At 24.9% G+C, this 115,343-nt stretch carries 102 protein-coding genes (2 of these 102 cut by a window edge); 55 read left to right on the top strand and 47 right to left on the bottom strand.

The genetic code is table 4. The features are described 5' to 3' along the window. Window positions 1–620 carry the beginning of a ligand-binding sensor domain-containing protein gene (locus LT335_RS03825; RefSeq protein ID WP_249728776.1) on the bottom strand. It extends 928 nt beyond the left edge of the window, so 620 of the gene's 1,548 nt are visible here — the first part of the coding sequence; it begins with the start codon at window positions 618–620; its stop codon lies off the left edge, out of view. Window positions 621–915: 295 nt separating this feature from the next. On the opposite strand from LT335_RS03825, the gene leuS reads away from it, so the two are divergent. Both leuS and LT335_RS03815 read left to right on the top strand, forming a co-directional pair. Beyond that, the gene (gene leuS / locus LT335_RS03820) at window positions 916–3,354 is read left to right on the top strand and encodes a leucine--tRNA ligase (protein WP_249728775.1); all 2,439 of its coding nucleotides are present in this window, start codon (window positions 916–918) and stop codon (window positions 3,352–3,354) included. Window positions 3,355–3,378: 24 nt separating this feature from the next. Beyond that, window positions 3,379–4,086 (top strand): sugar phosphate nucleotidyltransferase, encoded by a 708-nt coding sequence (locus LT335_RS03815; protein ID WP_249728774.1) that lies wholly within the window; start codon window positions 3,379–3,381, stop codon window positions 4,084–4,086. Window positions 4,087–4,134: 48 nt separating this feature from the next. Here the strand turns inward: LT335_RS03815 and LT335_RS04660 are convergent, their stop codons facing one another. The 9 genes from LT335_RS04660 to tsaB form a co-directional block, all read right to left on the bottom strand. After that, a complete protein-coding gene (locus tag LT335_RS04660; protein WP_249728773.1) occupies window positions 4,135–6,606 on the bottom strand; it encodes an extracellular solute-binding protein in 2,472 nt (823 codons plus the stop codon). 19 nt (window positions 6,607–6,625) lie between these two features. Continuing rightward, entirely contained in the window at window positions 6,626–7,606 is a 981-nt protein-coding gene (potB, locus tag LT335_RS03805) for a spermidine/putrescine ABC transporter permease (protein ID WP_249728772.1), read from the bottom strand. Then, the gene (gene potA, locus LT335_RS03800; RefSeq protein ID WP_249728771.1) at window positions 7,606–8,658 is read right to left on the bottom strand and encodes a spermidine/putrescine ABC transporter ATP-binding protein; all 1,053 of its coding nucleotides are present in this window, start codon (window positions 8,656–8,658) and stop codon (window positions 7,606–7,608) included. Before potA ends, potB begins: the two co-directional genes overlap by 1 nt. A gap of 20 nt (window positions 8,659–8,678) precedes the next feature. Next, the gene (locus LT335_RS04655; RefSeq protein WP_249728770.1) at window positions 8,679–9,215 is read right to left on the bottom strand and encodes a helix-turn-helix domain-containing protein; all 537 of its coding nucleotides are present in this window, start codon (window positions 9,213–9,215) and stop codon (window positions 8,679–8,681) included. A gap of 156 nt (window positions 9,216–9,371) precedes the next feature. Next, the gene (locus LT335_RS03790) at window positions 9,372–10,187 is read right to left on the bottom strand and encodes a Cof-type HAD-IIB family hydrolase (protein ID WP_249728769.1); all 816 of its coding nucleotides are present in this window, start codon (window positions 10,185–10,187) and stop codon (window positions 9,372–9,374) included. Between the two features lie 103 nt (window positions 10,188–10,290). Continuing rightward, window positions 10,291–10,941, bottom strand: coding sequence for a nitroreductase family protein (locus LT335_RS03785; RefSeq protein ID WP_249728768.1), 651 nt, complete (start codon window positions 10,939–10,941; stop codon window positions 10,291–10,293). A 170-nt stretch (window positions 10,942–11,111) separates the two neighbouring features. Further along, the gene (locus tag LT335_RS03780) at window positions 11,112–11,561 is read right to left on the bottom strand and encodes a PTS sugar transporter subunit IIA (RefSeq protein WP_249728767.1); all 450 of its coding nucleotides are present in this window, start codon (window positions 11,559–11,561) and stop codon (window positions 11,112–11,114) included. A gap of 64 nt (window positions 11,562–11,625) precedes the next feature. Further along, window positions 11,626–12,456, bottom strand: coding sequence for a MurR/RpiR family transcriptional regulator (locus LT335_RS03775; RefSeq protein ID WP_249728766.1), 831 nt, complete (start codon window positions 12,454–12,456; stop codon window positions 11,626–11,628). Window positions 12,457–12,513: 57 nt separating this feature from the next. After that, window positions 12,514–13,086, bottom strand: coding sequence for a tRNA (adenosine(37)-N6)-threonylcarbamoyltransferase complex dimerization subunit type 1 TsaB (tsaB, locus tag LT335_RS03770; RefSeq protein ID WP_249728765.1), 573 nt, complete (start codon window positions 13,084–13,086; stop codon window positions 12,514–12,516). 172 nt (window positions 13,087–13,258) lie between these two features. Between tsaB and LT335_RS03765 the strand changes: the two genes are divergently transcribed. The 5 genes from LT335_RS03765 to LT335_RS03745 are packed head-to-tail and all read left to right on the top strand — an operon-like array spanning window position 13,259 to window position 17,903. Then, a complete protein-coding gene (locus LT335_RS03765; RefSeq protein WP_249728764.1) occupies window positions 13,259–14,071 on the top strand; it encodes a hypothetical protein in 813 nt (270 codons plus the stop codon). Window positions 14,072–14,128: 57 nt separating this feature from the next. Next, the gene (locus tag LT335_RS03760; protein WP_249728763.1) at window positions 14,129–14,833 is read left to right on the top strand and encodes an RDD family protein; all 705 of its coding nucleotides are present in this window, start codon (window positions 14,129–14,131) and stop codon (window positions 14,831–14,833) included. Window positions 14,834–14,864: 31 nt separating this feature from the next. Continuing rightward, on the top strand, window positions 14,865–17,090 hold the full coding sequence (locus LT335_RS03755; RefSeq protein ID WP_249728762.1) for an ATP-dependent helicase: 2,226 nt from the start codon (window positions 14,865–14,867) through the stop codon (window positions 17,088–17,090). 53 nt (window positions 17,091–17,143) lie between these two features. After that, the gene (locus LT335_RS03750) at window positions 17,144–17,428 is read left to right on the top strand and encodes a zinc ribbon domain-containing protein (RefSeq protein ID WP_249728761.1); all 285 of its coding nucleotides are present in this window, start codon (window positions 17,144–17,146) and stop codon (window positions 17,426–17,428) included. 1 nt (window position 17,429) lies between these two features. Beyond that, window positions 17,430–17,903: a hypothetical protein gene (locus tag LT335_RS03745; RefSeq protein WP_249728760.1), complete on the top strand. Its 474-nt coding sequence runs from the start codon at window positions 17,430–17,432 to the stop codon at window positions 17,901–17,903. 104 nt (window positions 17,904–18,007) lie between these two features. On the opposite strand, the gene LT335_RS03740 is transcribed toward LT335_RS03745, so the two are convergent. Continuing rightward, window positions 18,008–19,312, bottom strand: coding sequence for a hypothetical protein (locus tag LT335_RS03740; RefSeq protein WP_249728759.1), 1,305 nt, complete (start codon window positions 19,310–19,312; stop codon window positions 18,008–18,010). 223 nt (window positions 19,313–19,535) lie between these two features. Between LT335_RS03740 and LT335_RS03735 the strand changes: the two genes are divergently transcribed. The 5 genes from LT335_RS03735 to LT335_RS03715 all read left to right on the top strand — a co-directional run bounded on the left by LT335_RS03735 (window position 19,536) and on the right by LT335_RS03715 (window position 27,429). After that, window positions 19,536–20,807: a hypothetical protein gene (locus tag LT335_RS03735; protein ID WP_249728758.1), complete on the top strand. Its 1,272-nt coding sequence runs from the start codon at window positions 19,536–19,538 to the stop codon at window positions 20,805–20,807. Window positions 20,808–21,132: 325 nt separating this feature from the next. After that, the gene (locus LT335_RS03730; protein ID WP_249728757.1) at window positions 21,133–21,795 is read left to right on the top strand and encodes a diadenylate cyclase; all 663 of its coding nucleotides are present in this window, start codon (window positions 21,133–21,135) and stop codon (window positions 21,793–21,795) included. A 25-nt stretch (window positions 21,796–21,820) separates the two neighbouring features. Further along, window positions 21,821–22,591: a type III pantothenate kinase gene (locus tag LT335_RS03725; protein ID WP_249728756.1), complete on the top strand. Its 771-nt coding sequence runs from the start codon at window positions 21,821–21,823 to the stop codon at window positions 22,589–22,591. Between the two features lie 13 nt (window positions 22,592–22,604). After that, window positions 22,605–24,320 (top strand): septation ring formation regulator EzrA, encoded by a 1,716-nt coding sequence (locus LT335_RS03720; RefSeq protein WP_249728755.1) that lies wholly within the window; start codon window positions 22,605–22,607, stop codon window positions 24,318–24,320. A gap of 43 nt (window positions 24,321–24,363) precedes the next feature. Next, window positions 24,364–27,429 (top strand): DNA polymerase III subunit alpha, encoded by a 3,066-nt coding sequence (locus tag LT335_RS03715; RefSeq protein WP_249728754.1) that lies wholly within the window; start codon window positions 24,364–24,366, stop codon window positions 27,427–27,429. Between the two features lie 46 nt (window positions 27,430–27,475). On the opposite strand, the gene udk is transcribed toward LT335_RS03715, so the two are convergent. Both udk and ruvX read right to left on the bottom strand, forming a co-directional pair. Beyond that, window positions 27,476–28,105: a uridine kinase gene (udk, locus tag LT335_RS03710; RefSeq protein WP_249728753.1), complete on the bottom strand. Its 630-nt coding sequence runs from the start codon at window positions 28,103–28,105 to the stop codon at window positions 27,476–27,478. A 10-nt stretch (window positions 28,106–28,115) separates the two neighbouring features. After that, the gene (gene ruvX, locus LT335_RS03705; protein WP_249728752.1) at window positions 28,116–28,550 is read right to left on the bottom strand and encodes a Holliday junction resolvase RuvX; all 435 of its coding nucleotides are present in this window, start codon (window positions 28,548–28,550) and stop codon (window positions 28,116–28,118) included. Between the two features lie 139 nt (window positions 28,551–28,689). Between ruvX and LT335_RS03700 the strand changes: the two genes are divergently transcribed. The 6 genes from LT335_RS03700 (at window position 28,690) to LT335_RS03675 (ending at window position 43,570) form a co-directional block, all read left to right on the top strand. Next, the gene (locus LT335_RS03700) at window positions 28,690–30,684 is read left to right on the top strand and encodes a hypothetical protein (protein ID WP_249728751.1); all 1,995 of its coding nucleotides are present in this window, start codon (window positions 28,690–28,692) and stop codon (window positions 30,682–30,684) included. Between the two features lie 112 nt (window positions 30,685–30,796). Further along, a complete protein-coding gene (locus LT335_RS03695) occupies window positions 30,797–33,448 on the top strand; it encodes an HAD-IC family P-type ATPase (RefSeq protein ID WP_249728750.1) in 2,652 nt (883 codons plus the stop codon). A gap of 137 nt (window positions 33,449–33,585) precedes the next feature. Continuing rightward, window positions 33,586–35,049 (top strand): autotransporter outer membrane beta-barrel domain-containing protein, encoded by a 1,464-nt coding sequence (locus LT335_RS03690; RefSeq protein WP_249728749.1) that lies wholly within the window; start codon window positions 33,586–33,588, stop codon window positions 35,047–35,049. A 200-nt stretch (window positions 35,050–35,249) separates the two neighbouring features. After that, entirely contained in the window at window positions 35,250–40,703 is a 5,454-nt protein-coding gene (locus LT335_RS03685; protein ID WP_249728748.1) for a hypothetical protein, read from the top strand. A gap of 205 nt (window positions 40,704–40,908) precedes the next feature. Then, window positions 40,909–41,760 (top strand): hypothetical protein, encoded by an 852-nt coding sequence (locus LT335_RS03680; RefSeq protein ID WP_249728747.1) that lies wholly within the window; start codon window positions 40,909–40,911, stop codon window positions 41,758–41,760. 268 nt (window positions 41,761–42,028) lie between these two features. Continuing rightward, window positions 42,029–43,570, top strand: coding sequence for a hypothetical protein (locus tag LT335_RS03675; protein ID WP_249728746.1), 1,542 nt, complete (start codon window positions 42,029–42,031; stop codon window positions 43,568–43,570). An 807-nt stretch (window positions 43,571–44,377) separates the two neighbouring features. On the opposite strand, the gene gatB is transcribed toward LT335_RS03675, so the two are convergent. The 11 genes from gatB to LT335_RS03620 form a co-directional block, all read right to left on the bottom strand. Beyond that, window positions 44,378–45,820, bottom strand: coding sequence for an Asp-tRNA(Asn)/Glu-tRNA(Gln) amidotransferase subunit GatB (gene gatB, locus LT335_RS03670; RefSeq protein ID WP_249728745.1), 1,443 nt, complete (start codon window positions 45,818–45,820; stop codon window positions 44,378–44,380). Further along, window positions 45,813–47,291: an amidase family protein gene (locus tag LT335_RS03665; RefSeq protein ID WP_249728744.1), complete on the bottom strand. Its 1,479-nt coding sequence runs from the start codon at window positions 47,289–47,291 to the stop codon at window positions 45,813–45,815. The genes gatB and LT335_RS03665 overlap by 8 nt, the downstream gene beginning before the upstream one ends. Then, window positions 47,278–47,592, bottom strand: a complete 315-nt coding sequence (locus tag LT335_RS03660; protein WP_249728743.1) for an Asp-tRNA(Asn)/Glu-tRNA(Gln) amidotransferase subunit GatC — start codon at window positions 47,590–47,592, stop codon at window positions 47,278–47,280. Before LT335_RS03660 ends, LT335_RS03665 begins: the two co-directional genes overlap by 14 nt. Window positions 47,593–47,658: 66 nt before the next feature. Continuing rightward, the gene (gene ligA, locus LT335_RS03655) at window positions 47,659–49,686 is read right to left on the bottom strand and encodes an NAD-dependent DNA ligase LigA (protein ID WP_249728742.1); all 2,028 of its coding nucleotides are present in this window, start codon (window positions 49,684–49,686) and stop codon (window positions 47,659–47,661) included. A gap of 25 nt (window positions 49,687–49,711) precedes the next feature. Next, window positions 49,712–50,401: an Abi family protein gene (locus tag LT335_RS03650; RefSeq protein ID WP_249728741.1), complete on the bottom strand. Its 690-nt coding sequence runs from the start codon at window positions 50,399–50,401 to the stop codon at window positions 49,712–49,714. A gap of 35 nt (window positions 50,402–50,436) precedes the next feature. Next, window positions 50,437–52,269 (bottom strand): MATE family efflux transporter, encoded by a 1,833-nt coding sequence (locus tag LT335_RS03645; RefSeq protein ID WP_249728740.1) that lies wholly within the window; start codon window positions 52,267–52,269, stop codon window positions 50,437–50,439. Between the two features lie 210 nt (window positions 52,270–52,479). Continuing rightward, a complete protein-coding gene (locus tag LT335_RS03640) occupies window positions 52,480–53,742 on the bottom strand; it encodes a hypothetical protein (protein WP_249728739.1) in 1,263 nt (420 codons plus the stop codon). A gap of 115 nt (window positions 53,743–53,857) precedes the next feature. Beyond that, window positions 53,858–54,796, bottom strand: coding sequence for an RluA family pseudouridine synthase (locus tag LT335_RS03635; RefSeq protein WP_249728738.1), 939 nt, complete (start codon window positions 54,794–54,796; stop codon window positions 53,858–53,860). After that, on the bottom strand, window positions 54,796–55,839 hold the full coding sequence (locus LT335_RS03630) for a CPBP family glutamic-type intramembrane protease (protein ID WP_374982224.1): 1,044 nt from the start codon (window positions 55,837–55,839) through the stop codon (window positions 54,796–54,798). The genes LT335_RS03635 and LT335_RS03630 overlap by 1 nt, the downstream gene beginning before the upstream one ends. 256 nt (window positions 55,840–56,095) lie before the next feature. Next, complete coding sequence (locus LT335_RS03625) at window positions 56,096–56,713, bottom strand: hypothetical protein (protein ID WP_249728736.1); 618 nt, start codon at window positions 56,711–56,713, stop codon at window positions 56,096–56,098. Between the two features lie 27 nt (window positions 56,714–56,740). Further along, a complete protein-coding gene (locus LT335_RS03620) occupies window positions 56,741–57,172 on the bottom strand; it encodes a hypothetical protein (protein ID WP_249728735.1) in 432 nt (143 codons plus the stop codon). Window positions 57,173–57,307: 135 nt separating this feature from the next. On the opposite strand from LT335_RS03620, the gene LT335_RS03615 reads away from it, so the two are divergent. Genes LT335_RS03615 through phoU form a run of 4 tightly spaced genes read left to right on the top strand, consistent with a single transcriptional unit; the run spans window position 57,308 to window position 61,842 of the window. Then, window positions 57,308–58,222, top strand: a complete 915-nt coding sequence (locus LT335_RS03615) for a PstS family phosphate ABC transporter substrate-binding protein (RefSeq protein ID WP_249728734.1) — start codon at window positions 57,308–57,310, stop codon at window positions 58,220–58,222. 18 nt (window positions 58,223–58,240) lie between these two features. Next, window positions 58,241–60,334 (top strand): phosphate ABC transporter permease subunit PstC, encoded by a 2,094-nt coding sequence (gene pstC / locus LT335_RS04650; protein ID WP_249728733.1) that lies wholly within the window; start codon window positions 58,241–58,243, stop codon window positions 60,332–60,334. 38 nt (window positions 60,335–60,372) lie between these two features. Beyond that, window positions 60,373–61,137, top strand: coding sequence for a phosphate ABC transporter ATP-binding protein PstB (gene pstB / locus LT335_RS03605; RefSeq protein WP_284069511.1), 765 nt, complete (start codon window positions 60,373–60,375; stop codon window positions 61,135–61,137). A gap of 24 nt (window positions 61,138–61,161) precedes the next feature. Then, entirely contained in the window at window positions 61,162–61,842 is a 681-nt protein-coding gene (gene phoU, locus LT335_RS03600; RefSeq protein ID WP_249728732.1) for a phosphate signaling complex protein PhoU, read from the top strand. A gap of 56 nt (window positions 61,843–61,898) precedes the next feature. On the opposite strand, the gene LT335_RS04645 is transcribed toward phoU, so the two are convergent. Next, entirely contained in the window at window positions 61,899–62,231 is a 333-nt protein-coding gene (locus LT335_RS04645) for a winged helix-turn-helix transcriptional regulator (protein ID WP_249728731.1), read from the bottom strand. Between the two features lie 132 nt (window positions 62,232–62,363). On the opposite strand from LT335_RS04645, the gene LT335_RS03590 reads away from it, so the two are divergent. After that, the gene (locus LT335_RS03590; protein ID WP_249728730.1) at window positions 62,364–62,996 is read left to right on the top strand and encodes an NAD(P)-dependent oxidoreductase; all 633 of its coding nucleotides are present in this window, start codon (window positions 62,364–62,366) and stop codon (window positions 62,994–62,996) included. Between the two features lie 31 nt (window positions 62,997–63,027). Here the strand turns inward: LT335_RS03590 and LT335_RS03585 are convergent, their stop codons facing one another. Continuing rightward, complete coding sequence (locus tag LT335_RS03585) at window positions 63,028–63,897, bottom strand: DegV family protein (RefSeq protein ID WP_249728729.1); 870 nt, start codon at window positions 63,895–63,897, stop codon at window positions 63,028–63,030. Between the two features lie 128 nt (window positions 63,898–64,025). Next, window positions 64,026–64,205, bottom strand: coding sequence for a 50S ribosomal protein L28 (gene rpmB, locus LT335_RS03580; protein ID WP_249728728.1), 180 nt, complete (start codon window positions 64,203–64,205; stop codon window positions 64,026–64,028). A 157-nt stretch (window positions 64,206–64,362) separates the two neighbouring features. Between rpmB and LT335_RS03575 the strand changes: the two genes are divergently transcribed. After that, window positions 64,363–64,704, top strand: a complete 342-nt coding sequence (locus LT335_RS03575; protein WP_249728727.1) for an HPr family phosphocarrier protein — start codon at window positions 64,363–64,365, stop codon at window positions 64,702–64,704. A gap of 19 nt (window positions 64,705–64,723) precedes the next feature. Beyond that, a complete protein-coding gene (greA, locus tag LT335_RS04640) occupies window positions 64,724–65,236 on the top strand; it encodes a transcription elongation factor GreA (protein ID WP_249728726.1) in 513 nt (170 codons plus the stop codon). Window positions 65,237–65,266: 30 nt separating this feature from the next. Here the strand turns inward: greA and LT335_RS03565 are convergent, their stop codons facing one another. From LT335_RS03565 to LT335_RS03535, 7 genes are all read right to left on the bottom strand, one after another. Continuing rightward, window positions 65,267–65,599, bottom strand: a complete 333-nt coding sequence (locus tag LT335_RS03565; RefSeq protein WP_249728725.1) for a hypothetical protein — start codon at window positions 65,597–65,599, stop codon at window positions 65,267–65,269. A 127-nt stretch (window positions 65,600–65,726) separates the two neighbouring features. Next, window positions 65,727–67,322 (bottom strand): APC family permease, encoded by a 1,596-nt coding sequence (locus LT335_RS04635; protein ID WP_249728724.1) that lies wholly within the window; start codon window positions 67,320–67,322, stop codon window positions 65,727–65,729. Window positions 67,323–67,488: 166 nt separating this feature from the next. Continuing rightward, window positions 67,489–67,908 carry a hypothetical protein gene (locus LT335_RS03555; protein ID WP_249728723.1) on the bottom strand — a complete coding sequence of 140 codons (420 nt, stop codon included), beginning with the start codon at window positions 67,906–67,908 and terminating at the stop codon, window positions 67,489–67,491. 126 nt (window positions 67,909–68,034) lie between these two features. After that, entirely contained in the window at window positions 68,035–68,424 is a 390-nt protein-coding gene (locus tag LT335_RS03550) for a hypothetical protein (RefSeq protein ID WP_249728722.1), read from the bottom strand. 138 nt (window positions 68,425–68,562) lie between these two features. Further along, complete coding sequence (locus tag LT335_RS04630; protein WP_249728721.1) at window positions 68,563–71,088, bottom strand: endo-beta-N-acetylglucosaminidase; 2,526 nt, start codon at window positions 71,086–71,088, stop codon at window positions 68,563–68,565. 15 nt (window positions 71,089–71,103) lie between these two features. Beyond that, window positions 71,104–72,054, bottom strand: coding sequence for a hypothetical protein (locus LT335_RS03540; RefSeq protein WP_249728720.1), 951 nt, complete (start codon window positions 72,052–72,054; stop codon window positions 71,104–71,106). Window position 72,055: 1 nt separating this feature from the next. Further along, a complete protein-coding gene (locus LT335_RS03535) occupies window positions 72,056–72,763 on the bottom strand; it encodes an ABC transporter ATP-binding protein (RefSeq protein WP_249728719.1) in 708 nt (235 codons plus the stop codon). Window positions 72,764–72,983: 220 nt separating this feature from the next. On the opposite strand from LT335_RS03535, the gene LT335_RS03530 reads away from it, so the two are divergent. Further along, the gene (locus tag LT335_RS03530) at window positions 72,984–73,961 is read left to right on the top strand and encodes an ETX/MTX2 family pore-forming toxin (protein ID WP_249728718.1); all 978 of its coding nucleotides are present in this window, start codon (window positions 72,984–72,986) and stop codon (window positions 73,959–73,961) included. Window positions 73,962–74,031: 70 nt separating this feature from the next. On the opposite strand, the gene LT335_RS03525 is transcribed toward LT335_RS03530, so the two are convergent. From LT335_RS03525 to asnS, 8 genes are all read right to left on the bottom strand, one after another. Then, window positions 74,032–75,606 carry a hypothetical protein gene (locus LT335_RS03525; RefSeq protein WP_249728717.1) on the bottom strand — a complete coding sequence of 525 codons (1,575 nt, stop codon included), beginning with the start codon at window positions 75,604–75,606 and terminating at the stop codon, window positions 74,032–74,034. Between the two features lie 196 nt (window positions 75,607–75,802). Next, window positions 75,803–77,383, bottom strand: a complete 1,581-nt coding sequence (locus tag LT335_RS03520) for a hypothetical protein (protein WP_249728716.1) — start codon at window positions 77,381–77,383, stop codon at window positions 75,803–75,805. Next, window positions 77,358–78,113, bottom strand: coding sequence for an ATP-binding cassette domain-containing protein (locus tag LT335_RS03515; RefSeq protein ID WP_249728715.1), 756 nt, complete (start codon window positions 78,111–78,113; stop codon window positions 77,358–77,360). The genes LT335_RS03520 and LT335_RS03515 overlap by 26 nt, the downstream gene beginning before the upstream one ends. Window positions 78,114–78,125: 12 nt before the next feature. Beyond that, window positions 78,126–79,295: a hypothetical protein gene (locus tag LT335_RS03510; protein WP_249728714.1), complete on the bottom strand. Its 1,170-nt coding sequence runs from the start codon at window positions 79,293–79,295 to the stop codon at window positions 78,126–78,128. Between the two features lie 91 nt (window positions 79,296–79,386). Next, entirely contained in the window at window positions 79,387–80,124 is a 738-nt protein-coding gene (locus LT335_RS03505) for a hypothetical protein (RefSeq protein WP_249728713.1), read from the bottom strand. Continuing rightward, window positions 80,093–80,812 carry an ATP-binding cassette domain-containing protein gene (locus LT335_RS03500; RefSeq protein ID WP_249728712.1) on the bottom strand — a complete coding sequence of 240 codons (720 nt, stop codon included), beginning with the start codon at window positions 80,810–80,812 and terminating at the stop codon, window positions 80,093–80,095. The genes LT335_RS03505 and LT335_RS03500 overlap by 32 nt, the downstream gene beginning before the upstream one ends. Window positions 80,813–80,841: 29 nt before the next feature. Then, a complete protein-coding gene (locus LT335_RS03495; RefSeq protein ID WP_249728711.1) occupies window positions 80,842–81,519 on the bottom strand; it encodes a hypothetical protein in 678 nt (225 codons plus the stop codon). 88 nt (window positions 81,520–81,607) lie between these two features. Next, a complete protein-coding gene (gene asnS / locus LT335_RS03490; RefSeq protein WP_374982223.1) occupies window positions 81,608–83,026 on the bottom strand; it encodes an asparagine--tRNA ligase in 1,419 nt (472 codons plus the stop codon). A 132-nt stretch (window positions 83,027–83,158) separates the two neighbouring features. On the opposite strand from asnS, the gene LT335_RS03485 reads away from it, so the two are divergent. The 6 genes from LT335_RS03485 to LT335_RS03460 all read left to right on the top strand — a co-directional run bounded on the left by LT335_RS03485 (window position 83,159) and on the right by LT335_RS03460 (window position 89,190). Then, the gene (locus tag LT335_RS03485; protein ID WP_249728709.1) at window positions 83,159–83,701 is read left to right on the top strand and encodes a hypothetical protein; all 543 of its coding nucleotides are present in this window, start codon (window positions 83,159–83,161) and stop codon (window positions 83,699–83,701) included. Window positions 83,702–83,712: 11 nt separating this feature from the next. Further along, entirely contained in the window at window positions 83,713–84,174 is a 462-nt protein-coding gene (tsaE, locus tag LT335_RS03480; RefSeq protein WP_249728708.1) for a tRNA (adenosine(37)-N6)-threonylcarbamoyltransferase complex ATPase subunit type 1 TsaE, read from the top strand. 102 nt (window positions 84,175–84,276) lie between these two features. Continuing rightward, window positions 84,277–86,364, top strand: a complete 2,088-nt coding sequence (locus LT335_RS04625; protein ID WP_249728707.1) for a M60 family metallopeptidase — start codon at window positions 84,277–84,279, stop codon at window positions 86,362–86,364. Window positions 86,365–86,471: 107 nt separating this feature from the next. Then, window positions 86,472–87,548: a hypothetical protein gene (locus LT335_RS03470; protein WP_249728706.1), complete on the top strand. Its 1,077-nt coding sequence runs from the start codon at window positions 86,472–86,474 to the stop codon at window positions 87,546–87,548. Next, the gene (locus LT335_RS03465) at window positions 87,548–88,543 is read left to right on the top strand and encodes a hypothetical protein (RefSeq protein ID WP_249728705.1); all 996 of its coding nucleotides are present in this window, start codon (window positions 87,548–87,550) and stop codon (window positions 88,541–88,543) included. The genes LT335_RS03470 and LT335_RS03465 overlap by 1 nt, the downstream gene beginning before the upstream one ends. Next, the gene (locus LT335_RS03460) at window positions 88,543–89,190 is read left to right on the top strand and encodes a hypothetical protein (protein WP_249728704.1); all 648 of its coding nucleotides are present in this window, start codon (window positions 88,543–88,545) and stop codon (window positions 89,188–89,190) included. Before LT335_RS03465 ends, LT335_RS03460 begins: the two co-directional genes overlap by 1 nt. A 42-nt stretch (window positions 89,191–89,232) precedes the next feature. Here the strand turns inward: LT335_RS03460 and LT335_RS03455 are convergent, their stop codons facing one another. From LT335_RS03455 to ileS, 4 genes are read right to left on the bottom strand one after another with little or no spacing between them, the layout of a single operon-like run. Next, a complete protein-coding gene (locus tag LT335_RS03455; protein WP_249728703.1) occupies window positions 89,233–90,573 on the bottom strand; it encodes a rhomboid family intramembrane serine protease in 1,341 nt (446 codons plus the stop codon). Then, window positions 90,573–91,517 (bottom strand): RluA family pseudouridine synthase, encoded by a 945-nt coding sequence (locus LT335_RS03450; RefSeq protein WP_249728702.1) that lies wholly within the window; start codon window positions 91,515–91,517, stop codon window positions 90,573–90,575. Before LT335_RS03450 ends, LT335_RS03455 begins: the two co-directional genes overlap by 1 nt. Further along, window positions 91,492–92,097 carry a signal peptidase II gene (gene lspA / locus LT335_RS03445; RefSeq protein WP_249728701.1) on the bottom strand — a complete coding sequence of 202 codons (606 nt, stop codon included), beginning with the start codon at window positions 92,095–92,097 and terminating at the stop codon, window positions 91,492–91,494. Before lspA ends, LT335_RS03450 begins: the two co-directional genes overlap by 26 nt. A gap of 21 nt (window positions 92,098–92,118) precedes the next feature. Continuing rightward, the gene (gene ileS / locus LT335_RS04620; protein WP_249728700.1) at window positions 92,119–94,887 is read right to left on the bottom strand and encodes an isoleucine--tRNA ligase; all 2,769 of its coding nucleotides are present in this window, start codon (window positions 94,885–94,887) and stop codon (window positions 92,119–92,121) included. Between the two features lie 305 nt (window positions 94,888–95,192). Here ileS and LT335_RS03435 point away from each other — a divergent pair, with 305 nt between their 5' ends. The 15 genes from LT335_RS03435 to LT335_RS03365 all read left to right on the top strand — a co-directional run bounded on the left by LT335_RS03435 (window position 95,193) and on the right by LT335_RS03365 (window position 108,117). Beyond that, window positions 95,193–95,531 (top strand): hypothetical protein, encoded by a 339-nt coding sequence (locus LT335_RS03435; protein ID WP_249728699.1) that lies wholly within the window; start codon window positions 95,193–95,195, stop codon window positions 95,529–95,531. Window positions 95,532–95,995: 464 nt separating this feature from the next. After that, entirely contained in the window at window positions 95,996–96,280 is a 285-nt protein-coding gene (locus tag LT335_RS03430; RefSeq protein WP_249728698.1) for a hypothetical protein, read from the top strand. Window positions 96,281–96,295: 15 nt separating this feature from the next. Next, the gene (locus LT335_RS03425) at window positions 96,296–96,865 is read left to right on the top strand and encodes a hypothetical protein (RefSeq protein ID WP_249728697.1); all 570 of its coding nucleotides are present in this window, start codon (window positions 96,296–96,298) and stop codon (window positions 96,863–96,865) included. After that, a complete protein-coding gene (locus LT335_RS03420) occupies window positions 96,858–97,181 on the top strand; it encodes an Mbov_0395 family pilin-like conjugal transfer protein (protein ID WP_249728696.1) in 324 nt (107 codons plus the stop codon). The genes LT335_RS03425 and LT335_RS03420 overlap by 8 nt, the downstream gene beginning before the upstream one ends. Before the next feature lie 49 nt (window positions 97,182–97,230). After that, entirely contained in the window at window positions 97,231–98,805 is a 1,575-nt protein-coding gene (locus LT335_RS03415) for an Mbov_0396 family ICE element transmembrane protein (RefSeq protein ID WP_249728695.1), read from the top strand. Between the two features lie 58 nt (window positions 98,806–98,863). Next, window positions 98,864–99,064 (top strand): hypothetical protein, encoded by a 201-nt coding sequence (locus LT335_RS03410; protein ID WP_249728694.1) that lies wholly within the window; start codon window positions 98,864–98,866, stop codon window positions 99,062–99,064. 183 nt (window positions 99,065–99,247) lie between these two features. Continuing rightward, window positions 99,248–99,475: a hypothetical protein gene (locus LT335_RS03405; RefSeq protein WP_249728693.1), complete on the top strand. Its 228-nt coding sequence runs from the start codon at window positions 99,248–99,250 to the stop codon at window positions 99,473–99,475. 21 nt (window positions 99,476–99,496) lie between these two features. Then, window positions 99,497–99,706 carry a hypothetical protein gene (locus tag LT335_RS03400; RefSeq protein ID WP_249728692.1) on the top strand — a complete coding sequence of 70 codons (210 nt, stop codon included), beginning with the start codon at window positions 99,497–99,499 and terminating at the stop codon, window positions 99,704–99,706. A gap of 19 nt (window positions 99,707–99,725) precedes the next feature. Continuing rightward, window positions 99,726–102,617, top strand: a complete 2,892-nt coding sequence (locus tag LT335_RS03395) for an Mbov_0399 family ICE element protein (RefSeq protein WP_249728691.1) — start codon at window positions 99,726–99,728, stop codon at window positions 102,615–102,617. Between the two features lie 318 nt (window positions 102,618–102,935). Further along, window positions 102,936–103,490: a type II toxin-antitoxin system PemK/MazF family toxin gene (locus LT335_RS03390; protein WP_249728690.1), complete on the top strand. Its 555-nt coding sequence runs from the start codon at window positions 102,936–102,938 to the stop codon at window positions 103,488–103,490. A 65-nt stretch (window positions 103,491–103,555) separates the two neighbouring features. Then, window positions 103,556–103,726: a hypothetical protein gene (locus LT335_RS03385; protein WP_249728689.1), complete on the top strand. Its 171-nt coding sequence runs from the start codon at window positions 103,556–103,558 to the stop codon at window positions 103,724–103,726. 57 nt (window positions 103,727–103,783) lie between these two features. Beyond that, entirely contained in the window at window positions 103,784–104,062 is a 279-nt protein-coding gene (locus LT335_RS03380; protein WP_249728688.1) for a hypothetical protein, read from the top strand. A gap of 31 nt (window positions 104,063–104,093) precedes the next feature. After that, window positions 104,094–104,504 (top strand): SH3 domain-containing protein, encoded by a 411-nt coding sequence (locus LT335_RS03375; RefSeq protein ID WP_249728687.1) that lies wholly within the window; start codon window positions 104,094–104,096, stop codon window positions 104,502–104,504. 55 nt (window positions 104,505–104,559) lie between these two features. Beyond that, on the top strand, window positions 104,560–107,247 hold the full coding sequence (locus LT335_RS04615; RefSeq protein WP_249728686.1) for an Mbov_0397 family ICE element conjugal transfer ATPase: 2,688 nt from the start codon (window positions 104,560–104,562) through the stop codon (window positions 107,245–107,247). A 348-nt stretch (window positions 107,248–107,595) separates the two neighbouring features. After that, on the top strand, window positions 107,596–108,117 hold the full coding sequence (locus LT335_RS03365) for a hypothetical protein (RefSeq protein ID WP_249728685.1): 522 nt from the start codon (window positions 107,596–107,598) through the stop codon (window positions 108,115–108,117). 173 nt (window positions 108,118–108,290) lie between these two features. On the opposite strand, the gene LT335_RS04610 is transcribed toward LT335_RS03365, so the two are convergent. Beyond that, the gene (locus LT335_RS04610; RefSeq protein ID WP_249728683.1) at window positions 108,291–108,854 is read right to left on the bottom strand and encodes a sugar O-acetyltransferase; all 564 of its coding nucleotides are present in this window, start codon (window positions 108,852–108,854) and stop codon (window positions 108,291–108,293) included. Between the two features lie 191 nt (window positions 108,855–109,045). On the opposite strand from LT335_RS04610, the gene LT335_RS03355 reads away from it, so the two are divergent. From LT335_RS03355 to LT335_RS03325, 8 genes are all read left to right on the top strand, one after another. Further along, window positions 109,046–109,612, top strand: a complete 567-nt coding sequence (locus LT335_RS03355; protein WP_249728682.1) for a hypothetical protein — start codon at window positions 109,046–109,048, stop codon at window positions 109,610–109,612. A gap of 78 nt (window positions 109,613–109,690) precedes the next feature. Beyond that, entirely contained in the window at window positions 109,691–110,215 is a 525-nt protein-coding gene (locus LT335_RS03350; RefSeq protein WP_249728680.1) for a hypothetical protein, read from the top strand. A gap of 444 nt (window positions 110,216–110,659) precedes the next feature. After that, on the top strand, window positions 110,660–111,634 hold the full coding sequence (locus LT335_RS03345; RefSeq protein ID WP_249728679.1) for a coiled-coil domain-containing protein: 975 nt from the start codon (window positions 110,660–110,662) through the stop codon (window positions 111,632–111,634). A gap of 155 nt (window positions 111,635–111,789) precedes the next feature. Continuing rightward, window positions 111,790–113,853, top strand: a complete 2,064-nt coding sequence (locus tag LT335_RS04605; protein ID WP_249728678.1) for a VirD4-like conjugal transfer protein, CD1115 family — start codon at window positions 111,790–111,792, stop codon at window positions 113,851–113,853. 83 nt (window positions 113,854–113,936) lie between these two features. Next, window positions 113,937–114,374 (top strand): hypothetical protein, encoded by a 438-nt coding sequence (locus LT335_RS03335; RefSeq protein ID WP_249728676.1) that lies wholly within the window; start codon window positions 113,937–113,939, stop codon window positions 114,372–114,374. A gap of 1 nt (window position 114,375) precedes the next feature. Further along, on the top strand, window positions 114,376–114,501 hold the full coding sequence (locus LT335_RS04320; RefSeq protein ID WP_283778632.1) for a hypothetical protein: 126 nt from the start codon (window positions 114,376–114,378) through the stop codon (window positions 114,499–114,501). Window positions 114,502–114,547: 46 nt separating this feature from the next. Beyond that, a complete protein-coding gene (locus LT335_RS03330; RefSeq protein WP_249728675.1) occupies window positions 114,548–114,805 on the top strand; it encodes a hypothetical protein in 258 nt (85 codons plus the stop codon). 115 nt (window positions 114,806–114,920) lie between these two features. Next, window positions 114,921–115,343, top strand: partial view of an Mbov_0401 family ICE element transposase-like protein gene (locus LT335_RS03325; protein WP_249728673.1) — the 5' end (the start) only. It continues 894 nt past the right edge of the window; only the first 423 of its 1,317 coding nucleotides appear in the window; it begins with the start codon at window positions 114,921–114,923; its stop codon lies off the right edge, out of view.

The raw sequence follows: 115,343 nt of genomic DNA, 5'->3' as shown, positions 1-115,343 counted from the left end.
TTAATAGTTCCAACATGTTCAAAATTTTCATTTGTTAATCCGGTATTATCTTCATTAAAAATGTCATTTAAAGTAAAGTTATCTGCTTTGTATGCTTTTTTAATTTCACCAGTTAATTTTGTGTCAATAAATTCAGTTACGATTGTTGCTTTTAATTCAGCAATTGAACTTTTAAAATTAACTTTTTCTGTATATTGAATTTGATTAATTGCTGTAACAATTTCTTGACTAGTTATTTCAAGATGAGTAATAGTTACTTCAATGCTTCCTGTGTATTTACTATTTGTTTTAGCAGTAATAGTTAATAAACCTGTACTTGTATAAGTTGGTTTAATAAATGTTAAATCAACACTATCTCTTAAATCAGTAAGATTTTTATTTTTATTATTATCTAAAAAAGCATTAAATGCATCTGCTTCTGACATATTTTCACTACCAGTAATGGCTTCTGTGTTAAGATCATTTAAAACTGTTTTAGATATCTCAGAGTGATTGGCAGTTCCAAAATAAATTCCTAATCCTGTAGCAGCACCAATTAAGATGATTGCTAATGCCGTAGCGTAAAGTTTTCAATTTTTGTATAGTTTTTTCTTTTTTTGTTCTGTAATATTTTTTTTCATAATTTTAATACATACCTCTAATTAGGTTAATAATTTTTAAATTTTATTTAATTAACAAAGTATTTGTTTTTCATTAAAAAAAGTTCAAATTGAGAACTTTTAATTAATTATTAAATTTGTTAATTCATAATTTAATTATATCAGAAAATTTTATCATTTCAACACTCTTTTTAGGAAATTTAAAAATTTTACCAATTTATTCTTATTCTTCAATTTTAGTAAAAATTACTTTTTATTTAAAACCAAAAAAAATAATTTATGATATGATTTTTATAGAAATAACTAAGGAGTAATAATGAGTTATCCCTATAAAGACATTGAAAAAAAGTGACAAAAATATTGAGAAGATAAAAAGACTTTTATTACTAATCTTGATAATCATCACAAGCCAAAAACTTACTTATTAGATATGTTTCCATATCCATCGGGTGATGGTTTACATGTTGGTCATCCCAAGGGTTATTGTGCAACTGATATTATTGCTCGAACTAAAATGATGCAAGGTTATCAAGTATTACATCCAATTGGTTGAGATGCTTTTGGTTTACCAGCAGAACAATATGCTTTAAAAACTGGTAATAATCCAGCTACTTTTACTAAACAAAACATTGATAATTTTCGTAAACAATTAAAGAAAATTGGTTTTTCTTTTGATTATACTAAAGAAGTTAATACAACTGATCCTGAATATTATCGCTGAACGCAATGAATTTTTATTAAGTTATACCAACAAGGTTTAGCTAGTTTAGAAGATGTTGAAGTAAATTTTGCTCCTGAATTAGGAACAGTATTAGCAAATGAAGAAGTATTAAATCTTAATGGCAAGATGGTTTCCGAACGAGGTCACCATCCTGTAATTAAAAAACCAATGCGACAATGAGTATTAAAAATTACTCACTATGCTGAAAAGTTATTACAAGGTTTAGATAATCTTGACTGACCAAATTCAGTGAAAGAATTACAAAGAAACTGAATTGGCAAGCGTGAAGGTGCTGTTGTTAATTTTCAAGTGGCAAATCAAAGTCAAACGATTAAAGTTTTTACATCACAAATTGATACAATTTTTGGTGTTAGTTTTCTTGTTATTAGTCCCGAACATTATTTAGTGCCACATTTGTTAACAGAAGTATATTGAGATGCTGGCCAAAAGTATATTCTTGAGACAAAAAGTAAAACTAACTTAATGCGACAAGAAGATAACACTTTAAAAACTGGTATCTTTACCGGTAGTTATGCAATTCATCCTTTAACTAAAGCACAAATTCCAATTTGAATTGGTGATTATGTTTTAAATAGTTATGGTACTGGAGCAATTATGGCTGTTCCTTGTGGTGATCAAAGAGATTTTCTTTTTGCAAAAAATCATAAATTACCCATTCCATGAATTTTTGCAACAAAAGATCATACAAAAGCATTTATTGGAGCAAAAGTATATATTAATTCTGACTTTCTTAATAAAAAAAGTGAAGCAAATGCTAAACAAATTGTCTTAGAAAAATTAGAAAAACTAAATATTGCGCAACCAAAAACTAATTATAAATTACGAGACTGATTATTTTCGCGTCAACGCTATTGAGGCGAACCATTTCCAATTATTTATTGAGACGATAATACTATTACTACTTTAGATGAAAAAGAACTACCATTAATATTACCAAAAATTGATAATATTAAACCTTCAAAAACTGGTTTAGCACCACTTGCTAATGCTAATCAATCGTGATTACAAGTAACAAGAAAAGATGGTGTTAAAGGTCGAAGAGAAATTAATACAATGCCACAATGAGCTGGTAGTTGTTGATATTATTTAGCTTATCTATTAAAAAATAATCAGGGCGATTATTATGATTTTGATAGTGCTATTGCTAAAAAGCGTTTTAAATATTGATTACCAGTTGATTTATATATTGGTGGCCAAGAGCATGCAGTATTACATTTGTTATATGCTCGTTTTTGACACTTAGTATTATATGATTTAAAGTTAGTGCCTAAGCCAGAACCATTTGCAAAATTAGTTAATCAAGGTATGATTTTGGGACCAAATAATGAAAAAATGTCAAAATCAAGAGGTAATGTTATCAATCCTGATGTGATTATTAACCAATATGGGGCTGATACTTTAAGAGTTTATGAAATGTTTATGGGACCAATTACTGCTTCATTACCTTGACAAGAAAATGGTTTAGTTGGAATTCATAAATTTTTAACACGAATCTATCGTTTATATACTGATAAAGATTATCAAATAAAAGTTATTAAAGAAAATGATCATATTCTTGATTATATTTATCATCAAACTGTTGCTAAAGTAACGAGTGATATTGCTAATTTAGATTTTAATACGGCAATTTCGCAATTAATGATTTTTATTAATCATTGCTATAAAGCAACAAAAATTTATCATGAATATTTGACCAATTTTTTAAAATTGTTAAATCCTTTTGCTCCACATTTGAGTGAAGAATTATGATTTTTATTAGGTAATAAAAATAGTATTAGTAATAGTGATTGACCAAAATATGATAAAAAAGCTTTAATTACTGAACAAGTTAATCTTGCAGTTCAAATTAATGGTAAAACAAAATTAATTTTGACAGTAGATAATAACTTAACAAGTGAAGAAACTTTAAAAATTGTTGAAAAAAACGAAAAAGTCAAAAATATTTTAGCAAATAAAAAAATAATTAAGAAAATTTGTGTTGTTAATAAAATTGTCAATTTTGTTATCAAGTAAACTATTGGAGAAAAGATAAAAAACATGAAAGTTGCAGTTATTTTTGCTGCTGGACAAGGCAAAAGATTACATTCTTTAACAAAAAAAACTCATAAATCTTTAATTAAAATTGATGGCACACCATTAATTGAACATTTAATTAATAATTTATTGCAATTAAAAAATTTACAAGAAATTATTGTTATTACCGGTTATAAACACGAAAACTTTTTATACTTACAAGATAAATATGATAATTTAAAAATCATTTATAATGAAAATTATTTACAAGATCAAAGTGCTTTTGCTTTAACATTATTACCAAAAGAAATTTTTAATCATGATTTGTTTTTAATTTCTGGTGATTTTGTGATGAAAAGTAATTGTTTTACCGATGATATTAATGATAATGTTATGGCTGCAATGGAAAGAACATCAGATAAAAAAGACTGAAGTTATCAATTAAATATTAAAGGTAATATTATTGATATTATTGAAAGTAATAATTTTGACTATTTATTAGCTAGTGAATGAGTGCATATTACACAGCAATGAGCAGAGAAAATTGTTAATCATTTAACTAATTCTGATGAATTAGAAGTTTTAAAAACAACAATGATTGGTAAATATTTGATTAATCGTAGTATTAAAGATCAAATTTTATTAAAACCTTATTTAATTGATTATCATAATTTCTGAGATTTAGATGATAAAACTGATTTAGAACGAATTAAAACCGATTTTAATTCATAATAAAAGAGCAAATTAAATTCATTTGCTCTTTTTTATATTGATTAATATTTAACGAATGAAAATCATCACAACAACAAAACCAATAATAACAACTAAAACAAAAGCTAATTGAACAATTAAACTAGTAAGACTACTACTTTTACCTTGTCCTGCCAATAGTTTATTATATTGATCTTGCATATAAGGATCAAAAGTACGAGTATATAAACCATTATAATATCCTGCAGTAGCATCTGAATTATCTGGTGGCGCAATTTGACCTTGACCAGGATTGTAAGTATCTGCCCAAATTGTATTTGGATTAAGTTGACTTACTTCATCAATTGCTGATTGAACTGGTGAAGTATAACCAAACTCTGTACTTAAAGCAACTTGAACTTTTGGCTTCATAATATATTTAATAAAATTATAAGCTAAAGCTTTGTGTTTACTTTTTTTACTAATTACTAAGTCATCATTTCACATATTAATGCCTTGAAATGGCCGAGCAATTTGGTAATTAGTATGATTAAAATCTTCTCTAATTGCTGCTAATAAATCACCATTATACATATAAGCAATATCTCATCCTTGTGAAACAGCAACAGTATCAATGATTTCATCACTTTGAATTTTTGTATTAGAATTACGAATAATTGGTTCTAGTCATTTAGCAACATCATCAATTTCTTTATTACTATGAGCATTAACATATTTTTCTGGAGTATCATGACCAAAAGTGTTACCTTGCTGATTATATTGACCAGTACCATTATTTTCGCCTCATTGATTTTGATAATGTAAAGTGACTAAACCTAACATAAAGAGATTATGCATATCACTATTTAAAACAATTTTTTTATTTAAATTAACTGCTTTTTGCAAAATATCTCAATTAGTTTGATTAAGATTAGTAATTCCTAAGTCTGTTAATAAATTCGGATTGGCAACGGTATTAAAAACTAAAACTAAATCACCTCAGAAATAAGGCACAGCATATTGATTTAAATTTCTAATAGTACCTTTTTCAGTACCATTAAGCATCGTAAATTGATAATCTTGTAACATTGCTTCTAAAGTACTATTAAGTCCTAAATCTTTTAATATGCTAGCTTTATCTAATAGTTCTAAACGATCTTCACTAGCTAATTGTGCTGCCATATAATCACTTGGAACCATAACATCATAATTAGTAGTTGATAATTTTGCATATAATGTTTCATTATCTTCATAAGTTGTGTAATTTACTTTAACACCGTATTCTTTTTCAAATCCTTTTAGAATTTCTGGAGAAATATATTCACCCCAATTGGCAACTGATAAATCATAACTACTACTATTAATATAAAAAGCAAGAGAGCCAGCGAAAACAGCAACAACTAAACCAGAAATAAAAATTAATTTTCAAGGTCAGCGTAAAAAATGAAACTTTTCTCGTCTAATTCTTGAAACTCGTTCTTTAATTTTCTTTTTACGAGTGATTTTCTTTTTAATATCATAGACTCAATTTTGTTCTTGATTTAATTTTGCTTCTAAATGAATAATTTTCTTAGTAATATTTTTATTTTTGATAATTTTATTTTCAAAAAAATTAATATAATAAAATTCTTCAGGTTCTGTTATTGGTCGGAATGAAATTTGTTTTTTTGCTCTTCTTTTGGTACTTTTGATTTCTTTAACATTATTTAATATTAAATAATTTTTATTTAAGTTTTTTTCTAAACGATTAATGCGTTTATCACGGTAAGTTTCATTAATAATTCTTTCATTTCGAATGGCAACTTGTTTTTTAATGATTTTATAACCATTTCAACCAATGATTACTAAGGCAATAATAACAATTAATAAAGTTGAAAAAGCATTAATATAAGGTTTAATTCTTTTTAAAGAATAAATATAAGTTGAAAGATTGGCAGTATTACCACCGGTAAAGTAAGAAATAATGAAGTCATCAAAACTCATAGCAAAAGCAATTGCTGCTCCAGCAAGAATTGCTGGTTTTAAAGTTGGTAAAACAACTTTTCTTAAAGTATATCAAGAAGAAGCACCTAAATCTTGACTTGCTTCAATTTGTTCTTTACTAATTGATTTAACTTTTGGTAAGACTGTAATAATAACATAAGGAATATTAAAAGAAATATGAGCTAAAATCAAAGTAATAATTCCAAAATTAAAAGCAAAAGCCATAAATAATAACATTAATGAAACAGCAGTAACAATGTCAGCATTAACCAAAGGAATATTAGTAATTGTTAAAGTCATATTCCGAGTTAATTTATTAGTACTACTTAATCCTAAAGCAGCAAAAGTTCCAATAATAACAGCAATAATTGTTGAAATTAAAGCAACGATTAAAGTGACACTAAAAGATTGTCATAATGCTGCTTGTTTAAATAAATCAGCATAAGCTTCAAATCCTCAACCTCTAAAATTTCGAACTGATGACCCGTTATTGAAAGAAAATAACATTAAAACACCAATTGGTAAATATAGAAGAATAAAGATGAAAGCTAAATAACTACTACGAAGAAATTTTTTCATTGCTGCTATACCTTTCTAACTATGCTCATATTTTTTTACCTGTGGCTCATTTTCCTAATAATTTTAAAAGTAAAATAATTAATAAAACAATAATTCCTAAAATAACGGAAATTGCTGCCCCAAGTGAAAAGTTAGAACCACGATAAAAATAAGATTCAATAATATTGGAAATTAAAATACTTTTACCACCACCAATATATTTAACAACAACTAGTGAAGTCATAGCACTTAACATTGTTAAAGTAAAACCAGAGAAAACTCCAGGCAAAGAAAAACGAAAAGTTACTTTTCAAAAAGTTTTAATTGGTGAAGCACCTAAATCTTGGCTTGCTTCTAGTAAAGTATGATCAGTTTTTTCTAAGGCATTATAAATTGGCAAAATCATAAATGGTAAAAACATATAAGTCATTGCTAAAATAATTCCAATTGGTGTGCCAATTAAAACATTATCGCCAAGAATGGAAAAGATAATTGATAAACCAATTGTTCTTAAGAGCATATTAATTCAAATTGGTAATGTTACTAAAATTCAAACATTTTTTGATACTAGTTTACTAACTTTAAAAGCCATAATATAAGCAACAGGATATGCTAGAAAAGCAGCAATCAAAGCGGCAAAAAAGCCATAAGTAATTGAAGTTAGTAGTACAATAACAAAACTACTTTCACTAAAGAAAGCACCATAGTTTTCAAAAGTAAAATGAAAAATAAAAGCATTATTAGTTGCAATAACAATTGAATATAATAAAACAATTAATAACGGAAAGACAATTAATAAAATCATCAAAACAATGTATGGATAACTTAAACTAGCTCAAGTTTTAAAACGAAAATTAACCAATTTATTTTTAGTTTTACTTCTAAATTTTTTAAATCAGCGAATAAATTTACTATGTCTTTTGTATTTCTTCGGTTTCTTTTTCTTGATGATTGCTTTATTAGGAGTGTCTTTAGTAATTACTTTGACTTCCCTAGTTTTCACTTTTTTATCAATTTTCACTATTCTTCAATTTCCTTTCACATAACATGAATATCTTCAACATTTCATCGTAAACTAACAATATCGCCAACAGCAAAAAAATCTGTTGTATGAATTAATCATTTTCTACGATTAACCCGGACAGAAATTTCTCAAACAACGCCTTTGAAAATAACACTTCTAACAATACCATTAAAAAATCCATGATCTGGTTTACCTAAATCAATATCTTCAGGACGAATAATAAGATCAATATTTTTTTCATTAGTTCCAAAACCACGATCAACGCATTTAAACTTTTGTCCATCAAAAAATACTAAATTATCTTTTAAAAAAGTTGCATTTTCAATTACATTAGAACTACCAACAAATTGTGCTGTTCATTTATTTTCTGGTTCATTATAAATATCTTGTGAACTACCAATTTGTTGCATTTGACCATTGTTTAAAACAACAACCCGATCAGACATAGTGAAGGCTTCTTCTTGATCATGAGTAATGAAAATAAAAGTAATTTCAACTTCTCGTTGAATTTTTTTTAATTCTAATTGCATTTGTTGGCGTAATTTTAAATCTAAAGCAGCAAAAGGTTCATCTAATAGTAAAATTTTTGGATTTAATACTAATGCTCGTGCCACTGCTACTCTTTGTTTTTGACCACCAGATAAATCATTAATATCCTTATCTTCCATACCCTCAAGTTTTACTAAACTTAAAGCTTTTAAAACTTCTTTTCTAATTCGATCTTTATTAATTTTTTTCAGTTTTAAGCCATAAGCAATATTATCAAAAACATTTAAGTGAGGAAATAAGGCATAACTTTGAAAAATAGTATTAATTTGTCTTTTATAAATCGGAATTTTAATTAAATCTTTTCCTTGAAAGAGAATTTGGCCACTACTTGGTTTTTCAAAACCAGCAATTAAACGCAATAAAGTTGTTTTACCACAACCACTTGGTCCAAGGATTGTCATAAATTCACCTTCGTGAATATTTAAACTAATTCCTCGTAAAACAATTTTTCCGTCGTATTCTTTTGCAACATTTCGTAATTCTAATATATTATTAGCCATAATAATTCTCCTTTATTTTCTTAAAAAATTGGTGGATTAGAAACTCAAAGAATTTCAGTATCTTTATTAGTTGGATTTTCTAAATAATGTTTAGCATTGCCTTCAATATAAAATGTTTCAGATTGATCAATTTTGTTACTTTGATTACCATAGTGAACAATTACCTTGCCACTTAAAACATAACCAAACATTTGTCCTTGAAAAGGGTTAATTATTTGTGAGGTGCCAAATGGTTTTAAAGTAACAATAATTGGTTCCAATTTCAATTTTTGTGCTTTTGGAATTAATCATTTAACTTGATATTTATCTTCATCCAAAATACTCACTTCATGACTTTTAAAAACAAATTTTGTTTCTCGTTCTTGTTCATTGAAAAAATTAGCTAAGTCAATATCATAAACTTCTAAAATACTAATTAAAGTTTCAATACTTGGCGATGCTAAATCATGTTCTAATTGACTAATAAAACCTTTTGATAAATCACACCGATTTGCTAATTCTTGCATTGTTAAATTATGTTTAACTCTTAAGTTCTTTAACTTTTTTCCAATTTTCATTTTTAATCTATTCCCTTTATTTTCGTAAATTCGTTTACTAATTCTAAACAATTAGTTTTATAATAATTAGAATTATACAGAAAAAAAATTAAAAGCAACAAAAAATACTATTTTTTAATTAATAAAAAAGCAACAAATTTATTATCTTTGTTGCTTTTATTTAGATAAATAATATTCAATTGTTTCAGCAACACCATGATCATTATTATCGGGAGCAATTCGCTTACCATGACCTTTATATTTTTCATTAGCATTAGTCATTACTACAGGATAACCAACGACTTTTAACATTGACAAATCATTGGCACTATCACCAATAGCTACTGCTTTTTTAACATTAAAACCTAAACGATGACATAATCAAATAATTGCTGAACCTTTATTAGTATTTTTTTGACTAATTGAAAAAGTATTTTGATGGTATTGAACAATTGTTAAATTAGGAAATTGCTGGTTAAAATTATTAATGAATTGTTTAATTTTTTCATCATCTCAAGGATTTTTTAAAACTACCATAATTCTTGAAACAATATTATCAAATTTAGCAAGATTTTTAATTTCAATGATTTTAATTTGTAATTGTGCTAATCATTGTTCTCATCTTTGCGATAAATTATTAACATAGAAACCATCACTACAACCAAAATTTAAAAGTAATTCTGAATCATATTCAAGCAATCATTTTGTTAACTTATTAGTTTCATCACTGTTTAGTTGTGATAAATAAATTCATTTATTTTCTTTAAATGACCAAATTTCTGCACCATCATTACCAATTGCATAACCTTGATATTGATCAGCCTTAATTTTTTTTGCCATCTCTACTGCATTTTCACCGTATCTACCAGTATTAATAACAACAGGAATTCCTTGTTCTTGTGCTTTAATACAGGCTGCAAGATTATTATTACTAATCTTACTTGACGAATTTAATAAAGTACCATCAAGATCGGTAAAAATTATTTCAATCATATTTGCTCCTGAATTCTAAATTAACATTTTTAATATTATAACTAATTTTAAATAAATAAAAAATCTAAAGATAAAAGTTTAGATTTTTTTAATTTAGATTAAATTAAACAATTTTATAGATTTGCTCTTTTGGAACTCTAATTCTTCCATGCATTTTGTTTTCAGGAGCATCAGAATCGGCATAACCAATTGTAAAAGCCATATTAACTCTTTCGCCTTGTTTTATATCACCTTTATCTAATAAGAATTTTTCTAAAGCATTCTTTTTGATTCCTAACATTGGTGTTGAATCAAATCCTAATTCTGTTGCTTGTAATACCATAAATGAAAATTGAATTGCTGACGAATAAATATCAAGACTATCAGCATAACCTGAAAATGTTGCATAATAAGTCATTATGCCATTAATGAATTCTCGTTTTTTTGCTTCACTAACATCATAAGCATGAATATCAGCATCATAAATTCTTTGTCCGTTATTTAACATTTCCATTTTTCATGGTGTTCCAACTAAAATAAATAATGCTTGAGATTGATTAATATTTAATTGATTAAATCCTTCAAAGCCTTGAGCATATTCTTTGCGTGCTGCTGCTGATTTAACAACAATAATTTTTGAGTTTTGTAAATTATTAGCACTAGGTGCTAAATGTCCTGCATCAATTAAAGTTGCAATTTGTGCTTCGGTAATTTCTTTTCCATCTTTATATCTTTTAGTAGTTTTTCGTTTTTGAATTGCTTCTTTGACAGTCATAATTTTGATTTTCTCCTTGAGTAATTTTATTATATTATTATTTTAGTTATTTGCTATTTTTTTTACAAGTACACACTTTAAAGTACGATAATTACCAAACAGAAACTATTAAATCAAAAACGTCTAATAACTAGACGTTTTTAACAAATAATAATTAAAATAATTATAAATTAACCAATCAATGCTTTAATAACTTGTTTTGGATCTTTTGAATCACTTAAAACTTTTTGAATGTCAGGTTTAACAATTTTCTGAGCAATTTTTGATAACAAGTCTAAATGAGTATCAGCAGCTTTATCAGTTGGTACAATCAAAGCAATAACAATCTTTACTGGATTTCCATCAAGAGCGTCTCATTCAACACCTTGATTTAATCTAACAAAAAATACTCCTGGTTTAAGAATATCTTTAGTACGAGCATGAGGAATAGCAAAACCATCACCAAACCCAGTAGTACTTTCTTTCTCTCTTTTCTTAAATGCCTTAATTAATTTTTTTTCTTTATGAATAAAGTTAAGTTGCTTTGCAAGATCAGCAATTTTTGAAAACACTTCTTTTTGAGAACTTGCATCAGTATCAAAAATAACTTGTTCAGGCACGATAATTTTTATACTTTCCATATTTTTCTCCTTATATTTTTTCTCTTTAAATTATAACGGAAAAAAACTTTTTTAAGTGGTTTTTTTAATTACTTTGCTTGCTCTTATGATAATTTGCTAAATATAAGTCTTTATTTGGTAACTGTAAAATATAACTAGTAATTAAATCATTAAAATAAGTGATTGAAAATAATGGTGAAATTAAAATATCTTTTTCATCAGTTAAATCAAGTGCAATAATTGTAAAAAATCAATCAGAATAATTATTTAACAACGATTTATTTTGCGAAGTAATAACAACAACTGTTGCACCATTTGCTTTTGCCAATTCAGCTGCCTTAATAATTACTTCAGTCTTACCTGATAATGAAAATAAAATTAAAATTTCATTTTTTGATAATAAAGTACTATGAATTAACAAATTTTCATCATCTTGTTTTAAACAAACTGCTTTAAAACCAAAACGATAAAGTTTTAATGTTAAATCTCTTGCTCCTAAAGCGGACTGACCAATTCCTGCAATATAAATTAATTGATGACGATTGTTATTTAATCAAATAACAAAATCTCTTAATTTATTATAATCAATTGCTGCATCATTTAAATCTAATACTTTGCGATAAGTTTCTTTTAAAATCCTACGAGAACCAAAAAATTCATTGTTTAGTGCTTTAAAAGTTGTTTCTTGAGCAACAATATTAATAATGAAATCGCGATAACCATTAAAACCTAATTTTTTAATTAATTTATAAACGACACTATAACCAACATTGTTTGCTTTTGATAAATCACTAATAGTACAATTATTCATATTTTGACTATTATTATTAATATAGTCAATAATAATTTTTTCTTTTTTTGTAAAGTTATTTTGCTCTTTTGATACTCGTACTCAAAAATTATCATTAATCTGCATATTTGTTTGCTCCCTTTAAATTTAGATTATAAAAACATACTAATTTAGATAAATAAATTAATGAAAGCTATCACTTAGATATAATGGTTTTAATTCTTCAAGTTTATTAATTTGCTTTAATTTTGAAGTCAATAGCAAAAAATTATCAATAATATTAATTGTTTTAAAGTCTGTTAGTAAGTCAAATCCTTTTAAATCATTAATAATTCCTTGTTTAGCAACTTCAGTTACTAATTGCGGTGCAATTATTTCTTTGCCTTGGTTGTAAACTGCTAAATAACTTTTTTGATTGTAACCTGTAAGAACACTAACTACCTTTTTTAATCCAGCTTGTAATAATAAAGTATTAATTGTAAATATTTTAACTTTTGGATTAAGAACTGCTAATGTTTTAACAAAACTAATTCCCACTCGTATCCCCGTATAACTGCCAGGTCCAATTGTAACTATTACCTGGTCAATCTGTTTTAGTGAAATTTTCACTTTAATTAATAAATTATTAATTGTTTCTACTGCTAATTCAGTTTGCCTTTGAATTGCTGAACCAGAAAAACTTGCTAAAACTTGATTGTCTTTTGCAACAATGGTTGTTAAAATTGACCCCGAACAATCCAAGTATAATTTATACACTAATTTCCCTCCACCTAAATAAAAATACTAAGTTTTTATTTAAAAGTAATATAGATAAAGATTTAAATATTCACTTTTATCTTTTTATGTATGTATAATAACATAGATATAATTAGTAATATTAAAAAGTTTCTTCTGAAAAAGAAAAATCGACAATAAGAGGTGAGAAAAAATGAAGATAAGAACAAGAAATAAATCAACCTTAGTAAGAAATTTAATCTGATTAGGGATTGTTGTTGTTACTATAGCTTTAATCATTACAATTGTTAATGCAGCACTTAAAGCATCATCAGAAACTATTATTCAAAATCCTCATCATTTATGATATCCCACTGGATTTTGAGCAAATATTTGAAATTCTTTATCAACATTTACAATTCAAAGTAATATTTTAGTTTTAGTATTTTTTGTTTTAGCATTAATTAATTACTTTAAGAAAAATAAGTTTACAACAATTAATCAAGGCCGTTTTAAATTTACTGTAACAATTTATATTACGATTACATTTGTTATTTTCTGAGTAAGTTTATTTAAAATATTAATTGCAACGACTGATTTTAGCAATCCAATTGATCTTATGAATTTTGTTAATACTTTTTTATTACATTTATTTACTCCGATAATTATGGTTATTTTTTATTTTGTAACTTCAGGAATAAAAAAATGAGCAATTAAACCAACACTAACTAAAACTTTGCCAATATCTATTAGTTATTTGTTTATTTACTTAACTTATATTTTGATTAAAGGAACTTTTGTTGGTCAAATTGTTAATAAAAATGAAATTGATTATTCTTATCCGTATTTCTTTTTAAATGTTAAAGAAAGCCTTGGAACATTCTTTATGTATTTAGGAATTATTTTAGTATTATTTTTAGCTTTATTTACTATCTACTATTACTACAATAATTGAAAATACCAATGAAATCAGAAAAAAATAATTAAAAATCAAGAAAAAGCAGCTAAAACAATACCAAGTAATTAAAATATCAGTCAAATCACCATTTTATAATGTGCCAAAATATGGTATTATTAAAATATTATGAATGGTGATTTTGATAATATTGAAAGTTATTCACTTGCTCGAACATGAAAAAGAATTCTGGCAAGATTTATTGATATCATAATTGTTAGTTTAATTCCAGCAATTATCACCCTAGTTTGATATTTTATTGATAAAAAAATGATTAATAACTGAATTAGTTTATTAGTCATGATTTTAATTAATTTTTTAATTTTGGGAATTTATTTTTTAATAATTCCATGAAAATTTAATGGTCAAACTTTAGGAAAAAAGATTTGCCTAATCAAACTAACTTATGAAAACAATCAAGCAATTACTTTTAAAAGTATTTTAATCAGAGAAACATTCTTAGTTTTTATTCCTGTTATCTTAACTATGATTGCAATTTTTATTACTACTGTTGTTTTAAAAACTAATATTAACAATATTAATGATAAAACAAGTTCAGGATTTTGAATTAGTGTTTTAACTCGTGTGATTTTTAGTTTTGTTTTTGCTTGATATTTAGGAATTATGATTATTGTTAAAATTGATAAAAAACATCAACTTTTCTTTGATCGAAAAAATCAACTTTATGTTATTAATAAATATCCAGTTCTTAAAAGAAAAACTTCAGAATCAAGTTCAAAGCAACAAGAAATAATTATTCATGTTCACTTAGGTAAAGATCAACCAGGTAAAATTAATCAAGAAGAGTTAGATAATATTCAAGACTTATCATAAACATTACTAAAACTCTTTAAAGGAGCAAATTGTGAGTGACAACAATTTATTAAAAAATTTAAATGATCAACAATTAGCAGCGATTCTTTATAATGAAGGACCATCAATTATTGTTGCCGGAGCAGGAGTTGGTAAAACTAGAGTTTTAACACATAAAATTGCTTATTTAATTGCTGCTTTAAAAATTCCTAGTGAAAAAATTTTAGCTGTAACTTTCACTAACAAAGCTGCTAAAGAAATGAAAAGTCGTGTCCAAGAAATATTAAATGATAACGAAACAAAAGTTAGAATTGCGACTTACCATTCACTTTGTGCACAAATTTTAAGACAAGAAATTGCAGTTTTAAACATTAATAAAAACTTTAATATTATTGATGCTGCTGATCAAAGACAGATTTTAAAAGATATTTACAACCGTGATTTTGATACTAAAGTTGAAGCAAGTGAATTAAGATTATTAAATAGTTATATTTCAGAATGAAAAAATCATCACTTAACAAAAGATGATGTAATTACTGATTATTATGAACAAGAAGATTGAGTTTTACGAGCTAAAGCTTATGAAAAATATCAAGATTATTTAAAATTAAATAGTTGTTTAGATTTTGATGATTTATTATTAATGGTTGCTAAAATTTTTAAAGATTTTCCTGATATTTTAGCTAAATGACAAAATCGTTTTAAATTTGTTTTAGTTGATGAATTTCAAGATACTAATGATTTACAATATCAAATTTTATTAAATTTAACTAAAAAACATCAAAATCTAACAGTTGTTGGTGACCCTGATCAAACGATTTACACTTGAAGAGGTGCCAATATTAATTTAATTTTAAAGTTTACTGAAAGATTTCCAGAAGCAAAAACATTTATTTTAAATCAAAACTACCGTTCAACAACAAAAATTCTTAGTACTGCTAATAGTTTAATTGCTCAAAATCAATTAAGAATTGAAAAAAACTTATTTACTACTAATAAACTTGGTGAAGATATTCATATTTTTCATGGTTGAAATGCAAATCAAGAAGCAAATTGAATTGCAAATGTAATTAAAAATAAATTAGTTTTACAAGATGTTAAACTAAATCAAATTGCTGTTTTATATCGTAATAACTATTTATCAAAAGATTTAGAAGAAGCATTTATTAATCACAATTTAAATTACAAAATTATTGGCGGTTTTAAATTTTTTGATCGTAAAGAAATTAAAGACATTTTAGCTTATTTAAAAGTTATTGCTTGAAATGATAATTTATCAATGATTAGAGTTTTAAATGCCACACCAAAGATTGGTGCTAAAACAATTGAAACACTTTTAGAAAAAACTAATGAAAATAACTTAACTTTAAGTGAATATCTCTTCTTATTTCAACATAACTTAACAAAAAACCATAAATTAATACTGCAACCTGTGATTAATTTAATTGAAAAATTTCAAAACCAAATTCGAGAATTAACTTCAATCGAAAAATTAGTTGTTGAATTATTACAAGATATTGATTATATTAAAAAATTAAAAGACAATTATGAAAATGAAAGAGTTGAAAATGTTCAACAATTTTTAGGGCATTTAGTTGAATTTGATAATAATAATCAAGAACTTCAAGGTGAAGAATTATTAACTAATTATTTACAAGAAGTAAGTTTATATAGTGATTTAAAAGAAGAAAAAGGGATTGATGCCGTTAGTTTTATGACAATTCATAGTGCTAAAGGGTTAGAATTCCCAGTTGTTTTTGTAATCGGACTTAATGAAGGGATTTTACCTGGTATTAATCATATTGATAATTTAACAAGTAAAGAAAAAGAAAAACTTGAAGAGGAAAGACGATTATTATATGTTGCTATTACTAGAGCTAAAAAACTTTTATTTTTAACAAGCAACGATGGTTTTTCACATGTTTTAAAAAGACAACTTTATCCATCACGATTTTTCCAAGAATTAGACCCAGACAATTTAAAAATCATTACTTTAAATCCTTCAAATCAAAATTCAAACGAAAAATTCTATCCAAAAAATTATAAATTTAATCAAATAATAACTAAACCAGCAACAAAAGAATTAGAAAAAGCAAATAGTTCTAAAAATCATTGACAAGTAAACGATTTATTATTTCATAAAATTTTTGGCAATGGTATTGTTGTAAAAACTATTGGTAATAAAATTCAAGTTGCTTTTCATAACAATTCTGGTGGTGTTAAAATCCTTGATGCTAATCATAAAGGAATTACAAAAGTAATTAAAAATTCCTTTTAATTATAAAATATAAGATAAAATTATAAGAAATAAATTTAATTAAGGAGAAAAAAATGAGTGATGGCAATAAAAATTATAAGAAATGCCAAAGTTGTGCTTTAGCAATTAATAATGATAAAAATCGTGGAACAAATGAAGATGGTACTTTAAGTACTAAATATTGTTGACATTGTTACAAAAATGGTCAATTTACTCAACCAAATATTAATTGTGATGAAATGCAACAAATTTCATTTAGTTTCTTTAAAAAACAGCATCCAATTAAAGCATTCTTTTTTAGAAAATCTTATTTTAAAGCAATTGCAAAGTTGTCTCGTTGAATGGATAAAAATAAATAATATGAGCAATGAAGTATTAACAAAAATTTTAACTAAAAAAGCAATAACGCTTAATGATCCTATTAAATTTAGAACAATCTTTGATGTTTTAAGTTCACTTTTTACTGATGAAAATCATATTTCATTATTAAAAGTTGGATATAAAATAAATGACCAACAACAAATTTGATTTCCAAATATTACTCCTAATAATAAAAAAGCAATAGCAATGAAAAATGGTTATGGAAATTTTCTTTCAGATGATTGAAATTATATTTATCAATTTGATAGTACAAAACCAATTGCAAGAAGAAAAGTATTAGCAGAAAAATATCATAAAAATAAAATCCAATTTGTCACTTTTGCTAAAATAAATGATAAATCAAAAGGAATCGGATTTCATTTTGTTGGTGTCTTTGTCTTTGAAGATTATCAAAACGAAAACCCTCAGATGATGATTTATAAAAAAATTAGTGATAATTATAAAATTAGCTAATAAATTAAATCCCATTTATGAATAGTTTATAAATGGGATTTTACTATTCAATTTTTTTAAATATTAAATAGTAATGAAAATCAAAATTATGAAAATGATTTTTATTATAAAATAGATCTTATATTTGATGTTGATTTTTTAGCTGCTTGAACTTTTAAAACATTAGTTTTAATATCATCAATTTCTGCAATATCAGTTATTTCATTAAATAAATGATACAACATATAATTTCTTTCATTCTTTTTTTCAAAATTCTTTTCAATAAAAAGCGCTGCTTCATTAATTTTAATCATCAAAGCATAGGCTTCTTGTGCCGAAATTAAATTCTTCTTTAAGGGAGTTCTAATTAAAATTGGTAATGCTTCAACAAAAGTAAAGTCTTCTAAAGATTTTTCTTTTTGAGAATAGAAAAAAATGCGAAAAGAATCAATCCGAGTATTAATATTTTTAATTGCCTTTTTAACTTGAGTAATATTAGTATTTAATAAATTACGAATTAAAATAACTAAAAAAATTGTAATTGTTCCAACTGGGAACAAAATCGTTAAAATTAAATCTAAATCAACTCCAAATTGATTAGCAAATAAAGTTTTTAAAATATTATAACCATTTTGAATTAAAGCAATTGAAAAATATAAAATAAAATTCGGTGATTTTCATCATTTATGATTTAATAAAATAACATTTTTTTGTTTAAAAAAATAACGAAAAATTCCAGAAGCAATTAAAAGAATAATCCCATAAGTAATTGCAACTAATGTTGATAAAAAATTAAAGAAACAAAGTAAAATTGCTAAGCTACTAATAAAATTTAAATAAATTTTGACATTAAAAAGATCATAATGATTATCAAATTTTCGCTGTAAATCATATTTTCTTTCAAATGCTGATCGTAGATAAAGTTTCACAATAATAACAAAATAAAAAATAAGAGCAATTAGAGCTACTAAAGCAGTAATAAAAACATAAGAATAAGCAACATTAATATTAGTCACTCTTTGATTTCAAGATGTAGAGTAATCACCACTAATTGGTTTTGAATTTCATGAACTAGTAAACAAAAGAAATGTTAATAATGAAAAATCAATAATTGGATATTTAATATTTAATAGTTGTTGATACAAATCAACTTTCTCTGAGGCACTAGCACCAGCAATTTGCTTTAAAATATCATTAACATGATTAGCATTATTAACGTTTGTTCTTTCAATGGTAAATAAAATGACAACAGTTAATAATAATCCAAAAAAGATTAATCAAAAAAAAGTTAAAACAAAATATTTAAATCCTAAAATTTTACGCACTCGAGCATAAGCTTTAGTTTTTATTTTTAACTTTTCCGCTTTAGAACTAGATTTATTAGTAGATTGATTATTATCTCGATCACTATTATTTTGATTGCCAAACATTAATTTTTCTCCTGTTTTCCTTAATTAATATCCTTTATTATAGTATCATTAAAAATTTTATTAATATAATCATTATACTAAATTAATAAAAATGCTATTTTTTCTTATCAAGTGATACAATAAAAATAAGAAGAGACTTTTCAAAAAATTACATAAAAATTAAATAATGTCGTGCTGTATTATTAACACCTTTAATAAAAAATAATTGCAAAGGAGAAAATATATGGCAAATGTAAAAAATGAACTTCTTTCAAAGGAAAAAAACAAAGAAAGAAAAAAATATCTAAAAAGCGAAACCTTTATGCTAATGTTAGCAATTATTTTAATTGGCATTGGAGCAGGATTAGGAATTTACTACGGAATTAATGCAAATCATTCTGAAATAAATAAAACAAATTTAAGTAATTTTAATAAAACTGCAATTATTGGTAGTGAAAATATGTCAGTAGATGACGCATTTAATGCTTTTTTAAATAATAATAAAAATAAAAATCTTACTAATTTAAGAGATAATGTTGATTTAACATTTATTAAACCAAGTTATATAACAACAGGTTCATTAACTATTATTGCTAAAGCAGATACTAAATACACAGGAAGCATTACAATATCTATCAACGCAATTACACAAAAAAACCTAAGTGAACTTAACCTTAAGCAAACACTTACACAACCATACACAGAGCAAACAGAAGCATTTCAAGCATTTATTAAGCTAAATTCACAAGTATCTGACTTAGAAACTAATGTTAAAATTGACTCATTCAATCGACCAAATTATGGTCAAGATGGTTCATTAGTAATTAATGGTATAAATAAATATACTGGAATTCTTACAATATCTATCAACGCAATTACACAAACAAATATAGCAACATTAGGTCTTGTAACAAACATTAATGGAACTATCGCAATCATAAATGATAACTCAGGAAGCATAGCATTAGAAACATTTTTAAATGCTAATAATGAAAAACATCCTGAGTTAAAAGCCAATGTTAAAATTGACTCATTCAATCGACCAAATTATGGTCAAGATGGTTCGTTAATAATTAATGGTATAAATAAATATACTGGAATTCTTACAATAACTATTAATGGTATAATACCAACAGATCAAGATATAGTTGATGCAGTTATAAATTCTAGTATAGTTTTTGATGCTGTAAAATCAGTTAATGAAACTTTACAACATTTTATTAATTCAGTTCTTCGTGGACAAGGTAATCCATATAATCCAGATAACGATCCACTTTGATACATTAAGGGACAACTTAAAAATCATATTAATTCTTATCCAATTTTAAGATTTGCTGATGTTAATAAATATCAATTCATCAAATTTTGTCTTAAAGATAGTAATCATACACCATTAACTGATGATTATCTTGATAATCATTCAATAATAGGTGAAACTATTACCTTTCAAATTAATTTCAATTATGGCACAGTAAAAAATCAATACATTAATTTTAATCTATCTTTCAAGCAATAAATAATTTTATAAATTATTACTTAAGCGTGATTTAAATTATGTTGCTATTTTTTAAATAATCAAATGTTTTTAATTTAATTTTAGACAAAATATGCTCTTGCTTTTCGTCTAATGATACAAATAAGTAAAAATAGTTATATTATAAATACAAATGATATATGAAGTTTTTCATGTATCATTTTTATTATCAAAAACAAAAAATTTAAAAGATTTAAAAATCTTTATTTTTATAAATTATTGCAATAATAATTTATTCTTTCTTTATATTTTTTTAAATTTTTATTTTATAATTAATTAAAATAAGAAATAGAAATGGTGAAAATAAATGCTTACTAATTTAGTAATAAATGCTGATAATAACCAATCATTAATTAATGAAGTTTCAATTCTTTTTGGAATAACAATTGGTTTACTAGTAATATTAATGGTTTTAGTAATATTAATAATTATCTTCAGAAATAGAAAAACCTGATGAACAATTAATCGTAAATCTCATGTTACAGTTTTAACATCATCAGAAAAAAGAATGTTATCTAGTTTGCTATCTGAAGCAATTATTAAACTATCTGAAGCAAAAGTTGGTGCTTTAGTGACAATTGAAAGAAATATGTCTTTAGCGCAATATATTGATTTAGGAATTAAAATTGATAGCGAAGTTAGTCCACAATTATTACAAGCAATATTCTTAAAAGAATCACCACTACATGACGGAGCAGTTATCATTCGCTTAGGACGGATTCAGTGTGCTTCAACTTATTTTCCTTTAACTAATAAAAAGATTTCTAGTCAATATGGTAGTAGACATCGTGCTGCTTTAGGAATTTCAGAAATAACTGATTCAGTATCAGTTATTGTTAGTGAAACTACCGGACAAGTTTCAATTGCTCGTGATGGCAAATTTTTGCAAATTGAAAATCTTAATAATTTAGTTCGAACATTATTCGATGAAATGGCTTCAACTAAGGAAATGACTAATCAAATGCAATAATTATCATAAAGAATAGGATTGAAAAATGATTTTATTAATTGATATTGGTAATAGTTTAACAAAAGTTGCGTTAGCCGATTTAGAAAATCAAAAAATTACTTTATTACAACCTATTATTAGTAAGAATAAAAATTGAAATAAAGATGTTAAACAATTAATCACAAAAATAAAAAATAAAGTCAATGATGCAATTATTAGCACCGTTATTCCGAAAAAAATAAAAGATATTACCAAAATTATTAGAACAACCTTAAAAATTAAACCAAAAATTATTAATCCAAGCTTAATCAAATCTTTATCAATGAAAATTAATACTGACACAAAAGAAATTGGCACTGATTTAATTGCTTTAGCAATTGGTAGTCATAATAAATATCATGATTGTATTGTTATTAGTTTAGGTACAGCAACAACTTATACAATTATTAAAGATGATATGATAGCTGGTGTAATTATTAGTCCTGGTTTTAATGATGCAAAAAGTTCATTAACAACTAATGCTGCTTTAATTAAACCTTTTACTATTAAACCCTATTCCTCACTTTTAGGAAATACAACCCATCATGCTTTAAGTATTGGTTATGGTAATGGTTTTAATTATATGATTGATGGTACAATAAAAGCAATTAAGCAAGAATTAAAAATTAATTTACCTGTTATTATTACTGGTGGCAATTTTCACGAACTAAAACCATTTTTACAATTTCAATATCAATATGATCAAGATATTTTAATGCATGGTTTAATGATTATTTACCAAAATTATCAAAAAAATAATAAACTTATTAATAATTAAATTGGAGGAAAAAATGTCCAAACACTGATTAAATAGTAGTAGTTTAATTGAATTTAATAAACTTAATATTTCGTTATTAATTCTTATCAGCTTACTTTTTATAATTTTAATTAGTGCGACAATAATTTTAATCGTCATTAGTAATATTAAAAATAAAAAAAATCAAATTTTAAAAAATTTAGAATATTGTCAAAATATTAATTTAAAAGACCGCTTAAAACGAATTAATGGTATTATCAAAACCAATACTCAATATACTAATATTTTTAACATTTGAATTAATCGTTATCAAAAATTACTAAAAAAAGATTGTCAAGATTTAGTAAAATCTTTTTGAAAAATTATTAATTTAGAAAATAAAAAAGAATATCATCTTCGTAATAAATTAATTACAATAACTTACCATAAAAGCATTGATACAAAAGAGCAAATTAGAAAATTATTAATTGAAATTGATTATTTTATTAGTATTGATCAATTAATTCGTGAATATCAATTATTTTTTAAACAAAATTTTAATTATTTACAATCAGAAATTATCAAAACAAAACTACAAAATGAAATTAATCAAGAACAACTAAATGAAATTATTAATGTTTTAGAAATTAAATTTAAAGATTTAGAAAACTTCATTAACCAAGCACAATTTTCTGCTGTTATTAGCATCCTTAGTGAGATTGCAATTGGTACAACTGTTTTAGCTGAAATTTTAATGAATTTACCAAGTTTAAGTCATCAAGTTTATCATTTAATTCCAGCACGACTTAGTCTAATTAAAAAACAACTAGCATATCAATCTTACGATCATAATCTTTTAGTAAGTTTTAATACTTTAGAAATTAACATTAATAACCAATTAATTTCAATAAAACAGTTAATTAACAACTTACAATATAAAAAATCAAAAAATAAAATATTAGAAATTTTATCCTGACTAAACAAATTTAATGCTGATTTAAAAGAAGAAGAAAATTTTGTTAAAATCTTCAATCAATATTATCAAGAATTTTCGGAATTATCATTAAACTTAAATCAAATTTATGAAAATTTAAAGCAAGACTTTGATATCTTAATTAAGAATGGTCAAACTCTAATTAATGACCAAAAAATTAATAAGTTAAAAAATATCATTGAAGATGAAATCCAAACTATTAATTATATTGAAAATCAAATTACCGTTGAAATTGATAAAAATGATAAAGATTTAACTTATCAACAACTTTTAATGTTATTAAGAGATTTAATTGAAAACAATATTATTGCTTTTAATAGTTTAACAAAATACAATCAACTATTAATTGAAGAAATTAAACCAAAAATTATTATTAACACTTCACTTAATAAATTAAATTCAACAATGTTACAAATTGAAAATATTCTTTCAAACTTTAATTATCAATATTTAGAAAACCAACACCATCAAAATTTCCTTAATTTAGAAACACAAATTAAAAATTTAACTAATAAATTATCAAATGAAATTGATTTAGATTTGAATCAAATTATTAATGAATTAAATTTATTACAAAATCAGAGTTTTCAATTATATCAACAAATTAAAATTGCCATTGCTTTTCATCAACTAGCAAATTCTACTTTAGTTTATGCTAATCGTTATCGTCAAAATCAAAATGAACAAGCAAAGTTTCAATTTCAAAATATTGAAAATAATATTAAAGAGCAAAATTATCAAGAAGCTTTAATTAATTTGATTAATTTAATGCAATAAATGTTCGTTATAATATTATTAAGCAAAAATATTAGGAGCTAAAATGAAATATCTTGTTAATTTAAATGTTCGTTCTAATTATTCATTTTTATCATCAAGTATTAAATTAAAAGACTATGTTTCATTTGCCAAAACTAACAATTTGCCAACTCTTGTTCTAACTGACAAGAATGTTATGTATGGTGCTCATGAATTTTACCAATTATGCCTTAATAATAAAATCAAACCAATCATTGGTTTAGATTGTCAGTGACAAAACGGCAATGAAATAATTAATTTAACTTTATTAGCAATTAATTATCAAGGGTATAAAACACTAATTAAACTTTCAACAATTATTAATACTAAAAATCTTGTCTTAAATAATCAAGAAATTAAAGAAAATTTATTAAATAATGATAATTTAATTACTATTATTAAAATTGATAATCATAAACTAGAATTTTTACAACAAATCTGAGAGTTATTAACAGTAAAAATACAAACAACGATTTTTTTTGGTGTTAAAGCAACTAATATTCAGACTATTTCAGAGTTAACTAAAATTACAAAAAACATTTTAGCAACTAATATTGTTACTTATTTAACTGAAGACGAAGCTCAAATTGTTCAAATATTAACAGCAATTAAAGAAAATCAAACTTTAACAAAAGAACAATTAGTTAAAAGTGGCAATAACTATTATTACAATGAAGAACAACTAATAAAAGTTTTTCCTAATTGAATTTTAGAGAATAATAATAACATTATTAATAAATGTAATTTAGTTTTTCCTAATTTAACAAACCAAGAAAAATTACAACAATTACCAATATTCCCAATTCCAAATAATATTAGTAATACTGAATACCTAAAATTACTTTGTAAAAAAGGTTTAGAAAAAAGATTTAATAGTAAATCAGTGCCAAAATCTTATGTTGAAAGACTTCTTTCAGAATTAACAATCATTAATAATATGAATTTTAATGATTATTTTTTAATTGTTCAAGATTATATTCAATTTGCTAAAAGTAAAAAAATTATTGTTGGTCCTGGACGAGGTAGTGTTGCTGGTAGTTTAGTTGCTTATGTTTTAGAAATTACTGATGTTGATCCAATTAAATATGATTTAATTTTTGAACGATTTTTAAATGCTGAAAGAGCATCATTGCCTGACATTGATATTGATTTTCAAGATGAAAGAAGAGAAGAAGTAATTCAATATTTAGCAGAAAAATATGGAATTGAGCATGTTAGTCATATTATCACTTTTCAAACAATTGCTAGCAAAATGGCAATTAGAGATTTAGGTCGAATTTTTAATATTAGTTTAGATGAAATTAATGAAATTAGTAAATTAATTTTAATGCAATACAATTTTGATTTACAACAAGCAATTAACGCTTCACCAAAATTAAGTATTTATGCAAAAAAATACCCAATAGTCTTTCAATTAGCACAAAAAATTATCGGCTTTCCTCGCCAAACTAGTACTCATGCTGCGGGAATTATTTTAACAAAAGAACCATTAATTAATCTTGTTCCATTACAAACTGGCTTTAATAATATTTTTCAAACTCAATATTCAATGCAAGATTTAGAAGCAATTGGCTTAATAAAAATGGATATTTTAGGATTAAGAAATTTAACAATTTTAAATAATATTTTAGAAAAAATTAATAAATATTATCAAAAATCAATTAATTTAAATGCTTTACCATTAACTGATCAAGCAACTTTTAAAATTATTGCTAATGGTGATACAACTGGAATTTTTCAATTAGAGTCACCAGGTATGCGTGAAATTTTAAAAGATATGAAAGCTAATAGTTTTGAAGATATTGTTGCAACAAATGCTTTATTTCGTCCAGGTCCACAAGATTATGTAACAACTTATATTAAAAGAAAGTTAGGAAAAGAAAAAGTTACTTATCTTACTGAAGATTTAAAACCATTTTTAGCATCAACTTATGGCATTATTCTTTATCAAGAACAAATTTTATTAATTTTACAAAAAATTGCTGGTTTTTCTTTAGCAAAAGCCGATTTAATTCGTAGAGCAATTAGTAAAAAAGACATTTACGAAATGGAACAACAAGAAACATTATTTATTAATAGCGCAATAAAACAAGGATATAACCGTACTATTGCTGAAAAAATTTGAAATGATATTAAACAATTTGCTGGTTATGGGTTTAATCGTTCTCATGCTGTTGCTTATTCATTAATTAGTTATTGATTAGCTTATTTAAAAGCCAATTATCCTTTAGCTTTCATGTCATGTTTATTAATTAGTATTATTGGAAATAACCAAAAATTGACGCAATATTTATATGAATGTCAAAAATATCATATTAAAATTGTGCCACCAAACATTAATCAATCAACAACTGAATTTTTAATTGATAAAAAAAACAATGCTTTAATTTATAGTTTATTAGCAGTCAAACAAATAACTCAAGTAAATTGTCAAGCACTAGTTAATGAACGAACAAAAAATGGTTTATTTACTGATTTCTTTAATTTTTGTGCTAGAACTATTTTTATTGGATTTACTCGTAAAAATTTAGAATATCTAATTGCTGCTGGCGCTTTAGATGAAATTAATGATAATCGAACAATGCTAATAAAAAATCTTGATAGTGCCATTAAATATGCTAATATTGTCCAAATTAAAGATCAAAAACAAAATTTAGTAAAATTAAATCTTAATTTTGAAAAGCCAAGATTAGTTACATATGAAAACAATTGAACAGCAAATAGTATTAATGAATATAAAGCATTAGGTTTATACTTAAAATATAATCCTGAAATAAAATGAAAAAAAACATTAGATAAGAAAAATGAATCAATTAGTTTAGCAGATATTAATAATCACATTAATCAAGTTATTAAAGTAGTTGCAAAAATTAATGCCGTTAAAGTTATTAAAACAAAAAATAATCAATTAATGGCTTTCTTAATGGTTCAAAATAACAATAATATTGTTGATGTTACAGTCTTTAATCATACTTACCAATCATATCAAGACAAACTACAAGTTGATAAAGTAGTTTTAATGGAAACTAAGATTGAAATGTATCAAGGGAAAGTTAAATTAGTACTAAATAAAATCCTCAATAGTTTATAAAATAAAAAACCTAGTATTAACCTACAATAAAGTAGACTAGGTTTTTTTATTTAATCAAAGTTTTAATTTTAGTAACAAGGACATCAATTGCAACAACATTATGAAAGTCAAATGGCACAATAATATCAGCAAAGCGTTTAGTTGGTTCAACAAAAGCATCATGCATTGGTTTAACAGTTGCAGTATATTGTTTTAAAACACTATCTAAAGTGCGACCACGAGTTTCAACATCACGAGTAATTCTTCTTAATAATCTAATATCACTATCAGTATCAACAAAAATTTTAATTGCTGCTCGATTACGAATTTCTTGATTTTCTAAAGCAAAAATTCCATCAAAAATAATGACATCACCAGGTTTAATAATTTTTACTTCTTTACTACGACTATTAACTTTAAAATCATAAATTGGTTCTTCAATTTTATTTCCTAGCAATAATTGTTCTAAATTATGAATTAATAATGGGTAATCAAAAGCATTAGGATGATCAAAGTTAGTTTGTTTTCTTGCTTCAGGCAATAAATGACTCAAATCTTTATAATAATTATCCATTTCAATAAAAACAACATCTTTACCAGTACACGCTTCAGCAATTTTATTGGCAACAGTAGTTTTACCCGAAGCACTACCACCAGCAATGACGATTAAACTAACTTTATGGTTTTTATTTTTCATTTAATTTAGTTTACCTTCCTTGAAATTCAAATTTTAACTTATCAAAATATGTTTGTAAAATAATTGTCGCTGCTAATTGGTCTTTAAGTTCTTTGCGTTTAGCTCGTTTAACATTCCCTTGAATTAAAGCTTGATTGGCGCTAAAAGTTGTTCTTCTTTCATCAAAAAGAACAACTGTTAAATCTTTGCTAACTTTATTTTCTAATAATTTCTTAAATTCCAAAACAACTTGAGCACTTTCACCAACTGATCCATCCATATTAAGCGGATAACCAATAATTACCTCATTTGGTTGATAATCACCAATCGCCATTAATAACATATCTAATGCTAAATCAAAATCATGTTCTTTAAATCTTAAAGTTTTTCAGGGTGAAGCAATAATCCCTGTTCCTGTTGCTAATCCTAATGTTTTGCTTCCTAAATCAATGCCTAAATATTTCATAATTTTATTATATCGTATTTCTGTTATTTTTAAAATTGATTGATTAAAAATAAAATTTATGAAATTATTGCTAATTTACCCCATTTTCTGCCAAAAATGTTATAATATTTAAAAATTATGCTAAAAAAGGGGTATAAAGATGGCAGAAAATTTATCAAAAAACAAACTTCTTCTAGATGAAAAGAAAGGGAAGAAAAAACTATATAAAAGTTGAAAACTTTACGCTATTACATTAGGAATCATTGGTGTTGGATTAGGAATAGGATTAGGCGTTGGACTAGGAGTTAATGCTAATAAAGTTCCTACTGAGATTAATATAACTGATCAAGATATTGCAAAAGCAATTAATAATGCAAGTTATACAGCTGAAACAAGAATAAATTCATCAACACAAAGTATTATTAATCAAGTTAATGCTGATTTCATTCAAACAAAATTAACTGGTACAATTGCTAAGACATTCAACATTGAATTATTTAAACTTAACAAAATTACAATAGGAAATAATAATACTGAATTAAGCGATACTGATTTATCAGTAATCCAAACAATTAATGCAAAAATTAATTACAATTATGGTTCTATTAGTAATCAAGAATCTAATCTAACAATTACCGTTAAAACTAGTACTCAACAAATTGTTGACGCAATTAATAAGACATCAACACATATAACAGCTGCTATTAATGATAAAACAGCAGTAATTATTAATCAATTAGATGGTGAATTTATTAAAACTCAATTAAGTGAAGACATTGCAAATGAATTTAATTCTGAATTATTTAAATTTAATAAAGTTACAATTAATGGTAATGATTTACAAGATAGCGATTTAACAAGAGAACAAACAATTAATGCCAAAATCAACTATAACTATGACACAATTATTAATCAAGAAACTAACCTAACAATTGTAATTATAGCTAGTGATCAACAAATCGTTGATGCAATCAACAATACTAGTTTTTCAATTGCAACGATAATGAATTCATCAGCAGCAAGTGTTACTAATCAAATTACTAGTGAATTTATTCAAAACCGTTTGCCTAGTGAATTTGAACAACCATTTAATCCTGAGCTATTTAAACTTAATAAAATTACAATTAATGGCAATGATTTACAAGATAACGATTTAACAACAATTACAAAAATCAATACTAAAATTAATTATAATTATAATTCAATCACTAACCAAGAAACTAACTTAATAATTACAATTTCGGTAAATAACCAAGAAATTGTTAATGCTATTAATAATGTAACAACATATAATTTATTTGCTACTATTGGTGATACAACACAAAGTATTACTAATCAATTAGATGGTGAATTTATTAAAACTCAATTAAGTGAAGACATTGCAAATGAATTTAATTCTGAATTATTTAAATTTAATAAAGTTACAATTAATGGTAATGATTTACAAGATAGCGATTTAACAAGAGAACAAACAATTAATGCCAAAATCAACTATAGTTACGATTCAATTGTCAATCAAGTAACAAATTTAACAATCATAGTTACAACTAGTGACGAACAAATTGTCAATCAAATCAACAGCAATGAAAATTATACATTAACAGCAATAAATGGTACTACTGCAGAAAGTATTACTAAACAAATTAATACTAAATTCATGCAACAACAATTAACTGGTAATGCTAGAAAATCATTTAATAATGATTTATTTAAATTTAATAAAGTTACAATTAATGGCAAAGATTTACAAGATAGTGACTTAATAAGTAATAAGCTAGTTAATGTAAAAATTAATTATAATTATAGTACGATATCTAATCTTGAAACTAACTTAAAAATTAATCTTATCCCTGAAGTATTAGATCAAGATGTCATTCAAACAATTAGAAATATAAAATATGTAATAAAAACAACTAAAGGCAGTTCTGCTAAAAGTATTACTAATCAAATTACTAGTGAATTTATCCAAGAAGAATTAATGGAAGCAGTTGCGGCAAAATTTGATAGTAATAAATTTAAACTTAATACAGTTACAATTAATGGTAATGATTTAAAAGATAGTAATTTAGCAACAATTGGCATAATTAATACTAAACTCAATTTTGCTTATAATAATTCTACCTTTGAAACTAACTTAATAATTATTATTGAATAATATTAATTAATAAAATCAAATAAAATGAGAAAAATATAATTAAATATGTTTTCTCATTTTATTTTTGTTTTTCAATGCTTTCCTTTATAATAATATTAAAATAGGTGAAAAAATGAAGCAAGAAAAAGTCAATATGCAATTTAAATATCATGAAGCAAACAAAGTTAAAAATATTGCTAATTCAGATTTATCTTTAATTAGCAAAAAACTTAATTCAGATATTGGGATTGCAAGTGAACAAAGAAAAAATCAAGTTGCCAAGTTTGGAACTAATAAAATTTCAGTCAAAAAATTTAACCATTTTAAAAAATTCTTTTCGGCAATAATTGAACCTTTTAATCTATTATTATGAGTAGTTGCTTTAACTGAATTTTTTATTTTCTGATTTAATGGTAGAAAAGCAATTGATTTAGTTTCTTCATTAATTGTATTTTTTATGATAATTTTAGCTGTCTTTGTTAATTATATTCAAGAGCATCGAGCATATAATTTAAATCAAAAATTAAAAGTATTAGTTACTGATAACTTTTTTGTTCTAAATCAAAAAATTGATAATATTAATACTTTTAATTTTAATGAAACAAACAAAAATTTAATTCAAATTAATCAAAATGATTTAGTAATTGGTGATGTTATTGTTTTAAAACAAGGTGATTTAATTCCTGCTGATGCTAGAATTATTTGAGAAGATAATTTATCAGTTGATCAATCAACATTAACTGGCGAAAATAATCCAATTAAAAAAAGTATTACTAATAAAAGTAAAAAAATTGTTGAATATAACAATATTCTATTTGCGCAAACAATTATTACTTCAGGTAAATGTTATGCGGTAATTATTAACATTGGTGATAGTAATTACTCACAATCAATTTTAACTATGGCCGAACAAATTGCAACTAAATCTGATTTCAGTAAAGGAATAAGTAAACTAACAATAATGCTAGTTATTGCAATTTTAGCAGTAATTCCGTTTATTTTTATTGCTAATGGTTTACGAACTTCACAATGAATTGCAGCTTTAGTATTCACTTTATCAATTGTTGTTTCTTTAACACCCGAGGCATTACCAGCCGTTATTGCTACTAACTTAAAAATTGGTAGTAAAAAACTTGTTAAAGAAAATGTTGTTGTTAAAAATAATGAAGTAATTCAAAATATGGGGAGTGTTAATATCTTAACAACTGATAAAACAGGAACTTTAACAGTTGATGAAATTGAAGTTGCAGATATCATTGATATTAATGGTAACAGTTCTGAATGTATTGCAAAATGTGCTTATATTAATGCTTTTTTTGAAAGAAATTTAATTAATAAAATTGATGAAGCAATTTATCATAAACTTAATAAAAAATTTAATACTAACAAAATCCAATTAATTGCTGATATCCAATTTGATCATGAAACGAAAATTAGTACAGTTTTAATTAAAGAAGATAATAAAACAAAACAAATTACTAAAGGTTCTTTTACTGAAATGATGAATATCATTGCCAAAGTTAAAATTGATAACAAAATTGTTACTTTAAATGATCAACATAAAAATAAAATTAATCAATTAGTTAATAATTTAGCTCAAAAAGGTTTTCGAGTAATTCTTGTTGCTTCAAAAAAAACAAGTAAAATTACAACTAACAATTTAGTTTTTGAAGGAATTATTTCGTTTGAAGATAAATTAAAAGATGATATCAAAAAAGTCATTAAAACCATTTATGAGTCAGGAATTGATTTAAAAATTTTAACAGGAGATGCCTTAGAAGTTTCACAAACTATTGCTAATAAATTAGCAATGAAAAAAGAAAATGCTGTACTTGGTCAAGATTTAGCAATTAGTAATAATGAAAAACTATATCAACAACTTATAACAGCAAATATTTTTGCTAAATTATCACCCTTTGAAAAAGCAAAAATTGTTGAAACTTTAAAATCAAATCATGTTGTTGCTTTTTTGGGTGATGGTGTTAACGATGCCGGTGCTTTAAAATTAGCAGATGTTGGAATTTCAGTTAATAATGGTACGCCAATTGCCAAATATGCTTCTGATGTTATCTTATTAAAAAAAGATTTAGATGTGTTAGAAAAATCATTTATTAAAGGAAGAGAAATTTTTTATAATGCTCTTAAGTATATTAAATTAACTGTTGCTTCAAACTTTGGTTTAATGTTAACTTTATTAATTGGATCAATTTGATTTGACTTTGCTACTATGTCACCAATTCAGTTATTAATGCAAAACTTAACTTTTGATTTAGCTAATTTATTGTTTGTTATTGATAAAGTTGATAACCAAGCAATTAAAAAACCATTAAAATGAAATATTAAAACAATATTTCCTTTCGTGCTTATTAATAGTATTTTAATGTCAATTATTAGTATTACTAATTTCTTAATCGTTGGTTATGGTTTTAATTTTTTTGAACATATTAATCATAATGAGCTATCAAGAGCCTTATATATTAAACAATTTCAAACAATGTTCTTTATTGAATCAATGGTCAGTCATATTTTCTTTATTTTCTTTGCTCGAACAGCAAAAATATCATTTATTCAATCATGACCGGCAATTACTTTCTTATTTAGTATGCTAAGTTTTTTAATAATCCCTTTCTTATTTACCTTTGTTAATCCGATTGCAAATGTCTTTCAATTATCAAAACCACCATTATTATGACTACCAGTATTACCAGGATTAATAATTGTTAATTGAATTTTAGTTGAATCAACAAAAGCAGTAATGACAAAAAAATTTAAAATTTGAATTTAATAAGTAATTAAAAATTGTTAATTTAACGGCAGTGAATTTTAAATATTCACTGTTTTTTTATCATTATTTTCAAAAATATTGCTCCCCCTCCTCCTGAGAGTGATATAATTTTAAAAAAATAAAGGAGATAACCTAAAATGGCACAAGATTTAACAAAAGAAATTCTTCCAATTGAAGAACAAAAACAAACAAAGAAAATATTATATAAGAATTGAAAATTTTATGCTACAGCATTAGGAATCATAACGGTTGGTTTAGCTGTTGGTTTAGGAATAGGATTAGGTATTGAAAATAGTTCTCATAATACTATTACTCCAACACAGAAAATTGTTAATGAAATTAACAAGATCACAAATCTTGAAGTAATAGCAAATACTACTGATAGCACAGCAACATCTATTAATAATCTAATTACTAGTGATTTTATTAGTGCAAAATTAACAGGTGACAATAAAACTACATTTGAAGCTAATAAAAATAAATTTGCACTTGTAAAAATTACTGTTGGTAAAAATGATTTAGTAGATAATAATCTAAAAACAATTGGAACAATTAATGCTAAACTTATTTATAATTATGACTCAATTAAAAATCAAACAACCAATCTAATAATTACAATTTCAGATAAAAATACTACTGATATAGTTAATCAAATTAATATTACTACTTATGAAACAAATGTTGAAATTAATAGCACAATTGATGATTTAATATTTATGCCTTTATTCATTCAATCAAAATTAACATTCCAAAATAAAACAGGATTTAATGCTAATTTGTTTACTTTTAATAAAATTACTGTTAATGGTAATGATTTACAAAATAGTGATTTAACAACAGAACAAACAATTAATGCTAAGATTAATTACAATTATGATAATATTGCAAACCAAACAACAAACTTAACAATGACAGTCGGTACTAATGTTTGATCTGAAGATGTAATAACTAAGCAATTAAATACATTAACAGGTTTTACAGTTAATTATGATCAAACAATAGCAACAATTACAACAGTTACAGACCAATTAAAAACTATGTATGTTGATACTTTTACGAGCATTAAGATTCAAAATGAAATTAAAGAAAATTTAATAATTTCTAATTTAAATCGTAGTATAAGTGGTACTCATACTCCATGAACAGATGATGACTTAAGAAATGGAGCAACTAGTGGTACAACTTGATTCAATCTTACTTTTAAAAATATATTATTAAGTAGCACTAAAATTGTCCATCTTAATCCTGTTATTATTGATGCAACTTTACTTAATTATTTAAGTAGCACAAATAATTCAACAACAATTACTTATGATAAAGCAACAGTAAAGATTGATTCAATTAAAAACCAAATGTTAAATATCGTAATTAATAGTATTACTAGTGAAAAAATTCAAAATTATCTTAACGAAAATTTAACAATTGCTCGGTTATATACATCAGCACGAGTAGATGGACAAACAATACAAACTGATGTCACAGATGAAAGATTAAGTAATGGTGAAACAACTGGTGATTATGAATATTTATTAACAAAATGTATTCTTGGAATTAATGAAGCAGAAAGTAAAGTTATTACACTGCGTCTTTATCCAAATTAAATAATTAATAAAAGATTTGTTCAAAATGAAAAAGTTCAGTTTATAAACTGAACTTTTTTTATTTTTGATAATTAACAATCACTACTGGTGCTTGATAGCATAAATAATAAACTAAAAATAAAAAAATGTATAATAAAAAAAGAGGGAAAAAATAACAAAATTTATTTTTATGAAAATAAATAGAAGGGGAAATCTTATATATGAAAAATAAAACTAAAGGAAAGCAAAAGGCAAGTATTGATCTTAAAGCTAACGAAAAAGAAATTGCTCGAGAAATTAATCAAGCAAGTTATAAAATCAAAACTACAGCGGGGGTAGTAGCAAAAAATATTAATGAACTAATTAATTGAAAATTCATTCAATCAAAATTAAATAACAAAGTTAATAAAATGTTTAATATTGGTTCATTTAAATTTTTAAAAATAACTATTAATGATAAAGCTTTACAAGATCACAATTTAACAGAAAATGGTTTAATTAAGGCTAAAATTAACTATACTTATGGTTCAATGAAAAGACAAAAAACTAATTTAGAAATTGATCTTACAGTTAGTGATCAACAAATTGTTGATGCTATTAAAAAAGTAACTTATGAAATTGCAACTATTAGTTATAGTAGTGAAGAAAATATTAATGATAAAATTACTGGCAATTTTATTAAAGAAGAACTTCCAACAGATTTTAAAAATGCTTTTGATCTTAAATCATTTAATTTTAATCAAGTTTTAATTAATAACCAACCTTTACGCTATAATGACTTAATTCAAAATGGCACAATTACTACTAAAATTAATTACGATTATGGACAAATGAAAAATCAAGAAACTCATTTAACAATTAATCTTGCAGTGAGTGATCAACAAATTGTTGAAGAAATTAAAGAAAAAAATTATAAATTATCAGCTCCAGTTGATACTCAAGTTAAAAATATTAATCCTTTAATTAAAGGAAATTTTATTGCTAAACAATTAAGTAATGATGTTGCTAAAGCTTTTAAAACTAAATCTTTTATTTTCCAAAAAATTGTCTTTAATGGTAAAGATTTACAAGATAATGATTTAATAAAAGATGGAATATTAAATGTTAAAATTAATTTTAATTATGGAACAATTAAAAACCAAAGTACTAATTTAACAATGACACTTACAGGTGTTGGTAAACAACAAGTTATTGATGCTATTAATAAAGCTAACTATCAAATTGAATCTGAAATTAAAACTAAAGTTAATAATATTAATAGTGAAATTAATGCTAAATTTATTAAAAAACAATTAAGTGGTGATATTGCTAGAGCTTTCAATTTAAAATCATTCAAATTCAAAAAAATAACAATTAATAAAAATAACTTAAAAGATAATGATTTACTATTAACTAAAACCATTGATACTAAAATAAACTATGATTATGATGCTCTTATTAATCAAGAAGCAAATTTAAAAATTAAATTAACTGTCAGCAAAGAACAAATTGTTAATGAAATTAAAAACTTAAATTATGAAATTAAATCAACAATTAATACTAAAAACACTACTTTAGGAGAATTAATTACTAGTGATTTTATTGCTGAAAAACTAACTGGTGAAATTGCCAAATCTTATGATGCTAAACTATTTAAATTTAGTATGATAACAGTTAGTGGTCATAATTTAACAAATAGTGATTTAAAAACTGCTCGAACAATTAACGCAAAAATTAATTATCGTTATGGCGCACTTACTGGTCAAGAAACTAATTTAAAAATTGAACTAACAGTAAGTCAACAACAAATTGTTGATGCTATTAAAGTAGCAAATTATCAAATAACAACAAAAGTTGATGCTGAAGCAAAAACTATTAGTGATTTAATCAATCCTGATTTTATTAAAAAACAATTAAGCGGTGAATTTGCGAAATTTTTTGATATGAAAAGTTTTACTTTCCAAAAAATTACTATTAATGACAAAGATTTGCAAAATCGTGATTTAATGAATCCTGAAATAGTTAATACTGAAATTAACTATAATTATGGTGCAATAAAAAATCAAAAAACTAATTTGACAATTAAATTAACAGGAATTAGTAAAAAACAAGTTAGTGAATTTATTAATAAAATTAATTACCGAATTACAACAACAATTAATACTAAAGCAAGTAGTTTTGCTTCATTAATTAATGGTGAATTTATTCATGAATCATTAACAGGTGATATTGCCAAAGTATTTAATCCAAAGTTTTATAAATTCAATAAAATAACAGTTAGCGGTGATAATTTAGCTGATAGTGATTTAGTGACTGCTGGTATTATTAATACAACAATTAATTATAACTATGACACAGTTGTTGATAAAGAAACTAATTTAACAATTAAAGTTGTTGTTAGTGACAAACAAATTGTTGATGCTATTAATAGTCCAACTGATGAATTAAGACTTTCAAGTACTGTTGATAATAAAGTAGAAAAAATTAATGATATTATTACTGATCAATTCATTGTTAACAAATTAATGGGAGAAATTGCCAAAGCATTTAATCCAAAAGAATTTAAATTTAAAAAAATTACCGTTGCTGGTCATACTTTAAAAGAAAGTGATTTAGCGACCGCAAAACCAATTGCTGCTAAAATTAACTACGATTATGGTTCACTTCTTAATCAAGCAGCTAGTTTAAAAATTGAATTAAATGTTGGTGAAGAACAAATTGCAACTGCCATTAAAAAAGTTGATTATCAATTAATAACTAAAGTTGATAGTACTACTAAAAATATTAATGCTTTAATTACTGGCAACTTTATTAAAAGTAACTTAACTGGTGAAATTGCCAAAGCATTTAATATTAGTTCTTTTGCTTTTCATAAAATTACAATTGATGAAAATGATTTACAAGATCATGATTTAACAACTCCAAAAACAATTACTGGAATAATTAATTATGATTATGCAAAAATCAAAAACCAAAAAGCAAATTTAACAATTAAATTAACAGGAGTTAGTCAAAAGCAAACTGTTGCTGCAATTAATGATACAAGATATGAAATAATTACACCAGTTGATAGTCATGCTAAAAATATTAGTGCTTTAATTACCGGTAATTTTATTAAAAATGAACTAAGTCATGATATTGCCAAACCATTTGATATGAGTGCTTTTACTTTCCATAAAATTATTAATAATGGTACTGATTTAAAAGATAGTGATTTAATTAACCCTGGAACAGTTAGAGCTAAAATTAGTTATGACTATGCTAGAATTAAAAATCAAGAAACTAATTTAGCAATTAAATTAACAGGAGTTAGTCAAAAAGAAACTGTTGAAGCAATTAGTAAAATTAAATATCAAATTACAATTACAATTAATAGCAAAATTAGTAACATTATGGAATTAGTTACTAACGAATTCATTTTAGAAAAATTCCCATCTGAAATTAAAAAAGCTTTTGATATTAAATTATTTAAATTTAATAAAATTACCGTTAATGAAGTTGATTTAACGAATAATGATTTAGCAACTGCACGAACAGTTGCGGCTAAGATTAACTACAATTATGGAGCAATCAAAAATCAAACAATGAATTTAATCATTGATGTTGTTGCTAGCGATCAACAAATTGTCGATGCCATTAAATTAACAAAATACGAACTAAAAACAACAATTAATCATAGTGCAAAAAGTATTAATGAATTAATTAATGGTGCTTTTATTAGTAATAACTTAACTGGTGAAATTGCTAGAAACTTTAATTTGAGATCATTTAAATTTAAAAGAATTACTGTTGCTGGTCACAATTTAAAAGATAGTGATTTATTAACAGTTAAGACACTTAATGCAAAAATTAATTACAACTATGGTTCAATTAGTAATCAAGAAACAATTTTAACAATTGATCTTTCAGTTAGCGATGAACAAATGATTACTCAAATTAATAAAATCATTTATGAAAAAAGTCTGCCAATTAACAGTAGTATCCAAGATCTTAATAATTTAATGACAGGTGATTTTATTAAAAAGCAATTAACTGGCGAATTTGCAAAACATTTTAAAAATAAATCATTTAAATTTGTCAAAATTGTTGATTGTACTAACCATGATTGAAAAATAAACCAATTTGAAATTGCTGATTCATATCAAGCTAAAATTAATTATGATTATGATTCAATGCCAAATCAAAAAACTAAATTAACAATTAAAGTTACTGCAACTAGTCAACAAATTGTTGAAGCAATTAATAATACAATTTACAAAATAACAACTAAAGTTAATAGTGAAGCAAAAAGTATTACTGTTTTAACTACTGGTGAATTTATTAAAACAAATCTTAATGGTAACGCTTATCGTTATGCTTTAGACAGTAAACTATATAAATTTAATAAAGTTACTATTAAAGGCATTGAGTTACAAGATACTGATTTAATTAAGCGTGGTGAAGTTAATGCAAAAATTAATTATAATTACGATTTAATTGCTAACCAAGAAACAACTTTAAAAATTGAACTAACAGGAATTAGTCATAAAGAAATTGCTGATGCTATTAATGCTGCAACTTATTCAATTGCAAATCAAACAGGGTCAACAACTAATAGTATTAAACCATTAATTACTGAACAATTTATTAAAGAAAAACTTTCAGGTGAAACTAAAGATTCATTTAATATTAGTTTATTTAAAGTAATATCAATCGCAGTAGGCAATGATTTAAGTTATCATTTTGATAAAACAGGAACTTTTGATGCTAAAATCTACTATGATTATGGTTTAATTAAAAGTCAAAAAGCTGATTTAACAATTAAAACTACTCCTAATCTTGTCGATGAAAAAATTACTGGGGCAATTAATGGTGCAAATTATACAATTGCAAATCAAGTTGGTTCAACAACTAATGATTTGAAACCATTAATTAATGAAGAATTTATTAAAGAAAAACTACCAGTTGATCTTAAAGAAACTTTTAATATTAATTTATTTAAGTTAAACACAATTACTGCTAATGGTAATTTCAGTAAACCTGGAACTTACACTGGTAAAATCAACTATGATTATGCTGCAATGCTAAATCAAACAATTAACTTAACAATTACTACTAGCATTAATGAAGAACAAGTTGCTAATAAAATTAATGAAACAAGTTATCAAATTGAAACTAGAGTTCCTTCAAAGATTTCTGACCTAAAACCATTAATTACTGGTGACTTTATTCAAGCACAATTACCAGAAGAATTTAAAAAAGTTTTTAAAGCTAACTTCTTTAGTTTAATGTCAATTACAATTAATGATTTTACCGAAAAAATCTTCAATGAAGTTGAAACAACTAATGCAAAAATTAACTATAATTATGAAAAATATAAGAATCAAACAACTAATTTAGCAATTAAAGTTCTACCAAACATTGAAGATGAAAAAATTACTAATGCAATTAATAGTAAAACTTATCAAATATCAGTTAAAGTTGGAGCAACAACTGACAATATTAAACCTTGAATTAGCCCACAATTTATTAGAGAAGCATTATCTGATAGTATAAAAGATATGTTTTCAGTTGACTTATTTGAATTAATTTCAATTACTGTCAATGGTGAATGAAAGAAATTTGATAAAGTTGCAGTTGTTCAAGCTAAAATTACTTACAATTATGACACAATGAAAAAACAAACAACTAACTTAAAAATTAAAGTTACTGCTTAGATTGTTATCAATGTAACTTAAAGAAAGAAATTCAGTTTTAATAAACTGAATTTTTTTGTTAAAAAGTAGAAAAATAAAAAATTATTGCTTGCCCTTTCCCCATGATAAAATAATTTAAGTAATCAAAATTATTTTTTATAAAATATTAAAAAGGTTGATATTTATGTTATATTATTTTTAATACAACACTTATAAGGAGAAAAAAATGGCTGAAAATTTAATAAAAAGCGAACTTCTTTTAGGAGCAAAACAAAAAAAAGAAAAGAAAAAACTATATAAAAATTGAAAACTTTACACTAGTGCCTTAGGAATTATCGTAATTGGAACTGGTACAGGCTTAGGAATTTACTATGGACTATATGCCCAACATTCTGCAGCAACAACACCAGTAAATCTAAACAATCTTGAACTTAATACAACAATTTCAGGAACAGAAGATTCATCAGATGAACAATTTTTTCAAACATTTTTATATGAAAATAAAAATATTTTTGGTGACAATCTGACTCTTAATCAAGTTGAATTAACTAATTTTGAAGCAGTTAAAGTTGGACAAAATGGAACCTTAACAATTACTATTAAAGAAGGAACTAACGATAAATTCACTGGTTCAGTTGATATTACACTTAAATATCGTTTAGATGATGAAACTATAATTGATATAATGACTTTTTTATCAGATAATAATCAGCTTAATTTTCAAATTCCAACAGGAACTAAACAATCTGAATTAATGAAAATATTAACTGAAGACTTTAGAACTAAAATGAGTGATTATTATGTTTATGCCGATGATATTGAAAGTATTGATGTTAGTACACCAAGATATCAACCTACGCAAGAACAATTAGACACTAAAGATTTTGTGTGAATTCCACCTAAACATACAGATCAAGCAAATCTTGGTATAAGTTATTTATGACTTGGTTTCACTGTAACTTATAAAGATGGCACAATTAAAACACCTAGTGAAGGTCCTCTCGATGAAGATGGATATCATCATAGTAATTCTGTTTTAATTGCTTGAAACTTAAATGCAACTATTACAATGGTATAACATTCTTTCATTATACAAGCAGTGATTTTTAAAATCTATCACTGCTTTTTTTATCTTTACAACTAATAATTTAAATTTTTAAAAACAGAAAAAAATCCAATTTTCTTAAAAAAAATATTGAAATATTAAGATTTTTTGCTATAATTATATTATAAATTAATAAATTTAATAATTGATTAAAAGTTCTTAATTTGAACTTTTTTTAATGAAAAAATTTATTTAATAAGATTTAAAAAATTATTAACCCAATAAAGGTATGTATTAAATTATGAAAAAAAATATTAGAAAAAAAGAAAACAAAAAACTATATAAAAACTGAAAACTTTATGCTGCTGCATTAGCAATTATGTTAATTGGTGCCGGTACAGGACTAGGAATTTACTATGGAACTATAAATCATTCTGAAGTAGCTAAAATAGATTTAAATACTCTTAATCTTGAAAAAACAATTTCAGGTAAAGAAAATATGTCAGAAGAAGACGCATTTAATATCTTCTTAAATAAAAATGAAAGTTTTAATGAATTAAAAAACAATGTTGAAATTGAAACTAATTCATTTGTAAAACCAGATTATACAGCTAATGGTTCATTAACAATTAATGCTAAAACAAATAGTAAAAAATATATTGGAACTATTACAGTAACTATTACTAAATTAGAACAAATAAATTTAAGTACTCTTAAACTTAATACAATATTAACAATTCCAGTTGTAAGTCAACAAGCAGCTTTTGATTTATTCATTAAGTCTAATGCAAATATTACTGATTTAAAAGAAAATATTGAAGTTATGAATTATGTAGCATCAGATTATAACAAACTTGGATCATTAGAAATTCAAGGAAAAACAGATGGTAAATATACAGGAAATATTATGATAACTATTCCTGAAAAAAAGAAAACAAACTTAAATATGCTTATATCTAACACAATAATTCAAGGTAAAGAAAACATGACAAAAGAAGACGCATTTAATGCCTTCTTAAATGCAAACAGTAGTTTTTTAAACTTAAGTGATTTCGTTGAATATAGTTCATATAAAGCAGCAACTTACATAGCTAATGGTTCATTAACAATTAATGCTAAAGCAAATACTGGCTTTATTGGAAGTTTAATTATAACTATTACTAAAGTAGAATTAATAGATTTAAATACTCTTGAACTTAACACAACAATTCCAGGAACAGAAGATACAACAGATGAACAGTTCTTTCAAATATTTTTAGATAAAAATAAAAATATTTTTGATGAAAACTTAACTCGTGAGCAAATTCAATTATCTAATTTTAATGGTATTAAAATCGGACAAAATGGAACATTAACAATTACTGTTAAAGAAGGAATCAATAGTAAATATACTGGATCAATTAATATTACACTTAAATACCTTTTAGATGAAGAAACTATAATTGAAATGATAACTTATTTATCAGATAATAAGATGCTTAACTTTCAAATTCCAACAGGAACTAAACAATCTGAATTAATGAAATTATTAACTGAAGACTTTAGAGCTAAATTGAGTGATTATTATGTTTATGCCGATGATATTGAAAGTATTGATGTTACTACACCAAGGTATGAACCTACTCAAGAACAATTAGACACTAAAGATTTTGTGTGAATTCCACCTAAACATACAGATCAAGCGAATCTTGGTATAAGTTATTTATGACTTGGTTTCACTGTAACTTATAAAGATGGGACAATTAAAACACCTAGTCAAGGTCCTGTCGATAAAGATGGATATCATCATAGTAATTCTGTTTTAATTGCTTGAAACTTAGATGCAACTATTACAATGATATAGTAAAAAATTAATTTTATTGTAAAAGCAGTGGTATATGAAAAATTCATATGTCACTGTTTTTTTTATAAATGAATAAAGAAAATTATTTTCCTAAAAGAGTGTTAAAATAATAATTGAACAAGTTTAATAATTAGTTAAAAGTTCTTAATTTGAACTTTTTTAATGAAAATTTAGTTAATAAAATTCTAATTGTTTAAATCTTAAAAAAGATATTCCACAAACAGTTGATACTCAAGAAAAAGCATTTAATTTATTTACCCAAGAAAATTTGACAAAATATCCGATCTAGCAAATAATGTTGAAGCTGGAACATTTATATCATCAAATTATGCAGTTTTTGGTTCATTAATTTAATGCAAAATCAAACAGCAAATACAGTGGAACTATTACAATAACTATTAAATATATTGTTAATAAACAAACCTAGCAAAAACATTTTATGTTTTAGGAATATTACGATTATATGACTTTAAAATTCCACTAAATACTAAACAAAAATATTTAATTGGAATTTTTATAAAAGAAATTAAAACATTATATCTAAATTCCGATGGTTCTTTTGAAAGCAATATTGCTGCAATAGAATATCTTACTCAAGAACAATTAAATAGAGTAAGAACTTTCTGAACACCATCAAGATTTGATATGAATAGTAGAAACTGAAGTGCTTTAAGACTTACTAGAAATTTCTATTACTGTAATAGAAAGCAAATAAATAATTTCTCAATTAAATTAACTACAAAATAATGGTGAGACTAAAATTTACCATAAAAATAGTGGAATATGAAAAGCATATTCCACTATTTTTTATTTTTTATAACCAACAATAACTTTATCAATTAATGCTTGAGCAAGTTTAGGATTAACTTGACCTTTAGTAATCTTCATAATTTGACCCATAAAAAACTTATTAGCTCTAACAGGATTATTAAAATATTCTTCAACACGAAGTGGATGTTCCTGAAATAACTGTTCAATTATTGGTTTAATTTCTGTTTCATTACTAATAACTTTTACATCTCAAATTGCTAATAATTGTTGAGGACTATTTTCATTTGAAGTAAAAATTGTTGCTAAAATTTTTTGACTTTGTTTATTATTAACTTTTTCTTGACTAATTAACTTAATCAACTCTGATAAATGTCGATAATTAATTCTTGTATCATTAATATTATTAATATTATTTTGACTAAGATATTTTAAAACTGGCCCTAAAAGAAAGTTAATTGTTGCTTTTGTCATGTTATTATCTTTAACAATCAATTCAAACATTAAGCGTAAATCTTCACGATCTAACAAAATATTAATTTCTGCATCAGACAAATGATATTGTGTCTTTAAATAATTAACAATTTGCTCTGGCAAAAATGGCATATCAGCAATAATTTGATTAATTCATCTTTGATCTAATTGAATTGGTAAAATATTAGGCTCACGAAAGTATTTATAATCAACAATTGATGTTTTTTCTCGCATTAAAACTGTTTGTTTTGTTTTTTCATCAAATCTTCTTGTTTGTGAAACTATTTTTGTTTTAGCATCTAACAACTTTGTTTGGCGAGTAATTTCATCATCAACAGCTAAAGTAATATTATGTAAAGAATTAAGATTTTTAACTTCAATTTTTGTTCCTAATACTTTTGCATCTGGTTGCTTTAAAGAAATATTTAAATCACATCGCAATGAACCTTGACTCATATCAGCATCACTAATATCTAAGGCAACTAAAAGTTTTCTTAAAGCTTTAATATAAGCAACTACTTGTTCAGAACTAGTAAAAATTGGTTTTGTTACTAATTCTAACAAAGGAATTCCAGCCCGATTATAATCTAAAAAAGTAGCATCACCTTCATGAATTTGTTTTGCTGTGTCTTCTTCAATATGAACGCGTTCAAATTCAACTAAAAATGGTTGATCATTAATAACAATCTTTAATTGACCATCACGACCAAAAGGATGGTAATACTGAGTAATTTGATAACCTTTTGGTAAATCAGAATAAAAATAATTCTTACGATCAAATCGTAACAACGAATCAATTTCCATTTTTAAAGCATGAGCCAATTTAACAGCAGCAACTACTACTGCTTGATTTAAAACTGGCATTGTTCCAGGATAACCACAATCAATCGCACTAGTTTGACTATTTGGTGTTGCAGCAAAAGTATTAGCAGCACCAGAAAAGCATTTAGTTTTAGTTTTTAATTCAATATGAACTTCAACACCAATTGTAACTTGATAATTACTCATCTTTTTCTCCTAATAATTTATTTTTAAAATTGATTTTATCACTTAAAAATTTTGCAAGATTAAGAACAGTTTGATCTTTAAATGGTGCTGAATTAATATTAATGCCAATTGGTAACCCATCAACGATTGTTAAAGGAATAGTAATTGAAGCAGAACCATTAAAATTAGCTAATAATAATAAATCTTCTAAATAATCATGTTTTTTTGGTAAGGTTTTTGTCTTTTTTAAAATTGTTTTAATTTCCGGTGCTGGATTACTAGAAGGCATAACAATAAATGCATCATACTCAGCAAAGATTTTTGCTAATTCTTGAACAATTAATCTTCTAATTTTCTTTGCTTTAACAAATAATTCTTTTTGATGCCCTTCTGATAAAGCATAACTACCAATTACATAACGTCGCTTCACAACATTACCAAAGCCAGCAGTTCTTGTTTTAATCATTGTTTCACGATAATTTTTTCCTGGTTTACGAACACCAAAATTAATGCCATCTAAATTAGCATGACAACTAGTTGCTTCAGCGAAAGAAATAATCATATATACTGGTAATAATGCTTTTAATAACTCTTGATCAAAATCAAGATAATCTACTTTTACTTGGTAGCCAGATAGCGTTTTCATTAAATGATCAAATGATGCTTTAACTGATTTATCTCAATGATAAGAATCATAATTTAAAACAGCAACTTTTAAACCACTAACATCATTAGTTAAATTCTTAAAGTAATTAGTTTCGTTACTAGCAACACTAGTAAAATCATTTAAATCTTGCTTTACTAAAGTATCTAAAACAATTGCAACATCAGCAACATGATTAGTAAAAATTCCAACTGTATCTAAACTAGGAGCATAAGGAAAAACTCCATTGCGAGAAATTAAACCATAAGTTGGTTTATAACCAACAATACCGCAAAAAGCAGCAGGTTTACGAATTGAATCACCAGTATCAGTCCCAATCGCAAAAGGGACAACACCAGCAGCAACTAAAGCAGCCGAACCACTAGAACTACCTCCAGTAATATGTTCTCTATTTCATGGATTATAAACATATCCTGTATTAGCATAAAGACCATCACCACCCATTCCTAACTCATCTAAAGTAGTTTTAGCAAGATTAATTGCTTGACGATTTTTTAATAAGCTATTAACAGTACTATCATAACTAGGAACAAAATTAGCCAAAATATTTGATGAAGCAGTAGTTTTTTGACCAATTGTTGCAATATTATCTTTTAAAACAAATGGAATTGCAAACAAAAGATTATCTTGTTCAACAGTTCAATTTGCTAATTTTTTTGCTTTTTTTTCAGCATCTTTATGAAGAGAAGTAACAACAGCATTCAAATTACTAAACTTTTTTAATCTTTTTAGTGCTGAATCAATTAAAGTTTCTGGAGTAATATCGCCTTTAACTAATAATTGATGCAATTGCTCAATTGAAAACTGTTGATAATTAATTTTCATCATTAATCACTCGATTTATCACAATATAATCGCCTTTCACTTTTGGAGCATTATCTAAAACTAATTTCTTATCTAAGGAATCCGTAATAATATCTTCTCGTAAATATTGACTAGTAATATCAAAAGGAAAATCTAATGGCAAAATATTATTAGTATTAATCTTTTGTACTAATGCCATTTGTTTTGTAATTACTGCAAATTCTAATAATAAGGCTTTTGTTTGTTTTTTATCCAATTGAAAAAATAAATCTTCAGAAAATTGTTGTAAATCAATTTTAGTAATTTTAGTTTTTAATTTGACCATAACTTAAATTCCTTTCATCTTTAATTTTGTTTTAATTCTATCATTAGAATAAATGAAAGAAAGAAACTAATTACCATTTTTAATTAATACCATTAATTCTTCTTCATTAATAATTTTAACATCTAACATCTTAGCTTTATCAAGTTTTGAGCCAGGTTCATCGCCAACTAATAAATAAGTCGTATTTTTACTAATAGTATTTGTAACATTAGCACCATAATTTTTTAATAAATTAGCAAAATAATCTCGTGATCTTGATAAAGCACCCGTAATAACAAAAGTCATATTAGCAAAAATTTGTTTTTCTCGACTTGTTTTAGTTGTATAAGTAAAATTAAGTTTTGCTGTTTTTAACTTAGTAATTAATTTTTTATTATTTTGATTAGCAAAATAATCAACAATGCTTGTTGCAATTACTGGACCAACATCATTAATCTCTGCTAAAACTTGATATTTTGTTTTCATTAAATTATCTAAGGTTTTAAAATTTTTCGCTAAGACTTCAGCAGTCTTTTCACCAACATGTCTAATTCCTAAAGCAAATAATAATCGTTCCAAAGAATTATCTTTTGATTTCAGAATCATTGTACTTAAGTTATGAAATGATTTTTCACCAAATTTTTCTAAATTAATAATTTCTTGACGATAATTAACCAATTGATAAATATCAGCAACATTATGAATTCATCCTAACTCAACAAATCGTGCTAAATTTTTATCCTTTAAACCAGTAATATCCATGGCATTTCGTGAACAAAAATGAATTAATGACTTTAAAATTCGTGCCGGACAATTAGTATTAACACAATATTGATCAACTTCATCATCAACTTGTTCTAAAATACCATGACACTTTGGACAATTAGTTGCTTTTTTAAATTGGTGACTATTTTTCTTACGATCTTTAATAATTGTTTTAATGACTTCTGGAATAATATCGCCGGCCTTTTTAATTTCAACCGTATCACCAACTCGTAAATCACGTTCAATAATATAATCACCATTATGAAGTGTTGCATAAGTAATTGTGCTACCTGATAATCCAACCGGTTCTAAACGAGCATTATAAGTAATCCGACCTGTACGACCAACAGTTGGAAAGATTTCTAATAATTTTGTCACTGTTGTTGCTGCAGGAAATTTATAAGCAATCGCTCATCTTGGTGCTTTATTAGTATTACCTAAAACTTCATAAGTTGTTAAATCATTAACTTTAATCACAATTCCATCAATTTCATAAGATAAATTATTACGAATTTTTTGATATTTAGTAATATAAGTTCAAACTTGATTAATACTCTGACATAATTTTCATTCTTTATTAATATTAAAGTTATTTTCGGCCAAAATTTTTAATGTTTCACTATGAGTTTTAATGCCATCATTTAAAGCATCAATATAATAATAAAGAAAAGCATCTAATTTTCTTTTTGCCACAATAGTTTTATCCAATTGTCGTAATGAACCAGCAGCAGCATTACGAGGATTAGCAAATAATGGTAAATTTAATTTTTTTTGTTCTTGATTTAATTTTTGAAAATCCTTTTTGCTTAAAAAAACTTCACCACGAACTTCTAAATTTTTAACAAAATTAGAATTTAAAGTTATAGGAATAGACTTAATCTCTCTAACATTTTCAGTAATATCTTCACCAAAACTACCATCACCTCTTGTTGCAGCTAATTTTAATTGCCTATTTTCATAAGTAACAGAAAAAGAAAGACCATCAATTTTTAATTCACAAACATAACTAATTTTATCTTGACCAGTAATCTTTTTTATTTGTTGATCAAACTTAACTAAATCATCATAATTAAAAGCATTAGCTAAACTTAACATTTGAGTTTGATGTGCAATTTTTCTTAATTGTGAAGTTTTGATTGAAGTGCCAACAGTTTTTGTTGGTGAATCAACTTTAGCAAATTGGGGATATTGTTTTTCCAATTTTACTAACTTTTGATAAAACTGATCGTAAACACTATCACTAACTGACGGTTGATTAAGTTGATAATATTCATAGTTTCATTGTTTAATTTTGTTTATTAACTGGTCAATTTCCTGTTTAATTGCTCTTAAATCTTCCTTTTTGGCCATCTTTTACTCCATTATTTATTAATTATTAAATATTATACTTTTGAAATAATTGTTGATATTCATTATTAAAATTTGGTAAAATTTGACTCTTACTAGAAAAACGTTCAACTAATAAATGTAAGTAATGATGATCGTTATCTGCTGCTAATTCTTGTTGATAATAATTATTATTACCTTTCAAATTAAAATGAACTCCTAAAACTTTAAAGTTATGAGATAAATAATTACGAATATCTTTAATATAATTTAATTGCTCCATCAAAACTCGTTGTTTATTAAAATCATTAATACCAAAATATTCAGCAATTTTATTAATATTATCATTATTTAAAGTTTCTAATAAACTTAAAATTGATTCAAAAGACATAACTTCAAATAACGAACGAATTGTTTTTGATTTTAAAACACCATTATGACTATATTTATAATATCCAGAACGAATAACTCTTCTTGCTGCTCGTAAATTTTTTAAATGATCTTGATTTAAATAATGACTATTATCAAGATTTTGAATTTCACTAATGAATAATTGTCGTAATAAAATTTTTTTCAGTGAATTTTCAATCATAAAAATATGTTTCAAATATAATAATCGTAAATCAACATTTAATAATAATAATTCATCTAACGAATGATTAGGATAACTTTTTTTTAATTGCTCTAAATATTTTTCATCAACAAGATTTTCAACCAATCAAGTTTCTGATAATGCCATTGGCAATTGCCCCCTTTAACTTTATACCCCTATGATTAACCTTTAATTGTATAAATACCAACTTTCGGTTTTTCAGTTTCTTTCTTGTCATCTTTTTTTGACAGCTTTTCTTTTTGGAGTAATTCTTGCTCTAATAACTCATTAATATTATTATAATGAATTTGATAAGTAGATGTTAAATCAAAGGTTTGTGTCAAGTTATTAAGTTTATTCGTCTTTTGACTAGCAAATAATTCTTCTAGTTGTTGATCATAATGATCAAATTTTTGTGTCTTCTTCTTGCTAAAGAAGTTCTTAAAGAAACTCTTAACGTTAAAGATTGTTCAAAACTGTTTAAAGTTAATAATCATTGCTAAAATAACAACCAATCCAATACTTCCTAAGATTCCATAACCAATAATTGTTAAAGTTAACTTAGCATTATTAATCGCATTAACTGGTAAAAAGGTTGGAAATAAGTATAAATAACCAAATAAAATTGTTGCTAGAATTGGTAAAATTAAAATTAAAATATTTTGAACAATATATCTTAAATCGCTATTATAAGTTAAATTTTTTCAAATATAAACTCAAATGACAATCAAACGATAAACTCAACCAATTGCTAGAGAAAATAAAATCATATATAATGCTCAATCCTTATAACCATAAAAAGATAAAGTTCAACCTAAAGTAATTGATAAAACTAAAACAATTGCTGCTTGAATATATGAACTTCAAATTGTTTCTTTATGTTTAACAGTAGCATTAACAATCACCCTACCAGGTTCAGTTGCCACTTCTAAAGCATTTTTTAAAGATAAAAATAAAACAAAAGTTGGACTAGCTAAAAAGAAATTAAAAAAGATATCCCTACTATATGGATCGGTAATATTACTATTATTATATTGATTACCATAAATTGAAGCAATGATATACTGAGCAATAACAAATTGTAAGATAAAAGCAAAAGCTGCTACCATATAACTATACATTTCAAATTTAGTATAAGTTGCTCATTTAATCCGACCACTCTTAGCAATCCAATAACCAAAAGCTTCACGAAAAGAACTAATCAAAATTAAAGCAATGTTTCTAATTGTTGTCGCAATAATTAAGTAATAAGCATAAATTGTTGTAAATGATAAACTTAAAAAGATAGTAATTAAAATAATATCAATATTAGAAATTAATACTTCTGGCAAACGACTTAAACCAACTCATCATGATTGTCGCAATAAACGTTTTTGTTTAATTCATTTTTTATCTTGCAACCAGGGATATTCAATTTTAATAATAATATAAGTAACAATCGTTTTAATAATACCAGAAACAAGATAAGCAAAAAAAGGCACAAAAAAAGGCATATTTGGTACTAAAAATAAAGCAATTAGCAAAATATACATAATAATTTCGCTAAAAACAAAAACTAAACGATTTAAATAGCCCTTTTGATCTGATTGAATTAAGTTTTGATAAGCCCCAGAAAAATAAAAAAAGATTAATTCTTTTGAAGATAAACAAAGAATAACAACTGCTAATTCTCAAAAAGAAATATTAATATTAAAACCAATAAAAACACCAGGAACAAAATATCTTAAAACTGCAACAATCGCTGCAATCGCAATGACAATTGTCAAATAAATTTTACCCATTCGTTGATATTTTTTCTTAGTCGTATTAACAATATCATTAACAGTTTCATAATCACCATTTTGTAACGGACGATATAAAGAAAACATTGTAATTAATCCAAGTCCACCTTCAGTTAACGACAAGTAAGCAAGAAACGAAACAATTACTCGAATCAAACCAACAAATTCACCTTGATATTGACGATTAATAACAAAAAGAAAAGTAAACTGAAACAAAGAAATAATAACTGTCATTATTACTCCTATCAGTGTATTAAAAACTGCTCTTCTTGTTGACATTTTTACTCCTAAAAATTATTAATATATTTATTTTATCACTTTTTTAGTTAATTTTTGCTTGTAATCCATATTGTTCAATTAATAAAACAACGGTATCTGAATTTTTCAGATACCGTTCTCTAATAATGATAATTTTTAGTTCTTAAAAGCAGAACTTTTAAATAATTATTTGTATTCAAAATAATAATTATATTCTTTAATTGCACTCGTTGAACTATTAAATATTCCAGTTGTATTTGTTAAAGGTGAAAAACCTCTCATCGGATTTACAGAAGTAAGACCAGGCGACGAATCATTAATCTTAGTAGCATCAAAAAGTCAAGAATAAACACCAATCTTATTATCATCACGAGCAGTACTAATAAATGCTGTCGTATCTGAAATTCGAGAAAAACCAATCATACTGTCATTTTTTATCAAAGTAAAAGCATTTGATAAATCATTAATCTTAGTAACATCAAAAAATCAAGTAATAGGATCTTTACTCTTATAAGTTTTTGCCTGTTCGACAAATATTCCAGTAGTTTCACTTAAGCGATCAAAGCTAAATAATTTTTTACTTAATTTTGTAAAACCATGCGACGAATCATTAATCTTAGTAACATCAAAATAAAGCATTTCATCAGTCATTAAGTCACTCATAATTGCTGTCGTATCTGACAAACGATAAAACTGATATATTTTTTGACTTAAATTAGTTAATCCTTGTGATGAATCATTTACTTTAGTACTATCAAATAAAACAGCTTCACAAACTGAATTTCAAAAAACTGCTAATGTATCTGACAAACAAAGATATCTACGAAAATCTGCTTCAATCTTAGTTAACCCCTTATTTGACTGATTTATTTTTGTACTATCAAAAAAATAAGTTTCGTCATTATTTGTATCAAAGATGCCAGATGTTTCTGACATTGAACGAAATTCATTAAAAATAAGATTTAATTCAGTAATCTTCATTGTTGTCAAATCAAAAAAGCAAGCATATCCATTTTCAGCTTTAAACATTCCAGATGTATCTGACATCCGATAAAAATAAATAGTTTTATGATTCAAGTTAGTAAATCCTTTTGACGAAGTATTAATCTTAGTAATATCAAATAAATATGTTGTTTTTGAATCAATAAAAATTACTAATGTATCTGACAAACGAAGAAATCTACCTTTTTTATTTAAATCAATAAGTCCTTTTGACGAAGTATTGACCTTAGTACTATCAAAAAAATAAGCTTTGGTACTAGTCTGATAAATAATTCCTGCTGTATCTGATACAGCAATAGATTGTCAAGCAACTCCTTTACTAGTTAATGTCGTAAACTTTGGAGTTGGACTAGCTGTTATGTTATTAAATAATGCAGCATTTAAACTTAATGGTGAAATTGTTGTCCCAACTGTTGCCGCTGCTAATAGAGTTAAAAGTTGTTTCATAAATTATCCTCCTAAATGTTATTTTCTTTATTTTTTAATTTATATCTATTTTTAATAAAAAACAATCAACCATCAATGGTAATTTAAATATAAAAAAATAATGATAATTAAATCATTACTTTATGTTAAATTTTGTTACCATCATTTGTTCTAATTGTGATTGTAAATTAGGTAAAACAATAATTTTTTTGTTTAAGTACTCTAAAGGCGCTACTAAATTTTGAAAACTTAAATAATAAGCAAATAACATAATTTGTTTTGACATTATAATAATTGAACCATACTTTTGATCACCAACAATTGGTAATTTTAAATAAGCCAATGAAGCACGAATTTGATGTTTTCTTCCTGTTATTAATTGACATTCAACTAAAGTAAAATCATTTATCATTTTTAATGGTTTAATCATAGTTTGGCAACTTTTAGCACCCGTAATTTTATCTTTAGTAAAAATCATTTTCTCTTGTTTTTCATCATGATAAATAAAACCATTAAGATTTAATGCTGCTTTTAAATTACCCTGACAAACAGCTAAATACTTTTTTGTAATATTATTATTAAGTTGTGCTTGAATTAAATTTTGTTGAGCAAGTTTAGTTTTTGGATAAACAACCAAACCTTTAGTTAATTTATCTAAACGATACAAATGACTAATGGTAAAAGTTTGACTGTTAAAAAGTTCTGGTTCTTTTTGTGCTAAATAATAACGAACGATATTATCTAATGACTGATTCCTTGGACTATGAATTGTAATACCATGATCTTTAATCACAACAACAATGTTTTGATCTTGATAAATAATTTCTGGTGCTAAATTTGGATTAATAACTTCAGACTTATTTTTAATAACTAATTTATTGTCATAAAGATAAATTACATCATTTTCTTGAACTAAGTATTTAAAATTAGTCACTCTTTTGGAATTGACTTTAATTTTTTTCTTATAAAACAAATGATAAATTTGTGATAATGGCGCATCTTTAAAAGTTTTTTTTAGAAAATTAATTAAGGTTTGGTTACTATCATTTTTATTAACAACTAATTTAATCATCATTAACTTAAACTAATAAATAAAGAAACTGTTGCAATCGTATTAACTAACATATGCAAAGCAATTGTATAAGTAGTATTACCACGAGCAATAATAAATAATAACGGTGTGGCAATTGACATTCCTAAGTAACCAAAAATATTATTTCAATCACCACTATCTAAAATATGCATTGCTGGAAAGTAAACTAAAGAAGCAATATAAGCAATTCATTTATTACGAACAATACTAAAAGTTCCATAACGATAAGAAATTTCTTCATTAATTGGGGCTAAAAAGATTGATCCTAAAACTAAAGCAAAAATTCCTAATGGTGTTGTTGCCATTCGTTCTAATTGGTCTTGATTATCACTAGCACCATTATTATTAGCAAAAAAATTAGTTTGATTAACAGCGTTAGAAATTGTATTAAAAATTAAATTTAAAACTGTAATTATTACAAGAAAAGTAATAACTCATAATAATAAACTAACTTTAGCTTCTTTAAATGTTGCAACAATTTGCTTTCGTAATCCTTTATTAGTAAAAACTACAATTAAAGAACCAATAAATTGAATTACTACTTGAATAATAAATGAAACTGCTAAAAATAATGATTCATTCTTTTCTTGATCAATTGCTTTCGTTTGAACAAGAAAAAGAATTACAATTAAACTACTAATAAAACCAAAAATAAAATGAGTATAAGCTGCTCAAGCACCTCGCTTTGCCATTGCCTTTCAATCAATAATAAAAGCAATTATCATACCAATAATTGGCACTAAAATTGTTAAAACTAAATCTAAAACTGATCAAGACTTAGAAGCACTATCACTACTACTAATATGATAACCATAAGTCTTAATAAGACTATAAATAATTGGCACTAAAATAAAAGATACAAGATAAATTACTGTAACAAATCAATTAGGATTTTTAAAATTAAATGGAAAATCATGCTCAGAACTTAGTTCTTTTGTTTTAAAAAAACTTAATTTTGAATTTTTAACTTTTTCATCATGGTTTATTTGATTATCATCAGAAAAATTAGAAATTAAATGATTCATATTATTCACAAACAAATTAGCAACCCTATCTAATAATTTTTTTATTTAGTATACCATAATAATTTATCATTTTTAGTTACGATTGAAAAATGATTATTAAATGATATCGATAAAATACAAAAAACAAATTTAATCATTGATGTGAAATTGTTAAAACAAATATTAAATCATTAGAAAATTAAATTAAGTAAAAATTATTTTAAAATAACTTTTACTTAATTTTTTAATTCATATTAAAAAAGATAATAAATATGTTTTATTTGAATCCATTATTAAAAAAATTAAATGAAATAAAAATAGTTTTTTCAAGTTCACTTCTAGTTTTTTCATTTTCGAATTCAACAATTTCATCATAAATTTTATTAATATTTTCTTTTCATGCTTTTTCTAAAAAATTATATAATTGTTTTTTAGATTTTTTTTCATTTAAAACTGAATTTAATTCTTTACTTGTAAACTCGTTCATTAATTTTTCTTGTTCAGCAACATCTTTAATAAAAGAAAACGATATAATAAAAAAAGCTGTCAAAATCAATCTTTGAAAACTAATATTTAATTTTTTTATATTTTTTACAAAATTCTTAGACAAATTTAATATTTCAATATTATTTTTTGAATTAATAATAATTTGCTTATTATCTTCAATATCTTGAATAATTTCTGTTTGAGTTTTATTCACATTATTTAAAATTGAATCAAAATTTTCTATATAACATTTCAAAAATAATATTGAAGTAATTTCATTATAAGTATGATCTAACTTTTCAACAAAAACATCTAGAAACTCTTTATAAGAAACTAAAAATATTTCTTGTTGTAAAATTAAAAATTTATTTCAAATTTCCTTTTTAATTTCAATTAAATTAGAATTCATTATTCCTCCTTATAATATCAATGTGTTTTACTTTTTGTTTTCTTTTTTAAGAAAAGTTTTTAATTCAAATCATGAATCTTTTTCTTGCATTTTTTTATTGTTGATATTAAGAATATTATCTAACTTTATTTCTGTTTTTTTAAGTTGTTGTAAATCAATTTTATTAACTTTTTCATAAGCATGCTCAAGTGCTGTTAAAATTATTTGATTTCTTATAACATCATTTTCTTCTCTAAGCTTTTCAAAATCTAATTTTTGTTGGTTTAATTTAGTATCATTTAATTTTGTAGTTTTATTAAGTTTATATGTTAAACATCCTAAACATGCAGAAAAGACAAGTGAAAATATTGAAATTAAATTTGGTAAAATATACTGTAGAAAAAACATTAACCCTCCTTTAGATTCTAATACTTTACCTAAACTTTTGTTAATTTTATCATTTTTAATATCGTTAGACATATTATTTTTATATAAAAAATTAATTATTCTTAAAAATAATTTTTTACTTAATTTTTTAAATTAATTGTTATAATTACGATGTAAGTATCAAGAAATAATAAAAATGGTTAAAGATTTATTCAGGTGATGCCAATAATGAAATCAAAACGCATATGAATATCTTTATGGCTACTAACTTTATTAGCAATTTTTATTGTTTCTTTAATTAATCGTGTTCCTTATTTCTTATTAGGTGGTTCTAGTTCAGTATCTCCCTTAATGGAAGAATTACTTAATAAATATCCTGATAATCATAAAAAAGGTGACTTTAATTATGTTAGTTCAGCATCTGCTGGCGCGCCACCAAGAGTTGAAAAAAATACTTTTGGTATTGGTTTTTTATCAGAATCATACCAAGTTGATAAAATAGCAACACCAAATTTAATTAATTTCCAAATTATGCGTGATGGTCTAATTATTGTTTATAATCTTCCAAGTAAAGCTTTTTCTAATTCTAACACACTATTAGATTTTGATGCAAACAAAGTTAAACAATTATATTCACATAATGCTTTGTGACGAGATGTATTTCCTACTCAAATTAATCCTGATTTTAATATGAAAGTTAAACCATTTACTAGACCAAATGGTTCAGGAACTAGAACTGTTTTTGATGAGAAAGTTTTTGGTCATGGAGACTCTTATAAAGCTAATGTCGTTGATTCTAGTGGCGCAATGCTAAATCTTGAATCTGGTAGCATTGGTTATACTTCATTTGCTGATTTTAATCAAGCAAAAAATATTAATGTTACAGCAGGAACTTGAGAACAAATTGAAGCAAATTATCAAAATATTGAATTTAATGCATATAAATTATGACGACCATTTATTGGCATAATTAATAAAACTTATAAATATCAAGAAGAAATAACTAAACTTTTAAATTGACTTTTTAGTGATGATGTAACTGTTACTAACATTTTTAAAAAATATGGACCAAAAACAGACCTTGATGATGAAACTAATCAAGATTTACAACAATGATTAAAAGATAATTCAAAATTATATTAAAAATTAGGGAGAACGATTGTGGACAAAAAAAAGCAAACTAAAAAATTTTGATCAAAAGATAATTTTGCAAAAAATAACAATCAGGATAGTTTTATTAGCGATGAAATAAAAAATCGTAATGATTTGATTGCTAAAATTATCGTTTACTTTTTTTTAACTTTAACTTTACTACTTTTTGCTGCTTTGATTGCTTTTGTAATTGCTGAATCAATTTCAGCATTTCATAAATTTGGTTTTATCAATATGTTAATTGGTAATAAATGATCGCCAACTGATGATAATCCTTCATTTGGAATTTTACCTTTTATTACTGCGACATTTTGAGTTTGTTTATTCTCAATGATTTTAGCAATTCCTTTAGGAATTTTTACTTCTTTATTTATTTGTGAATTTTTACCAAAAAAAATTAAAAAAATTAGCTTAACTTTAGTCGAGTTGTTATCAGGTATCCCTTCTGTTGTTTTTGGTGCTTTTGGTTTAATGGTAATTGGTCCAATTTTTGTTAAAATGGGAGCACCAGCAAAACAAAATATGATGACTGCTAGTTTTATTCTTGGTTTAATGGCTTTGCCAACAATTATTTCGTTATCTGTCAATGCCATTAATGGTGTTGAACAATCATATCGTTATGCTTCATTAGCTTTAGGAATTAGTCAGAGTAAAACAACTTTTAAAATTGTTTTAAAAACTGCTGGAGCTAAAATTCTTGGCGCAGTTGTTTTTGGTTTTGGTCGTGTAATTGGTGAGACAATGGCAGTAATTATGATTGCTGGTGGTAGTACTTCCGGTATTTCTTTCAATAGTGGACCATTGGAATTCTTCTTTTCATCAATTACAACTTTAGCAGGAATCATTGGAATTGAAATTAATGAAACAACAAGTCCACTACATAGTTCAGCATTATATGGAGTTGGTGTTTTCTTATTTATTATCGTAACAATCATCAATCTAATTGTTTTAGTAATTTATAAAACTCATGAGCATAAATTAAGAAAAATTTATAAAAATAAACATGATAAATTAAAAACTGGAAATTTAACTGAAATTGAATTAAAAAATACTATTACTAATAAAATAATTAGTCGTCAAAAATCTAATAAAGTTAGTGATTCTTTCAGAACTACTATTATGACAATCTCATGAATTATTACAACAGCTTTAATTTTATGAATTATTGGTGATGTTATTTTACAAGGAATTTTTAACTTTCATCCAGGACCAGGTGAAAACATTTGAAACTTTCATATTACAAAATTCTTTACAATTAGTAGTGATCCAATAACCGGTCAAGGTGGCTATGTTTCTTTATTATTAACTACTTTCTTACTAGTTTTTGTAGCAATTAGTATTTCAATGCCCCTTGGAATTATTATTGCCGTTTATTTAACAGAATATAATAGTAATAAAACAAAAAAAATTGGTGGCTTCATTCGTTTTCTTTTGAATACTTTAGTTTCAACACCATCAATTATTTACGGAATGTTTGGTTTAATGTTATTTATTGATTTTTTAGCATTTGGCTTTACAATTATTAGTGCAGGGCTAACTTTAACAATTGTCGTACTGCCAGTTATTATTAAAGCTGTAGAAGACGCTTTAAAGGCCGTTCCAAGCGAATTTCGTGAAGCATCACTAGCTTTAGGAGCAAATAAAATTAGTACAATAATAAAAGTAATCCTTCCTAATGCCTTAACAGGAATTATTACAAGTATGATTTTAACAATGGGAAGAATTATTGGTGAATCAGCACCAGTTTACTTAACACTAGGTTCAACCTTACAATTTCCTAACAAAGGATTTTTAAGTTCTGGTCAAACCTTAACAACTCATATCATTTTCTTAAATAAAGATTCACCTTTACCTAATAAAGTTAACTTAATGTATGAAACAGCTTTCACAACATTATTATTAATTTATATTTTAAACTTCTTATCAAAACATTTTTCAAAAAAAACCACTGCTAACACACAAGCACGAGGAGACAAAAAGCCATGAATAACAATTGAATTACTCAAATCAAAGATAAATGAAAGAAAACAAAATCAACTCAAGAAAAAAATAAAGAAAGAAAACCAAAAGCAAGTGAAAAAGAACTTCAAGAACAAAGTATAAAAAGCAAAAATAACAAAAAAAATGATGAAAATAGCGCAATAAATAACAAAGTATTTCGAGTTGAAAATTTAAACTTTTATTATAATTATGGCAAGAAACAAGCTTTATTTAATATTAACATTGCTTTTGAACGTAATAAAGTTACTGCTTTAATTGGACCTAGTGGTTGTGGTAAATCAACATTATTAAGAACATTAAATCGTATGAATGATTTAACTGAAGGTAGCAAAGTTAAAGGTAAAATCTGATTTAATGATTGAGATATTTATGAAAATAAAAAAAATGTTATTTCATTAAGAACCAAAGTCGGGATGGTCTTTCAAAGACCAAATCCATTTCCAATGTCAATTTTTGATAACATTGCTTATGGACCAAGAAATCAAGGAATTAAAAATAAAAAAATTTTAAATCAAATCGTCACAGAATCACTAAAACAAGCTGCCTTATGAGATGAAGTTAAATCACATTTATTTGATTCAGCACTATCATTATCTGGTGGCCAACAACAACGATTATGTATTGCTCGTGCCCTAGCTTTAAAACCAGAAGTTTTATTAATGGATGAACCAACATCTGCTTTAGATCCAATTGCTTCAGCAAAAATTGAAGAACTAATTATGCAATTAAGAAAAGATTATACAATTATTCTTGTTACTCACTCAATGCAACAAGCAGCAAAAGTTTCTTATCAAACTGCTTTCTTTTTAAAAGGACATTTAATTGAGTTTGATAAAACAAAAAAACTATTCTCACGACCAAAACAAAAACAAACTGAAGACTATATTACTGGTCGTTTTACTTAAAAGTAAAAAAGGAGACAAATAAATATGATAATTAAAGTTAAAGGTCGTTTTGATAGTCAAATTAGAAAATTAAAAGAAGATGTTTTAGATTTATTATTCACTGTTAAAAAAGAACTACAAGATTCCTTAACAGCAATTCAAAAACATGAATATGAAATTTCAAATCAAATCATTGAAAATGATAAAGAAATTAGAAAAGTTGCTGAAAGTTTAACAACTACCGCAATTTGACGAATTGCATCACAGCAACCATTTGCTACTGATTTAAGAACAATTATTGGTTATATGTATATTATTAGAGATTTAGAACGAATTTCAAATTATGCCAAAAACATTTCAAAATTTAATGTTAAATACAAACCAGAACCACAGTTAGTAAAAGAAATTAGTAATTTAATGACTAAAAGTTTTGAAATGATTGACTTAATTGCTAAAGCAATTGCAGAAGAAAATGTTGATTTAGCATATGAGGCAGCAAAAAAAGATAACTTAATTGATAAATCTTATAAAGAAGCAATTGAAAGAGTAACAAATAGTATTAAAGATGATATAAAAAAAGATTTAATTAAAGAATATACCGTTGGAATTCAACAATTAAAATACATTGAACGACTAGGTGATCATTTAGTTAATATTTGTGAAACAATTGTTTATATGGCAAAAGGTAAATTTTATGATTTATCAATGCCAACAGAAAATCAATAAAAAATAGTTTTTACTAAATCAAAAGTAAAAACTATTTTTTTAATTAAATTCAATTACTAAAAATCTTTCATTGTTGTTTGATATTTTTCACCTCAATTATTCATTACATCAAGAACAGGATTTAATGTCAAACCCAACTCTGTTAGTGAATATTCAACCTTTGGCGGTACAACTGGATATATTTTTCTGCTAATTATGCCATTTCGTTCAAGTTCTCTGAGATTAGAAGTCAATACTTTTTGTGAAATTGGTTTTAATGTCTTATGAAGTTGATTAAATCTCTTTGTTCCTTGTCTGATTTCTCTAATTATTAAAATTTTTCATTTATTTCCTAAAAAAAATAAAGTAGTTTCAACAGGGCAATTAGGAATTTTTTTATTATCAGACATATCTTATTTCCTTTTTTAATTTAATAGTTTCTTTTTGGTAATTATAGCACTTTAAAGTGTGTACTTGTAAAAAAAATAGTAAATAACTAAAATAATAATATAATAAAATTACTCAAGGAGGAAATTAAAATTATGAAATTAGCAGTTATTTCTGCAAATGGCCGATCAGGTCGTTTAATTGTTGAAGAAGCAGTAGATCGAGGTATTGATGTTACAGCCATTGCTCGTAATGAAGAAAATACAACTAGTGCTGAAAAATATCTTAAAAAAGATTTAATGAATTTAACTAAAAATGACTTAAAAGAATTTGATGTTGTTATCGATGCTTTTGGGACTTGAGAAAATGATAAACTTGCACTTCATTCAACAACTTTAAAACATCTTTGTGACATACTAAGTAAAAGTAAAACAAGATTAATTGTTGTTGGTGGAGCAGGAAGTCTTTATACTAATAAAGAGCATACAAAACAAATTGCTGAAGCAAAAGATTTTCCTGATATGTATAAACCAGTAGCAAATGCCATGAAAAATGCACTTGAAGAACTTCGTCAAAGAAATGATGTTAGATGAACTTATATTTCTCCTGCTCTTGATTTTCAACCAGAAGGTAAAAGAACAGGAGAGTATATTCTAGCTGGTGAAGAACTTAAATTTAATAATGCCAATGAAAGCATAATTTCTTATGCTGATTATGCCATTGCTATAATTGATGAAGCAACAAAAGGAAATCATATCCAAAAAAGAATTAGTGTATTAAAAAAGTAAGTTTTAAAACTTACTTTTTTAATATTATAAATTACACTTCAATATTATATTTATTAGGGACAACTGCAAAACCAATTGTATTATCACCAGTATGTGTTTGTAAAATATTACACAATGGTTCAACTTTGATTTTTTTAAATCCTAATTCTTGAGCTTTAGCAATTGCTTTATCTAACAACTCCTTATCACATCAAGCATTAATAACATACAATGTTTGTTGAAAGGCATTTTTTGTTCTTTCAATAATGGTTTCTAACATTTCTTTAATGGCGTTATTCATTGTTCTTTTAATTTTATAACTTTTAATTTTTTCTTTACAAGAAATAATTGCTTTTAACTTTAAAAAATTTGCAACAGAACTCAAAGAAGAAGGCATTCTGCCACCACGAGCTAAATATGACAAAGTAGTTGGCGTTAAGAAACATTCATAATTTAAACGAAATTGATATAATGCTTTAATAATTTCTTTAAGATTTTTATTCTGATTTGCTAAATGTAAAGCAATTAAAACCATTGCTTTTAATGGTACACTAGCAGCACCTGTTTCATAAACTGTTACTCGATCTTTGAATTCTGGTTCTCGTTGTAAAATAGCAGCACTATCATATTGACCAGAAGCGGCTTGAGCAATTGGCAAAAATAATATTTCATCATATTTTTTTAATGCTGCTTCTCAATATTCTCGTACTTTTTCACGATTAGTTTGACTAGTCTTTAAAAAATGACCATTAACAATCAATGCTTGATAAATACCATCGTTGGTAATATCAATATTATCATCATAAACTTTATCCTCATCAATAATTGTTAAAGGAATAATAGTAAGTTCTGGATAATTTTTAGCTTCTTGTAAACTAAAACCAGTTGCTGAATCAGTAACAATTCCAATTTTCTTTTTCATTAACATCTCCTAACTAAACAGAATTTAGAAAGTTATTTAGTAAATTATAACAAATCTAAAATTCGTAAATCTAAAATATCTTAAAAATGACTTTCTAAAATGAAGTCATTTTTTAAAAATATTATAATTTAAATCCGTTCTTTTCTTAAACTTCTTAAAGTGCGAGCACTAACTAAAATTACTTTGCCATCTTTAGTTCTAAATTTTTGTAAGTTAGGATTTCATTTTCTTTTAGTTGCATTCATCGCATGTGAGCGATTATTTCCTGAAAGTGGACCAACACCACTAATTGCACATTTTCTTGCCATTATCTATTACTCCTTTCGAGTTTTAACTTATATATGATATCATATTTATTAAGATTTTTGAAAAAAAATTTCATTTTTTTGCTAATTTTTAAAGAAAATATGATATAAATATTTATGTATTTGTTTCTTTTATTGGAAAATTGAAAGGAAAATTTAAATGAATAATCAAACACAAGAAATTTATGCAGTGCAAATTATTGATAAGGATAAAGTTGGTTTACATGCTCGTCCTGTTGCTAAAATCGTTGCAGTTACAAATCAAAAAAAATACGAAAACACAACTGTTGAAGTAGTAAAATTAAATGATAATGTTGATGTTAATGGCAAAATTACTTTAACTGGTGACGAACCAAAAGCTAATGGAAAATCAATCTTAAATTTTATTGGTTTAGCAGTTAAACATGAAAACAAAATTGCTTTTGTTGTTCGTGGTCCAAATAGTAAAGAAATTATTACCGGCATTAAAAAAGTCTTAAAAGACGAACATTTAATTGCTTAAATAGTTTAATGGAGTAGAAATGACCGAAATAAATAAAAATAATCAAATCATTGTTACTAAAAAAGGTTTAGAAGAACTAAAAACAGAATTAAATGATCTAATTAATGTTAAGCGAGAAGAAATTAAAGAACGCTTAAAAACAGCTCGTGCTGATGGTGATTTATCTGAAAATGCTGATTACACTAGTGCTAGAGAAGAACAAGCTAAAAACGAAGCAAGAATTCAAGAATTAGAAATTATTATTGCTAGTGCTGTAATTATTGAAGAACAACATGCTACTAAACAAAATAAAAATGCTATTCGAGTTGGTTCTTGAGTAACAATCGCTCATATGAAAAATAATCAAGTAAGTAAAGATAGTAAAGAAAAATTTAAAATTGTTGGATCAATTGAATCTAATCCTTTTGAAGGACTAATTTCTAATGAATGCCCTTTAGCAGTATCAATTTTAAATGCAACTACTGGTGATGAAATTGAAATTAAAGGAATTAAAAATCCTTATAAAGTAAAAATTTTAAAAGTTGAAAATTAATAAAATTAAAGAGGTTTAACTAAACACTAGTTAAACCTCTTTTTTTATTTTTTCATCACTTTCTAAAGCTACTAAGAACAATTTATATAATTCAATTTTTGGATTATTTAAACTTACATTTTTATCAATTTGATATTTTACATAATTAATATTTGAAATATCAGCAATTGATTCAATTGCAGCAGATTGATTATATGTATAGGTTGCAACTGAAACTTCCTTATTATTTTTTTTATAAAAAGAAATTTTACTTTCATTCATTTCAATAATTCAATCATTATTATTATCAGTTACAGTAACTTTTTTTAAAAATTCAAGTCATTGGGAAATAACTTTAATATTATTAGTTAAATCAATTTGCATTATTAGTTCCTCTTTCGCTTTTATATATTAATAATACTATCAAATTTCAGAATGATACACAACATAAAAAAAATAGTAGTGAAAATTATTAATGAATATAATTAAACTACTATTTTTTAAGATAAAGTTATTTATTAATTGTTTGGGGTTGTAATGCTTTTAATTCTGCTTGATGTTCTTCATTAAAATCAAAAGCACGATCTAATTCCTTTTGTAATTCAGGATTTGTTTGTAAACGTTTTTTATATTTTGGTAAATAATATAGTGCATATCAGCAAATAGCAAAGACTGAACTTCCTAGAATAAAGGCAAATTCAACTGCCATGGCAACAACTTGTGAACTTTCATTAACTGTGCCGATTGCATCAACTGTATCTTTAATTAAAGAATAAAAGTGTCAAACTAAAATTAAAGCTAAGAAAGCAAAAACAATTGGAAATATAATTTTTTCATATCAGTTTAAGCGTAATTTTTTCTTTAAAGTTAACTTAAAGACAACAAGTAAAACCATCATATAAACAAAAATTGTTAATGCTGATGAAGCTGTTGTTAAAGTAGAAATATTAAATGCTGATTGATAAGTTTGACCTTTATGAGTAAGTAATCAGAATCCTTTAATTAAATCAGGAATAACTAATCATAAAATAATCATTGTTGAAGTAATTAATAAATTTAATAATGAAGCTTTTACAGGAAGCCCTTCTTTATTTAACTTAAATAATTTATCAGAAATATACCCTTCTTGTGATAATGGTTGTAATGATGTACCACCATATAAGGCATTTTGCATAGCAACATTAATCTTTAAAGCGAAACCACTAATAATCATTACAATTGGCCCACCATATATCAAAATTTTACTGTGAAAACTATCTCAAGCGCCAACATTCATATTTTGTACAAATGTTGAATATGCTAAGAAAAAAATAATTGAAACAATAATATAAAAGATTGTTGAAATTAAAATAATTAATGTAATTCCTTTACCAATATTTTTTTCTGGATTATTAATATTCTTCCCAGCTGTTGCAAAAATTTCAAAACCAGCAAAGAAGAAGAAACATGATGTGAAAGTATTCATAAAACCAGCAAAAGATAACGGACTATTATTAGTTCAATGTTCTCAATTTGAACTACCATGTGTTATGGCTAAAGCAAAAGCAGCAATGATTAAACATAAGGCTGTTGCTCATTTAATAATTCCCGTACCATGGGCAATTTTTTTATAAATTTTAATTCCAAAAAAGATAATTGATGCAGCAGCTAAATATATCGCAATTCCAATTAAATCTAAATAAAAGTCACTAAATGCTCCTCAATTAAGAGTATATCAACTACCATCTCTAACAAAATCTGGTGAAAAAGTTCCTCTAATTAACATCATAATTTGAATTGTAATAATAAAAGGCAACATAACATATTGCATAAAACCAACAAATCATCCTCAAAAGCGGCCAAAAGTAGTTCGAACATAAATATATGCCGCACCATTAGCGTCGGAATTATGAATTTTAGCCATTTTAGCAAATGCTCAAGCACAATTACCAGCAACAAAACCAATAATCAAATATACTCAAATTGCATGCATACCAATAGCATTTGCATTACCAGCATTAGAAAGGATGGCAAAATTACCAACAAAACCAATACCAACAGTATAGTTAAAACCTAATCAAATAAATTCTTTTAAGGATAATTTCTTTTTCGAGACATTTCCTTCCATAGTTTTTTTACTCCTTCTATAATTTTTATATATTTAGTAATTTTACCATTAAATAATATTAATTAGCAAGTGTGAATTTGAGGAAAGTCATATAAAAAGAACGAATAAAATCGTTCTATTTTTATTAAACTTATTTAATTTTCAAGATATTTAGCTTAATTAATAATTAAGCATTGACTTCTGATTGAACTGTTTTAATTTCAACAACTGTTTCACGAGATTTATTTTTTGAAGAAGTACTGCAAAATAATAAAATAGCACCAACTAAAAGTAAAACTGCTGGAATAATATAAGTAAATCAACCAAATAGTAATGACACAAGTCCCAAAACTCCAGTAGTAATAACTAAATTTTTGTGTCCTGACAAAACTAAACTTGCCAAAATAATATTAACAATACCGAAACCAAAAGCAACTATTGCTAGAATAATGATTGTCGTATTTATTACTTTTTGTGAAATTGAATTAATATCAGTTAGTGCACTTGCTAAGATTCCACCTGTAAAAATAGCAGCTATTGAGAAAAGAAGCATAAATGCTGATCCAATTATCATTAAAATTGCACCACTTTTTCCTAGTTTATTCATTTCCCACCTCCGTTTTAAAAGAAAATTTTATGCTTTAATTATCATATATTTTCTTAATTAAAACAATATTAAAATGACAAAAAAAATACAGATGTTAACTGTATTTTTCATTAATATTAATAATAATTAAGCTTGCATTTCTGGTTGAACTGTTTTAACTTCAACATTTTCTTCGCGAGTTTTACTAATTGAGTTTGTTTTACCACAGAATAATAAAATACCACTAATTAAAAGTAAAATAGCTGGGAAAACATATACTGCTCAACCAAGAAATACTGAAAGAATTGCTGTAACTCCAGCAGCAATATTGCAACCCTTGCGACCAGCTAAAGCCAAACTTGATAAAATAATATTAGCAACACCCAAAGTCAAGCAAGCAATCCCGATACCTAAGATAGCACTATGATTCATAGCTGCTAAGAAACCACCTAAAAATATTAGAACGAATGCAAAAATAATCATAAAAGCTGATGCAATAATTGTTATAATTGCACCACTTTTCCCTACTTTATTCATAACTCTTTTCCTTTACCCTTTCCTTTAAGTTTAAAAAATTATATCTTAATTATTACATAAAATAATCTTATTGTTAATACTTAATGACAAAAAAATATTTAATAATTCTTATATTTAATGAATAAAACACTAATTATATTAAACTTTTATCTTTCAGGATTGAAAACTTGAATTAACTGGATTATAACGATTAATTGTTTTAATAATAATCTTATCATTATTAGTAATTGCCAAATTTCTTAAATAGTAATTTTTATTAACTGTTTGACCTACAAAAAGCGTATCACCAGAAGTTTTTTGTAAATAAATTTCATAATAAGCAATTTGATCAGATAAACTACTGTTAGTATCTCAATTAAGTCTCAATGAAGTACGATTATTTCTAGTAATTGCACTTTCAGTAGTTAAATTACTAATATAAGATTGTTGTTTACTTGGTGGTACTTGATTTTTAAAATTAACTGTCATTTCACCAACATTAACTTTAATTGCAGCTTGCGCATGTTCATTATCAGAATCTGGTGCAATTGTCAAACCTAATTTAGCAATTTTTGAATTTGAATTACCCCCCCCTATTGCAGCTGCAAGATTACTTGAAACAGTAACTCATCCATTTGCATCTGGTGCAGAATTCGCTCCTGTTATTTCTTTTGTGCTACCATCATCAAAAGTAACTAAAATATTAACATGAAAAGCATCTTTGACATTTGCTCATTGACCATTTTCATCAGATATTTTGTAAGTAAAACTTATATTTTTATTTGCTGAATTATAGTTCGTTCCCATAATATTTCAATTAATTTTATCTTTTAAAACAAAAGGTAAAATTTTCCCTGCCTTATCAAAACTACTTCCTAAAGCAAGTGAATTTCCCTTACGATATGAATCATAATAATCATAAAAACCAGTAATATCTTTTATTGGTGTCTTATCTTGATTACTTTCAATATTTCACTTATAAGTTGGCTGAGTATCAAATAAACGACGATTATTTCATGGATAATTTTTAACAATAGTACCATCATCACTAACAAACATTTGTCCTTGTCCAGTTGAAAAATTAGTCTTAAAATTATCAACATTATCAATTCCTGTTTCATCATCAAATAAAATTGTGTTTTCTTGAACTAAATCACCAATACCATAACTTAAATCTTGATTTTCATTATTAGCAGTAGAACCTTTATCATCATTAGTTAAATAACGATGTTGGCCAGTATAAATCATATCATCATAATAATTAGCATAAACTGTTGCATAAATATCATCGCTAATCGTTGGCACATGCCCTAAATTTCCTAAATAATTTTTTGCTCAATCAAATGATGTTGTTCCAGCATAAATTGCTAAAGAGTTAATATTTTTTCCATCATAAGTATTATTACTTAAAGTTTTTTGTGTTAAATCTCGTAAATCTCTTGTACCAATTGTTTTTTCATTATATTTAACTCCAAGATTATACATATTATGAATATCAAAACTATTAAAATCTTTATGACTAGCGCTTCATTTTTCACTATTGATAGCTTTATAACCAAAATCTGTTGTAAAAAGACCATTATTAACAGTAGCTAATTTATCTGATATTTTATCAATTGGTTTATTATCGCCACCAATTGTCAATCGACCTTGATTTTTATATGCCATAATTTGCAACTTTTTAATTTCAGGATCAGTACTTGCTTGAGTAAAAGAATTAAATTGATCAATAATAGCAACTGAATTTTGACTATCCATAATAAAACCATCTTGATTAAAACCATTTGGTTCATTATTGTAAAATCAACCATCAAAACCCATATATTTTGCCATATTAATTAATATATTAACAATTGCAAAATTACCATTTTCATCTTTTTCTAAGAAATCTCTTAACATTGCTTTAGTTAAACTATTATAATAGCCATATAAAAAAATTATTCCATAAATTTTTGCCCCATTAATATGAGCAGCATTAATTTCATCAGCTGGAGGTGGCACAATAATTCCTTCATTATTTGCTCCGGCTCAAGCAACAAAACGATCAGTATATTGTCAATTATTAAAATTATAATTAAAAATTCGGTTTGAACCAACAACTGAATTCATTCCTGCTGTATGTTCAACACCTAAACCCATAATTTCACTTTGAACTTGCGAATCTTGACTAGATACTCACTTATTAGCAACTTTTTTACTAGTAATTAAAGGATAATCTCCTTGATTATATTTAGCATCACGATCAACATTAGGATTTCAGTCTAAAATACTATTAATTTCGCGATACATTTGAGCATTTTTATCTTCACCAAAATCCTTCAAATAGTTACCATTTGGTAAAAAAGCACTATTCATTGGTACCCCTGTTACTGCTTGTTTTTTAATTGCATCACTATTTTTAAAGCCAGTACTAAAACCAGTACTAAGATTAGAACTAATTGGATAATTAAGATAAGATTGATTTTTATATGATAAGTCACCGCTTTTAATAATACTTTTATTTGCTAAATCAATAGTTTGATAATCATTAAAATAAGGCTCATCTTGTTTTCAATTATAATCTTCTAAATTAGCAAGAAATTCATTATTTAAAAGATGATTACCAGTTTTAACATATGATAGTAATATCATAATAGCTGATAATAATAAAACTAAAACACCCGAAACCGAAAAAAATTTTTTCATATTTGTACTCCTTATTTATCCACGATTATTTCATTTAAAAGTAAATGCTGATACAATAAATAATCCTAAGCAATATAAAATACTATTAATAATTGGCCAAGTAATATTGTGAAAACTAATTATTGGCCGATGCTGTCCACCTATAGGTAAAAAATAATCTGAATTACCAGCAGAAGCAGCATAAAAAACTGTTCAAGCACTATATTTTTGTGGTGCAAAATAACTAATAATTAATAATGATTTATGAATTGCAATTGTTTTTGGATTAAAAAATAAATCAGAAAAAATAAAAGTAAAAACAAGTATTAATATTCCCAAAGTTTGAATTAAAGCAATATTAGTAAAAGCACCAGAAATCAAAGTTGATAACCCAATTGAACTAAGAATAACCGTTGTTATTCCTAAAAATACACCCAAGTAACTTTTAAGAACTTCACCAGAAGTTCCATGATTTAAAAATTTAAACATTTCAATAAATGCATTAGAACCAGGAAACGATTGAGCATAAGCAATAACAATCCCACCGACAAAAAAAGTTGAAATTAAACCTAATAAATAACCAACAATTCAAATTGAACATAAAAATTGGGTTTTTGTTGTACCAATTAAATTAATTCGTTTTAAAAAAATTGAAGCTTTTCACTCAGAAATTAAATTATTTATTCCTAAAATTAAACCAAAACCAGGAATTAACAAAAATCCAGCAGTAATCGGTGGCAGTGGCTGATTTTTTCCAGCCATAGTTTGATAAGTAAAAAGCAAAATTACTAAAACTAAAGGTATAATAAAAACATAAAGATAAATTTTTAAACTTTTAAAAGCAGAAACTAATAATAATCGCAGATTTTTTCTTAAGAAAAAGAAAAATTCGCAAAAATTGAACTTAATTTTACTTCACTTAAAAGTTTTAATTTTATTATTAAAAGCAGATTTAAGAAACAAAATCTTTGTTTTAATCTTATTCATACTAATTTTCCACCTGACTATAATATTTTTCCATAAAGCTTCTAATTGAGCCATGCTGATTAATAATTTCTTTAACTTTTAAATCTTTAATAATTGCACCATTTTCTAACAAAACAAAACGATCACATAATTGTTCTACTTCTTCTGGAATATGAGAAATTAATAATAATGTTTTTTGTTTATTAGTCAAAAAAATCTTAAAAAAAGTAATTAACTTCATTTGCATTTTTAAATCCAAACCAGTAATTAATTCATCAAGAATTAAAATTTCTGGATCATTAATAATTGCTAACATTGCATTAAAGCGTTGTTTTTCTCCACCAGAAAGATTATTTAAATATTTATTATAAAAGCTTTTAATACCAAAAATTTCAATAAGTTGTTTAACTTTGTCACTATTAAAATCAATTTTTCCAACATAATACTTAATAATTGCTTTTGGAGTTACTCCAGCTGGCCAATAACCTTCTTGAAACTGTAATCCAATTTTTTTAATTCGTTCTGTGTCACTATTAATATAAATTTTACCCGAAGTTGGTTTCGTAATACGACAAATTAGTTCAATTAAAGTTGTTTTACCTGAACCATTTGCACCAACAATTGCTAGCCTTTCTCCTTTTAAAATTTGTAAGTTAATATTATTAATGATTGTTGTTTTTTTAATTTTCTTGTTGAGACCTTTTATCTCAATAATATAGTTATTATTCATAATATATATTTTAACAAAAATAAAAATTAATTAATATATAATTTTATATAAAATATTTATTAATCAAGCAAATTTATTCAATTTTAGAACCTTTTTTTCAAAATCTTTAATTAATTCTAGTATTAAAGCTAATTAAGCTTTTGATATTATTAGTAATATATTACAAGAAAGGCAGGTTCAAATATTATTTATATTAAAAAATAAATTAAAGGGGCTTTAAATGAAAAAAATATTATCTTTAATAACTAGTTTAACATTAACTGCTAGCACAATTACACCAATTGCAATTTTAGCAAGTCAAAAAACTAATACTAATCTTAAAAATCAAGATATTGAAGAACATTGATCAAATAGTTTTGAAAATCTTGTTAAAATGATTAATACTAAATATACTAATTGAAAAAATTTAGAAGCTAATTCTCAAATTGATACAATAATTAATACTCAAATCTCAAATTATTATAAAACTGCATTTGATCAACAAATGGGAACTATTCGTTCATGAGAAATGAAACCAATTGATGATGAACAAATTTTATGAACTTTTAGTGATACCTTTAGAAATGATTCAAACCATGAACAATTATATAATAGTGAATCTTATACTAAAGAAATTACTAATACCCATACTTTTACTTTAAGTCTAGCAGAAACATATTCTAAAACTATTTCTCTTAATGCTGGATTCAAGATTCCTTTTTTAGGAGATGGTGAACTTAATGGTAGTGCCGAAAGTCAAGCAACATTTGAAATTTCAGAAGGAAAACAATGAAGTGATAGTAAAACTGAAAAAGTAAGTGTTAAAGCACCTAGCCAAACAATTAAGGCAAGCGCTCATTCTGCTTTAAAAGTATTATATATTATTAAGCAAGGTGTCTATGCCAGCAAAGGAATTGTTAATTTTGAAGTTCAAAAAAAAGATTTAGATGCTAAAAATTTCTTAATTCCTCATTTTTATTTTAAAACAGACGGCAGTTTTCAAAGTAGTATTTGAGAAAAATGATCTGTTTTAGATATTGTTAACACTTTAAAAGAACTCGGTTATCTTAATCAACTTAAAAATAATTCTACTCAATATTCAGTTGTTACTGTTGACGATATTGAAAATCCAAATAATTATTATTTAAATCTACCAATTGCTTGAAAATCACAAGGTGGGCAAATTGAAGTATCACACTATGAAGAATCTTTATCATAATTTAATATTTAACTAAAAATATAATAAAGTCCACCTATAAAATTTAAACTTAGGTGGACTTTATTTTTAACTATTTTCTAACCTTCTTATTAAATCTAAGATAAGACAATCAAATTAATCCTGCTCCTAAAACTCAATAAAAAAGATAAATAGTTTCAGTAGGAACAATTCGTTTTAATTTAAATGGTTGATTTAAATCATTCAAATTACCTGTAAAATCAATATTAGGAACAATACCATAGGCAATTTGTTGTTGACTAAAAGCATCATATAAAAACTCATTATGATAATCAACGCCATTAAACATTAAACTAAAATGATATAAAGGATTAAAAATATTTGAAATTTGACTTTTTTTAATTCTACTCTTAATAGTATTTCTATCACTGTAAGTATCATTAGATGTAAAATCATAATCCTTTCTTTCAATAATAGAAAATAATAGCGTATTTAAAGTTTTAATAAAATAATATTCATCTGAAGTAAAATTAGCTTTAATGAATTCTTTTTCATTAGCACTATAATCGTCCAAATATTGAAAAAAAACATTAACTGACTTTAAAACTTCATAATTTTTTGTAGCTTTAATCATAAAATTTAATAAATAATTATATTTTTCCATTGCTTTATTTGTAATTATCTTTTGCACTACTTTACCAATTGGTTCTTTTGCCTTAATATGAGCAACTGAAGATATTTCCGGCATTATATCTCATGATGTAATTTGTGGACCTTGACGTAATGTCATAACAATACTTTGATAAAAATTATTATAATTTTCAATTTGACTATTTTCTGAATCAGATAAATTTCAAAGTTTTGGTCCAGCAACTAATTCATTCCAAGATATTCGAGTATTTTGATTAACAAAGTCAAAGTCAGAATAAATATTTTTCAAAGTTTCATCATTTTCCATATTAGTAATCAATTTTCTTTGATAATCTTCTTTAATTAACAATAAAGCATCATCTCTTCGATCATAATAATCGTAGTCTACTATAAAAATTGTAAAGTTACCAAGAAATCCTGAAATAGCAGGAAAGAAAAGAAATAAAAATGCCAAAATTGTTGCAATAATACTAGTAGCAGACTCAGGTAAAAATCTTGATAAAATAATTGTCACAACAAGGGCCAAGAAAATAAAACTAGCATATCAAGCAAATGATGAAATATATAAACGATAAAGATATATTGCTTGATAACTATCTTGACTTTTACCAATTGCAAAGAAAATACTTGAAATTAAAAACATTACTAACAAAGAACAAAAAGAAACACTTAAAACAAAAAATAAACGAGATAAATAAATATTTTTAACTTTATAACCATATCGCAATTCAGTTATATGAACATTATTTTTAATTTGACTAATAAAACAACTTACTGTTAAATATATTGTTTGAATAACTAAAAAAATTGAATTGATAATAACTAAAAGATTAATATAAGTTATTTTTTCATTAGGAGAAAAAAGTTTTAAATTACTATTAATAATAAGAAAACCAAAAATATTAACAACTAAACTTAAAATAATAAAAGTACTAATTAAAATAATAAATTTGATACTTTTAAAAAATAATTCAATTTGATTTTTAGTCAAAACTGTAATTTGATTAGCATTAAACCTTAGCTTTAGGGTCTTCATTAAGATATGTCTCCAAATCATCTTGTTTATTATTAATTAATATTGTCGCATTATTTTCAAATATTTCTTTTAAGTTTTCTTTTTCATTAGAAAACTCTCCTTATATAGTATGATAATAATTGTTTTTTTATCATTTTTCTATACTTAGAGAATTATATTCATAAGTTTAAATTTTATAGGTGGACTTTATTTTTAACTATTTTCTAGCCTTCTTATTAAATCTAAGATAAGACAATCAAATTAATCCTGCTCCTAAAGCTCAATAAAAAAGATAAATAGCTTCAGTAGGAACAATTCGTTTTAACTTAAATGGTTGATTTAAATCATTCAAATTACCTGTAAAATCAATATTAGGAACAATACCATAGGCAATTTGTTGTTGACTAAAAGCATCATATAAAAACTCATTATGATAATTAACGCCATTAAACATTAAACTAAAATGATATAAAGGATTAAAAATATTTGAAATTCGATGTTTTTTAATTCTACTTTTAATATCACTCATTCAATCATCATAAGAGTTATAAGATGTAACATCATCACTCTTTCTTTCAATAATAGAAAATAATAGCGTATTTAAAGTTTTAATAAAATAATATTCATCTGAAGTAAAATTAGCTTTAATGAATTCTTTTTCATTAGCACTATAATCGTCCAAATATTGAAAAAAAACATTAACTGACTTTAAAACTTCATAATTTTTTGTAGCTTTAATAATAAAATTTAATAAATAATTATATTTTTCACTTGCTTTATTTGTAATTATCTTTTGCACTACTTTACCAATTGGTTCTTTTGCCTTAATATGAGCAACTGAAGATATTTCCGGTATTATATCTCATGATGTAATTTGTGGACCTTGACGTAATGTCATAACAATACTTTGATAAAAATTATTATAATTTTCAATTTGACTATTTTCTGAATCAGATAAATTTCAAAGTTTTGGTCCAGCAACTAATTCATTCCAAGATATTCGAGTATTTTGATTAACAAAGTCAAAGTCAGAATAAATATTTTTCAAAGTTTCATCATTTTCCATATTAGTAATCAATTTTCTTTGATAATCTTCTTTAATTAACAATAAAGCATCATCTCTTTCATCGTAATCCATGTTGTTTCCAGCAAAATTACTTGAAAAGTTACCAAGAAATCCTGAAATAGCAGGAAAGAAAAGAAATAAAAATGCTAAAATTGTTGCAATAATACTAGTAGCAGACTCAGGTAAAAATCTTGATAAAATAATTGTCACAACAAGGGCCAAGAAAATAAAACTAGCATATCAAGCAAATGATGAAATATATAAACGATAAAGATATATTGCTTGATAACTATCTTGACTTTTACCAATTGCAAAGAAAATACTTGAAATTAAAAACATTACTAACAAAGAACAAAAAGAAACACTTAAAACAAAAAATAAACGAGATAAATAAATATTTTTAACTTTATAACCATATCGCAATTCAGTTATATGAACATTATTTTTAATTTGACTAATAAAACAACTTACTGTTAAATATATTGTTTGAATAACTAAAAAAATTGAATTGATAATAACTAAAAGATTAATATAAGTTATTTTTTCATTAGGAGAAAAAAGTTTTAAATTACTATTAATAATAAGAAAACCAAAAATATTAACAACTAAACTTAAAATAATAAAAGTACTAATTAAAATAATAAATTTGATACTTTTAAAAAATAATTCAATTTGATTTTTAGTCAAAACTGTAATTTGATTAGCATTAAACCTTAGCTTTAGTGTCTTCATTAAGATATGTCTCCAAATCATCTTGTTTATTATTAATTAATATTGTCGCATTATTTTCAAATATTTCTTTTAAGTTTTCTTTTTCATTAGAAAACTCTTGATCATATTTGATTAATCCTTCATCAACAATAATAACATGATCTAACAATGTTTTAATTTCCTCAATTAAATGAGTAATAACAACAATTAATGTTTCTTGATTTTTTAATTTTTTTATTACTTCCAAAATTATTTTTTTATTGGCAAAATCAACATTAGCTGTTGGTTCATCAAAAAAGATTATTTTTGGTTTTAATAATAAACAAACATAAAGTGATAATAATTTTTGTTGTCCTGCTGATAAACTACCAATTTTATTTTTTAATCATGGTTGAACATCAATAAATTTGTTAATTTCATTAATCCTAGTTTTAAAAACAGTTTTTGATAAAAGTGTCATATTTCTAATCATATTAATATAAGAACTTACTTTAATATTTTTTGGTAACTCATTATTTTCAGAGAAAAAATATCAATCTTTATAATCAATTGTCTTAATTGTTTGATTATTATATTTAATTATTCCAGAATCAAATTTATATTCTTGAAAAATAATTTTTACTAAGGTTGTTTTTCCAGCACCATTATTACCTAACAAACCATAAATTTTTCCAGGTTCAAAAGTAAGAGAAACATCTTTTAAAACTGTTTTTTGTTTAAATCTTTTTTGAATGTTTTCAAGTTTTAACATTATTACCCCTTTTTAATTAATATAAATAAATGGTACTACAATTTTACTATCTTGATATGTAATTTTATCATTAAAATCAAATGATGTTAAATCTGTAATGATTTTATTAGCAAAATCATCAGTATAAACCGCTTTTAATAAATTATTAGATCTATCAAATGTTAAAGTTCTATCAAATAAAGCACCATTTAAAAGCAAAAATGAAGCAAAATTAATTGCTGTATCACCTAAAAATCTAATTGTTACTCCATAACCTTTATTGCCAGAAATTCAATAAAAAGAAGCAAGAAAAATTGTTGCTGTTTTAAATCAAGCATTGCCTATTGCTTCACTAGCTGCCTTTGCTTTTAAATCTTGATTAACTAAATCAAAATCAGTAACTTTATTTGCTGATTTTAAATTAATTTTATTAGAGCGCTCTGCTCGATCAACATGAACATTTTGAATATTAGGATCGTAAGCAGGAACAGCAATTAGGGTATATTTATCATTAGTAAATTGTGCTAAAGCAGCATGATTATAAATACTGCCTGCTTTTCAATGATATCAAGTTCCAAGTCAATAATTAATGTTTAAAATATTACCATCTCAAGTTTGATCAATAATCAAATGTGTTTTTTCATTATTACTATGAGTCGGAGCAGAATTAGTATAAACTGTATCTTTATGATTTTCTGCAGTTAAATTAAAAGTATATGCTTCAACATTATAAGGTGACGATTTATCACCTGGATATCTTCATTTATGTAAACCATTTCAAAGATTACTCATATATAAAAAACTAACAGTAACTGCTCGATACTTTTTTAAAAATTCATCTTTATTTGCTGCTAAAGTTGTAATATTTAATGATAAACCCTTTATTTTATAATCATATCAAGTATCTTTAGATTTTTTTCCTAAAGCATAATTTACTGAATTTTCAATATTAGGTAAACTTGTTTGTTTATTAGAACTAATATAAACTCGATAAGTGGTATTATAATTTTGCCCTTCAAGAGTATAATAATCATCTTCATCAGTTGTTGAAAAATCATCAGAGTTAGAAACTAAATCAATATTTTTTTGAATTTGTTGAAAATTTTGGGTTGATAAATTATTAACTTTTTGAGCAGCTGCTAAAATTGATGTTGCACTAAAAATTGGAATTAATGTTGATAAGCTTATTAATAATTTTTTCATTTTAATTAAACTCCCTTATTCTATTTGCTTAAAGTATAAAGAAAAATATAAAAAAAACAAGTTGATTTTACTGAACTTGTTTTAAAAAACTTTAATATTCAATTTTTTGATTTAATCTGATATTAATAAATATAAAAACAGCTGACCCTAAAATTGAAATTGGTAAATTTAAATATTGTTGTCAAGCATTATTAGTAATTCATTCAGGAGCAGTGATACCAAAGATTGGTATATATGAAAATATCATTCCAACCTTATCTTGAAATAAAGTTATAATCATAGTCATATAAAGAAAAATAGCACCTAAAATACCAAATCATAAAAATTGTTTATCAAATGTGCTAAATGTTCTTAAACAAATAAAAACAAACAACATAATAACAAAGAGACAATTAATAGTAATATTAAATAATAATCATAAAACATTAGTAATAGAAAATTTTGGTTTAAAACCATAACAAATAGCAACAATAATAAAAAGCAATAACATTCTTGTAAAAGCATAAATTAATAAAAAAAATAAATTAGACAAAAATAATCCTTGCCTTGTAGTCTTGGAAAATAACATAATTTGTTCTTGTTTATTTTTAATATTTTTATGAAAAATTTTATTTGCTAAAGCAAGATAATCAAAAAAAGTAATTGTTCAAAATAATGAGAAAATCATTCGATTAAGATCATTATTATCTAATAATCGAGTTTTATCATCATAAGCAGCCGGAGTAATTAATAAAATAATAATATAAAATCCAAGAACAACTGTAAAAATAAAATAATAGAACTTATATAAAGAAAAATTATATCTGATTATTGCTCAATTGTTTTTCATTTACTAACTCCTTTTGATATATTTCTTTATAACTTTTAATTAAATTAGTATTTTCATTAATCATAATTTTTTCAATAATTGTATTATTTTTTAGAATTAAAACTTCTTTACATATTGCTGTAGCTTCTTCAACTAAATGAGTACAATAAATAATAATTTTATTTTGTAAATTATTATTAATATATTCAATAAAAATATCACGCATTAATGGATCTAATCCTTTTGTTGGTTCATCAAAAATATAAATTTCCTTATTAAAACCTAAAGCCAAACAAATTTTTAATTTTTGCTTCATTCCATTTGAAAGATTTTTCATTTTTGTTAGTTGTTTTAAATCAAAATCAAAAATTTTAGCAATCTCATCTATATTACTTTGATAATTACGATTTAAATTTTTAATAAATTTAATATAAAACTTAACACTTAAATTTTTAGGAAATATTTCATCAACAGAAATATAAGCAACATCTTCAAGTGTAAATTTTTTATTACTAGTTGCAAGACCATTTTTAGTGATTTCACCACTTTTGGGAATTAATAATCCTTGAATTAATTTAATCAAAGTACTTTTACCAGCACCATTTGGTCCTAAAATACCAATTTTAGCTTTATTATCTATTGTTAAATTAATATCTTTTATCCCCATAGTCTCTGTAAACATTTTTTCAACATTTTTTAATTCAATCATAATTTAAATCCTTTTAAATTCATTTCTTATTATCATTTATAATCTGCACCTGCAATCTTTTTTGGTATAACTCAAGCAAAAAATCTAATAACTATACCATTTCCTTTATCAATTTTATTAAGAACTAATGAACTAATATTTAATGTTATATTAACAACTGTGGCAGCGGCAGCATAAATTCCTGTATCACCAACAATTTGAACTAAACTGCCAAGAGTTTCAGCATCATAACAAATATCTTGTATCAATTCATGATTAAAATCTAATCCTCAAGTACCAATAATTCAACTATATCATGCTTTAGGTTTTTCAACATGAATTCTTCAATCATTAATACTATAAACACTAAAATTAGCATCTTTTTTTGTTTCACCAAACAAAAGTTGCTTTGCATCATTAATATTTGTATTTATAAGTTGAAAATTTTTTATTAAATCAATAAATTCACTCGTTAAATTTTGATTTAGAAATAATTGATAATTTATTACAACATCACTTCCTTTTTGAACTAAAGAATTTAAAACTAATTCTTGATCAATTTGTTCTAAACTATCAATATTTTCATCTAAAACTTTATTATTATTTTTATTTGAATCAATAGTAATTTCATTATTCATTTTATTACTTGATAGATTCATAGCAATCGTTGTTAAAGTACCAGAAGCAATCATAGTACTTGCACCTAATACAATTAAAAATTTTTTCACAATAAAAACCCCTTACCCTATTTGCTTAAAGTATAAATAAAAATATAAAAAAAACAAGTTCTATAAATGAACTTGTTTAAAAACCTTTTTAAAACATCAAATTCCCTGGTGTTCTTGGAAATGGAATTACATCACGGATATTATTAACACCAGTAATTAACATAATTAACCGTTCCATTCCTAAACCAAAACCAGCACTAGGAGCATAACCAAATTTTCTTAAGTCAAAATATCATTGTAAGTCTTCACTGGCAATTTTAAATTGTTCTTTATTAGCTAATAATTGTTGATAATTATCTTCTCTAACTGATCCACCAATCAATTCACCAATACCCGGAACTAATAAATCTAATGCAGCAACAGTTTTTTGTTCAGTATGGTTAATATCAATTGGATTTGCTTTCATATAAAAAGCTTTAATTGCTTGTGGATAATTAATAACAAAAACTGGACCTTGATATGCTTCTTCACAAAGATATCTTTCGTGTTCAGATTGTAAATCCATTCCTCATTTAATATCGTTATAAACAAATTCTTTACCGTTATTCTTTGCCTTTTCTAACAATTTAATCACTTCACTATAAGTAATTACCTGATAGTTATCAAGCACGGTTAATTTTTCTAACATAGTAATTAAATCGTGTTGCTCTTTATTATCTTTGTTTGATTTTTCTTGCTGTAATTTTGTTTGAAAAAACTCAATTTCATCATGACAATAAGTTAAAACATTGCTAACAACTGAAGCAACCATATTTTTTGCCAAATCAATCGTATCATTCAAACTAGCAAAAGCAAATTCAGGTTCAACCATTCAAAATTCAGCAGCATGACGAGTAGTATTAGAATTTTCAGCACGAAAAGTTGGACCAAAAGTATAAACTTTTTTAAAACCTTGAGCAAAAGATTCAGCATTCAATTGACCACTAACAGTTAAAGCAGCTTTTTTACCAAAAAAATCTTTATGATATTGATTGTTAGCAATCGTTGTTACAGTAAAATTTTCACCAGCACCTTCAGCATCATTAGCAGTAATGATTGGACTATTTAAATAAATAAATCCTTTTGCTTGAAAAAATTGATGAATCGCAAAAGCAATCTGATTACGAACTTTAAAAATGGCAAAAAAAGTATCAGTTCTCACTCTTAAATGCGCTTGCTCACGTAAAAATTCTGAACCATGGGCCTTTTTTTGAATTGGATAATCTTTATCTGCTAAACTAAGAAAATCTAAAGATTCTAATTTTAATTCAAATGGTTGTTGTGCATTTTTAGTCATTACCAAAGTTCCTGTGACACTAACAGCACTACCAGTTGTAATTTCTGTTATTTTTTTTCATGAACTATGATCAGAATGATAAACTACTTGTAAAGATTTTAAAGTACTACCATCATTAATAACTAAAAAACCAATTTTATTGCTATTACGATTTGACTTAACTCATCCTTGAATGGTAATTGTTGGAAGTGTTTTAAACTTACTATCATATAATTGATTAATGGCTACTATCACTAGTTTTTAACTCCTTATTCTCGGTTATTTTTCTTATTGATTATGCTTTTCTTTATTATATCTTAACTAATAATATATTATAATAATAGCAACTAAATTAAAAAAGATTTTTATTTTCTAGGAGATAAAATGGGAAAATTTGTCAAACTAATCAAAGCTGGCTATATGGAAGGTGTTAGTGAACCTTGATGTAATGACCAAGGAGTAGCAATTCTGCCTTTTATTTATCAATATAATCAATACTGATTTCTATTAATTCATGAAACAAATCCATTATTAAACGGCAGATTACATCAAAGTTATGGAACTTTAACTGGTGGATGTGAACTAAAAAAAGATATCTTAACAACTGTTAAAGACGAATTAATTGAAGAAACAGGAATTAATATTAAAGATAAAAATAATGAAAGAGCAACAATTTATAATTTAGGTAGTTACTATGCTAATAAAACTAATATTAAAATTTGACATTTATTTGCGATTGATTTAAGTGATTTAGGATTAAATTTACAAGAAACTTATTATGGCAAAGGTGATGGATCAATTGGTGAAAAAGGAATTAGAGGTGTTTTTGTTAATGAATTTGATTTAGACAAAAGCAATGACACACTTGCATTAGCAATTTATGCTAAATTAAAAATCGAAAATATTCTTAATGATAATGAAAAATAGAAAGAATAAAAATGGAAAAAATTTATCAATTAAAAACTTTAGCAGATACTAAAACTATTGCTCAAGCAATTAGTAAAATTGCCAAAGAAAATCTTTATCTCTTACTGACTGGACCTTTAGCTAGCGGTAAAACACAATTAACAAAATTTATTGGTGTTGAACTAGGAGTAAAAACAGTTATTAGTTCACCAAGTTTTATTATTTTAAATCAATATCAAACAAAATATCCTTGAAAACTAATTCATATTGATGCTTATCGCTTAAATAAAAATACTGACTTTCAAGAATACTTTGAACTAACAGTTAATAATTTTTCAATAATTGAATGACCAGAAAAAATTACTTGAGATTTTACAAAATTAAAAACAATTAAGATTAATTTTCAATTAAAAAATCAGCAACGAACAATCACAATTACAACTAATAACTTAACAGAACAAGAAATTAAACCTTTAAATAAAAAAAATGTCTAAATTAAGCATTTATTAAAAAAATAATACAATTTTATTGTATTATAAATAAAAATACGATATCGTATCGTTATTTTTTCAAAAATTACAAGAAAGGAGACAGAAATGTCAAATAATAAAAATTTTTTAGAATCAAAAAAACAATTATATAAAAACTGAAAACTTTATGCTACTGCATTTGTAGTAATTGGAGTTGGATTAGGGGTTGGTTTAGGAGTAGGATTAAACACTACTTCACACAATTCAATTGTTCCAATCCCAACTGATCCAATAAAAGATAATAATATTAATAATCAAATTACAGTCGAAGCACAAGGTAATGTTTTTGATAATACAAAAAACTCTAATTTAAGTTATTATCATTCACAATTCACTCCAACAGGGATTTTTGTAACAAAATTATCAACAGTTAGCATTATTAGCCCAAAAACAAATAATGAACTTTATGCCTTTGTTGGTCAATGAGGACCTTACAAAAATTTAAATGATGGCAAATCATTAACTCCAGAAAAGATAACTTTAACTTCTGGTACAACAACATTTACACCAAATCAAGATGGAATCCTATATATTAGTAATCAAAGTTTTACTACTAATATTTCAGTAAACATTAATGTTGAAAATGGGATTAAAGTTCCAACTTTTAAAGTAAATGAAACAACAAGTGAAGAATTTAATCAACAATTAAATGAAACAAGTTCACCATTTGTTGAAATTATTGGTAATAACGTCTTTGGTACATTTCAAATTTCCTTAGCTAATGAATTATGAAAAAATAACTTAACAGCAATTAATAAAATAAATGATACAGTCAAAAATTGAGATGAAATTTATGAATTATCAAATTATACTAGTGGTTTAGGTTCAAATTTTGACGGTGTCGCAAAAAAATATCATAATAAAATTCAAATTGCTAATCCAGACAGCGGTGGCGGTTATGCTTATGCAACTAATGATTATATTAGTTTTCAAAATAATACTGGTGCCGGAAAAGGTTTATTTACTAGTGGAAAAAGTGATCAATGAGGACTATGACATGAAATTGGTCATACTTACCAAAATCCAGATTATAATTTTAGTGGCTTTGGTGAAGTAACAGTTAATATTAACTCTTTCTGAATTCAAGAAGCATTTGGTTTTAAAAATAGAATTTTTAGTGACAAAAATACAATTACTAATATTAAAAATTATATTAATTCAACTAATCCAGATAAAAAAATCACCGATTTAGATATTTGAGGTCGATTAGGAATTTTCTTACAATTACATATGGCTTATGGTAAGGAATTTTTCCCAACATTAAACCAAGAATATCGCCTATTATCTCCAGAAGAAAAACCAAAAACTGATGCTGAAAAATATCAAACTTTTATTAAAATGACTTCAAAAATAGCAAATCGTAATCTAATTCCTTTCTTTGAAAAATGAGGAATTCATGCTAGTCAAACAACAATTAATGATGTAGAACAATATCCAGAATTAACAAAAGATATTTGAAATAATATTTTTGATAACCATATTGAAACTAATGCAATTATTGATTATAACTTAAATAAATATAATCCTACTCTTGGTGTTCAAGTTAAACAAGACGCAATCCTTAACTTAAATTTTGGTGAAAAAGTTAATCATGAGAAAGCAATCAATGCTTTATCTAATATTAGTAACGATATGATAATTGGAACAATATCAGAACCAAACTGAAATTCAATTAATTGAAAAAACGAAAATATTACTAACTATTCTGGTGTTAATATTAGAGAACCAAATAAAACAGGTAATAAATATTTAATTCCAACAAAAATTACTACTAATAATTCAGTTAGAATTCTTGGCCTAGGAGATGTTGAAAATGGTATTTTTGGACTAAATACAGCTGAAACAAAATTATTTATTAATACTACAAATATTACGATTCATTCATACTTTAAAAATCAAGCTTATGTAGCAATTTCAGTTACTGATGAAAATGACAATACCATTTACAACATGACTGTTAATGGTGATGAAACAACAATGAAGTTTCAAGACTTAAATAACATTAGTTATAAAAATAATTATAAAATCAAATTCTGATTTGCTGAACCAACTCGTGGTTTATATTATGCTAATAATCGATGAAATCAAGTTAAAACTTTAGGTACTAATAACATTACTTTTGAAATTATTAATAACAATTTAATAAAACTATAAGATTAAAGAAGATGCTTAAAATGCATCTTTTTTTATTTTTTTTAACTTGAAACCTATTTTAGCAGAGTTATAATTAAAAATAGGAAAGGTTATTAGCGTGATAAATTGTGAAAAAATTATTATGTTTATTAGGAACTACTGCAATTTTAACATCAGCAAGTAGTGCTATTATTACGACAGCAGTAAAACCAACAGAACAAAAATTACAAAATAGCAAGCAAGTAAAATCTGCAGATAATTACATTCAGTTTACTAATTTAAAAAAAGAATATGATCAATTATCAGAAACTGAACAAAAAAACATTGCCATTGCAATGGCAAAATTACCAACATTAAACGATAATGAAAGAAATCAATATTTAAAAAATTCAAATATTACTTTTATTAAAAATAATAAAGCAATAATTGAAAACATGTATCTTTTATATAATTCAATTTCAAAAATGACAAAATCTGTTGTACAAACAACATATTCGTTAAATATTAATTGAAAAATGATAAATCAATTTATTAATTTAGATTTTGGTGATTCAAATAATTATACTCCAACAGTAAGTATGTATGGTCCAAGTCATTGATGAACAGCACTTTGAGATTGAGGATTTAAAGTTAATTTCCCAGAAGGTGATGTTAATATTATGCGCATTGTTAATTTACTATCTTCACTTTATAATGGGATAGATTTTGGTTCATTAGAAACAGTTCTTCAATCTGGTTATACTTTTTTTGATTACTTAATCAATATTGACAAGCATAGTAATGATAAAGCTGAAGTATTGTATAACATTGTTGTTAAAACTGAAACAGACTTCAAAAACTCAGGTATTCCATTTACTGACAAACTCTATAATATTTTTGATACATTTAATAGTATTTTACAATTTTATAAAGGACAAAATCTTTCAGAAACTTCTAAGGTAATTAAAGTGATAATTGAAATACCATTAAAAATGTCTCTTGAAGACATAGGGGCAAAATATTCTGATATTTTAACTAAAACAATTAGTATTTTAAATAATGCTAAAGCAATTTTAAATGATACTCTGCAAATTGTATTACCAAATATTATTTGAAACTATCTTAAAAAAGCAACTAAAGCAATGATAAAAGCAGATGAAAATCATAATGGAGTTAATATAAAGTTTCAACAATTTTTAATTCCAAAAGGATTTGGTGCTCAATAATGAAAAAAATAATTAGTTTTTTAACTTCATTGTCTGTATTAAGTACAAGCTCAACTATGATTATCTCATGTACTGAATCTTATGCTGATTGCTTTGATCAAAATGGTAAGAACGTCACTGATAAAGGCTCAGACCAAAAACAATGAAGTGATCTAACTTTAATGCAAATTAAAATGTTAACATTATCAAAATCAAAAATTCCAGATGCAAGCACTTTTCAAACAATGAATAATAAATCTTTAGTCGAACTAAATGAAAAGTATTTTAGTCAAATAATAAATAAATGAAATTTTAACTATGATTTTACATTTTTAATTACTAACTATCATTCTATTGACAGAGATGTTATTGGTCAAATGCAAACAAACAAACTTGCAGACAAAAATCCAGGAATATATTTATTTTTAAATTTACCAACAATTGATATTAACAACATTGAAAATGAACCAGAAATTAATTTTCAATTCTTATTTATGATTAAAGAAACTTCAGGAAAAATTATTGGCAATAACAATAATAATTGATTTTACTGAGTTGACCTAAATATAGAAAAATCTTTGCCAAATAATAATGATCTTTTTTTTAATTTCAATAAAGTAAAAACAAACGAACAACGAGTAGTAACAAATCCGAATCCAACTTATGAAGATTATTTTGACGAAAATGCTAAGAATGTCACTGATAAAGGCTCAGACCAAAAACAATGAAGTGATCTAACTTTAATGCAAATTAAAATGTTAACATTATCAAAATCAAAAATTCCAAATGCAAGCACTTTTCAAACAATGAATAATAAATCTTTAAATGAAACAATTAGTATTTTAAATAATGCTAAAGCAATTTTAAATGATACTCTGCAAATTGTATTACCAAATATTATTTGAAACTATCTTAAAAAAGCAACTAAAGCAATGATAAAAGCAGATGAAAATCATAATGGAGTTAATATAAAGTTTCAACAATTTTTAATTCCAAAAGGATTTGGTGCTCAATAATGAAAAAAATAATTAGTTTTTTAACTTCATTGTCTGTATTAAGTACAAGCTCAACTATGATTGTCTCATGTACTGAATCTTATGCTGATTGCTTTGATCAAAATGGTAAAAACGTCACTGATAAAGGTTCAGACCAAAAACAATGAAATGATTTAATTTGAGGAATATCAATAGCTATAATAACATTACCAAAAGCAAAAATTTCAAATGCAAATATTTTTCAAACGATGAATAATAAAACTTCAAATGAATTAAGTGAAAATTATTTTTATACTTTTGAAAAAAATAATTGAGACTTTAATTATAATTTTACTTTCTTAATTACAACTTATGATTCTATTGACAAAGATGTTATTAACGAAATGCAAACAAACGAACTTGCAGACAAAAATCCAGGAATATATTTATTTTTAAACTTACCAACAATAAATATTAATAATATTGAAAATGAACCAGAAATTGATTTTCAATTCTTATTTATGATTAAAGATACATCTGGAAAGATTATTGGTAATAACAATAATAATTGATTTTATTGATATGATTGTAATATGATTAGCATCTTACCAAATAATACTGAATTTTTCTTTAATCTCAAAGAAAAGATACTTCAAGAACGAGTAGTAACAAACTTTTATGGTGAATAAAAGAAATAAAAAATAGGAATGAGATAAAACTCATTCCTATTTTTATGATGGTCAACCACCAAAATAATGATTACCAACTCAATTAAAGTAGTTATCACCTAATAAATGAAGCGACTTATAAATAGTTAAAGTATCATAAGTTCAATTACCACTATCATAAGGTTGGTAAGGATTCAAAAAGGCAACTAATATTGTAAATAATATTAATAAACCAATGGCAATCGGAGTAAAAGCATAAAATACTGTTAACTGGCGATTATGATAACTTACTAAACTACCTAATAATCAGCCTGAACCAATGGCAATCATTCAATATAATAACATAACTGGGCTAAAGCCATAAAATATCATTCAAAATAAGATTAATCAAATGAAAGTCATAATAACTTTTGACATAATTTTTGTTTTAAATAGCTTGTAATTATAAATAATTGGAAACATTGCTCCAATTGAAATCAAACTTAAAATCATAAAACCATTTAAGATATTAATATGATCAACTGTTGTTTGAATGACTCCAGTTAAGAAAATAGCACCTAATCAAATAATAACTGCTTTTCATGTTCCATAAAAACCTTCAATATAACGACCAACTCGATAAAACATTCATAAAGATAAAAGTAAACTTAAAGCATCAAACTCAACAAAAGGATAAGTAATTCATCTTCAATATTGATTAGCACCATAAACAAGATTACGATCTGAAGCACCAAAAACTAAATGAATAACAGCGCTACTAACACCGGCATTAAAAGACCCTGAATTATTCATTAAAATTGTAAAAATAATATAACAAACAATTGGTAAAGCAAAGAATAGTCAAGTAACAATTAAATGAGGATTAGTTGATTTTAAAAGTGCATCTTTCAAAAAACGGCGATTTTGAAAATTAACTTTCTTTCATTTTTTTGCTCTTGGTGACTCATCTTCTGAATCATCATCAGCTTTTTCTGCTTGATATTCTTCAACAATTGTTGGATTAACTGTCTTAGTTATTGCTGGAAAAGGTTTCGCTAATTCTTTAATAATATTATTAGGAGTAGCAATAATAATATCCATTGCCGGAGAATGACGGAATTCATTTTGTCTTTCATCATTCAGAACAACAACTAAAACTTTAAAGTGATTATCAGTTAAAGCAAATTCTTTTTTTAAAGCAGTCAAAATTACATCATCTTTGACTTTAACTTCATTGCTATTAGCAATATGTTGTTTAATAATTTCAATTATTTGATATTTTTCACTTGCTTTATTAACCAAATAAACTTTTCCTTTTGCATCATCACGAAGTTTTGCCGGAATATTAAATGGTTGATAATTTTCAAAATTAATAAAATAATCAACTAATTGTAAACCTAGAACATCTAAAATATTTTCTTCCATTAATTGCCATTTTCCTTTCTTAATAATTTTAACCTATTTTGAAAAAAATCTGGTAATTCAGCAGTAAATACCATAACTTTTTTTGTTCTTGGATGTTTAAAAGTAATTTTATAAGCATGCAAATATTGCCCTAAATTACTATCTTCTACCGGAAATTTACTATATGTTGGATCATTAACAACAGGATGATTAATTCATTGAAAGTGAACTCGAATTTGATGAGTTCGACCAGTTTCTAATTGACAAGATACTAATGAGTAATTATTAAAAGTTTCTAAAACTTTAAAATGAGTAATTGCTGCTTTAGCATTTGCTTCATTCACTGCCATTTTACGACGATGAACTTTATCACGAGCAATCGGAGCATCAATTGTTCCTGATTGTGCTTTAATTTTACCATGAACTAAAGCAATATACTCACGAATTATTTCATGGTTTTTTAATTCTTGAGCTAAAAAATAATGACTTTGATTATTTTTTGCCACAATTAACAAACCAGTTGTTTGTTTATCTAAGCGATGAACAATACCTGGTCGTGATTCTTGATTGACTGAAGACAACTCTTTCATATTAAATAATAAACCATTAACTAAGGTATTATCAAAATTACCTGCTCCTGGATGAACAACTAAATTATTTGCTTTATTAATCACAATAATATCATCATCTTCATAAATAATATTAATAGCAACTGGTTTTGCTACTAAACCATTTTCATTAGAATTATTAATAATATTAATCACAACCATATCACCAGTTTTTAATAACTGCTTTTGACTTGCAGCAACTTTGTCATTAACTGTCACTTGTCCTTGTTTAATTAAATTAGTAATAAAAGTTCGCGAATAATTTTGATCTTGTAATTGTTGAGCTAAAAACTTATCAAGTCTAGTTTCAGAAAGATCTTGATATTGAAAACTAAACTGTTTTTCGTGTTGCTTCATGTTCTTCTTTGTTTACTTTCTTAGTTTTTCGTGTTGCTTGTTTTTCTTTATGATTATAAACAAAATTTTTAATTAAACTAACAATTATTGCAATAACAATAATACAAATACCAATTGTTACCATCATATCAGCAAGATTAAAAATTGTATATGGTTTAAACAACTCCCAATTCAAAAAGTCAATCACACCGCCATGATTTAAAAAGCGATCAATGAGATTACCAATTGTTCCTGCAAGAATAAAAACAATTCCTACGATATGACTTGTTGTGCGACTAAAAGTTCATCAAATTAATAAAATAAAAGCAACAATAAAAGCAATTGTAATTAATAAACTCGTTTTACCCTGATTTAAACCAAAAGCGGAACCACCATTAATAACATATTTAATTGTAATAAATCCAGGCATAAATCAATCTGGATGAGGTTCATCTAAAGTTAAATTTTGTTTAACAACTAATTTTATTACTTGATCAAAGACAATTAAAAGCATTAATACGACAATCGTAATAATTTTTGCTTTTATTTTTCAATTGTAATTAGTAAAATGATTTTTTACTTTAACTTTAAATTGCTTCATAATTGCTTTTTAATTTTCCCTTTATTTTTTCTTAGCTAATACTTGTGAACATCGTTGACAAACATCAGTTACTAAACTTGAATAAATTAATCAACAACGAGGACATTTACTTCCTTGTTTTAAGGAAACAGTAATTTCTGCTAAATCACTACTATAAGTTGTATTAATATTATCATTAGTTCATTTTGCTGAGCTAACAATTAATAATTTTTCTAAATCTTTGGCACTAATTTCACTTAATAGCGGATTTTCTTGCTTTAATTTAATTACAACATCTGATTCTAAAGTATTTTTAATAATTGCTTTTGTTTGTGCTTGTGATATTGCTTGATTAACATCCGTTCTCAATTTTAAAAAGGCATCTCATTTTGTTAAAAGTGCTTTTTCTTGCTTAATTTTTCAAGGTTGTGGAAATGATTGTTCCATAAGTGAAGTCTTTGCTTGATCTCATGATGTTTGGTTTAAACTTTGAAATGCTTCTTCACAAGTATGAGGCAAAATTGGACTTAATAAACCAATTAATGAAGTAAGAATGTAAAACATTGTTGTTTGAATTTGTCTTCTTCTAATATCATTAGCAAGATTCAAATATAAAATATCTTTACTAATATCACAATAAAACGCTGATAAATCATTAGTAATAAAGTTTAATGTTTCTTTATAAAAATTAATAAAATCATAATTTTGATAAGACTGATGACTAAGTTTAATCAAATTATTTAATTTCACCAAAATATATTGATCAACTTCTGCTAAAGTTTCAAAAACTTGCTCAAACTGCTTATTAATAATACTTTTAAAATTAAAATCAAACAAATTACCTAATAAAAATCTTAATAAGTTACGAATTTTACGATAATTTTCACTAATTTGTTTTAAAATTTCTGGCCCAATTGCTGTATCATCTTGAAAATCAACACTAGCAACTCATAAACGTAAAATATCAGCACCATAATTTTGACAAATACTTGACAAAGTAATTGTATTACCTAATGATTTAGACATCTTATTACCTTTTTCATCATTAACAAAACCGTGAGCCAAAGCTGTTTTATAAGGACTTTGATTAGCATTAACAACACCAGTAATTAAACTAGAATTAAATCAACCACGAAATTGGTCATTACCTTCTAAATATAAATCAACCGGTCAAGGTAAATCATTATTTTTGATTACTGCTAAATGAGAAACACCACTATCATATCAAACATCCATAATATCAGTTTCTTTTGTAAAAATATTATTAGGACTATCTTTATGTTGATAGTTTTTTGGTAATAATTCTTGTGCTGATTTTTGATATCAAATATTGCTACCTGCTTTTGCAAACAAATCAGCAACATGATTAATTACTTTACTATCTAAAATTGCCGTCTTTTTTTCAGTATAAAAAATTGGAATTGGTACTCCTCAAATTCTTTGGCGCGAAATACATCAATCGTTACGATTTTTAATCATTAATGTTAAACGTTTTTTACCTCACTCAGGTAAAAAATCAACTTTAGTAATCGCTTTTAAAACTGTCGGTTTCAAAGTTTTAATCGCAATAAATCATTGTCAAGTGGCACGATAAATAACTGGTTTTTTCGTTCTTCAATCATGAGGATAAGAATGAATAATACCATTACTTGATAATAAATTATTTTTTGCTTTTAATCGATTAATAACTAATTCATTAGCATCATCATAAAACTTGCCAACTAAAGTATCATCATTAATAGCTTCTGTATATTTACCTTGATCATCAATTGGAATATTAATTTTAATTTTATGTTTTAATGCCAAATTAAAATCATCAACACCAAATCCTGGAGCAATATGAACAATCCCTGTTCCTGACTCTAAATTAACATGATCACTATGAACAACTGGAGTTATTCTGTCATATAACGGATGCAATACTTTTAAACCAATTAAATCTTTACCTGAAATTTGTTTAATAATTTTGTAATCTTCAATCTTATTAGTTTTAACAAAACTAGTTAGCAAATCAAGTGCTAAATAATACTTTTTCTTATCAACTTTAATTAAAACATAAGTAAAATTTTCATTTACTGCTAACATTTGATTAGCCGGAATTGTTCATGGTGTTGTTGTTCAAATTACTAAAGCAGTATTAGCATCTTTAGCCAAATTAAAAGCAACAAAAATTGCTCAACTCTTCTTATTAATATATTCGATTTCTGCTTCAGCTAAAGCACTTTCACTACTTGGTGATCAATAAACTGGGTATAAATTACGATAAACTAATTTTTTTTCAATCATTTTAGCAAATAATCTAATTTGTTCTGCTTCATAATTTTGATCAAAAGTATAATAACAATCTTTAAAATCAGTTAATAATCCCAATCTTTGAAATTGAATTTTTTGACTAGCAATTTGTTTTGTCGCATAAGTTTGACATTTATCACGAAATTCATTAATGGTAATTGCTTTACGATCAATGCCACTATTTGTCACAGCTTGCTCAATTGGTAAACCATGAGTATCTCAACCAGGAATATAAGGAGCATAATAACCATTACTATTATAATAGCGAACAATCATATCTTTTAAGATTTTATTTAAAGCATGACCCATATGTAAGTCACCATTAGCATAAGGTGGACCATCATGCAAAATAAAAGGTTTACCGTTTTTATTTTTTGTTATTAATTTTTGATAAATTACTTTCTTATTTCAAAAATCTTGAATAATCAATTCTTTTGCTGGTAAATTAGCACGCATTTCAAAATTAGTTTGTGGCATAAGTAATGTATCTTTATAAGATTCTTTATGATTTTTGTTCATTATTACTCCAGTTAAATCAATATTTATTAATTAATTATAATTGTAATTTAATCATAAATAAAGCATTTTATTATTAATAAAAAATAATTATTAACTTATTTCTGGGTTGAATAAAAATATTTCCGGATTGCTCCTAACAATTCCTTTTTGAGAAATATTTTATGTTACCTACCTTTCATTTAAACATAAAAGTCTCTTTCTTACTCCAAGCACTCCCAAAATCAAAAAGAAAATCTGTTAGTCTTTTCAATTCATATAATTTTAAAAAAATATTAATAATATTATGAGCAGAGAAGGAGAAACTCATGACTAAAAAAGATTTAACTAGTATTTTTTTAAACAAAAATTGAATTATTAATGAAACACCAAAAGCAGTAGCAATTACTGCTCCACAAAATTATTTTACAAGAAAAAATAACGATAAAATGGTAATTTGATTTTCAAAATCAAGTGTTTCTAATTCAATTAAATTTGAAAATCGAATGATTGTTTGAATTGATCTTAATAAAGATTATCAAATTATTACCCTTGATAGTAATAATAAAGAAATCGCTAAAACTGCAATTTCAGGACAAGAGCTACATCAAGAGATTAAAGCAACAATCAATCAAATGAAAGAAAATTATTTAGCAAAGAAAAAATAACTTTATTGAAAATTAAAACTGACAACTTAATAAAAATTTCATTAATTATTGGTACATTAATGAATTTAAGGGGCTAGTAACCCTAACCAAGAGCAATACTAGCATTAAAGTGCTATAGTCCCACAAGACAATAAACTATACTATTAAATTATTAGCAAAAATCAATTAAAAAACTATTAAAACATTTATTAATTACAACAAAACTCAAAAATAAACAATTCTCAAAAACTGATTTGTTTTAGTCAGTTTTTTTTATTTACAAAAATTTTAAGAAAGGAGGTGATAATAATGAAAGACAATAAAGAACAATTCATTCGCACTCATGTTAATGGAATTAATAACAACAAATTAAAGAATGATAAAAATAATGACAATAATAAGAAAAAACGTTAAAAAGATTTATTAAAAATCAAGAGTAATGATTATCATTACTCTTTTTTACTTTTATAAAGGTGGGGGTAAATATGTCAATTAATGAAATTATTAAAAAACATTTACCAATTACTAAACAAAAGTTACCAAAATCAACAGCAAAAATTAATCATTGTCAAGCTAAAGATTATGAACATTGCTCAGAATGCAACGAAAATAAATTTAAACTTTGCAATGAAAAATTAATTTTTTGAAAGATCAAACAAATTAATGAAATTAGGTGACATTTATATTTTAAATGTCAAAAAAATCATGAAATAACTAGATGAATAATCATTGATAGTAAAAATGTACTTGTTGGTTATGTAAAAAACTAAAGGAGGTTAAAACTAATGAAAAAAATTATTAAAATTTTATCACAACTATCTTTAGTTGGAGGTGGCACTTTATCAACTGTTGCTTGTAGTGGCAATTCAATTGGTGGCGGTGGCCTTGAACCAGGTAAACCTAGCAATCCAGACTCAGAAGTAAAAGATCGCGATTATTATCTAAAATTAATTGCCGAAAATGAAGCAAACATTGCAGAGTGTCAAGAATGAATTAGTGATATTAAAAAAGAACCTAGTGATGATGAAGTTACTGATCAGGATAAAAAAGATGCTATTAAGGAAATTAATGCTGAAATTAACCATTATCAAGCAGAAAATGACGAATATCATTATCAAATTTTATTATTAAGAAACAATGGCACAATTGACATTGTTGATAAAGTTGAAGCAATGATTTATTTAGCAGATAAAATTGATAAATTAAACAAAGAATGAAAAGCAAAAAAAGAATTATTTAAAGATTATCCTGAAGAATATTTACAAGATGATTTAGATGAAATTTCTAACAATATTAATAATACTCAAATAATTTTAGATAATCTTTCAAAAATTGAGGAGGAAAATAATGATTAATTCAATTTTAAATCAACCAACAATATTTGCTGATAATGGTACTCCAGACTTTTCTGGAATTATTAATACCGTAACAATATGAGTTAATGCTGCCTTAGGAATTCTAGTTGTTCTAGAAGTAATTTTCGCAACAGTTAAAGCAATTTGAATTTGATGAAGTGTTATTAGAAATTCTGATGAACCTGATAGTAGAGCAATTTATTTAAGTGCCTTGAAATGACCAATGATTGCCATTATTGGTACTTGTGTTGTTATTGCTTTATCTAATGTTATTATTCAAATTGTTAAAGCAGCAGGCTTAGGAATTAATACATAAATAAAGAGTAGTTATCATACTATTTTTTTATTTTAGAAAGGAAATATAAATGATTGAAACTGCAATTTTAAAATTAGTTTGATTTCTTTTTATTAAAGGTCCATTAAACTTAATTGCTGCCTTTAATGCCGTATTACAATATTTAACTGGTGGTATTATTAATGATCTACTTTTTGGTTCTTCAAAAGACTTTCAATGAAATAATATTCCAATGCAATTTTGATGATTTGTAGTTTTTGCCTTCTGTCTTTTTAGTTTAGTATTTACAATTCAGATTATAATTTTAATCTTTAAAGAAGCAGTTGAAACAAAAACAAAATTTATAATTGCATTACAAAATGGTCTTAAAGCTTTTATTTTCATGTTTTTAATTCCAATTTTCTTTTTCTTATCAAATTATATTATTCAAAATATTGCTACGACAATTACTAACAATTTTGGTACTAATAGTAATCTTGCTGATTATTTATGACATATGGGTAATCCAGACTGACATGGTGCAATTGATGATGTTAAACCTGGTTATGGTGCCCCAGATAATATTAAAAACTACAACATGCTTGCTCAAATTTTTGGAACATGATTTATGTTATTTGGAATGTTTATTATTGGACTTGCTTTAGTTCAAAAGATTTTTGAATTATTTTTCTTATTTGTCATTAGTCCAATCGTTATGATTGTGATGGTTATTGACAATGGTAAAGCAGCATTTACTTGAAAAGATATGGTAATAGCAAAATTTTTAGCTGCAACAGCAACTTTGATTGGTTATTATGTCTTCATTTCGGCAATTCAAGCTTTATTAGCTTCAAATTTAAATGGTTTAAGTACCGTACCAATAGCAAAATCACTATTTATTATTCTAGCTTTATGTGGTGGTTCTTTAGCAACAACAGGATTTGCTGATATGATTGGTAATTTTGTTGGTGAGTCGATTGGCATCAAAGAAGGAATGGCATCAATGCAATCAACAATTAAAGGTGGAATGATGGCAATGGGTGCTGCGAAAGTAACTGGACGAGCATTAGGATTTATGAAAAATAAAAGAGCAAAACAATTTCCAAGTTCAAACCTTGGTGATGAAACAAATACTACTACTTCTGATGATAGTAATTCTAATCAAGAAGAAGGAATAAATTTTAGTACTTTTCGTAATGCTAATACTGGACTTGGTTCTAGAACAGGAATTGTTGGATTAACTGGACTTGGTATTGGTGCTATTGGTTTTGCTTTTGGTCATATGAGTGCAGGCGCAAAAAGATCTTGAAAATCTGGTAATCGCGAAGGAATGAAAGGAAAAGTAAAAGGTGTTGGTAGAGTTTTAGGTAAAGGAATTGCTACTCCAGTTGTTGCTTCAGCAAAAGTACTTGGAAGAGGACTAAAAAATACAACACAATTAACAAAAGATGTTGCTAAAAATAGTAAAACAAAAAATATAAATAACCATAAAAATTCTTTAATGAAACAAAGAAAAAAATATTCTAACAAAGCACAAAAATTAGATAATAAAATTGACACAAAAAATTATTCAGAAAAGCAAAGAACAAAAAAAGAAGCAAAAGTAATTAAACATCATAATAAGGCAAAAAAAATCCACGATAAACTTGATACTGACTATAATTAAAATGCTAAAAGTGATATATAATAATTAAGAATTTTAATATTTTATTGAGATGAAATAAATGAGTTGAGAAAGTGATTGAAAAAGTGTTTGTGAAGACATAATGCGTTATGGAATACCAGAAACTATTAATTCTTTCACATCAGAAGAAGATGTTATGAAAGCTTTAAAAAAATTTCCTTATTGTCCTAGGTTTTCTAATAAAAACTGAAACGATTGAGGTAATGAATCATCTCATAAAGAAAACTGAAAACAAGCATAACAATGACTTAAAACTGCATGTAAATAACGAGCAACTGAAAATCAGAAAAATTCATTAGAAGCAAAAATTCAAGAAATTGAAAATGAATAAATAAACAATTTTTAAAAAGAAATCAATTATGGAAATAGATGAAAATCTGTTTCCTTTTTATTTAAAACTATTTTATGAAAGAAGATGATTATAATGACAATGATAAAAAATGAAGATTTAGAAAAAATTAAAACTGATAATAATCAATGATTTCTTAAGTTTGATAAATACTTAATTAGGATTCCAAACCTTAATATTGAAAACTTAAAACAAAATCTTGAAATTAAAGATGATCAAATAATTGATGTTTATTATGCAAATAATATTCATAATGCCAAGTTTTGAAAAAGATGCTTGTGACAAAACTTTTACAAAAAATAAGAAACCAAAAAGGAGTTAATAATGTTACAAGTATTAAGTAGTCTGGCTACTATTGCAATAGTCGGACTTTTTTTCATTTTATTAAAATTAAAAAAAATTCATCGAATAAAAAAAAATAATCTAACCGAACCAATTAAAAATAAGAAATGACGAAAGATTTTAATTTATCTTTTAATCTTTTGTACCATTTTCTTTACTGTTTTAATTTCATTAATTTTAACTTTATATTAATAAAATAAGGAGGTAAAAAATGATTAAAGTTTGAAGAATATTCTTATCAAGTATATTAGTTACTAGTTTTACCGTTGGTGAATCAAAACTTTTTGAGAACATATCTAAAACTACCGTTCAAAATTCACCATTTCACCCAGATATTACATTTTCTAATAGTGGGACTTTAACAAATAATCAAAAAGGTAATTTAGCAAAAAAAGATAAAGATATGTATACTGAAGAAATTGATATTAATTGAACAAACTATGCTAACTCTTGATCACAATTTCAACAATATTACAGAACAATTACTTTATATGCAACCGGTTATGCTAAAGGTAAAACTGCTCCTAAAAATAGTTTTACAAATGTTAATATTTCAACTTTTGATATTAATCAACAAGATAATTGACATGATAGTAAAACATTAAGAGATACTATTAAATACAATTTAATATATTCTAGTCATAATTTTCATTATGGAAGTTATGAAAAAGCAGGAGTATATTATGATGTTGTTCATTCTGGTGATTTAATCAAATTACGATTTTATTTATGAACAAATGGTTATCAATATGGTCTTGGTAGTAGAATGGTAGAAAGTCATGTTGATTTTAATGGTGGAACAATTAGCTCATCATGAAAACTTGATAATATAAAAAATAGTTTAACAACTGCTTTATCAAATCAAATTAATTTAACATCAGATTATTCAGGTTCACTAGAAGATAAAAACAACATTATTGATCCAACTGGAAAAGGAAATAGTGAAACTGTCTTAATTAATAATGTTATTAAAAAAACTTTAGGTGAAGATTATATTTATTGATATCAATATATCCAACCATTTACTTTTAGTGACAAAACTCGTCAAGCAACAATAGTTTTCAAATTTTTTGATCCAATCAATAATAGACAACAAGTATGAATATTTGTAACACCAATTAATATTAAACTTTCTGCTAATTATTGAGGCAAAAGTTTAAAAGATCGATTACGAATTAATCCAGGAAAAATTGTTAATCCGTTAGATTCAACAAAAGGAATGATTGACGATCAAGCAATTCAATTAGAACCAAATAATGTTAATGATACTTATGGTGGCAATTTACAATATCATACAACTGCTCACATTGAATTTGATGGAGCAGAGGATTCAAGTGAATGAATGACAATAAATGATGAACCAGTTGAAGTTTTAAATAATAAATTTATTTATGATATGATTGATAATCGTGCTGATAATACTGAAAAAACTAATATTTATGATATTGTCCTTCATCGTAAAGAAGGTAACACTCCTGAAGAAAAATATGAAATCAAATATACTATTAGTAACCTTGTGCCAACTTTAACTGAAAAATGATATGGTTGAAATCCCGAAAAAAATCCTAATCAAAAAAGCTTAATTACCCAAACTTTACCAAACGGCAAAGCCAATCCCAAATATGATAAAGAAGTTAATCCAAAAACGGGAACTAAAACTCAAATTATTTGAGTCAAGAAAAAATCAGGATATCCCTTTCCTTTAGATCCATTAGATAAAAATGGTGAAGTAATTAATCCATCTGAAAATCCTGGTGACTATGATTTAGGTTTCATTGCTGAAGGATCAGTTGCTGGAATGGGTGTCCAACAATTATTTAATCCTAGTGAAGTTAAAACTGTTGCACGAGAAGGAGTTGATAAATCTTTAAACAATTATTCAAATCCAAATAATCAAGAAAAACTAATAACAATTATTCCTGATACGGATAATAAATATTGAAGTTGAGAAGGAATGTGACATTACATTACACGAACTACAGATCAATTAGCATATGAAAAATATGTTTTAATTGGTGATAACTATCAAGAAAAATATTCACGATTTTTAGATATTTTAAATGATTCAAATATTGCCGTTGATTTTTGAACAACTGTTCATGGACTACACTTAAAAAACTATTTAGCACGAGAAAAACTTTTAGATTCGAAAGAAATATCTGAATTAAATTATGAACAAGTTGCTAGTTATTGAAAAGAATATACTAGCGACATCATAGCTCAAAGAATTGTCCCAAATCCAGATCCAGTAAATTATCTTGATTTAAGTAAAATTGCTCTTTATACAATTAAAATCAATTTAACAACTGTGGAATTAATTAAACAAGAAATCATTAATCAAATTAGAAATCAATTAGCTAGCGTTGATTTAATTTATACAGTAGATTATGAATTTTACCCATTTGATGATGAAAGTATTAATAAATTATTAGATTATGATAGTAGTGGTAATGCAACAATCAATTTAACAATTAATGCTTTAGCAACTTCAACAAAAACAATTGGTAGCAAAACCATCAAAATCATTAACAATATTCATTATGATCCTAATAATGTTGTTGATTTGTCAAAAATTGAATTTACACCAGCAATGCAACCATTTTCATTTCATGATTTTACTGTTGAACAATTAAAACAATGAATTTTAATTTATATTGATAATACTTTTAAAGGTAATAAAAATTATTTAGTTACTTTAGAGTATGAGATTGATTATGGCATAACTCCATTTGATGATGAAACTTTAGCACAATTTATTACAAGTAATGAACGAACTAGTTTAGAATTCACTGTCTATGCTCAAGATAGTTCTTTAAAAGCAATTAATGGAACACAATTTATTTTAATTAATGACCCTGAAGCACCAACAGCTCCAGATGTTCCACCAATAATAAATCCTGAACCAAATCCAAATGAATCAGGTAGAGATAGTTGAATTGCTAAAAAAACAAATTTAATTATCTTATCAGTTATTGTTACATTAGGAGTTGCAGGTCTTGGAACAATTATTTTCGTTAAATATCGTTTGAAAAAAGGTATTGGTGGCAAGAAACTTAAAAATTCTAAAACTAAACAAGAAATTAAACCAGAAAATAAACAATAAAAAAACTTAAGTTATATAATTAATTTAAAATCTACATCTTTCACAGTTATGTGACTGCTCAAATGTAGCTTTGATGTATTGAGGATACAGAAATGAATTTCTATATCCTTTTTCTATATCAATTGCTCAAGATGGTTTTTATACCATCTCTTTTTTAAAAAAAATATTAAATTTTATTATAAATCTTGAAAATTTTAAAAGGAGTTATATAATTAGTTTAAGGTCTACATCTTTCACATTTATGTGACTGCTTAATGTACGTTGATTGTCCGAGATGGTTTTTATACCATCTCTTTTTTATTTAGAAAGGAAATAATTATGAAAAAAGAATATCTAATTAATGACATTTGAATTGTTAATTACTCTGTTCCCTATAAAGACAAAGACAAATTACTTCGTCCTTTTATAATTACTAATATTATCAATAACATCGTATATGGCATTCCTTTAACATCTTTTCGTAATAATCGTTATAAACCAAATTTAGGTGATACTATCATTAAAAATAATTCTTTAACACAATCAATTATTAAACCATATCAAATAACAAATCTTAAAGAAAAGTTTTTTATTCGAAAAGTAGGTACTGTGAGTTCAGAAATTGTTAAAGATATTAACCAAAAGATAAATAATAATACAAGACAATATCTATCTATGAAAAATACCCATTCTATTAGTCAAGAATTTATTATTGAAGACTATGCTGAAAAAATTGAACAACAAAATCAAAAAATTATTGACTTAGAATTACAAAACGAACAAAAAGATCAAAAAATTACTAATTTAGAATTTAAAACTGAAGAATTAGAACTTGAATTAAAACTAACTAAGAACAAATTACTATTACAAGAAGAAGTTTTTGAATTAGAATAATCAATTAAATATTCTTTCAACCTGATTTGCTTAAGTCAGGTTTTTTTATTAAGGAGGTGATTAAAATGGTAGAAACTGAAGAATTAAAACAACATATTGATAACTTAGTTAATGATAAATATGCTGCAGAAAAAGATTTAAGAAAAGCATTTAAACTAATTGAAAAACTAGAAAATAAAATAAAAATCTTAATAGCAGAAAATAAAGAACTAAAACAAAAACTAAATAATTTCTAAACTGATTTATTAAATCAGTTTTTTTATTGATTTTTTTCATGAAAGAAGGTGATTAAAATGGAAAATCGCAAAGAAGAAATTCAGAAATTAGAACTAATATTTAATAAAGTAAAAAATGAAAATACTACACTTAGAGAAGAAAACGAACAATTAGAAAAAATTAAAGAATTAAAACAAAAAAATCTTAATTTAAATGATGACAATAATTTTTTAAAATCAGAAATTAAAACAGCAAAACAAGAAATTCAAAATTTAGATATACAATGATCTAAAAGTCAAAAAGTAACTCAAAATTTAGCAACCGAATATCAAAATGAATTAAAAATTATTTTTTAATTTTAAAAAACTATGAAAAGAGGTAATTAAAATGGAAAATTTAAGAACAGAAAATCAAACATTAGGGCAAAAAATTAATAATCTAAGAAATGAAAACACTTCTTTAAAACAAGAAGCAAAATTATTAAAAGAAAAAAACCAAAAATTAAAAAAAACAATTGCTAAAATTGAAAAAGAGTATGATAGCTTAGAAAGTGAATATGCACAAGACAGAAGAGAAGCAAAGAATCATTATTTAGTAACAAATGAATCGAAACAAGAAGCTCAATGATTCCAAAACAAAATAACTTATTTAGAAGCAGAAAATAAGTATCTAAAAGCAAAAAAGCAATGATTAGCGAAAGAAAATGAATGATTACAAAATAAAATAACTTATTTAGAACAAGAAAATGATTCTTTAAACGATAAAGCTGAAGCATTAAAATTAAATAATATTAATTAAAGAGTAGTGTTTGTCACTACTCTTTTTTTATTTTAAATAAATGGAGGTATAAAATATGAAAAATTTAATTCCCAAATCAATTAATAAAAGCAAACTGATTGTCTGAAGAAGTATGAGTTTAGTTGATATTTTAATTATTCTTGGCTGAGTTTCTTTAACTGGTATGTTTGTTTTTGGTTTACCATTAAATAGTTGACAAAAAATTATTGGTGTCGTTTTACTGGCAATTTTTGCCGTACCATTAATTATGCCAATTCATCCTGGTGTTAAAGGATGAAATGTTCTAATTTACTTATTTCGTCATGCTGCAATGGTTAAAAAATATCAAAAAGCTACTCGTAATGATACTAGCTTACTAGTACCCTATGATAAAACAGTTGGTGATTATTTTATTCAAAGTCACCGCATTAATGGTAAGAAAAATTTAGTTGGTTGCCTAACAGTTAAAGGTTTTGATCTTAGTTTATTAAACCCTGAAGAACAACAATTACGCTTAAGAGAATTTCAAGACGCTTTAAGATTTAATAATTTTGCAATAACATTCTTAAAATTAGAACAACCATTAAATTTTAATAACAATATTACTTACTACAAACAACAATTAAAAAAACTTAATAAAATATATCAAGAAAAAACAATTAGTCAAGATGAATTTATTGCCAGAAAAAAACAAATTAAAGGATTAATTGCTAATTTAGAACAAGATTTAATAATGACAAATGATGGTCCAAAAACTAAAAAAGCATTTTATATTTTTGTTTACGGTAAAAATGAAGCAGAAATACAAGAATTAATGCAAGGGTTAGAAAATAAATTAAATAACTGCAATTTTACTTGTGAACGATTAAATAATTATCAACTTGTTAATATTTTACATTTAATTTGAAATCCTTATGCTTCAGAAATTAATATTCAAGATTTTAATACTCACAAAAACAATCTTAATCAATTATTAAGATTTGAAAAATTTCAATTACATAAAACTTACTTTACTGCAAATAATATTCATTATTCAATTAACGGAATTTACGAATATCCATTATTAATTAGCGATTTATGAGGAGCAACCTTAGCTTGCAATGAACAAACAATGATTTGAAATATTAATCCATTAGATGCTCAACGAACAAAAATTGCTTTAAATAAAGCTTTAAATAATGCTTATACAAAACAATTTATGACTAAATCACACATTAATCGTAGTGAAAATAATTATGAAATTAATGCTTATCAAGAATTAATTGAAGATATTAATGGTGCTAATGAAGTAATTAAAAATGTTAACATTTTATTTTTAAATTATGGTACCAATGTTAAAGTTTTAAAGCAATCGCAAGAACGACTAAAAAAATCATTACAAGAATTAGATATGAAAATTAATCCTTTATCTTATCGACAATTAGAAGCTTTTAATGCTTTCTTGCCAAAAAACTATGATCCATTAATGATAAAAACTGGTAGAGAAATGCCTTGTAGTACGATTGCTGGTGCTTTTCCTTTCATGACTGGTGGTCTAAACGATGATAAAGGCATGTATTTAGGTTATAGTAACATTGGCGATACAATTTTATTTGATCAATTTAAATTAAATGAAAAAAGAAAAAATCATAATCAAATTATCATTGGTACAAGTGGGAGCGGTAAATCATTTACAACGAAAAAAATTATTAGCTTTCACTTAAATATGGGAAGAACTGTTATTGTTATTGACCCAGAACGAGAATACAAAGATTTATGTAATTATTATCACGGACAATGAATTGATACAGGAGATGCTTCAGCAGGAAGAATTAACCCATTACAAGTATTAGATAATAATTTTAAAGAGTCTTCAGACGATAAAGAAAAAATTAATGATGCGATTGAAGCAACAATGGACGAAGAAAATGCCGCACCAATTTCAAATCATTTACGACTATTAACACAATGATTTAAAACTTTATATCCTGATTTCAATGATCGCGAATTTAATATCTTTTTGAAGCATTTAAAAAGTTTATATCAAAAATGAAATATTACTAACAAAGTTGATATTAATAGTTTAAAAGCAAGCGAATTTCCCACAATGTCTGACTTTTATGAACTTTTAGTGCAAGAAAATGAAAGTAATTCGCACCCATTATTACAAGAATTTATTGACATTATTGGTACTGACTTTCTCAATGATGGTAAGTATGAAAAACTATGAAATGGTCATACAACACTAAACTTTAACAAAGCATTTGTTGTTTATGATGTCTTAACATTATTTGATCAAGACGAAGGTAAAGTAACAGCAGCTCAATTGCATTTGGTTCTTGCTGTAATTAAAGCAGAAGTAAAAAACAATCGTTTCAAAAATAAAAACGAAATTGTCATTATTGTTGATGAAGCACACTTAGCAATTGATAAAGACAACCCTGCTGCTTTAAATTTTATGTTTCAAATGGTTAAAAGAATTCGAAAATATCATGGTGCAATTATTATTACAACCCAAAATTTAAATGACTTTATGGGTACAGATGATATCAAAAAGAAAACTACAGCAATGATTAATAATACACAATATTCTTTAATTTTAAATTTAGCACCCCAAGATTTAAAAGACGTTGCTGCTTTATATCGTAGTTACGGTGGTTTAACTGAAACTGAACAAGACTATATTGCTCGAGCTGGTAAAGGGCAAGCATTATTTGTTGTTTCAGGTTATGAACGACATTGTATCAATATTGAAGCTACTAGTAAAGAACAAGAAGCCTTTTAAACAAAATAAAAAAGGATTTATATAAATCCTTAATAAAAATCTAATCAAAATTTTGATTAGATCGTAAACGAGAGGCGAACTCCCTTGCACAATAGTAGAACTACCGTACTCACAAATTAATTATATTACATTCATTATTCTTGTCAATTAAAAATAAAAAAATAATCTATATGTGGCATAGATTCTTAAATAGAACCTAATCAAAATTTGATTAGGCTATACACGGGACTCCATAATCCCTTGCACAATAGATAAACTACTGTACTCACAAATTAATTATATTACATTCATTATTCTTGTCAATTAAAAATATAAATTTTATTAAATTTTCATAGATTGGGGAAAAATATGAAAAAGTGAAATTATAAAGATTTTAAAAAGGGTATGGGAATTATAACTAAAATACCTGGTGACGAACATTATGGCAAACAAAATATAAGACCTGGCATTGTTATTAAATCTCATCCAAAATATATAACTGTTCAATTATTATCATCTCAACAAAGTGATTATGATTATGCTTCATTTTCTATTAACAATAAAACTCAATATGTTAGATCAATATATTTAAAAAATATTACCTTAGCTCAAATAAGAGGTGTCTGAACAGATTATAATAATAAAACTATAAAACTAAATCCTGATAAAAAAATAATGAAAACAATTGAAAAAAATCCATACAAAGCTTCAGCAATTACTATTTCTTTAAACGAATATCTATATAAAGAAAATAATCTTGAAATAATACAATCAGAACTGAAATTAGTAAAACAAGAAAATGAAAAACTAAAACAAGAAAATGAATCATTAAAGCAAGAAGTAAAAAACAAAATTGAAAATTATTCTATAGAATTAGACTTAGAAAAATAAAAAACCTAATCAATAATGATTAGATTATATAACATTTTAAATAAAAGAGCTCCATGAGCTCTTAATACAACCAAATCTAAACCGATTTTGTATATGAGAGGCGAACTCCCTTGCACAATAGATAAACTACTGTACTCACAAATTAATTATACAATATTTATTTTATCTATTAACTAAATTTTAATATTTTTAATTATTTTCGCAGGATTTCCAGCAACTATCACATTTTCTGGAACATCTTTTGTTACAACACTACCTGCTCCAACAATTGAATTAGCATTGATTGTAATTCCAGGCAAAATTGTCACATTTCCTCCAATTCAAACATCATTTTTAATAGTAATTGCTTTTGATATCGTTGATTTTCTATTTTTTGGTTCAATTGGGTGATTTGTTGTAAAAATATTACAATTTGGTCCAATTAAAACATTATCACCAATCGTAATTGTGCCTCGATCTAAAAATGAGCAATTAAAATTAATAAAAACATTACTTCCAATAATTATATTTCTACCAAAGTCAATATGAATTGGTGTTAGAAACATAAAATTATCTGGAATTTTCTTACCAATGACTTTAGTAAAAAGTTGATTTTTTTTCTTTTCTGACAAATTTTTACAATTTATTTTTTTTAATAATTTTTGAGTATTCAAAATTATCTTTAAGATTTTTTTAATATCTGGATCACTATTAGAAATTACTTGACCATTTTTATCTCTTTCAAAAATATCACTCATTTTTACTCCTTATTATTATCAGATAACATAATTAAATAAAAATGACCTTAACGGTCATTTTTATTATCCATCTTCACTTACTATGTAAGTAAGACGAATTGTATCTCCCCTTAATACATTTTAATTTTAACAAAAATAAGTCATTAAAACAATGACTTATTTTTTTATTTTTAAAGAAAGGAGGCAAACTTATGGGTGAAAAATTATGAGTAAAACGAAAACATATTTATCGCTTACATCGTGATAAAGAAAAAGATCATGAATTAGGTCGTCCAGCACTTTTACTAAATGGCAGAATAACAAAATCACTTATTTGAGCAGGAACAACTAAATTTGATGAACGTAATACAGAAGTACCTTTAACACTTGATATAAATGATACTCCCGTATATTTTTATGGTAACGCCATAGAAACAGTAGCAACAAAAGATTTAAAAACAGAATGAATTGACAATAAAACAAAAAAACCTTATGTTATATCGCCTGATCAACAAGAAGCAGTATTAAAAAAAATCATTGACATGAGTCATTTAAAAAATCCTTTTCTTAAAATTAAACAATTAGAAACATCAAATGAAGCAATAAAAATCAAACTTAGCAAAGCAAAATATATCAATTATAAATTATTACAAGAAAACGAAATATTAAAAACTGAAAACGAAAAATTAAGCTTGGAAAATAAAACACTAAACCATGAAAAGGAATTATTAAAAAATAACAATAAAATTAAAGAAATTTTAGAATATGAGCAAGAATAATTTAAATAACAAATAAGAATGACCCGAATGGGTCATTTTTACTATTTTGTAACTTCTAATAGTAAGGAGAATAAATTTATGGATAAAAAATTAATATTTAGAAAAAAATATATTTATAGTTTACATAGAGATAACGAAAAAGATCATAAATTAGGTCGGCCTGCAATTTTGTTAAACTATAGGAAAAAAGAATCACTTATCTGAATTGGTTCAACTAAAATTGATAAATATAATAATGAAAAACCATTAACACTTAAGATTAATAATATTAAAACATATTTTTATGCAAATGATATTAATTTAGTTTCAACAAAAGATCTAAAAAATTATTGAAAAAATAAAGAAACAGGCAAACCTTATTGTTTATCTACTGAACAAGAAGAAAAAGTTCTTAATAAGATTATCTCATTTACTCAATTAAGAAGTTCTTATATTGAATCATTAAAAGAAAATCTCAAGCAAGAAAAAAAGAAAAATAATGAATTAAAAGAAAAGTTAAAATTAGCAAATAAAAAAATAAAAGAATTAAATTTTGATAAAAATATTTTAAAAAATGAAATAAAAATAATTAACAATAAAAATCAAGAATTAAATTATCAATAAGAATAACATTTTTATCTAAACAAAAAGAGCCTTACGGCTCAAAATAATTATAAATATAAGCCAGGGTTTCACACCCCAGCAGCAACTACATATGCATTTAACATATGTGACATATGCTTATAATACACATCATATGTCGGACAATTCCATAACCAATGTACATTAATGGCTATAAAAAACCAATTATATTCTCAACATTGTGTATTAACTGAAAATATAAGACTTACATCATGGCTATGTGAGATTCATATCTTTTAGGGTAATAATATTCGTGTTACTAATACACCTTGAACAAAAGATATTATCTCAAGAATACTATACTCTCTTCGTAACAGCATCTTATCCACTAAATGAACAAATAAATTATAGCAAAGGTAATTTATTAAAACAATCAATTTAAGGGTCATTTTTAATTATATATCTAAAGAAAAGAGGTAAATAATTATGAATGAAAAAGAAAATCAAGGTTCACAAACTATTGAATATAAAAAAATGCATATATATAAACTTTTAAGAAGCGAAGAAAAAGATAAAGGAGGAAGACCAACAGTTTTTCTTCATCATTTAGGAGAAGAATCAACAATATGATCAGGAACTACAGTTAAAAGAAAAATCAAAGAAAAACCAATAATAATGAAAATTAATACTACAATTACTTACTTTTATAATAGTGGTATTGAAAAATTAAAAACAAAAGATTTAATAGAAAATTGAACAAAAACAATTGATGGAACACAAGCAATTGCAGTACCTTTAGAAATACAAAAAGAATTTCTAGATAAATTTTCAGAGTTTACTTATTTAGAAAAACCTTCTAAAACAATAAAAAAATTAGAAAATGAAAAAAAGAATTTAATTAATACAATAAATCAAGAAAAAATAAACAAAAGAAATAACAAAAAAGCAAATAATGAAACAATAAAAACTCTAAAGAAAGAACTACAAACAGAAAAAAAGGAAAATTTAAAGACAAAAAATAAATTTGAAAACTTAACTAAGGAAGTAAATAATAAAAAAACAAAAAATGAAAATTTAAGAAAGGAAAATCAAATTTTAAAAAATAAAGAAAAAAATCTAGAAAATAAAAATCAAAATCTAAAAATAAAAAACGAAGAACTTATAATCGAAAAAAATACAAAAAATCAAACAATCAAAAATCTAGCAGAAAAAAATAAAAGTAAATCAAAAAAACTTGCAGAATTAACAAAAGCAATTGAGAAAAAGAATAATAATACCGAAAAACTACGTCAAGAAAACGAAATTGCAGAAAACAAAATCAAAAATCAAACAACAGAAATTGAAAGTTTAAAATTAAAAATTCTAGCTCTACAAAATAATCAAAAAATCTTAAAATCTGAAAATGAATTATTCAAATCACAACTCCAAAATCAAAAATCATCAGACTATGAAAGAGAATAATTTAAAAATGTTTTAATTAATTTATAAAACCAGTAAAACCTGAAACTATTTCTCACAGGTCAAAAAATTAATCATGACAACAAACTCACTTGTAAAAGTGAGTTTTTCATTTTGTTTATAAAAAAGATTTAAATAAGAGAAAAGAGGTATTAAAAATGAATCGAAAAGAAAAAACAATAAAACAAAAAACTAAATTAGTACTAATCGGATTAATTATGATTCCAATTATTTTCTTAATTCTAATCACAATTCTTGGTGCGATAATTACAATTATTAAAGATCATACAAAATTTAATTTAGTAATTTATTGAAAAACAGCAATTAATAATCAATATCCATGAATATTATCATTATTGTTAAGTATCATAGCTTATCTATATTATATTTTTAAAATCTTTCAACCAAAAGATGGTAAAACAGGAATCAAAAAAAGTAAAAACAACGATTATGGTCAAGCACAATGAGCTAGTGAAAAAGAACTAAATAAAAATTATCCTTTAGTTAGTTCTAATGATAATCATCAATATCATGGTTTCGTAGTCAATGCTAATCAAAATAAACATCAATTAACATTTAATATTAGAAGTAATACTCACAGTTTAGTAATTGGTGGTACAGGTAGTGGAAAAACACAAAATTTAGTTTTACCAACAATTAACATTAATAGTAAAAGTATTGATAAACCTAGTATGATTATTACCGATCCTAAAGGTGAATTATATCAAGAACAAAAAACACTATTAACAACACAAGGTTATCAAGTTTTAGCACTTAATTTACGAGATGTTACTGCTAGTATTGCTTGAAATCCCTTGGCAATGATCTATCAACAATTTAAAACAATGCTATTATCTAATAACAAACAAGAACAACTACAACTAAAAGTAGCAATTCAAAGTGATATTCAAGATTTAACAAAAACTTTATTTACTACTAAAAAACAAGAAGATCCATTTTGAACTAATAGTGGTGCTTTAATTACTGAAGCAATTATTATGGCAATGTTAGAAGATGCTCAAATTGCTGTTGAAAAAATTAATGATGATAAAATGACAACTTTAGCACAAGTATTACCATTGAAAAAATTCAACTTAGCATCAGTTGCTGTAATTACTTCAATGCAAAAAGAAATGATTGCTTGATTAAAAAATCGTGATGACACTAGTCTTGCCAAAATTACTGCTAGTCAAGTCTTACATGGCGAATCGAAAACTTTAAGCAGTGTTCTAATGACAATGTCTACTTATTTAGCAATCTTTAAAAATGATTTCATTCGTAACTTAACTTGCAACAATGACCTTAACTTTGATGACTTTATTAATAAACCAACAACATTATTTATTATTGTTCCCGATGAAAATCATAATTATTATGTTTTTATCGCTTTATTAATTAGTCAACTTTATAAATTCTTAGTAAGTAAAGCAAACAATAATGAAAATAATAAACTAACACGACCAGTTTATTTCCTATGTGATGAATTTGGTAATGTCCCAACAGTTGCCAATCTTGATGCTATTATTACTGTGGCACGAAGTCGTAATATCTTCTTTCAACTAATTTTGCAAGATTTAAAACAATTAACAAGTAAATATGGCCAAGAAAAAGCTAATGTGATTTTTACTAATTGCAGTTTACACATTTTCCTACAAACAATTGATTTAGAAACTGCTGAACGCTATAGCAAAATGATTGGTGATACAACAGTTTTACAAATTTCAACTAGTGGTAAAACTGGTAATAAAAATAAAGACAAAAATCAATCCGAAACCTTAACTGGCCATCGTTTAATTTTAGCTAGTGATTTAATGAAATTAGCACCTAAACAAGCAATTATTTTTTATGCTCGTGAAAATCCTGCTAAAACAAAATTAATTCCTTGACATCAAATGAAACCAAACTTACCAAAAGACAATGAAATTAAACAACAATTAACTTTAATTAACTTTAACCAAGATTATTATTATGATATTAAATTAATTCTAGAAAAAATTCTTAGTACAACAGCGAAAAAAGTCAAAACAAAAAGTAAAAAAGTAATAGATGAAGATGTTAAATTAGATTCAAAGTCTTCAATTGAAAAAGCTATTTTAGATTTAGAAGCAAAATTAACTGAATATGATGATGATCAAACAGAATATTATCAAAATTATCTTACTAGTATTAAAAATCAAATTAAATTTTATCAATCAGAGTTACAAAAATTGAACAAAAAATAAATACTTAAAATTAATTTTTAATCATCTAAATTAATAAATAGTATTATACTTTAATTAAGACTTTAAAAAGGGAGGATTTTAAAATGCCAACAAAAACAAATAACAACAATAATAAAAAAACAAAATCAATAAAACTTGTGACAATTAATGATTCAGATAAGAATAATAATGACAAAAAAGAAACTGAAGGACTAACAGCAAGAGATATACTTAATGATATTCAGAAAATAAAGAAAGAAATGAGTGATCCACAACGAAGAATTGAAGAATTTCGCTCAAAAAGTTGACTTACAGCAGAAATTAATGAATTAACTGAAAAAGTTACCGAAAATAATGATATTATCATGCGACATGAAAAACTATTACTAATAATGGAATCTATATATCAAGGAGAACGAACAAAAGAAAATAAAGACCTTATTGCAAATATAAAAAAAGTTATTGAATCTCATCAACAAGAAAATGACATCACTAACATGGTACTTACTCTTTATCAAGGATGTTTACAAAAATTAGATTAAAATGCCAACATGTATTAATAATCAACAAGAACAAAAAGACTCTGCTTGCAATAATACTGAATATCATTCAGAATATTCAAAAAAAACAAACAATAGCAAAGAATTTTTCATACAACTGAAAAAATAATTAATGCTATACTTTAATTAAGATTTTAAAAAGGGAGGACTTTAAAATGGCAGCATGTATTAACCATAAAAGTAAGAAAAATTGTGCATGAAATAATACAAAGTATCATCCAGAACATCCGAAAAAAGAACAATTCCGAGCATGTTTTCATTGCCAAGGACCACTAAATAAAGGTGCCTATCAAGGAGAACAAAAAAATAGCTCTTATAGTTGAAATATTCATCACAAAGATAGTAATCCGCATAATAATAGTTGCAAGAATTTAGTAGCAACTCATCCTGCTTGCAATATTGAATTAGGATAATAAAATAAAGAAAAATCAAACTGATTATAAGAAATTCCTAAACCCATCTTTATTATTAACCAAATAAAAGTTATAATTTCAAAAAGAAATTTTAGACTTTTATGGGGGAAACGTGATGGACTTGCAAGCATTAAAGCAAGAGGAATTTAGTAATCAGTTTTTATTTTTTGAAAATTATCAAAAAGCAAATTTAACAAGAATTCAGAAAGATTTACAAGATTATTTTGAAAAAACCGATCAAGATATTTTTCTTTCAAAATGACGAAAAGAAAATCATTATATTCCTGATGGATTCAAAAATCGAACAATTCTAACAATCTTTGGTTCAATAACTTATAAAAGAAGAATATATAAATATTGACATCAATCTCGTTATCAATATATTTGTCTAACAGACAAAAAATTAGAAATTGAAAAATATAGTCGTGTTACTAATCATTTAAAATTTAAAATTCTCGAACAAATTTCTCATGGTAAACGACAACGCGATATTTGTGATAGTATTGAACAAGCAAATATTACGACAGCAACAATTGGT

This window comes from Spiroplasma attinicola, assembly GCF_023509825.1.
In the GTDB taxonomy this organism is placed as follows: domain Bacteria; phylum Bacillota_I; class Bacilli_A; order Mycoplasmatales; family VBWQ01; genus Spiroplasma_D; species Spiroplasma_D attinicola.
This window is presented reverse-complemented; position numbering and strand designations above follow the sequence as displayed.